Annotated in this window: 98 protein-coding genes, 18 pseudogenes and 1 riboswitch; of the genes and pseudogenes, 53 read left to right on the forward strand and 63 right to left on the reverse strand. The window is 69.1% G+C overall.

Annotated features, from left to right (window positions below):
* Window positions 1–192: 192 nt before the first annotated feature.
* Entirely contained in the window at window positions 193–1,929 is a 1,737-nt protein-coding gene (locus ACFCY7_RS03595; RefSeq protein ID WP_376480963.1) for an amidase, read from the reverse strand.
* A gap of 178 nt (window positions 1,930–2,107) precedes the next feature.
* On the opposite strand from ACFCY7_RS03595, the gene ACFCY7_RS03600 reads away from it, so the two are divergent.
* On the forward strand, window positions 2,108–2,830 hold the full coding sequence (locus tag ACFCY7_RS03600; RefSeq protein ID WP_376480965.1) for a TetR/AcrR family transcriptional regulator: 723 nt from the start codon (window positions 2,108–2,110) through the stop codon (window positions 2,828–2,830).
* Window positions 2,831–2,998: 168 nt separating this feature from the next.
* Here the strand turns inward: ACFCY7_RS03600 and ACFCY7_RS03605 are convergent, their stop codons facing one another.
* The 3 genes and pseudogenes from ACFCY7_RS03605 to ACFCY7_RS03615 all read right to left on the reverse strand — a co-directional run bounded on the left by ACFCY7_RS03605 (window position 2,999) and on the right by ACFCY7_RS03615 (window position 5,367).
* Window positions 2,999–3,556 carry a hypothetical protein gene (locus tag ACFCY7_RS03605; RefSeq protein WP_376480967.1) on the reverse strand — a complete coding sequence of 186 codons (558 nt, stop codon included), beginning with the start codon at window positions 3,554–3,556 and terminating at the stop codon, window positions 2,999–3,001.
* 529 nt (window positions 3,557–4,085) lie between these two features.
* Window positions 4,086–4,565: pseudogene (locus tag ACFCY7_RS03610) on the reverse strand (hypothetical protein); the annotation flags it as partial.
* Window positions 4,566–4,674: 109 nt separating this feature from the next.
* On the reverse strand, window positions 4,675–5,367 hold the full coding sequence (locus tag ACFCY7_RS03615; protein WP_376480969.1) for a D-Ala-D-Ala carboxypeptidase family metallohydrolase: 693 nt from the start codon (window positions 5,365–5,367) through the stop codon (window positions 4,675–4,677).
* Window positions 5,368–6,038: 671 nt separating this feature from the next.
* On the opposite strand from ACFCY7_RS03615, the gene ACFCY7_RS03620 reads away from it, so the two are divergent.
* The gene (locus tag ACFCY7_RS03620; protein WP_376480972.1) at window positions 6,039–6,635 is read left to right on the forward strand and encodes a DUF1349 domain-containing protein; all 597 of its coding nucleotides are present in this window, start codon (window positions 6,039–6,041) and stop codon (window positions 6,633–6,635) included.
* A gap of 412 nt (window positions 6,636–7,047) precedes the next feature.
* Here the strand turns inward: ACFCY7_RS03620 and ACFCY7_RS03625 are convergent, their stop codons facing one another.
* From ACFCY7_RS03625 to ACFCY7_RS03640, 4 genes are all read right to left on the reverse strand, one after another.
* Window positions 7,048–7,383, reverse strand: coding sequence for a transposase (locus tag ACFCY7_RS03625; protein WP_376481108.1), 336 nt, complete (start codon window positions 7,381–7,383; stop codon window positions 7,048–7,050).
* A gap of 147 nt (window positions 7,384–7,530) precedes the next feature.
* On the reverse strand, window positions 7,531–7,905 hold the full coding sequence (locus ACFCY7_RS03630) for a hypothetical protein (protein WP_376480974.1): 375 nt from the start codon (window positions 7,903–7,905) through the stop codon (window positions 7,531–7,533).
* Between the two features lie 17 nt (window positions 7,906–7,922).
* Complete coding sequence (locus ACFCY7_RS03635; protein WP_376480975.1) at window positions 7,923–8,294, reverse strand: hypothetical protein; 372 nt, start codon at window positions 8,292–8,294, stop codon at window positions 7,923–7,925.
* Between the two features lie 41 nt (window positions 8,295–8,335).
* Window positions 8,336–8,701, reverse strand: a complete 366-nt coding sequence (locus ACFCY7_RS03640) for a hypothetical protein (RefSeq protein WP_376480977.1) — start codon at window positions 8,699–8,701, stop codon at window positions 8,336–8,338.
* Window positions 8,702–9,075: 374 nt separating this feature from the next.
* Between ACFCY7_RS03640 and ACFCY7_RS03645 the strand changes: the two genes are divergently transcribed.
* Window positions 9,076–9,420 (forward strand): hypothetical protein, encoded by a 345-nt coding sequence (locus ACFCY7_RS03645; RefSeq protein ID WP_376480979.1) that lies wholly within the window; start codon window positions 9,076–9,078, stop codon window positions 9,418–9,420.
* Window positions 9,421–9,791: 371 nt separating this feature from the next.
* On the opposite strand, the gene ACFCY7_RS03650 is transcribed toward ACFCY7_RS03645, so the two are convergent.
* From ACFCY7_RS03650 to ACFCY7_RS03665, 4 genes are all read right to left on the reverse strand, one after another.
* Window positions 9,792–10,601 carry a leucine-rich repeat domain-containing protein gene (locus ACFCY7_RS03650; RefSeq protein WP_376480980.1) on the reverse strand — a complete coding sequence of 270 codons (810 nt, stop codon included), beginning with the start codon at window positions 10,599–10,601 and terminating at the stop codon, window positions 9,792–9,794.
* A gap of 1,007 nt (window positions 10,602–11,608) precedes the next feature.
* Complete coding sequence (locus ACFCY7_RS03655; protein ID WP_376480982.1) at window positions 11,609–12,331, reverse strand: IclR family transcriptional regulator; 723 nt, start codon at window positions 12,329–12,331, stop codon at window positions 11,609–11,611.
* Window positions 12,332–12,521: 190 nt separating this feature from the next.
* A riboswitch (SAM riboswitch) is annotated at window positions 12,522–12,663 on the reverse strand.
* 397 nt (window positions 12,664–13,060) lie between these two features.
* Window positions 13,061–15,076: an exo-alpha-sialidase gene (locus tag ACFCY7_RS03660; RefSeq protein ID WP_376480984.1), complete on the reverse strand. Its 2,016-nt coding sequence runs from the start codon at window positions 15,074–15,076 to the stop codon at window positions 13,061–13,063.
* Between the two features lie 230 nt (window positions 15,077–15,306).
* On the reverse strand, window positions 15,307–16,665 hold the full coding sequence (locus tag ACFCY7_RS03665) for a sialate:H+ symport family MFS transporter (protein WP_376481110.1): 1,359 nt from the start codon (window positions 16,663–16,665) through the stop codon (window positions 15,307–15,309).
* A gap of 363 nt (window positions 16,666–17,028) precedes the next feature.
* On the opposite strand from ACFCY7_RS03665, the gene ACFCY7_RS03670 reads away from it, so the two are divergent.
* The gene (locus tag ACFCY7_RS03670; RefSeq protein ID WP_376480986.1) at window positions 17,029–18,189 is read left to right on the forward strand and encodes a Rieske 2Fe-2S domain-containing protein; all 1,161 of its coding nucleotides are present in this window, start codon (window positions 17,029–17,031) and stop codon (window positions 18,187–18,189) included.
* An 84-nt stretch (window positions 18,190–18,273) separates the two neighbouring features.
* Here the strand turns inward: ACFCY7_RS03670 and ACFCY7_RS03675 are convergent, their stop codons facing one another.
* From ACFCY7_RS03675 to ACFCY7_RS03705, 7 genes are all read right to left on the reverse strand, one after another.
* Window positions 18,274–18,975, reverse strand: a complete 702-nt coding sequence (locus tag ACFCY7_RS03675) for an N-acetylmannosamine-6-phosphate 2-epimerase (RefSeq protein ID WP_376480988.1) — start codon at window positions 18,973–18,975, stop codon at window positions 18,274–18,276.
* A complete protein-coding gene (locus tag ACFCY7_RS03680; RefSeq protein ID WP_376480990.1) occupies window positions 18,972–19,874 on the reverse strand; it encodes an ROK family protein in 903 nt (300 codons plus the stop codon). The genes ACFCY7_RS03675 and ACFCY7_RS03680 overlap by 4 nt, the downstream gene beginning before the upstream one ends.
* The gene (locus ACFCY7_RS03685) at window positions 19,871–20,800 is read right to left on the reverse strand and encodes a dihydrodipicolinate synthase family protein (protein ID WP_376480992.1); all 930 of its coding nucleotides are present in this window, start codon (window positions 20,798–20,800) and stop codon (window positions 19,871–19,873) included. The genes ACFCY7_RS03680 and ACFCY7_RS03685 overlap by 4 nt, the downstream gene beginning before the upstream one ends.
* Complete coding sequence (locus ACFCY7_RS03690; protein WP_376480994.1) at window positions 20,797–21,813, reverse strand: oligopeptide/dipeptide ABC transporter ATP-binding protein; 1,017 nt, start codon at window positions 21,811–21,813, stop codon at window positions 20,797–20,799. The genes ACFCY7_RS03685 and ACFCY7_RS03690 overlap by 4 nt, the downstream gene beginning before the upstream one ends.
* A complete protein-coding gene (locus tag ACFCY7_RS03695) occupies window positions 21,810–23,774 on the reverse strand; it encodes a dipeptide/oligopeptide/nickel ABC transporter permease/ATP-binding protein (protein ID WP_376480996.1) in 1,965 nt (654 codons plus the stop codon). The genes ACFCY7_RS03690 and ACFCY7_RS03695 overlap by 4 nt, the downstream gene beginning before the upstream one ends.
* A gap of 3 nt (window positions 23,775–23,777) precedes the next feature.
* The gene (locus ACFCY7_RS03700; RefSeq protein WP_376480998.1) at window positions 23,778–24,728 is read right to left on the reverse strand and encodes an ABC transporter permease; all 951 of its coding nucleotides are present in this window, start codon (window positions 24,726–24,728) and stop codon (window positions 23,778–23,780) included.
* Between the two features lie 70 nt (window positions 24,729–24,798).
* Window positions 24,799–26,385, reverse strand: coding sequence for an ABC transporter substrate-binding protein (locus ACFCY7_RS03705; RefSeq protein ID WP_376481000.1), 1,587 nt, complete (start codon window positions 26,383–26,385; stop codon window positions 24,799–24,801).
* A gap of 127 nt (window positions 26,386–26,512) precedes the next feature.
* Between ACFCY7_RS03705 and ACFCY7_RS03710 the strand changes: the two genes are divergently transcribed.
* Window positions 26,513–27,244: a FadR/GntR family transcriptional regulator gene (locus ACFCY7_RS03710; protein ID WP_376481112.1), complete on the forward strand. Its 732-nt coding sequence runs from the start codon at window positions 26,513–26,515 to the stop codon at window positions 27,242–27,244.
* 149 nt (window positions 27,245–27,393) lie between these two features.
* Window positions 27,394–28,356 carry an acetylxylan esterase gene (locus ACFCY7_RS03715; protein ID WP_376481002.1) on the forward strand — a complete coding sequence of 321 codons (963 nt, stop codon included), beginning with the start codon at window positions 27,394–27,396 and terminating at the stop codon, window positions 28,354–28,356.
* 62 nt (window positions 28,357–28,418) lie between these two features.
* Here the strand turns inward: ACFCY7_RS03715 and ACFCY7_RS03720 are convergent, their stop codons facing one another.
* Together ACFCY7_RS03720 and ACFCY7_RS03725 are read right to left on the reverse strand one after the other, a co-directional pair.
* Complete coding sequence (locus ACFCY7_RS03720; RefSeq protein ID WP_376481003.1) at window positions 28,419–30,035, reverse strand: sulfatase-like hydrolase/transferase; 1,617 nt, start codon at window positions 30,033–30,035, stop codon at window positions 28,419–28,421.
* 201 nt (window positions 30,036–30,236) lie between these two features.
* Entirely contained in the window at window positions 30,237–30,746 is a 510-nt protein-coding gene (locus ACFCY7_RS03725; protein WP_376481114.1) for a GNAT family N-acetyltransferase, read from the reverse strand.
* A gap of 135 nt (window positions 30,747–30,881) precedes the next feature.
* On the opposite strand from ACFCY7_RS03725, the gene ACFCY7_RS03730 reads away from it, so the two are divergent.
* From ACFCY7_RS03730 to ACFCY7_RS03745, 4 genes are all read left to right on the forward strand, one after another.
* Window positions 30,882–31,565 carry a TetR/AcrR family transcriptional regulator gene (locus ACFCY7_RS03730; protein WP_376481005.1) on the forward strand — a complete coding sequence of 228 codons (684 nt, stop codon included), beginning with the start codon at window positions 30,882–30,884 and terminating at the stop codon, window positions 31,563–31,565.
* On the forward strand, window positions 31,549–32,166 hold the full coding sequence (locus ACFCY7_RS03735) for a hypothetical protein (RefSeq protein ID WP_376481007.1): 618 nt from the start codon (window positions 31,549–31,551) through the stop codon (window positions 32,164–32,166). The genes ACFCY7_RS03730 and ACFCY7_RS03735 overlap by 17 nt, the downstream gene beginning before the upstream one ends.
* Window positions 32,159–32,767 carry a GNAT family N-acetyltransferase gene (locus ACFCY7_RS03740; RefSeq protein WP_376481008.1) on the forward strand — a complete coding sequence of 203 codons (609 nt, stop codon included), beginning with the start codon at window positions 32,159–32,161 and terminating at the stop codon, window positions 32,765–32,767. Before ACFCY7_RS03735 ends, ACFCY7_RS03740 begins: the two co-directional genes overlap by 8 nt.
* A 279-nt stretch (window positions 32,768–33,046) precedes the next feature.
* The gene (locus ACFCY7_RS03745; protein ID WP_376481009.1) at window positions 33,047–33,820 is read left to right on the forward strand and encodes a glycosyltransferase family 2 protein; all 774 of its coding nucleotides are present in this window, start codon (window positions 33,047–33,049) and stop codon (window positions 33,818–33,820) included.
* A 146-nt stretch (window positions 33,821–33,966) separates the two neighbouring features.
* Here the strand turns inward: ACFCY7_RS03745 and ACFCY7_RS03750 are convergent, their stop codons facing one another.
* The 3 genes from ACFCY7_RS03750 to ACFCY7_RS03760 form a co-directional block, all read right to left on the reverse strand.
* Window positions 33,967–35,283, reverse strand: a complete 1,317-nt coding sequence (locus ACFCY7_RS03750) for a phytase (RefSeq protein WP_376481010.1) — start codon at window positions 35,281–35,283, stop codon at window positions 33,967–33,969.
* 287 nt (window positions 35,284–35,570) lie between these two features.
* Window positions 35,571–36,683: a DUF3103 family protein gene (locus ACFCY7_RS03755; RefSeq protein WP_376481011.1), complete on the reverse strand. Its 1,113-nt coding sequence runs from the start codon at window positions 36,681–36,683 to the stop codon at window positions 35,571–35,573.
* 482 nt (window positions 36,684–37,165) lie between these two features.
* Window positions 37,166–38,071 (reverse strand): S41 family peptidase, encoded by a 906-nt coding sequence (locus ACFCY7_RS03760; protein ID WP_376481012.1) that lies wholly within the window; start codon window positions 38,069–38,071, stop codon window positions 37,166–37,168.
* Between the two features lie 57 nt (window positions 38,072–38,128).
* Here ACFCY7_RS03760 and ACFCY7_RS03765 point away from each other — a divergent pair, with 57 nt between their 5' ends.
* The 5 genes and pseudogenes from ACFCY7_RS03765 (at window position 38,129) to ACFCY7_RS03785 (ending at window position 40,902) form a co-directional block, all read left to right on the forward strand.
* Window positions 38,129–38,683 (forward strand): ArsR/SmtB family transcription factor, encoded by a 555-nt coding sequence (locus ACFCY7_RS03765; protein WP_376481013.1) that lies wholly within the window; start codon window positions 38,129–38,131, stop codon window positions 38,681–38,683.
* Window positions 38,684–38,904: 221 nt separating this feature from the next.
* Window positions 38,905–39,252 (forward strand): hypothetical protein, encoded by a 348-nt coding sequence (locus ACFCY7_RS03770; RefSeq protein WP_376481014.1) that lies wholly within the window; start codon window positions 38,905–38,907, stop codon window positions 39,250–39,252.
* 71 nt (window positions 39,253–39,323) lie between these two features.
* Window positions 39,324–39,540 (forward strand): annotated as a pseudogene (locus tag ACFCY7_RS03775) (transposase); the annotation flags it as partial.
* 3 nt (window positions 39,541–39,543) lie between these two features.
* A pseudogene (locus ACFCY7_RS03780) lies at window positions 39,544–39,959 on the forward strand (transposase); the annotation flags it as partial.
* 68 nt (window positions 39,960–40,027) lie between these two features.
* Window positions 40,028–40,902, forward strand: a protein-coding gene (locus tag ACFCY7_RS03785; protein ID WP_376481016.1) for an IS5 family transposase whose coding sequence is annotated in 2 segments (ribosomal slippage) — window positions 40,028–40,418 and window positions 40,418–40,902 — 876 coding nt in all. Because the reading frame shifts where the segments join, the coding sequence is not laid out codon by codon here.
* A gap of 28 nt (window positions 40,903–40,930) precedes the next feature.
* Here the strand turns inward: ACFCY7_RS03785 and ACFCY7_RS03790 are convergent.
* Window positions 40,931–41,389 carry an SUKH-3 domain-containing protein gene (locus tag ACFCY7_RS03790; RefSeq protein WP_376481018.1) on the reverse strand — a complete coding sequence of 153 codons (459 nt, stop codon included), beginning with the start codon at window positions 41,387–41,389 and terminating at the stop codon, window positions 40,931–40,933.
* A gap of 763 nt (window positions 41,390–42,152) precedes the next feature.
* Window positions 42,153–42,356 carry a hypothetical protein gene (locus ACFCY7_RS03795; RefSeq protein WP_376481020.1) on the reverse strand — a complete coding sequence of 68 codons (204 nt, stop codon included), beginning with the start codon at window positions 42,354–42,356 and terminating at the stop codon, window positions 42,153–42,155.
* Between the two features lie 141 nt (window positions 42,357–42,497).
* Here ACFCY7_RS03795 and ACFCY7_RS03800 point away from each other — a divergent pair, with 141 nt between their 5' ends.
* Window positions 42,498–43,379, forward strand: coding sequence for a helix-turn-helix transcriptional regulator (locus tag ACFCY7_RS03800; RefSeq protein ID WP_376481022.1), 882 nt, complete (start codon window positions 42,498–42,500; stop codon window positions 43,377–43,379).
* 119 nt (window positions 43,380–43,498) lie between these two features.
* Window positions 43,499–44,902 (forward strand): alpha/beta fold hydrolase, encoded by a 1,404-nt coding sequence (locus ACFCY7_RS03805; protein ID WP_376481024.1) that lies wholly within the window; start codon window positions 43,499–43,501, stop codon window positions 44,900–44,902.
* A 174-nt stretch (window positions 44,903–45,076) separates the two neighbouring features.
* Here ACFCY7_RS03805 and ACFCY7_RS03810 read toward each other — a convergent pair whose 3' ends face one another.
* The gene (locus tag ACFCY7_RS03810; RefSeq protein ID WP_376481026.1) at window positions 45,077–46,024 is read right to left on the reverse strand and encodes an ADP-ribosylglycohydrolase family protein; all 948 of its coding nucleotides are present in this window, start codon (window positions 46,022–46,024) and stop codon (window positions 45,077–45,079) included.
* Between the two features lie 258 nt (window positions 46,025–46,282).
* On the opposite strand from ACFCY7_RS03810, the gene ACFCY7_RS03815 reads away from it, so the two are divergent.
* From ACFCY7_RS03815 to ACFCY7_RS03825, 3 genes are all read left to right on the forward strand, one after another.
* Complete coding sequence (locus ACFCY7_RS03815; RefSeq protein WP_376481027.1) at window positions 46,283–46,963, forward strand: hypothetical protein; 681 nt, start codon at window positions 46,283–46,285, stop codon at window positions 46,961–46,963.
* A 105-nt stretch (window positions 46,964–47,068) separates the two neighbouring features.
* Entirely contained in the window at window positions 47,069–47,545 is a 477-nt protein-coding gene (locus ACFCY7_RS03820; protein ID WP_376481028.1) for a hypothetical protein, read from the forward strand.
* 696 nt (window positions 47,546–48,241) lie between these two features.
* On the forward strand, window positions 48,242–48,781 hold the full coding sequence (locus tag ACFCY7_RS03825; RefSeq protein ID WP_376481029.1) for a hypothetical protein: 540 nt from the start codon (window positions 48,242–48,244) through the stop codon (window positions 48,779–48,781).
* Between the two features lie 15 nt (window positions 48,782–48,796).
* On the opposite strand, the pseudogene ACFCY7_RS03830 reads toward ACFCY7_RS03825, so the two are convergent.
* Both ACFCY7_RS03830 and ACFCY7_RS03835 read right to left on the reverse strand, forming a co-directional pair.
* Window positions 48,797–49,022, reverse strand: a pseudogene (locus tag ACFCY7_RS03830) (IS5/IS1182 family transposase); the annotation flags it as partial.
* Window positions 49,023–49,078: 56 nt separating this feature from the next.
* Window positions 49,079–49,847 (reverse strand): annotated as a pseudogene (locus tag ACFCY7_RS03835) (transposase).
* Here ACFCY7_RS03835 and ACFCY7_RS03840 point away from each other — a divergent pair.
* Entirely contained in the window at window positions 49,771–50,304 is a 534-nt protein-coding gene (locus tag ACFCY7_RS03840) for a hypothetical protein (RefSeq protein ID WP_376481124.1), read from the forward strand. The pseudogene ACFCY7_RS03835 and the gene ACFCY7_RS03840 sit on opposite strands and share 77 nt — an antisense overlap.
* Window positions 50,305–50,325: 21 nt before the next feature.
* On the opposite strand, the pseudogene ACFCY7_RS03845 reads toward ACFCY7_RS03840, so the two are convergent.
* The 5 genes and pseudogenes from ACFCY7_RS03845 to glsA all read right to left on the reverse strand — a co-directional run.
* A pseudogene (locus tag ACFCY7_RS03845) lies at window positions 50,326–51,038 on the reverse strand (IS5 family transposase); the annotation flags it as partial.
* A 256-nt stretch (window positions 51,039–51,294) separates the two neighbouring features.
* On the reverse strand, window positions 51,295–52,161 hold the full coding sequence (locus tag ACFCY7_RS03850; RefSeq protein WP_376481030.1) for a GNAT family N-acetyltransferase: 867 nt from the start codon (window positions 52,159–52,161) through the stop codon (window positions 51,295–51,297).
* Window positions 52,162–52,637: 476 nt separating this feature from the next.
* Window positions 52,638–53,879 (reverse strand): hypothetical protein, encoded by a 1,242-nt coding sequence (locus ACFCY7_RS03855; RefSeq protein WP_376481032.1) that lies wholly within the window; start codon window positions 53,877–53,879, stop codon window positions 52,638–52,640.
* A 122-nt stretch (window positions 53,880–54,001) separates the two neighbouring features.
* Window positions 54,002–54,202 carry a hypothetical protein gene (locus tag ACFCY7_RS03860; protein WP_376481034.1) on the reverse strand — a complete coding sequence of 67 codons (201 nt, stop codon included), beginning with the start codon at window positions 54,200–54,202 and terminating at the stop codon, window positions 54,002–54,004.
* Window positions 54,203–54,690: 488 nt separating this feature from the next.
* Window positions 54,691–55,962: a glutaminase A gene (glsA, locus tag ACFCY7_RS03865; RefSeq protein ID WP_376481036.1), complete on the reverse strand. Its 1,272-nt coding sequence runs from the start codon at window positions 55,960–55,962 to the stop codon at window positions 54,691–54,693.
* Window positions 55,963–55,970: 8 nt separating this feature from the next.
* On the opposite strand from glsA, the pseudogene ACFCY7_RS03870 reads away from it, so the two are divergent.
* A pseudogene (locus tag ACFCY7_RS03870) lies at window positions 55,971–56,345 on the forward strand (DUF4291 family protein); the annotation flags it as partial.
* Window positions 56,346–56,684: 339 nt separating this feature from the next.
* Window positions 56,685–57,325: pseudogene (locus tag ACFCY7_RS03875) on the forward strand (transposase); the annotation flags it as partial.
* A gap of 227 nt (window positions 57,326–57,552) precedes the next feature.
* On the opposite strand, the gene ACFCY7_RS03880 reads toward ACFCY7_RS03875, so the two are convergent.
* Entirely contained in the window at window positions 57,553–58,125 is a 573-nt protein-coding gene (locus tag ACFCY7_RS03880) for a TetR/AcrR family transcriptional regulator (RefSeq protein WP_376481037.1), read from the reverse strand.
* Between the two features lie 140 nt (window positions 58,126–58,265).
* On the opposite strand from ACFCY7_RS03880, the gene ACFCY7_RS03885 reads away from it, so the two are divergent.
* Complete coding sequence (locus tag ACFCY7_RS03885; RefSeq protein WP_376481038.1) at window positions 58,266–59,261, forward strand: aldo/keto reductase; 996 nt, start codon at window positions 58,266–58,268, stop codon at window positions 59,259–59,261.
* A gap of 446 nt (window positions 59,262–59,707) precedes the next feature.
* On the opposite strand, the gene ACFCY7_RS03890 is transcribed toward ACFCY7_RS03885, so the two are convergent.
* Entirely contained in the window at window positions 59,708–60,346 is a 639-nt protein-coding gene (locus ACFCY7_RS03890) for a TetR/AcrR family transcriptional regulator (protein WP_376481040.1), read from the reverse strand.
* A gap of 70 nt (window positions 60,347–60,416) precedes the next feature.
* Here ACFCY7_RS03890 and ACFCY7_RS03895 point away from each other — a divergent pair, with 70 nt between their 5' ends.
* The 3 genes from ACFCY7_RS03895 to ACFCY7_RS03905 all read left to right on the forward strand — a co-directional run bounded on the left by ACFCY7_RS03895 (window position 60,417) and on the right by ACFCY7_RS03905 (window position 63,190).
* Window positions 60,417–62,021, forward strand: a complete 1,605-nt coding sequence (locus ACFCY7_RS03895; protein ID WP_376481041.1) for an FAD-binding oxidoreductase — start codon at window positions 60,417–60,419, stop codon at window positions 62,019–62,021.
* Window positions 62,022–62,208: 187 nt separating this feature from the next.
* Complete coding sequence (locus ACFCY7_RS03900) at window positions 62,209–62,598, forward strand: trypco2 family protein (protein ID WP_376481043.1); 390 nt, start codon at window positions 62,209–62,211, stop codon at window positions 62,596–62,598.
* 67 nt (window positions 62,599–62,665) lie between these two features.
* Window positions 62,666–63,190 carry a trypsin-like serine peptidase gene (locus tag ACFCY7_RS03905; RefSeq protein ID WP_376481044.1) on the forward strand — a complete coding sequence of 175 codons (525 nt, stop codon included), beginning with the start codon at window positions 62,666–62,668 and terminating at the stop codon, window positions 63,188–63,190.
* Window positions 63,191–63,193: 3 nt separating this feature from the next.
* Here the strand turns inward: ACFCY7_RS03905 and ACFCY7_RS03910 are convergent.
* Window positions 63,194–64,127 (reverse strand): annotated as a pseudogene (locus ACFCY7_RS03910) (helix-turn-helix domain-containing protein).
* A gap of 238 nt (window positions 64,128–64,365) precedes the next feature.
* Here ACFCY7_RS03910 and ACFCY7_RS03915 point away from each other — a divergent pair.
* Complete coding sequence (locus tag ACFCY7_RS03915) at window positions 64,366–64,821, forward strand: DUF6326 family protein (protein WP_376481046.1); 456 nt, start codon at window positions 64,366–64,368, stop codon at window positions 64,819–64,821.
* Between the two features lie 306 nt (window positions 64,822–65,127).
* Here ACFCY7_RS03915 and ACFCY7_RS03920 read toward each other — a convergent pair whose 3' ends face one another.
* The 5 genes from ACFCY7_RS03920 to ACFCY7_RS03940 all read right to left on the reverse strand — a co-directional run bounded on the left by ACFCY7_RS03920 (window position 65,128) and on the right by ACFCY7_RS03940 (window position 67,823).
* Window positions 65,128–65,421 (reverse strand): DUF1330 domain-containing protein, encoded by a 294-nt coding sequence (locus ACFCY7_RS03920; protein ID WP_376481048.1) that lies wholly within the window; start codon window positions 65,419–65,421, stop codon window positions 65,128–65,130.
* A 33-nt stretch (window positions 65,422–65,454) separates the two neighbouring features.
* Window positions 65,455–66,888 carry an MFS transporter gene (locus ACFCY7_RS03925; RefSeq protein ID WP_376481050.1) on the reverse strand — a complete coding sequence of 478 codons (1,434 nt, stop codon included), beginning with the start codon at window positions 66,886–66,888 and terminating at the stop codon, window positions 65,455–65,457.
* Complete coding sequence (locus tag ACFCY7_RS03930) at window positions 66,885–67,247, reverse strand: MarR family transcriptional regulator (RefSeq protein ID WP_308407322.1); 363 nt, start codon at window positions 67,245–67,247, stop codon at window positions 66,885–66,887. Before ACFCY7_RS03930 ends, ACFCY7_RS03925 begins: the two co-directional genes overlap by 4 nt.
* Before the next feature lie 127 nt (window positions 67,248–67,374).
* Window positions 67,375–67,581 (reverse strand): transposase, encoded by a 207-nt coding sequence (locus ACFCY7_RS03935; RefSeq protein ID WP_376481051.1) that lies wholly within the window; start codon window positions 67,579–67,581, stop codon window positions 67,375–67,377.
* 26 nt (window positions 67,582–67,607) lie between these two features.
* Window positions 67,608–67,823 carry a hypothetical protein gene (locus tag ACFCY7_RS03940; RefSeq protein ID WP_376481053.1) on the reverse strand — a complete coding sequence of 72 codons (216 nt, stop codon included), beginning with the start codon at window positions 67,821–67,823 and terminating at the stop codon, window positions 67,608–67,610.
* A 526-nt stretch (window positions 67,824–68,349) separates the two neighbouring features.
* Here ACFCY7_RS03940 and ACFCY7_RS03945 point away from each other — a divergent pair.
* The 3 genes from ACFCY7_RS03945 to ACFCY7_RS03955 all read left to right on the forward strand — a co-directional run bounded on the left by ACFCY7_RS03945 (window position 68,350) and on the right by ACFCY7_RS03955 (window position 70,564).
* Window positions 68,350–69,117: a dienelactone hydrolase family protein gene (locus ACFCY7_RS03945; protein WP_376481055.1), complete on the forward strand. Its 768-nt coding sequence runs from the start codon at window positions 68,350–68,352 to the stop codon at window positions 69,115–69,117.
* Window positions 69,118–69,357: 240 nt separating this feature from the next.
* Window positions 69,358–69,591, forward strand: a complete 234-nt coding sequence (locus tag ACFCY7_RS03950; protein ID WP_376481057.1) for a hypothetical protein — start codon at window positions 69,358–69,360, stop codon at window positions 69,589–69,591.
* Between the two features lie 538 nt (window positions 69,592–70,129).
* Window positions 70,130–70,564, forward strand: a complete 435-nt coding sequence (locus tag ACFCY7_RS03955) for a hypothetical protein (RefSeq protein WP_376481059.1) — start codon at window positions 70,130–70,132, stop codon at window positions 70,562–70,564.
* 115 nt (window positions 70,565–70,679) lie between these two features.
* Here ACFCY7_RS03955 and ACFCY7_RS03960 read toward each other — a convergent pair.
* Window positions 70,680–71,144, reverse strand: a pseudogene (locus tag ACFCY7_RS03960) (transposase); the annotation flags it as partial.
* A gap of 139 nt (window positions 71,145–71,283) precedes the next feature.
* Window positions 71,284–71,706 carry a DUF6924 domain-containing protein gene (locus tag ACFCY7_RS03965; RefSeq protein ID WP_376481061.1) on the reverse strand — a complete coding sequence of 141 codons (423 nt, stop codon included), beginning with the start codon at window positions 71,704–71,706 and terminating at the stop codon, window positions 71,284–71,286.
* A 266-nt stretch (window positions 71,707–71,972) separates the two neighbouring features.
* Between ACFCY7_RS03965 and ACFCY7_RS03970 the strand changes: the two genes are divergently transcribed.
* From ACFCY7_RS03970 to ACFCY7_RS03980, 3 genes and pseudogenes are all read left to right on the forward strand, one after another.
* Entirely contained in the window at window positions 71,973–72,449 is a 477-nt protein-coding gene (locus ACFCY7_RS03970; protein ID WP_376481062.1) for an SRPBCC family protein, read from the forward strand.
* Between the two features lie 423 nt (window positions 72,450–72,872).
* Window positions 72,873–73,029, forward strand: a pseudogene (locus tag ACFCY7_RS03975) (IS5/IS1182 family transposase); the annotation flags it as partial.
* A 43-nt stretch (window positions 73,030–73,072) separates the two neighbouring features.
* Window positions 73,073–73,336 carry a hypothetical protein gene (locus ACFCY7_RS03980; protein ID WP_376481064.1) on the forward strand — a complete coding sequence of 88 codons (264 nt, stop codon included), beginning with the start codon at window positions 73,073–73,075 and terminating at the stop codon, window positions 73,334–73,336.
* A 25-nt stretch (window positions 73,337–73,361) separates the two neighbouring features.
* Here ACFCY7_RS03980 and ACFCY7_RS03985 read toward each other — a convergent pair.
* A pseudogene (locus ACFCY7_RS03985) lies at window positions 73,362–74,276 on the reverse strand (IS5 family transposase).
* Between the two features lie 561 nt (window positions 74,277–74,837).
* Between ACFCY7_RS03985 and ACFCY7_RS03990 the strand changes: the two are divergent.
* Entirely contained in the window at window positions 74,838–76,433 is a 1,596-nt protein-coding gene (locus ACFCY7_RS03990; protein WP_376481065.1) for a phospholipase D-like domain-containing protein, read from the forward strand.
* A gap of 179 nt (window positions 76,434–76,612) precedes the next feature.
* Entirely contained in the window at window positions 76,613–76,942 is a 330-nt protein-coding gene (locus ACFCY7_RS03995) for a hypothetical protein (RefSeq protein ID WP_376481066.1), read from the forward strand.
* 66 nt (window positions 76,943–77,008) lie between these two features.
* Here ACFCY7_RS03995 and ACFCY7_RS04000 read toward each other — a convergent pair.
* The 4 genes and pseudogenes from ACFCY7_RS04000 to ACFCY7_RS04015 all read right to left on the reverse strand — a co-directional run.
* Window positions 77,009–77,282: pseudogene (locus tag ACFCY7_RS04000) on the reverse strand (DUF664 domain-containing protein); the annotation flags it as partial.
* A 451-nt stretch (window positions 77,283–77,733) separates the two neighbouring features.
* On the reverse strand, window positions 77,734–78,075 hold the full coding sequence (locus ACFCY7_RS04005; protein ID WP_376481068.1) for a YkvA family protein: 342 nt from the start codon (window positions 78,073–78,075) through the stop codon (window positions 77,734–77,736).
* Window positions 78,076–78,376: 301 nt separating this feature from the next.
* A complete protein-coding gene (locus ACFCY7_RS04010; protein WP_376481070.1) occupies window positions 78,377–80,182 on the reverse strand; it encodes a SulP family inorganic anion transporter in 1,806 nt (601 codons plus the stop codon).
* Window positions 80,183–80,505: 323 nt separating this feature from the next.
* Window positions 80,506–80,700 carry a hypothetical protein gene (locus tag ACFCY7_RS04015; RefSeq protein ID WP_376481116.1) on the reverse strand — a complete coding sequence of 65 codons (195 nt, stop codon included), beginning with the start codon at window positions 80,698–80,700 and terminating at the stop codon, window positions 80,506–80,508.
* On the opposite strand from ACFCY7_RS04015, the gene ACFCY7_RS04020 reads away from it, so the two are divergent.
* Entirely contained in the window at window positions 80,699–80,860 is a 162-nt protein-coding gene (locus ACFCY7_RS04020) for a hypothetical protein (RefSeq protein WP_376481126.1), read from the forward strand. The genes ACFCY7_RS04015 and ACFCY7_RS04020 overlap by 2 nt on opposite strands.
* A 320-nt stretch (window positions 80,861–81,180) precedes the next feature.
* Here the strand turns inward: ACFCY7_RS04020 and ACFCY7_RS04025 are convergent, their stop codons facing one another.
* From ACFCY7_RS04025 to ACFCY7_RS04035, 3 genes are all read right to left on the reverse strand, one after another.
* Complete coding sequence (locus tag ACFCY7_RS04025) at window positions 81,181–81,573, reverse strand: three-helix bundle dimerization domain-containing protein (protein WP_376481071.1); 393 nt, start codon at window positions 81,571–81,573, stop codon at window positions 81,181–81,183.
* A 340-nt stretch (window positions 81,574–81,913) separates the two neighbouring features.
* Window positions 81,914–82,234, reverse strand: a complete 321-nt coding sequence (locus tag ACFCY7_RS04030) for a carboxymuconolactone decarboxylase family protein (RefSeq protein ID WP_376481073.1) — start codon at window positions 82,232–82,234, stop codon at window positions 81,914–81,916.
* Window positions 82,235–82,692: 458 nt separating this feature from the next.
* Window positions 82,693–83,391: a helix-turn-helix domain-containing protein gene (locus ACFCY7_RS04035; protein ID WP_376481075.1), complete on the reverse strand. Its 699-nt coding sequence runs from the start codon at window positions 83,389–83,391 to the stop codon at window positions 82,693–82,695.
* A gap of 175 nt (window positions 83,392–83,566) precedes the next feature.
* Here ACFCY7_RS04035 and ACFCY7_RS04040 point away from each other — a divergent pair, with 175 nt between their 5' ends.
* Window positions 83,567–86,059 (forward strand): DUF6185 family protein, encoded by a 2,493-nt coding sequence (locus ACFCY7_RS04040; protein WP_376481077.1) that lies wholly within the window; start codon window positions 83,567–83,569, stop codon window positions 86,057–86,059.
* Window positions 86,060–86,151: 92 nt separating this feature from the next.
* Here ACFCY7_RS04040 and ACFCY7_RS04045 read toward each other — a convergent pair whose 3' ends face one another.
* Entirely contained in the window at window positions 86,152–87,174 is a 1,023-nt protein-coding gene (locus ACFCY7_RS04045) for an IS110 family transposase (RefSeq protein ID WP_376481118.1), read from the reverse strand.
* 237 nt (window positions 87,175–87,411) lie between these two features.
* A pseudogene (locus tag ACFCY7_RS04050) lies at window positions 87,412–88,205 on the reverse strand (IS5 family transposase).
* A 99-nt stretch (window positions 88,206–88,304) separates the two neighbouring features.
* Between ACFCY7_RS04050 and ACFCY7_RS04055 the strand changes: the two are divergent.
* Window positions 88,305–88,469 (forward strand): annotated as a pseudogene (locus ACFCY7_RS04055) (transposase); the annotation flags it as partial.
* 175 nt (window positions 88,470–88,644) lie between these two features.
* Window positions 88,645–89,435 (forward strand): IS5 family transposase gene (locus tag ACFCY7_RS04060; protein ID WP_376481120.1). Its coding sequence is split into 2 segments (ribosomal slippage): window positions 88,645–88,960 and window positions 88,960–89,435, totalling 792 coding nucleotides; the frame shifts between segments, so codons are not numbered across the junction.
* A gap of 14 nt (window positions 89,436–89,449) precedes the next feature.
* Here the strand turns inward: ACFCY7_RS04060 and ACFCY7_RS04065 are convergent.
* Window positions 89,450–89,896 carry an SRPBCC family protein gene (locus ACFCY7_RS04065; protein ID WP_376481079.1) on the reverse strand — a complete coding sequence of 149 codons (447 nt, stop codon included), beginning with the start codon at window positions 89,894–89,896 and terminating at the stop codon, window positions 89,450–89,452.
* 778 nt (window positions 89,897–90,674) lie between these two features.
* A complete protein-coding gene (locus ACFCY7_RS04070) occupies window positions 90,675–91,349 on the reverse strand; it encodes an SMI1/KNR4 family protein (protein WP_376481081.1) in 675 nt (224 codons plus the stop codon).
* A gap of 161 nt (window positions 91,350–91,510) precedes the next feature.
* On the opposite strand from ACFCY7_RS04070, the pseudogene ACFCY7_RS04075 reads away from it, so the two are divergent.
* Window positions 91,511–92,369 (forward strand): annotated as a pseudogene (locus ACFCY7_RS04075) (IS5 family transposase).
* Window positions 92,370–92,378: 9 nt separating this feature from the next.
* On the opposite strand, the gene ACFCY7_RS04080 reads toward ACFCY7_RS04075, so the two are convergent.
* Window positions 92,379–92,747, reverse strand: coding sequence for a hypothetical protein (locus tag ACFCY7_RS04080; RefSeq protein WP_376481083.1), 369 nt, complete (start codon window positions 92,745–92,747; stop codon window positions 92,379–92,381).
* Window positions 92,747–94,108 carry a tetratricopeptide repeat protein gene (locus ACFCY7_RS04085; protein ID WP_376481085.1) on the reverse strand — a complete coding sequence of 454 codons (1,362 nt, stop codon included), beginning with the start codon at window positions 94,106–94,108 and terminating at the stop codon, window positions 92,747–92,749. The genes ACFCY7_RS04080 and ACFCY7_RS04085 overlap by 1 nt, the downstream gene beginning before the upstream one ends.
* A gap of 129 nt (window positions 94,109–94,237) precedes the next feature.
* Here ACFCY7_RS04085 and ACFCY7_RS04090 point away from each other — a divergent pair, with 129 nt between their 5' ends.
* Window positions 94,238–95,608: a M64 family metallopeptidase gene (locus tag ACFCY7_RS04090; protein ID WP_376481087.1), complete on the forward strand. Its 1,371-nt coding sequence runs from the start codon at window positions 94,238–94,240 to the stop codon at window positions 95,606–95,608.
* A 595-nt stretch (window positions 95,609–96,203) separates the two neighbouring features.
* On the opposite strand, the gene ACFCY7_RS04095 is transcribed toward ACFCY7_RS04090, so the two are convergent.
* Window positions 96,204–97,175, reverse strand: a complete 972-nt coding sequence (locus tag ACFCY7_RS04095) for a GlxA family transcriptional regulator (RefSeq protein WP_376481089.1) — start codon at window positions 97,173–97,175, stop codon at window positions 96,204–96,206.
* 96 nt (window positions 97,176–97,271) lie between these two features.
* Here ACFCY7_RS04095 and ACFCY7_RS04100 point away from each other — a divergent pair, with 96 nt between their 5' ends.
* Window positions 97,272–98,132, forward strand: coding sequence for a dienelactone hydrolase family protein (locus ACFCY7_RS04100; protein WP_376481091.1), 861 nt, complete (start codon window positions 97,272–97,274; stop codon window positions 98,130–98,132).
* 6 nt (window positions 98,133–98,138) lie between these two features.
* On the opposite strand, the pseudogene ACFCY7_RS04105 reads toward ACFCY7_RS04100, so the two are convergent.
* Window positions 98,139–98,291, reverse strand: a pseudogene (locus tag ACFCY7_RS04105) (IS256 family transposase); the annotation flags it as partial.
* Between the two features lie 1,294 nt (window positions 98,292–99,585).
* Here ACFCY7_RS04105 and ACFCY7_RS04110 point away from each other — a divergent pair.
* Window positions 99,586–100,200 carry a YdeI family protein gene (locus ACFCY7_RS04110; protein WP_376481092.1) on the forward strand — a complete coding sequence of 205 codons (615 nt, stop codon included), beginning with the start codon at window positions 99,586–99,588 and terminating at the stop codon, window positions 100,198–100,200.
* Window positions 100,201–100,287: 87 nt separating this feature from the next.
* Here the strand turns inward: ACFCY7_RS04110 and ACFCY7_RS04115 are convergent.
* The 3 genes and pseudogenes from ACFCY7_RS04115 to ACFCY7_RS04125 form a co-directional block, all read right to left on the reverse strand.
* Window positions 100,288–100,548: pseudogene (locus tag ACFCY7_RS04115) on the reverse strand (transposase); the annotation flags it as partial.
* A gap of 678 nt (window positions 100,549–101,226) precedes the next feature.
* Window positions 101,227–101,508: a hypothetical protein gene (locus ACFCY7_RS04120; RefSeq protein WP_376481094.1), complete on the reverse strand. Its 282-nt coding sequence runs from the start codon at window positions 101,506–101,508 to the stop codon at window positions 101,227–101,229.
* Window positions 101,509–101,912: 404 nt separating this feature from the next.
* Window positions 101,913–102,836 carry a helix-turn-helix transcriptional regulator gene (locus tag ACFCY7_RS04125; RefSeq protein WP_376481096.1) on the reverse strand — a complete coding sequence of 308 codons (924 nt, stop codon included), beginning with the start codon at window positions 102,834–102,836 and terminating at the stop codon, window positions 101,913–101,915.
* 156 nt (window positions 102,837–102,992) lie between these two features.
* Between ACFCY7_RS04125 and ACFCY7_RS04130 the strand changes: the two genes are divergently transcribed.
* From ACFCY7_RS04130 to ACFCY7_RS04170, 9 genes are all read left to right on the forward strand, one after another.
* On the forward strand, window positions 102,993–104,408 hold the full coding sequence (locus ACFCY7_RS04130; protein ID WP_376481122.1) for an MFS transporter: 1,416 nt from the start codon (window positions 102,993–102,995) through the stop codon (window positions 104,406–104,408).
* A 119-nt stretch (window positions 104,409–104,527) separates the two neighbouring features.
* Window positions 104,528–105,376 carry an aldo/keto reductase gene (locus tag ACFCY7_RS04135; RefSeq protein ID WP_376481097.1) on the forward strand — a complete coding sequence of 283 codons (849 nt, stop codon included), beginning with the start codon at window positions 104,528–104,530 and terminating at the stop codon, window positions 105,374–105,376.
* A 98-nt stretch (window positions 105,377–105,474) separates the two neighbouring features.
* Window positions 105,475–105,699 carry a hypothetical protein gene (locus ACFCY7_RS04140; protein WP_376481098.1) on the forward strand — a complete coding sequence of 75 codons (225 nt, stop codon included), beginning with the start codon at window positions 105,475–105,477 and terminating at the stop codon, window positions 105,697–105,699.
* 314 nt (window positions 105,700–106,013) lie between these two features.
* Window positions 106,014–106,148: a hypothetical protein gene (locus ACFCY7_RS04145; RefSeq protein WP_376481128.1), complete on the forward strand. Its 135-nt coding sequence runs from the start codon at window positions 106,014–106,016 to the stop codon at window positions 106,146–106,148.
* 1,057 nt (window positions 106,149–107,205) lie between these two features.
* Window positions 107,206–107,730 carry a hypothetical protein gene (locus ACFCY7_RS04150; RefSeq protein ID WP_376481099.1) on the forward strand — a complete coding sequence of 175 codons (525 nt, stop codon included), beginning with the start codon at window positions 107,206–107,208 and terminating at the stop codon, window positions 107,728–107,730.
* Entirely contained in the window at window positions 107,727–108,242 is a 516-nt protein-coding gene (locus ACFCY7_RS04155; RefSeq protein WP_376481101.1) for an NUDIX domain-containing protein, read from the forward strand. The genes ACFCY7_RS04150 and ACFCY7_RS04155 overlap by 4 nt, the downstream gene beginning before the upstream one ends.
* 647 nt (window positions 108,243–108,889) lie before the next feature.
* Window positions 108,890–109,012 carry a hypothetical protein gene (locus ACFCY7_RS04160; protein WP_376481103.1) on the forward strand — a complete coding sequence of 41 codons (123 nt, stop codon included), beginning with the start codon at window positions 108,890–108,892 and terminating at the stop codon, window positions 109,010–109,012.
* 256 nt (window positions 109,013–109,268) lie between these two features.
* Window positions 109,269–110,870 carry an ISL3 family transposase gene (locus ACFCY7_RS04165; protein ID WP_376481105.1) on the forward strand — a complete coding sequence of 534 codons (1,602 nt, stop codon included), beginning with the start codon at window positions 109,269–109,271 and terminating at the stop codon, window positions 110,868–110,870.
* Window positions 110,871–110,913: 43 nt separating this feature from the next.
* A complete protein-coding gene (locus ACFCY7_RS04170; protein WP_376481106.1) occupies window positions 110,914–111,501 on the forward strand; it encodes an SMI1/KNR4 family protein in 588 nt (195 codons plus the stop codon).
* The last annotated feature ends 121 nt before the right edge of the window (window positions 111,502–111,622 follow it).

Below are 111,622 nucleotides of genomic sequence, written 5' to 3' on the forward strand. Positions count from 1 at the left end.
ACCTTCCGGTTTACAAGGGGGGGGGGGGGGGGGGGGGGGGGGGGGCGCGGGGGGGGCTCGGGGGGGCGGTTTACCGGGGGGGGGGGGGGGGGGGCCCTAACCCCCCCCCCTCCCCACGGTGCCGTCGGCTGCAGACTTCCGCCGCACGCTTCCGCCGCCGGCTGTTGCGATGCGCCCGGAGCCTCGGTCAGGTCACTCGGCCGACAGGCGCGGCGTGCGCGGCGGTACCGTACGCCGAGTGCCGGTCGTCTCGAAGGCCGCTGCGAGGGACAGCAGGGCGTTGTCGTCGTAGGCGCGGCCGGCGAACGTCAGCCCGACGGGCATGCCGGTGTCGGTCATGGTGCCCATGGGCACGGTCACGGTCGGGATGCCGAGGTGGCGGGGGACCAGGTTGCCGTTGGCGACCCAGACGCCGTTGCGCCAGCCGAGGTCGGCGGAGGCCACGTCGACGTCCATGTCCGCGGGGCCCACGTCGGCTACCGCGGGGAAGACCACGGCGTCCAGGCCCAGTCCGTCCATCCACTGCTCCAGGTCGACGCGGCGCGTTTCCTCCAGTCCGCGGAGCCCCTGCTCGAGGTGCGGCATGTCGGTGAGGGACGCGTACGGACGCTCGCGCACGAAACGGGGGTAGTCGCCGATCGTGTCGTCGAAGCCGTCGTACCGGTCGGGGAGCTCGCCCTCCTGCTTGGGCCAGATGCGGGTGCCGTCGACGTCGGCCAGAGTGGAGAGCGCCGGGTCGCCGTTGGCGCGCAGGAAGTCGTCCCAGGCCCAGGCGGACAGGTCCTCGATCTCGAAGGCGAGGTACTCGCGGCTGACCAGCCCGCGGGTGAGCAGCGAGGGTGCTCCGGGGCGGTCGGACTCGTAGCGGGACACCACGGGGAAGTCGACCTCGACGACCTCGGCGCCGGCGGCCTCCAGGTCGCGGCGGGCGGCCTCCCACAGGGTGATCACCGAGGGGCGCGTGTCGATGCGCTGCCCGGTCTGGCCGCCGATGCCTCCGTCGGGGTTCGTTCCGGCGTCGGGGTCGGCGTTGATGTACATGCGGGGCACGCCGACGCGCTTGCCGGCGAGGGCGTCGGAGGCGGCCTCGGCGTCGGCGGGTGCGAGGGCGGGGTAGGAGGCGGGGCGTACCTCTGACGGCGAGGGCAGCTCGACCCACGGCTGGGCGCGCCACAGGTCCCCGCGGGTGTTCGGGTCGTCGGCGACGATGACGTCGAGCAGTTCGAGCAGGTCGGCCATGGTGCGGGTGTGCGGTACCACGACGTCCATGGTCGGTACGAGCGGCCAGTTGCCGCGGACCGAGATCACGCCGCGGCTGGGGGTGTAGGCGCACAGCGCGTTGTTCGAGGCGGGGGCGCGGCCCGAGGACCAGGTCTCCTCGCCGAGGCCGAACGCGCCGAAGGATGCGGCCGTCGCCGTGCCGGAGCCGTTGGAGGAGCCGGAGCCGTAGGCGCTGGTGAGCCAGTCGGCGCTGTACGGGCTCTCCGCGCGGCCGTACACGCCGCGCTGCATGCCGCCGTTCGCCATCGGCGGCATGTTGGTCAGGCCGATGAGGACCGCGCCGCCCGCGCGCAGCTGCTCGATGGCGAAGGCGTCGCGCTGGGCGACGAGGTGCTCGAACGCCGGGGAGCCGGACGCGGCCGTGAGCCCTTCGGCGAGGTAGCTGTCCTTGGCGGTGTACGGGATGCCGTCCAGCGGGCCCAGCGTCTCACCGCGGGCGCGGCGGGCGTCGGAGGCCTCCGCTTCCGCCCGGGCATGCGGGTTCATCACGACCATCGCGTTCAGGGCGGTGGCCGTGCCGGGCCGGTCGTACGCGTCGATCCGCGCGAGGTAGGCGTCTAGCAGCCCGACCGAGGTCGTGTCGCCCTTCTCCAGCGCTGCGCGCAGGTCGGCGATACAGGTCTCCACGACATCGAATCCGCGCGTCATGAGGGTGTCTCCCGGGTGGTGAGTAGGGCAGGCGGGCCACAGGCCGTCGGGGCGACCGCGCACAGCAGCCGGCCGTCGCACACCCCATCGCTCTGATTAGATTTTCAGTCTAGACTAAAGGTCTAGATTCTCGGAACCTAGACTTGGGACCTGGATTTCCGGAACGGAAAGTGAGCTCATGCCGACGTCAGAGACCGGCCCCGCACTGCCCGACCGCCTGCCCGCGTCGAAAGGTGCGACCGAGTCGGCAGGCGTCGAGACCGGCGCGACCTCGCGGCCCGCGGCCCGGGTCCCGATCGACAGGAAACGTCAGCCCAGCGGGGACGAGGCACGGGAGCGGGCCATGCGGGCCGCCATCAGCGTCATCGCCGAGAAGGGCACAGCGGCGCTGCGGATGTCGGACATCGCCGCGCGGGCCGGCATGAGCACCGGGCACATCCTCTACCACTTCGGCAAGAAGGACCGGCTCCTGCTCGAAGTCCTCGCGTGGAGCCAAGCAGACCTCTGGGCCCGGTACCAGCAGGCCGCCGACAAGGCCGCATCTCCCGCCGAGAAACTGGACCTGTTCGTCCGCTTCTACCTGCCCAGCCACCAAGGCGACGAACGCTACGCGCTGTGGACACAGGTACTGGCCCAGCGCCACGATGAAGCAGGCCGAAAGATCCTCACCGAACTCTTGGACGGCTGGGACGAGCGCCTGGAAGCCATCCTTCGCGAGGGCCGGGACCTGGGACACTTCGCCGCCGTCGACCTCCCCGAGTTCACCATCCGGGCCGTGGCCATGCTGAGCGGGCTCGCCGAAGACGTGATGTTCGGCCGGTCCCGCTGGCAGCGCACCTCCCCCCACGCGTTCGCACTCGCCGCCCTCCACCGCGAACTGCGTCCCACCGGTCAGGGCTGACGACGGGAGGAGCGCCTGATTCCGAAGCGCGTAGGACTGACCGCGCTCACTGCGCCGGAACGGCCGACGCGTCCTCGTTGTGACTCGTACGCCTCACGACGAGGACGCCGACCGGCCTTTCCGCCACTTCGGAGTCCCAAGCCGAAGGGGTGGGGTGGGGGCCCTGCGTCAGGGCCGGAGTCCGACGCGGTTGAGGGTGATCATGCTGAGGTCGGCGATGGCTTGTGGGTCTCCCTGACGCCAGGCGTCGGCCCATCCGCCTGGCGGGGTCGGGAGCCCGGCGAGTGTGCTCGGCGGACCGGTGAGGGCGCGCAGGGCGAGTAGGTCCGCGCCTCCGGGAGCTTCCGCGAGGCGGCGCAGGGTGTTGCTGCGCCGGATCCAGAGCAGACGCGGCGGGAGCCACAGCAGCAGGATGAAGAGCACCGGGATGAGGATGAGGGCCGTCGTGATCACATTGGCGACCTGGCTGACGGTCTCCTGGAGCGACACTCCCGCGTCGGCGAAGCCGGAGCCGGCGCTGGCCGCGGCCTGGAGTGGCTTCTTCAGGATGTCGCCGATGAGCGGCACGTCCGATGCTGCGTCTCCCGCATTGCCGAGTTCCTCGGCGAGGCTGTCGCCGGCACTCTCCACCTTGCGCCCTGGTTCGGCCAGCAGCAGGATCGCCTCGCGGACGGCGAAGGCCGCCCACACGGCGGCGCTGATCAGAGCTACGGCGATCAGGTCCACAAGCACCTGACGGTTTCGGCGTGCGGGTGTCTGGGCGTAGAAGCGCAATCAAGAGCTCCTGTTCGAGTCCGGGCGTCGAGAAGGTCCGGCCGCGACCCAGCCGACCGGCCGCCGGATTCCACTGTCCCACCCCGTCGCACCAGCAAACCTGCAAGACACGAGGCACCTCGGGAGTCCTGCGCCAATGCTCCGCCTGCCTTCCGTCCGGGGCCCGCAGACGAAAGGCCCATGCTGCTGCAGATGAGGGGAGTCCGTTCCAGTCGACGAGGCCACATCCGGTGCCACCGTGGACTACCACGCTGCCTGCAGCTCTCTGCCGCGCCCGAACGCGAAGAGGACGAAGCTCTCATGGCGGTTGGTGGCACCGCCTTACGGTCCGCTGCCACGTCGACGGCACCGCATCGAGCGTCTTGCTCGAGCAGCCCCGAGGCTGAACCCGCCGCCGCGCGGGACAAGGGGAGGGAGGGGAGGGGCGGTGGGCCAGCAGGCATGTGCGGCCACTGGCCTCCCCGCCGTCCGGACCTGCACCCGTCAGCTCGGCGGTACTCTCACCATCGAGTCCTTTCCGGGCGAGTCGCGCGGTGCGGACGTTGTGGGCCCACTCTTGCTCCAGTCCCGAGCCGAGTTCCCGGCCCATGAGCCGTTCACGGGCGGTGGTGTCGGATGCGGTGAGCAGTACGCGCACGATCCGTACACGTACACGTGCACCGGCGCCCATGGCCCGCTCGAACATGCCGGTGGCCTCGGGCAGCACACTGGCCCTGTTCGTGTGGATCAGACGCTGGCAGCCCCAGTGGGAGAAGTTCGCCCACACGGCCTTCAGATTGATCTCGGTGATTCCCGAGCGGTCGGGGTCGTCCGCCGGAGCCGGGTACACCTGCCCGATGAAGTTGCCGTCGACGATGGCGCGGGAGGCGGCCGCGGCGCACAGCAGCGCCGAGACTTCCCATCCCGCGGTCGTTTTGCCGACCCCTGCCCGCCCGCCGACGAGGAGTACTTCCGCGTTGTCCGTGCGGGCAGGGTGTCAGCGGTCGACGGCGTCCCGCGATCCGATGTCGGGCCGTCCGGTGCCCGGGTCTGGGAATACGAGGAACGCCGTAGTGTTGTCAGATGCGTCGTCAGATGCCGCAGCTGGACGCCGACCAGAAGCGGGCGTCCCGGTGGTCGACGTGGGCGTGGTCGCTGTGTCCGGGGTAGCCCGGGCCGAGGATGCCGTTGAAGCCGTGGTTACGGGCCTGCTGGGCCAGCAGGCACAGCGAGTGGGGTCCGGAGCCCAGGTCGGCCGCGTCTCCGTAGAGATGGCGGCTCGAGGTGGCGCCGCCGACCGCGTCGTTGCAGGCCTGGCTGCGGAAGCCGCTGGTGACGCGGATGCTCTGGTCGCCGAGCGCGTGCCGCAGGGCCTCCAGCTTCCACATCGTGCGCAGGGCGTTGGACTTGGCGGTGGCCGCGCTCACGGCGCCGCCGGCCCAGGTGGTGTTGCAGTTGTTGAGTTCGGCGTAGGAGAAGTGGATGGGGGTGCAGTCGTCGTCCTGGAGCGCGTAGATCTTGCTGAAGGTCGCGGGGCCCGCGACTCCGTCGGCGGCCAACCCGTAGGCGGCCTGGAAGCGCTTGACGGCGGCTGCCGTTCCGGGGCCGTAGTCGCCGTCGATCGCCAGTACCCCGCCGTAGCCGGGGTACCCGGCCACTCGAATCTGCAGTGCCGTGACGTCGGCGCCGGAGGCGCCCTGGGAGAGGGTGCGCGACCAGGTATAGCAGCCGTCGGCCTGGGCGGTGCCCGCGGTGGCGACCACCCCACCCAACGAAGCAGCCATGATCATGACAAGTGAAAGGAGTAGGCGAAGTGGCAGGGAACTCAGGGGGCGTCTAGACATCGATCCTCCATGGCCTCACGAATCCGAGGTGACCCAGGGGTGAGAGTCCCCCCGAGACTGACGGCCCGGTCGACGCGCGTCAACCACGCCGGAGCGGGCGTCATTTGTCGAGCCAATGGCGCCCGGACGAACGGGATGACGCACCTGACCCTTCCCCGGCGGCGGACGCGAGCAGCACGGGGCGTCGGCGGGCGTCAGAACATGAACCGAACTTTCCCGCCCGCCCGCCACTGCCCCACCCCAGCCGCGCCCGCCCTTGCATCCCGAACGCGCCTACGCTCTCGACCAGGTGGCCTACCACCTGGCCACCCGCACCGCCGCACCTCAGCCGGCTGCCTCCCTGGCCATCGCCGTCTTCATCGGCGCCCCATCTCCCCGCTGCACACGTCCACGGTCGGCGTACTCCTCGAAGTCACGCGTACGCCGACACCCGGACTGCGGGGCGGGAAGGGGCGGGTGGATCTCAGGCGCGGCGCTTGGCCGCGGCGGAGTCGTGCTCGACGCTTTACGAGGGTGGGTGCTACGGGGTGCCGCCTGGACTTTCGGATCACTTCTTGGATCTTCTCAGTCGCCTCTTGAACTGGTGAGCCGCCAATATCAGAGTGAATGACATGACCTTGGAATCCATCCTCGCCGACCCTCGGCACTGGCCGATCCGCCCCGCCTCGCTGACACTCGACGGCGATGCGCTGGTGGTGGAGGCGGGTGCCGGTACAGATGTATTCGCCAACCCCTTGACCGGCGAGGTCAGGAACGACGCAGCCCGCGCCCTCCTCACTCCTCCCGAGGGAGACTGGCAGCTCTCGGCCCGCCTCCGCGTCGGCTTCCAGGCTCCCTGGGACGCCGGCGCCCTGGTCATCTGGTCCGCAGCGGACACATGGGCCAAACTCAACCTCGAACAGTCACCCGACGGCCGACCCGCTGTGTATTCCGTGGTCACGCGGGGGCTCTCGGACGATGCGGTGGGATGGAATCTCGACAGCGGCTCGGCATGGCTGCGCATCAGCCGCATCGACGACGGCTTCGCCTTCCACGCGTCGATTGACGGGCGCTCCTGGCGGTTGGCGCGCCAGTTCAGTCTGGGGCCCGTGGCCGACCTGCGAGTCGGCATCGAAGTTCAGTCGCCGACGGGGCAGGGCTGCACTGTTCGATTCGACCGTACGACGTTGGCATCGACGCGGCTGGCGCACCTCTTCGACGGACGCTGATCGCCAGCGGCTCCGGCTTCACCCCGGGAACGGGCCGCTACGACGTCAAGGTCACGGACATCGCCCCGACCGTACTCACCCACTTCGGGGTCACCCCGACCCCGCGCAGCAGCTCGACGGCAAGGCAGGCCATCAGGACCATCACGCCCGACGCCTACGACGCCCTGCGTCCCTCCCTGAATATCGATAGCTCCGCCCCTGCCCACTCACATTTTTGATCCCGCGTCGGCGGAGGTATGCGCGGAAGGTATGGGCCGAGTAGCTCTTGTCGGCGACCACGTGGGCGGGCTGGGTGCGGGGGGCTGCCCGGGCCCGGCCTGGAGACGTGGAGGCGGCTGATGGCGGCTTCGGCCTGGGTGCAGTCGTTGCGGTTGCCGGCGGTGAGGAGGAAGGCCAGGGGTGGCCTGCTTCGTCACCGCCGGCGAGGTGGATTTTGCTGGTCGGCCCACTGCAGGAGCGTCCCAGTCCGCGTTCTTCGAGCCCCCTTTGGCGGCCGCGTGCTGATGGGCTCGCACGTTGGTGGAGTCGATCGCGACCAGCCAGTCCACCTCCGCCCGCGGCTGGGCCGTTGCCGGGAGACGGTCGAAGGCGCCGTCGGCGGCCCAGCGCGCGAACCGTCCGTGGACGGTCTGCCACGTCCGAACCGCTCAGGTAGATCCCTCCAGGGCAGTCCGGTGGGGAACTTGAACACGATCCCCTCAAACACCCGGCGGTGATCACGCCACCTGCCGCGAGTCCGGACCCGCAGGTGGCAGCAATGGCGCGATCACCGCCCACGCTGCGTCAGAAATCTCCCCATCCCTCGCCACCAGACCAGCGGTCCGATGATCGGAAAGGCACCCCGTAGGCTGCGGCGATGGTGCGGGATTTCATCGGTGGAGTGGTTCGACCCCGGTCAGTCGCTGATGGTGTACCAGTCGGAGTTGGCCTGGTACTCGGGGACCGGGCCGGCGGCCGGGTTGGTCAGGATGAGACGCCCGCCGCTCTTGCCGCAGTTCCCGTCGGTGTACCCGCCGACCGCGACGTAGCCCTTCCACCACCAGCCCGACAGGTAGTTGTCGACGCTAGGGGTGGAGAAGCAGCCCTCGACGTACTGGCCGTTCTGGTTGGACCCGGCGATCGACACGGAATACACGGTGCCGAGCCGGTCGTGGAAGTTGATCTGCTGGCCGTTGCCGCCGGCGAAGGCCGAGCCGGAGCCGAGGCCGAGGGCGGCGGCGCCGAACAGGGTGATCGCGCCGGCCTTGGCAAGGCGTGAGGTGATGCTCATGGAAAGAACTCTCCCGTTCAGTTGCTGAAGGTGGTCCAGTCGCTGGACTGGCTGAGGGGAACCCAGACGGAGCTGGAGAAGGTGACGTTGCCTGTGGGCCGGCCATCGCCGCCACAGCCACCGCTGTAACCGGTGACCTCGACGTTGCTCGTCCACCACCAGCCGCTCCAGTAGTTGTCCCGGCTCGGGCTGTCGAAGCATCGGGCCACGGCCTGACCGCTCTGGTTGTGGCCGTCCACCCACACCGAGTAGGTGTTGCCCACCCGGTCGTGAAAAGAGAGCTGCTGGCCACTGCTCCCGGCGAGCGCGGACCCTGAGCCGAGCAGCACGAGGGAAGCGACCGTGGCGAACATGCCGACGGCAGCCCCCGTCTTCTTGCGGAGGTTCATACGTGTTCCTCAGTCGACGACGCGAAGCCCTGAAGGCTCGGTCACAGGTCGTAGATCGTGTACCAGTCGGATGCCTGGGACACGGGGATGGTGAAGGTCTCCGGGCTGGGCTCGATGGCGGTGCCGCCGCACCCGCTCTGCGGGTACCACGTGATGCGCACATCGCCCTTCCACCACCAGCCGGAAAGGTAGTTGTCGGTGTTGGGGGTGTTGAAGCAGCCCGCGACGGTCTGCCCGTTCTGATTGGTCCCGTACAGGTAGACGGAGTAGACGTCGCCGCGCTGGTCGTAGAACTCGATCTGCTGGCCGTTGGTCCCCGCGGAGGCAGCTCCGGCGAAGCCGAACACGCCGCCGGCTGCCAGCGCGGTGGCAGCTGCACCCCGGGCGACTCGGGCAGGCAGAGACATACGGACATCCTTTGCGAGAGGTCGGACAAGCGAAGTCCCCCGACCGGTCGCTCACCACCCGACCGGCCCCACGCGGACTTCGTAAGGAAATCTATGCACCCCCAGCCCTCCACCCTTTGCCTTGCGCGCAGCCTTCCTTGACGATCCGCGCGACCCCACCTCCCGGCAGTCCGACCGCCCCTGGCCCGATGCTCAGCGCCCGCCCGCTTCCCCGGTACGTACCGCGCTGTGGGCGCCGTTGAGTGGTGCCGGGGTCCTGGCCATGCCCTTGATGGGCTTACCACCGCGCTTACCGTGGTGGTTCCCCGGCTGAGGTGGCTCCCCGGAGGGTCGCGGTGGTCTCTGGGGCCGATCGGTGGCGCAGGCATCCCGTGGTGTATCTCCTTGCCGGTACGCGGGTGGCCGACCTATCGTCGGCCCGCATCGCACCCGATCCGAAGGCTTTTGCTGCCTCTCCGCCCGCCGCCGCTCGTGACGCCGATTTCCTTTGGTGCATTCTGCTTGAGGCTTACAACTGGAATGGTGAGGAGCGGTTCACCGTGGAGCAGCCGGCTGCTGAGCCGCGTGCGGCGCATTACCTCGTTGGCTGGCCCCGCAGGGACGACTTCGAGTTCATTGCGGAGACCAGCGCCGGTGAACCGATCGGCGCAGCCTGGGCGCGGTGCCTTTCCGAGAGTGAGCCCGGATACGGTTTCGTCGCTCCGCAGCTCCCGAGCTGACCCTTGGCTTGTTGCCCGGACACCGCATCCACGGCCACGGTCACGGCTGGGCGCTGATGGAGGTGCTGATCCAGGCGCCGCCAACAGACTGCCCCCGGTCACTCGCCTTAGCCTGAGCGTCGAGGACGGTATCCCTGATGAGGCTCGTTGAATTGGCTCTGACCGGAGTTCCGTGAACAACTGGCAAGGGATGTTTGCGGATCCGTTGGCGGCCAGCCGTATAGAGATCGTGTACTGGTTGACTGTGCGTAGTGTCGACGATGACTTATTTCCCCTATCGGCAGCGTCAGCTTCCCTGCCCGGACGTTCGAACCACAGGCGCCTGGCTTTCGTCATTCCGGGGAATGCCGGGCGAGAAGGTGTTCGGCTGGTCAGTCCCAGTCGGACGCTGGCTGGTCGACCCGACCGCCCTTGTGCGGTGTGGGGATGTAGTCGCGAGCACCGCCGGGCAGCGTGGCGACACATGCCGATGAGCAGGCGTTGACCAGCAGGGGCAACACGTCAGTGGCCACGCGCAGTGAGATCCACACCTGATGGAGTCCACTCTCTTCGATCGGGTGGTCGCAGACACTGCAGCCGTGCAGGGCGGTGGCGCCCCAGCGTCGGGGATCAAGGTTTCCCAGATCAAGGTCCACGACGGACTCCGGGGAAGGCGGTAGCTGCGGGAACGGCGGTCGCATCTTGTAGTTGCCGAACAACGCGCGCGTGCTCACCGTGCTGCGGGTCAGCTTCCGGCATCGGGTGATCTCGTAGGGGAACCAGTGCAGCCGGTAGGAGGTGTAGGGGGTGAACTCCTCCAGGCTGCTCATGGCCCCGATCTCGGGCGGGATCCGGACCAGGTTGCTGCCGTAGAGGACGAGGTGCTTGACCGCCGTCAGCCTGGCGATGCTCGGCGGCAGGGTGATGATCTGCCGTCGCTCTTCCGGGCTGAGCTCACTCAGGGGTCGGAACTCTTCGCGCCCGTCGGCGGCGGCCTCGTCGATCAGCTCCAGCAGGTGCTGCCAGCCCGGAGCGGAGGTGTCCTGCCGCTCGGTGTGAAATCGAACTCGGGCTCGCGGATGAGGCCTGGACTGGTCGATGCACGAGCAGACGTCCCTGTAGGACCCGCGCCGGCCTGGGGCCGGGTCCGATGTGTCGCCCCAGCGGTTCGCATAGAGCCTCGGCTCTCCCCCGTCCGTCATGGCCCCAAGATACGGAGGTTGCCGCAGGCCGTTTCAATGATTATTCGGGCGAGAGCACAGACCCGTCGCCGTGCTCGAACGTCCGGGAGTACGTCCCACGACGCGGCCGGTCTCGACGTCGACGAGGACGGTCCCGTAAGCGCGGCTCTTGCGGAGGGCGAACTCGTCGACGCCGAGTACCCCCGGCGCCCGCTCCGGTACCTCGGGCGCTTCCAGTAGCCCGAGTAGGCGGGTCCGGCCTGCGGCGATGCTGAGCTTGTGGCACAGCCGTTCGTCGGCTCGGCCGCCCAGCTCGGTGGCGACGGCCCGTAACCACTGCTTCAGCCCGACGCCGGAATGTACGTGGCACTCACTCAGCTCGGGGACTGCTCGGCGAACGTCGTCCGCCGGCACCGGGCGCGGTCGCAGAAGAAGCGGACACGAAGACGTCCTCGCCAGCTTCCTTCCCCAAAGCGGACGTTCGGCTAGCGTCCTCCAGTAGGGGAGTTCCTCCGTCTCTCCGGGCTCCTGCAGCCCGGGCAACAGGTCGGCGGGCCGCACGCGGCCACCTCCACCAGCCCGGCCTCTGGGTCGGCGGTCAGCCGTTCCAGTTCAACATCGACTCCAGGGAACAGCGCATCGTCGATCTAGCTGAGAACCACGCGCAGGTCGTCCCGTAGGGAAGCGATCCTGCATGCATGCCGCTGGCCTGGGATTTCACGGAACTTCGGTCAGAGCCGCATTCAAAGAGCGCCATCAACGTGATCGGGAGGACGTCAGTCCGGCAGATCGGTCGGGGTCGGCATGAAGCCCTGCTGCGGTGGCGGTGGTTGGAAGCGGACGGAGGGATCGGGTACCTGGCCCTCGTCGGCATAGGCCAGGGAGCTGCACCGGTGAGGTCCTCCTCGGTGCGGTCTTTCTCGGTGCGGCGCACAAGACCTGGGGAGCCCCGCGACGATCCGGCCAAGGAAGTCTGAAGACGACGCCGGCCGGGGGAGAGGCGGAACCACCACGGGGTGCTGTCGAGGTCAGGTGTGGGAGACGGCTGCGGTGAGGCGGTCGGCTGCGTCGACGGCGGCCTTTGCGAGCCGGGCGCCGGGGTGTCGGGTGAGGCGTTGGATCGGGCCGGTGACCGTGACGGCGGCGACGACGCGGTCGGATGGGCCGCGGACCGGCGCCGAGACGGAGGCCATGCCGGGCTCGCGCTCACCGATGGACTGGGCCCAGCCTCGGCGCCGCACGCCGCTCAGGGCGGCGGCGGTGAAGCGAGCACCCTGCAGTCCTTGGTAGAAGCGCTCGGGCTCCTCCCAGGCCAGCAGGACCTGGGCGGCGGAGCCGACCTTCATGGGGAGCGTGGACCCCACCGGCACGATGTCGCGTAGGCCGGAGGTCCGCTCGGCGGCGGCGATGCAGACGCGCAGCTCACCCTGGCGCCGGTAGAGCTGCGAGCTCTCGCCGGTGGCGTCCCGAAGGGAAGTGAGGACCGGACCGGCGGCGGCGAGCAAGCAGTCCTCGCCCGCGGCAGCCGAGAGCTCGCCGAGCCGAGGGCCGAGGACGAAGCGGCCCCGCACGTCCCTGCCGACCAGTCGGTGACGTTCGAGTGCGAGGGCGAGTCGATGGGCCGTCGGTCGAGCCAAGCCGGTGGAAGCGACCAGCTCCGCCAGAGTGGCCGGGCCCGACGCCAGCGCACCGAGGATCACCGCGGCCTTGTCCAGGACGCCAACACCACTAGAAATATCCGAAATGTCCATGAAAAGGGGTACTCCAGTCTCGATCTGCGAGCCGTGACTCGCAGCGACCTCGCTCAGGGGAGGGCAGGGGTGATCAGCGGGAAAAGGCCGAGGCGGTCGGCTGATATGCCGCGATGATCATGAGACGGGTACGCGGAAAGCCCGGGTCGGACAGAGCCGGGGCGAAAGGCAGCACAGAGAGCACCGTGTCTCCTCATCTTTTCCCGCGCCACGTTGGCGCGGGCCGGAGTTGGCACTGACCCCGACGACACGGCGCGAACATCGAACGCCAAGTCGAACGGGGAGTTGCCGGGGCTTCGTAGGGCCGGTCCCTCCACCCCTCTGGATGATTCGCGAGGAACCATACAAGACTCCCGGGGCTACCTGCCAACGCCTTCCTGCTCAGGACCTGGTCGAGTGCGCTTCGGCGAGGTCGGCTTCGTGGGTCTCGCGGTCGTCGCCGTGCTGCTCGACCCGGGGCTGGATGCGGCGACAGTCTCGCCCTGGAGCGGGCCAGGTCGCTGTACCTCGACCTGGCCGACCTGCACGCCGACCTGCACGCCGAGCAGGGCGACTTCGCCGCCGCGGCGCGGGCTGCGGGAGGGGGGCGGGGCACGGGGTACGGGGTGCCGCCCCCACCTCGTCGTCAGGTGGGACGAGGTGCGGGCGGCGTGGGGTGGTGTGGGGCGGCGTGGGGGTGGGGCCCTCCGTCGTGGGAAGGGGCGGCGGGCGATGGTGACGGGTGGTCCGTCAACCGGTCCGGTGGATCGAGATCTGGTCGATGCGGCCGGCGAAGTGCCACTGCGCGCCGCCGTTGTCGACGTTGCGCCCGGCCCACAGGCCGTCGAGGTCGGGGGTCTGTCCGAAGAGGGACGGGGTGGTGGTCGAGGCGATGCGCACGCCGTCCGCGTAGAGAACCGTGCCGGTGTCGGTCACGGCGACGGCAAGGGTGTGGTCGCGTCCGTCTGCGAGGGACTTCGTGCCGTCGAGTTTCGCGCTGTAGACGCCGCCGGCACGGGCCTCGAAGTGGGGCACGCCGCTGTTCAGGGAGAGCGTGACGTTGGTCGACGGTGCGGAGGTGTCGGAGGCGGAGAGCAGGGTGGCCGCGAGGGGAGCATGCGTGGTGCGGAAGCGCGCTGTGATCACGCCGCGCGTGAGTGGGGCGACATCGGGCAGTGACGAGGTCAGGTCGGTGTACGACGAGACGCCGTCGAAGTCGTGCGCGGGTGTCGAGTCGAGCGCCTTGTCCCGTCCGACGACGAGCGTCGGCGTGGTCGTGGAGATCGTGGTGGCGCCCGCCTTGAGTGCGACCGTGATGTCCTGCTCGCCGGAGGGCGTGTCCGCCGGGGGCAGTACGGGGAAGCGGAGGGCGACGGTGGCGCCGGGCGGGATCGCCGGGATCCGCTGCGGTACGTCCCCGTTCCAGCCGGCGGGCAGGTGCAGTGCGGCGCTGCCGGGCACGCTCGCCCGGTGCCCGTGGTTGGTGACGCGCACCTCCACGGTGTTCGTTCCGCCGGCGGTCAGCAGGCCGTCGGGGACGGAGGGCCGGGCTTCGAGCTTCGGGTGGCCCTGGTCGGTCGGGCAGTCCGCGCCGAGCCAGGCGGAGTCGAAGCGCGCGAAGGTGATGCGCTGGTACGGGCCCGACTCGTACAGCAGGCCGAAGGTGCCGTCCGCGAGGCGGGTCATCGTGGAGTACGCCGTGCCGCCGGCTTCGACGACCTTGGACGTGGGCCAGGTGAGGCCGTCGTTGCAGGACATCCGGACCGTGAGGTTGTGGCGGGCGGTGGTGCTGGCGGTGTTGCTGAAGAGCAGCCAGTGCGACTCCGGCCGCCGGCCACCCGCCGTGGCGTCGTACCGCAGGATCGCGGCATTGTTGGTGGGGTCGATGAGCTCGTCGTCCGGGACGGGGGTGGAGTAGGTGATGCCGCCGTCGTCGGAGTAGGCGACGAGCCGGGTCTTCGCGCTGGAGGTGCGGCTGTTGAGCATGATGCGCCCGTCGGCCAGCTCGACCGTCTTGTTCTCGTCCATCAGCGGCCCGACGGGGCTGCCCATCCTCCAGGTTTCGCCGTGGTCGTCGCTGTACGCGCTGGCCGCCCAGATGCCGCCGTCGGCCTTGCGGAAGGCGTACTGCTGCACCAGGCGTCCGGTGGAGAGCTGGATGCCGGTGCCGGAGGAGGCGAACATGCCCTTCCAGGACGGGTCCTTGATGTCCTGGGTGATGCGGCGGGTGGTCCAGGTGACGCCTCCGTCGTCGGAGTAGGCGTAGTCGGCGTGGAGCGAGTCGGTGGCGTCGTTCGCGTTGCCGGCCCCGGAGTTGAAGAAGCCGATGCCCTTGGGGCCGTACGCGTAGAAGACGAAGACCCGACCGGTTTCGCGGTCGACGACCATGCTGGGGTCGCCCGCGCCGATGCCGCCGTCGAAGTCGGCGATCGCCTGCGGGGTGGTCCAGGTACGGCCGTTGTCGGTGCTGCGGCGGACCATGACGTCGAGGTTGCCCGGCAGGTCGGCGGAGTTGTCGTTGCGCCGGTCGTAGGCGGCGAGGAGTGTGCCGTCCGAGAGGGTGTCCAGGGCGGGGATGCGGTAGGTGTGGGCGCCCTGGCCGGAGGTGGCCAGGACGGTGCTCTCGAAGAGGGGTTCGGGGGACGCGGTGGCCTGGGCCGCGGTGTCGGTCGACGGCGGCTCGGCGGCCGTCGAGGGCGCGCCTCCGAGGAGACCGGCGCCGAGCGCGGTCAGGAGGAGTAGGGAGACGGAACGGGCGGTTTTCACCGGCACCTCCACAGCAGAAGACAGGGAGGCATCGGACATCAGACGTTGTGGCGAAACCTAGATCGCCGCCGATGCGGCGTCAACCCTTCCGGCGGGCAGGGCGAACGTGCCGCACGATGCTTGCGGCGGGGCAAGGCGGATGCATAGAGTCGAACCGGCATCGGACATCAGACGTCTCATGCCTTGTATCGGCCTCCCTCAGTGTTGGCCTCCCTCCGTGTCGGCCTCCCTCATGCCGTCAGATGGTCGGTTCCCGCCGTGGGATCGGCCCGCCGGTGCAGCCGCCTCGGCACGTCGAACCCCACCAGCACGACCACCACCAGACTCAGCCCGAAGGTCAGCACCGCCAGCGCGGTCCCCAGCGCCATGCCCTCGGCCAACCGCGCTCCGAGCACCGGGGCCACCGCACCGCCCAGCGCGCCCACGTTGTACGTGAACCCCAGCCCCGCCGCCCGCCGTTCGGTGGGGAAGTGTCCGCCGATCCAGCGCGGCAGCAGCCCGGAGACGCCGAAGCTCAGCGCCTGGAGCAGGAACAGCAGCACGCCGAGCAGCGGCAGGTCGTCGTCGACCGCGAACACCGGGAACACGAACGCCAGCGAGGCGGTCAGCGTCCACGCGTACGCCCGCGAGGGCCCGAAGCGGTCCCCGGTGAACCCCGAAAGCCAGCAGCCCGCCATCGTCCCGAACCCCGCGAAGTACAGCACCTGGGTCACTTCCTCCGGCGTGTACCCGAGCTCGGTCTTCAGGTACGTCGGCAACAGCGCCTGGATCGGCCAGCTGTACAGGAACGCCGCGAACACCGTCCCGACCAGGGCCAGATACAGCACTCGGCCGCCCCGCCCGCCCAGCTGCGCGGCGAACGCCACCATCACGGCGCCGGCCACGACCGCCAGGACCGCCGTCCATCCCCCCGCGAGGCCGGCGAACACCAAGAACAGCGCCCCCAGCGCCACCGCCGCCATCACCACGTTCCCCACCGCCCGGCGCCGGTCCGCGAACAAGGGCCGGAAGGGGTTCGGCCGGGTCGCCGTCTCCGCGACCGCCTCCTCCCAGTCCTCCGCCTCGGGCAGCGCCCGCCGCACCCACAGTGCCACCACCACCGGCAGCACGCCGAGGTAGAACATCCAGCGCCAGCCGTGCGCCGGCACGACGACGCTGTACACCTCCGCCGCCAGCACCGTGCCCATCGAGTAGCCCGAGATCAGGAAGCCGCTCGCCCGGCCGCGCAGCCGCGCCGGCCAACTCTCCATCACGTACGTCGCGCTCGCGCTGTACTCGCCCGCCATGCCGAGCCCGATCACCATCCGCGCCGCGAACAGGCTCCCGTAGCTCCACGCGGAGCCGCAGGCCAGCGTGCCCAGCGAGAACAGCCAGATGCTCAGCACCATCGCCGCCCTGCGGCCGTACCGGTCGCCGATCGCGCCCAGCACCGCACCGCCCAGCCACCGGGTGACGAAGGCGGCCGAGACCAGGCTCGCGGCCTCCACCGGATCCAGCCCGAACTCCTCGCCCACCTCGGTCAGCACCAGGGTGATCAGGACGAAGTCGAACCCGTCGAGGAGATAACCGATCCAGGCACCGGCGAACATCTTCCAGCGGCTCCGCCCGATCTCGCGGTACCAGGGGCGGGTGCCTCGCGCGTCGTCGTCCACGGGGGACAGCATGAGGCACGGTCGGCTCCGCCCCGGGAGGGCCACGCCCGACCCGACCGGGCGGCCGTCCCGCATGGAGGCCCCCACACCCCGTACGGCCGGGGCGGGGGCCGTACGGGTGAAGCGACCGGGCCCGTCAGGGTGAGGCACCGGGGCCCGTCAGGGTCAGGCGACAGGGCCCGTCAGGGTGCGGTGCAGGGCGCCCGTCCGCCGGAGGACGAATCGCGCCGCGGAACGGATCGTGTTCGGCTGGTCCCGGCATGCCCACGAGGCGTACGGCCGGCGCGAGAGGGAGGACGGATGCCCGAGGAGACGAACGCCATCCGCAGGACGGGGCACGGTCGGCAGGCCGCCGACCGGGAGGCGGGCGAGGCGGATCTGCGGCGCGTCGGGATCGACCCGGACTTCTGGTACCCGGTCGCCCGCTCCGCGAGCCTGCCCAGGAACAAGGTCCGAGCGGCCTCCTTCGCCGGCCGGCGCATCGCGCTCTACCGGGGAGCGGGGGGCACCGTGTACGCCCTGGAGGACCGCTGCGCCCACCGCCAGGTGCCGCTGAGCCTGGGGGTGGTGGAGGGCGAGACGCTCCGCTGCTGCTACCACGCGTGGGCCTACCGGGGGAACGGGCGCATCTCGCAGATCCCCTACCTGCCCAAGGGCGCCGCCCGGCCACCGCGCGGGGTGCGCGCCTACCCCGTCCGCGAGCGCTACGGACTCGTCTTCGTCTACCCGGGCGACCCCGACCGGGCGGAGGCGGCGTCCCTGCCCGTGCTCCCCGAGGCGGACTCCTCCCGGCACCGGACCATGATGTTCGCGCGCACCGTGCGCTGCCACTACTCGTTCCTGCACGAGAACCTGCTCGACATGAACCACCAGTTCCTGCACCGGGGCGTCCTCGGCCGGATCCAGCCCGAACTCCTCGGGTACGAGACGGGCCCGCGCTCCGTGGAGGCCCGGTACCTCTTCGTCCCGTCCGGCGGGCGCAAGGACCGGGGCGCGGGCCTGCTGTCCGCCGAGGGCGTGGGCGGCGCGTCGACGCCCGACGTGGTCACCATCCGCACCGAGTACCCGTACCAGACGCTCCGGGCCGTCCCCGAGTCGTCGGGCACGGCGGCGTTCTCCCTGTGGGCCGCCTACGTGCCGGAAGACCTCGAACAGCGCGTCAGCCGCGTGTTCGGGCTGCTCATGATCGCGAAGCCGTCGCTCCCCGGGGCCCTCCACCTCGCCTGGCCGCTGATCCGGCGCTTCACCGAGCGCGTCTTCGCCCAGGACCGGATGGCCGTCGAGGCAGAGCAGCGGGCCTGGGACGAACAGGGGGAAGACCGGAACCAGGAGGTCTTCCCGCTGATCCTCGACGTGCGGAAGGTGCTGCGCGCGAACGGCACCCCGCTCGGCCTCACGTCCGCCTCGCCGTTTGAATGCCCGGACGCGGACGGGTGCGCCCACGGGAACGCGTCCCCATGACAGGAGGGCGTGGCCCTCTCCGCCCGGGAGGGCCACGCCCCATGACGTCGCCGGCAGCACCGGACCGTACCGCCGGCGACGGGATCAGATCCGGCCGTCCGCCACGGCGGCCGCGAACCACCCGGTCAGGGTGGTGGGGTGGGTGATCGCCGTGCCGACGACCACCGCGTACGCCCCGCGCTCCAGGGCGCGTGCCGCCTGGGCGGGGGAGTGGATCCGGCCTTCGGCGACGACCGGCACGTCCAGCGTCCCGGCGAGCCGCTCCACCAGGTCGAGGTCCGGCCCGGCTGCCGTGCGGTCGTACGTGGCCGGGGTGTAGCCGGAGAGCGTGGTGCCCACCAGGTCGGCGCCGAGCGCGACGGCCCGTACCCCTTCCTCGTACGTGGACACGTCGGCCATCACCAGGCCGCCCGCCGCCCGCACCGCGTCGATCGACTCGACCAGCGGCCGGCCGTCCGGCCGGGGCCGGTCGGTGGCGTCCAGGGCGACGACGTCCGCCCCGGCCTCCAGCACGGCGAGGGCGTGACGGGCCGTCGGGGTGATGTACACGCCCTCCGACCCGTCCTTCCACAGCCCGATCAGCGGCAGGCCGAGGGCGCCGCGAATGGCCCGGACGTCGTCCAGGCCCTGGGCGCGGATGCCGCCCGCGCCGCCGTCGCGGGCGGCCAGCGCCACCCGGCGCATGGTGTCGGGGTCGCGCATCGGCTCGCCCGGATAGGCCTGACAGGACACGATCAGCGCACCGCGCAGGCGCTCGACGACTCCGAGGGCGGGACTCTCGCTCATCGCAGGACCTCCAGCGCGAGGCGGGCCGCGCCGAGGACGGCCGCGTCGCCGCCGAGCGAACCCGGCCGCAGCTCCACGCCCTTCAGCGGAGGCAGGAGTTCGGCCGTGAACGCTTCCCGCAGCGGCTCCCACCACTCGGGGCCGCAGTTGCCGACGCCGCCGCCGACGAGGACCAGTTCGGGATCGGTCATGTTGACGATCCCGCCCAAGGCCTCGCCGAGCGCCCTCGCGCCCCAGGCCAGGACCCGGAGGGCCGCTTCCTCGCCCCCGGCGGCCCGAGCGGAGACCTCGGCCAGCGAGGAGGCCGGATCCGGTGCCGACCGTGTGTACGCCGCCAGCAGCGCGGGACCGCTGCCGACCGCCTCCGCGTGGCCGGTGCCGCCGCAGGTGCAGGGGACCCCGGCGGCGGAGGGCACGGGCACGTGACCCGCGTGCCCGGCCACGTACCGGGCGCCGTGGTGCACCCGGCCGTCCCTCAGGAGTGAGGCTCCGATGCCGGTGCCGACCGCGACCAGCAGGACGTGGCGGTGCCCGGCGGCCGCCCCGAGCCACGCCTCTCCGAGCGCGTGGGCATGGACGTCGTTGTCGACGGCGACGGGGACGCCGAGGGCCTGTTCCAGGTCCCGACGCAGTTCGGTTCCGGCCCAGCCGGGCAGGGCGGCGGTGGCCGAGACGATCCGGCCGGCGGCCGGGTCGACGACGCCGGCGCTGCCGACGCCGACGGCCGCCACCGGTTCGCCCAGTTCCCGGACGGCCCGGACCGCCGCGGCGACCACGGCTGCCGGGCCGTCTGCGGCCGGGGTCGGCAGTGTGCGGCGGGCGAGGACGGTGCCGTTCGCGTCGACGAGGCCGGCGGCGGTCTTGGTGCCGCCGATGTCGATTCCGGCGACGAGGGTCATCGCAGGCCCGCCCGCTCCAGGATCTCCGCGATGCGCGCGGTCTCGTCCGCGTCGAGCGGGCGCATCGGGGGGCTGACGACGTTGGTGTCGATGATTCCGCGTACCTTGAGGGCGGTCTTGAAGGCGCCGAGGCCACCAGCGGTCGCGGAGGCGGTGCCGGGCTTGGCGACGGTGACGATCTCGAAGAGCCTGGCGATGCGGTCCTGTTCGGCCTTGGCCGCGGCCCAGTCGCCGGCGGCGGCCAGCGCGTCCAGGCGGGCGTAGCCGTGCGGGTCGACGTTGCCGAGGCCCGGGACGGCGCCGTCGGCTCCGCCGAGGAGCATGGCGTCGACGACGACCTCGTGGCCGGTGAGCACGGAGAACTCCGGGAGTTCCCGGGCGCCCAGGCAGAGGTAGCGCAGGCCGACGTCGTCGCCGCTGGAGTCCTTGACGCCGACCAGGACGCCGTCGGCGGCGAGCCGCAGTACGAGGTCCGTCGAGAGCTTGCTGTGGACGCAGACCGGCACGTCGTAGGCGAGGAGGGGGAGGTCGACGGCGTCGGCGATGAGCCGGAAGTGCCGGTCGATCTCGGTCTCGTGGGTGCGGGTGTAGAAGGGGGCGGTGGCGACGACGGCGTCGGCACCGCTCTTGAGGGCGGCCAGGCCGCGCTCGATCGCGCGGTTGGTGGTCTGCTCGATGGTGCCGGCGACGACGGGCACCTGGCCGGCGGTGGTGCGGACGATCGTGTCGACGACGAGGTCCTTCTGGGCGTCGGTGAGGTAGGCGGTCTCACCGGAGCTGCCGAGGGCGAAGAGGCCGGTCACCCCGCCTTCGAGGAGGAAGCCGACGAGCCGCTCCAAAGAGGCGGTGTCGATCTCGCCGTCGGCGGTCAGGGGGGTGACCACGGGCGGGATGACTCCGGTGAAGCGGGGGGTGCGGGTGTTCACGACGTGCTCCTGGCGATGTGTGCGTGGGATGCGGAACGGGAGGGGGAGGGAACGGGGGCGCCGTCCGTCAGCGGGTGGACGCAGTGCCAGCGGTGGCCGTCCGCGTCGCCGTCGGCCGCAGGGAAGGCGGTCGCGCAGGCGTCGTCCGCCTTCCGGCACCGGGTGCGGAACGGGCAGCCGCTGGGCGGGTTGACGGCGGAGGGCACCGGGCCGGTCAGGATGATCCGTTCGGTGTGCTCCAGCAGACTCGGGGTCGCGGAGAACAGCGCCTCGGTGTACGGGTGCGTGGGCGCCGCCGACACGGCGCGGGCCGGGCCCTCCTCGACGATCCGCCCCAGGTACAGGACGGCGAGCCGGTCGGAGAGGTGACGGACGGTCTGGATGTCGTGGGAGATGAACACCATGCCCAGGCCGAGCCGGGCCCGTAGGTCCACGAGCAGGTTGAGGACCTGCGCGCGGACGGACACGTCGAGGGCCGAGGTGGGTTCGTCGGCGACGATGACGTCCGGTTCCAGGGCGAGCGCGCGGGCGATGGCGACGCGCTGGCGCTGGCCGCCGGAGAGCCGGCCGGGCAGGGCGCGCAGGGTGTGGCCGGGCAGGCCGACGAGATCGAGGAGTTCCTCGACGCGCTCCTCGCGCTGCCGCTCGGTGCCGCGCCGGTGGACGTCGAGCGGGTCGCGGAGGATGCGGCCCACGGACATGCGCGGGTTGAGCGCGGTGGAGGGGTCCTGGAAGACGACGCCGACCGCGGCGCCGAACTCCTTGCGGCGGCGTGCGGCGGGCATCCGCCAGAGGTCCTCGCCGCGGAAGTGCACGGTGCCCTCGGTGGGTTCCTGGAGGCCGGTGAGGACGCGGGCAAGCGTGGACTTGCCGCAGCCGGACTCGCCGACGAGGCCGAGGATCTCGCCCTTCTTCACCTCCAGCGAGGCGTCGGTGAGGGCGTGGACGGAGTCGCGGCGGAAGACGCCGCCGCGGGCCTTGTGCCGGACGTGGACGTTCTCCAGGCGGATCATCGGACCTCCTCCTTCTGAAGCTCGGCGCTCGCCGCCGGGTGATGGCAGGCGAACTCGTGGGCCCGGCCGGCGGGCGCGGTCAGCTCCGGTGGCGTCGTCCGGCACAGCTCCGTGGCCGCCTCGCAGCGCGAGGCGAACCGGCAGCCGGCACCGAACCCCTTCGGGGCCGGGACCACGCCGTGGATCTGGTGGAGCCGCGCCGCGCCGGCCTCCAGCGAGACGACCGAGCCGAGCAGACCGCGGCTGTAGTGGTGCGTGGGGGCCTGGAGGACGGAGCGGGTGCTGCCGACCTCGGCCAGCTGGCCGGCGTACATGACCGCGACCCGGTGGGAGAGGTCACCGACGAGCGCGAGGTCGTGCGAGACCAGGACCATCGCGAAGCCGAGTTCGTCGCGGAGCCGGACGAGGAGTTCCACCACCTGGGCCTGGACGGTGACGTCCAGGGCCGTGGTCGGCTCGTCGGCGATGAGCAGTCTGGGGCTGCGGGAGAGGGCCATGGCGATGAGGACGCGCTGGCGCTGGCCGCCGGACAGCTCGTGCGGGTAGCTGCGCAGGGTGCGCTTCGGGTCCAGGCCGACGAGTTCGAGGAGTTCGGCCGGGGTCCGGGTGCCGCCGCGTGAGGTGAGCTGGCCCAGCTGCTTGCCCACGAGGATCGAGGGGTTGAGGGACGACATGGCGTCCTGGTAGACCATCGCGATCTCGGGGCCGGCCAGCGCCTGGCGTTCCTTGCGGTCCATCGACAGCAGGTCCCGGCCGCGGTACTCGACGGTGCCGGACACTTCGGCGTTGCGGGCGAGCAGGCCCATGATCGCGAGGCTGGTGATGGACTTGCCGCAGCCGGACTCGCCGACCAGGCCGAGGGTCTCGCCCTCGCGGACGGTGAAGGAGATGCCGTCGACGACGTTCACCTCGCCGTACCGGTCCGGGAAGCGGATCGCGAGGTCCTTGACGACCAGCAGTTCGGCCGCGTCGTCGGGGACCGGCCGGGCGGAGGGCGGGGTGGTCCGGACGACCTCGGCGAGCTTGGCGAGGGCCGCGTCGATCTCCCCGCGCGAGCGGGGATCCGCCTCGGGGGCCGACTCCCGCTTCGCGGGGGCGTCCTCCGCGCGGGCCGACTTCGGCGCGGCCGACGCGTCGGTGAGCCCCTCGGAGAGGATGTTCAGGGCGAGGACGGTGATCAGCAGCACCACGCCGGGGAAGAAGGTGGCCCACCACCCGCCGGAGAGCAGGATCTGCCGCCCGTACGCGAGGACGTTGCCCCAGCTGGGGTCGGGGTCCTGCACGCCGGCGCTGATGAAGGAGAGGCTCGCCTCGAAGGTGATGGCCTCGGCGACGAGGACCGTCGCGAAGACCATGACGGGGGCCGCGCAGTTGACGGCGACGTGACGCAGCACGATGTGGCCGCGGCGGGCACCGATGACCTTCTCGGCGGCCACGTAGTCCTCGCCGTACTGGGCGAGGACGTTGGCGCGGACGACACGGGCCAGCGAGGGCACGTAGACGAAGGCGATGGTGCCGATGATCACCGGGACGCTGGGGCCGAAGACGGCGACCAGGACGGCGGCGAGCGCGATCGGCGGGAAGGACATGATCACGTCGAGGGTGCGCATGACGGACTCGTCGCCGAGCTTGCGCGACGTGGCGGCGAGCGCGCCGAGGAGCGCGCCGCCGACGACCGCGAGGGCGGTGGCGCCGAGGCCGATGACGAGCGAGTAGCGGGCGCCGTACACGACCCGGGAGAAGACGTCGCGGCCCACGCGGTCGGTGCCGAACCAGTGCTCGGCGCCGGGCGCCCGGACCGGGGCGCCGGTGGCCAGCGGGTCGGAGGCGATGAGCGGCGCGAAGACGGCGGCGGCGGTGACGAGCAGCAGGATGCCGAGGGCGGTGCGCGAGGCGAGGGGCAGGGTCCGCAAGCGGATGCCGGGGCGGGAGAGCCTCTGGGCGAGGCGACCGGTGAACATGCGTCACACCGTCCTGATACGGGGGTTGACCAGCAGGTACAGGAGGTCGACGACGACGTTGACGACCAGGAACACGAGGGCGATGGTGAGGACGGTTCCCTGGACGAGGGCGGTGTCGCCGCCGGTGACGCCTTCGAGGATGAGCTTGCCCATGCCGGGCAGGTCGAAGATCGTCTCGATGACCACGGCGCCGCTCAGCAGGTAGCCGACCTTGATGCCCAGCACGGTCAGCGGAGTGACCAGCGCGTTCCGCAGCACGCCGCGGATCACCAGGACCCGGGGGAGGCCGTTGCCCGTGGCGGTGCGGACGTAGTCCCGGTCGAGTTCGGCGACCATCGACGTCCGGATGAGCCGGGCGAGCGACGCGGCGACGGGGATCGCCAGGGAGATCGCGGGCAGGGCCATGGCCCGCAGCCAACCGGTGAAGGACTCGGCCGGGTTGACGTAGCCGCCGGTCGGGAAGGCGGGGGTGTTGAGCGCGAACTGCTGGATGAGGACGACGCCGAGCCAGAAGGAGGGGATCGCGATGCCGGCCATGGACAGGATCCGGGTGACCTGGTCGGGCCAGCGGTCGCGCTGCACGGCGCCGGTCACGCCCATGGCGACGGCGAGGACGATCGCGAGGACGAGGCCGAGGGCGGTGAGCTGCACGGTGACGGGCAGGGCGATCGCGATGCGGTCGGCGACGGGCTGACCGGGCGGCAGGGTGACGCCGAGATCGCCCCGGAGCAGCTGCCCGAGGAAGTCCACGTACCGGACGGGCAGCGGATCGTCGAGCCCGTGCTCCTCGGCGAAGGCGGCGCGGGCCTCGGGGGTGGCACCCTCACCGAGCGCGTTGAACGCGGGGTCGGCGGGGGAGAACTGCAGCACCACGAAGACCAGCAAGGTGATGCCAAGGATCATCACCGGCATGATCGCGATGCGGCGCAGCGCGAGCCGGAGGAAGACAACCATCGTTTGGTTCCTAGCGGTTGGAGGGGCCCCGGGCCGGTCCGTGGTCAGGTACGGGCCGGCCCGGGACCGGTCAGGAACGGCCGACGTTCAGGAACGACATGCCAGTGGTGGGCAGCGGGCTGAAGCCGGGCAGCGCCTTGTCGTTCCAGGCGGTGGGCAGCTTGCGGTGCAGGATCGGGTAGATCGGGACCTCGTCCGAGACGACGTCCATGGCCTGGTTCCACAGCTTCGTGCGCTCGGCGGCGTCGGAGCTGCGGGCCGCCTGGTCGAGGAGCGCGCGGACCTGCTTGTCGGGGGCCGTGCCGTTCCAGCGGTAGCGCTTGGTGGGCCAGGTGCCGTCGTAGAACCAGCGCAGCAGCAGGTCGACGTCGTTGCCGAAGACGGACGGGTCGCCGGGGGCGACGAGCACCTGGAAAGCGCCTTGGTCGACCTTGCCGTACTGGGCGGAGGACTGGCCGATGTCGAGCGTCGTCTTCACCCCGACCGCGTCGAGGCTCTCCTTGATCAGCGGGGCGATGTCCTTGACCCAGCCGGTGTCGGTGGTGAGCAGCTCGATCGAGAGGTTGTTCACGCCCGCCTCGGCGAGCAGCTTCTTCGCCTTCGCGGGGTCGTATCCGTAGACCGTGGACGCCTTGTGGAAGTCGGGGTGCGTCGTCTGCAGGTAGCCCTGGGCGGCGGTGCCGTTGCCCATCATCGCGGTTTCGATGATCTTGGGGGTGTTGATCGCGTAGTGCAGGGCCTGGCGGACGCGCTTGTCGTCGAAGGGCTTCTGCTGCGTGTTGAACATCATGAAGAGCTGGCCGAAGGACTGCACGGAGTCGACGGTGGCCTTCTGGGACAGGCGCTTGGCGTCGATGTAGGGGACGTCCTCGATGGCCTGGACGCGGCCGGACTCCAGGGCGCTGACCCGGGCGGCCGGGTCGGACATGAGGCGCCAGGTCATGTTCTCGACCTTGGCCTTGTTGCGGCCGTTGTACTTTTCGTACGCCTTGAAGACGATCTTGTCTTCCTTCGTGGCGGAGACCAGACGGTACGGCCCCGAGCCCACCGGCTTGGCGTCGAAGCCCTTGGGGTCGGCGAGCACCAGCTTCTTGGGCACGATCTTGGCGACGGTGACCCGGGACGGGAACAGGTCGAAGGCGTACTTGAGCTTGAACTCGACGGTGGAGGCGTCGACGGCCTTCACCGAGTCGAGGAAGGGCAGGAACTGCGCCATCAGCGAGGCGTTCTTCGGGTCGAGTATGCGCTCGAAACTGAACACCACGTCCTCGGCGGTCACCGGGGAGCCGTCGTGGAAGGTGGCCCCCGAGCGCAGGGTCGCCCGGTAGGTGGTGGCGTCGATCTTCGTGGGCAGCGCGGTGGCCAGCGCGGGGCGGGCGGCCAGGGTCGCCGGGTCGAGCTCGGCGAGGCCCTCGAAGATGTGCGTGTTCGCGGCGACGGGGGTGGCGCCGGACGCCGTCATGGGGTCGAAGCCGGTGGAGAGCGCGTACGAGATGCCGGCCTCGATCGAGCTCGTGTTGCCCCCGTCGGCGGAACCCGTGGAGGCGGGACCGCCGCACGCTGCGAGGGTGCCGGTGAGCACGACCGAGGTGCCGACGGCGCCGGTGTAACGCAGGAAGCTGCGGCGGCGGAGTCTTGCGGGTGTCCGCTGCGACATGTGGGTCCTCCTAGGGGCAACGTTCACTCGGGAAGAGCCTGGAGTTCGGACGTCTGATGTCCGACGGCTGATAGCGTGTGAACCTAGCTGGACGAGGGAGAGGGGTCAATAGGTGACCAGTCCTGAGATTTCGGGTGCGCGCCCAGGGCGCGCGTCACTCCGCAAGACCGTCGCGGAGGAGATCAAGCGCTACATGCTTGACAACCGCATGCGCCCCGGGGACCCCCTGCCCACCGAGGCGGAGCTCTGCATCGCGCTGGGCGCGAGCCGCTCCAGCGTCCGCGAGGCGGTCAAGACCCTGGCCGCGCTCGACATCGTGGAGGTGCGGCACGGTCACGGCACCTACGTGGGCCGGCTCAGCCTCTCGGCGCTCGTCGAGTCCATGACCTTCCGCGGCATGCTCAGTCCGGACGACGACTTCCAGGTCTACGCCGACCTCGTCGACGTACGGGAGCTCTTCGAGCGCGGCAACGCCGAACGCATCATCGGGGCGTTGGGCCCGCGGCATCTCGACACCCTCGAAGGCCTGGTCGCCGAGATGGAGCGGCAGGGCTCGGGCGACGGGGACGGTTTCGTCGCCTCCGACCGCGCCTTCCACGCCCTCCTGGTGGAACCGCTGGGCAACGAGCTGATCAGCCAGCTGACGCTCGCCTTCTGGGACGTCTACTCGATCGTCTCGCCCCATCTGAACCTGATGACCATCGAGGACGAGAAGGTGACGGTGGACGTCCACCGCCGCATCGTCGAGGCCGCGCGGGCCGGAGACCCGACCGCGTTCGTCGCCGCCGTCGCCGACCACTACGCCCCCGTGCGCCGCCGGCTGGCCACCGCCCGCGCCAGGACCGCCGGTCGGACGTGACGGAGGCGGTGGAGGTGGCCACGCGGTTCCGTCCGGGTGGCCACCCCCTCCGATAGGACGGCCTCGCTTGACCGTTTCGCGCAGGGGTCCCTACAGTCACCGGACATCAGACGTCACATGTCCTTTCGTGACACCCCTCAGGAGGCGCCGTGCCGCTCACCGACCTGACGCTGGACGACTGTCTGGCGTACCGGCCCGAAGCACCCGTTCCGGACGACTTCGACGACTTCTGGTCCCGCACCCTCGCCCTGGGTGCCGTCGGTACGCCGGAACTCCGTCCCGTCGACAACGGCCTGACGCTGATCGACACCTACGACGTCACCGTCCCCGGCTTCGACGGGCAGCCGGTACGCGGCTGGCTGCGGGTCCCGGCCGGCGCGACCGGCCCGCTGGGCTGCGTCGTCGAGTTCCTCGGATACGGGCGTGGTCGTGGCCTCCCGCACGAGAACCTCCTCTACCCGGCCGCCGGCTACGCCCACCTGCTCATGGACACCCGCGGCCAGGGCTGGTCCGCCGCCCCGGGCGACACCGCCGACCCCGCGCCCGGCCCGAGCGGCCCGGTCCCCGGCTTCCTCACCCGCGGGATCGAGCGTCCGGAGGACCACTACTACCGGCGCCTGTTCACGGACGCCGCCCGCTGGACCGAGGCCGCCCGCGTCCTGCCGATGGTCGACCCGGACCGGATCGTCGTCACCGGCTTCAGCCAGGGCGGCGGCATCACCCTCGCCGTAGCCGGCCTCGTCCCCGGCCTCGCCGGAGTCATGCCGGACGTGCCCTTCCTCTGTCACATCCGGCGGGGCGCCGAGATCGCCCCCGAACCGCCCTACACCGAGATAGCCCAGTACCTCGCCCTCCACCGCGACCGCGTCGACCGGGTCTTCACGACCCTGTCGTACTTCGACGGCATGCACTTCGCGGCCCGGGCGGACGCACCGGCGCTCTTCTCCATCGCGCTCATGGACCCGATCTGCCCGCCCTCCACCTGCTTCGCCGCCTATCACCGGTACGCCGGCGACAAGTCGGTGGAGGTCTACCCGTTCAACGGGCACGAGGGTGGCGGGCGCGCCCACGAGCGGCTCCAGCTCGCCTTCGTCCGCGACCGCATCGGCTGATCACGCAGACGCGCCCGGACAACGCACGCCCCTCTTCCTCGCAGCCGCGGGCGACACGAATCTCAGGTCGCGGTCGTGACGGCGGCGGCGTGGTCGGTGTCGCCGTGCCAGGTGGGCCAGCCGAGCAGGCGGGGCCGTTCGGTGACCCAGGCGTGGGTGTCGGTGCCGATCTCGGCGTCGATGAGATCCTCCAGCAGGGCCCGGTAGCGTTCGACCAGATCGCGGTTGGCGGGGTCGGCGGCCAGGTTCCGCATCTCGGCGGGGTCCTGCTCGCGGTCGTAGAGGACGACGTCGTTCTCCGCCAGCAGCGCTTGCGCGGTGGACGGACGGTTCGGGTTCAGCGGCGAGAAGTAGCGGCCGAAGGTGTAGCGCTGGTCGGAGTAGCCGCGCAGGAAGCCGCGCTTGTTCCAATCGGGGCGCAGGTCGCCGGAGGCGATGCGCTTGGGTGCGTCGGGGTCGGCGAACTCGAACCAGAACGAGGCGTCCAGCGTCGTGATCGATTCCACCGCGTTGAGGACGCCTTCGCGCACCGGGTGCCCGTGGAGCACGGGCATCAGTGAACGGCCCTTCAGGGCCGGGTGGCGGGTGGCCGTCCGCGCGGGGTCGAGCCCGGCGACCTCGAGCAGGGTGGGCGCGATGTCGACGGAGGACGCCAGCGCCTCGGTGCGGGCTCCGCCGGCCACGTCGGGGTGCGCGATCATGAACGGGACGTGGAAGTTCTCGTCGTAGACGAGATTGCCCTTCTGGCGCAGGCCGTGGGAGCCCGCCATCTCACCGTGGTCCGAGGTGAAGACGACGACCGTGCGGTCCGCCTGGCCGGAGGCCTCCAGCGCGTCCAGGACGAACTCGACGCTGCGGTCCACGTCACGGATGGCGTTGAGGTAGAAGTTCAGGCCGTCGTACCAGTGCTGGTCGTCGGCGACCGGTCCGAAGACCGTGTCCATCATCTTGGCGTACTCCGACACGGCCGGCGCCGCACCGGAGAGGTCGTCGCGCAGACTCGTGGGGAGGTCGAACTCCCAACGGCGCTGATACACGGGGATGTTCGCCGCCGCCCGGGCCACCACGGCGTGGGCGAGCCCGAAGGGAAGCTGCACCTGCGAACGGCCGCCGTAGTCGAAGCTCATGATGTCGTGCGGGTTCACGAAGTTGACGGCCATGAACCACGGCTGGTCCCGACGAACGACCGGCGCCCTGTTGCGCAGCCACCGCACGGCCTGGCCCGCGATCACCGGGTCGAGTTTCAGGCCCGCCCAGGCGCCGCCGTCGATGTCGCCCCAGTCGTTGAACTCGCTGAACCCGTAGGGTTCCAGCGCGTCCGTCGTGGGTCCGGGGTTCTCCGCGGTGACATAGCAGTTCGACAGGTGCCACTTGCCCTGGTAGGTCGTGTAGTAGCCGGCCGACCGCAGCATCGTGCCGAGCGTCCCCAGCTCGGGGTCGAGCGGGCGGATGTACGGCATGTTGTCGTTGTCGTAGATCTCGGTGAGCGGCAGGTGCTGCCCCGTGTAGATCACCGACCGCGCGGAACTGCACTGCGCCGACGCCGTGTAGTACCGCTCGAAGGTGGTTCCCCGGGCCGCGATCCGCTCCCGGGCCGGCAGGGAGAACCCCGGCGGCCGTGGCAGGGAGAAGCGCTCCTCGTCGGTGACGATCAGCAGGATGTTGGGGCGCTCGGTCATGTCCTGCCCTTCGTTCGCCGCGCGTCGACGGGTGGATCGGGCAGGTCGGAGACCGCCTCGCGCGGACCGGTACGGATGCCTGCGAACATAGAGCGGAAGGCCGGCCGCAGCCGCTGAAGACGCGGCCGACCGCGGCCGTACGAGTGACCGCAGACGGTCGAGTTCTACCGAGCGCTGATCAGGTCCTGGGGGCCACTGGCGTCAGCGCAAGTCCTTCCCCGGGTCCATGACCCAGTGGTCGGTCTTGAGGACTCGTCCTGCGAAGGCCGTCTCGACCTGGGCGAGCAGGCGGAACCCGACGGAACGGCAGATGCCGTTCGAAGCCGCGTTGCTCGTCGCCGGAAAGGCATGCACCAGGCCCCAGCGGTTCTGGTCCCGGGCCTGTTCCAGAAGGGTGCGGACGGCGCGTTTGCCGAGGCCCAGTCCTTGGAATTCGGGCAGAACCATCCAGCCGATCTCGGACATCGGCCCGTCGCCGGTGTCGTGGGACCAGAGAGCCACCGTCCCTGCCACCACGTCCGGGCTGCTCGCATCGGGAACGATCACCTTGAGCCACGCAAGGTCGTCTGCTGCCTGCTGGGCATCCCGACGGACCTTGTCCGCCATGCCCTCACGCGGGAGGGGCCCACCCAGGTCGGCCATCATGACGGGATCGCACCGCATCCGTACATAGGCATCGACGTCGTCCGGCAAGACGTTGCGCAGCCGCACCTGCTCCTCCTCGGTTCCTTCGGGGATGCTCCCACAGTCCGAGATGGTGATCACCGACGGCGGTTGCCGCAGCTGATGGAACTCGTGGAGTGGAGTGTACTGGTGGTACACCCCACTAGTGCGTACTATCAATACATGCCTCCTCTTCCGCGATTCGATCGCCTTCCCGCTGAACGTCAGGAGGCGATCCTGACCGTGGCGCGCCGCCACTTCGCCGACCACGGCACGGAGACCGCCTCGTACAACAAGATCATCGAGGCCGCGGGATTCTCGAAGACCGCCGCGTACCACTACTTCGACGGTCGGGAGGACCTGCTTGCGGCCGTGCTGGACGGCGTGCTCGGGCGGCTGCTCGGGGCCCTCGGACCGTGGATCCCGGCACGCGACGAGCCGGAGTTCTGGTCCCGGCTCGACGCGGGTGCCGGCGCGCTCGCGGCCCATCTGCGAGATCATCCCGATGATCTGGCCCTCGCCGACGCGGCCATCGGGCAGGTGCGTGAAGGGGATGGGCCGTGGCTGGCGTGGTTCGACGCACTGGTTTCGAACGGGCAGGCGCTGGGAGTGATCCGCACTGACGTGGACCACGGGCTCCTGGTGACGGTGACCGCGGCGGTCGTCAGGGCCGCTGATGCCTGGGCTCTCGCCCGTATGAAGGCGTCGAAGGTGTCGACAGTGTCGACGGTGTCGAAGGCGTCGGCGGTGTCCGCAGGACCGGTGGAGGGCGATGAGGGCGCGCAGCTGTGGGGTCTGCTGCGCGGTCTGTGGAGCGAGACCGTGCCGTTCTTCGGCGAGGGGAAAACCGATGCGCACCGACCTTGAGATCGACTGGGACATACCTGAGACCCCGCCTGGGCTCGCGGGCCGCGTGCAACGGTTCATGGGGCCGGGGAAGTCGCGTTCCGAGTCGGCGGTGGAGACCGCGGGCCTCGTCGTATGCGGCGTGCTCCTGGCGGCAGGAGTGTGGTCCTCGGACGTGTGGCACGGGTGGGCAGGCGCGCAGTTCGCGGTGCTGGCACTGGTGGGGCTGGATCTCATCGGGGGAGTGCTCACCAACGCGACCAACGCGGCGAAACGCTGGTACCACCGCCCGGCCCCGGAGGCGAGGCGCGCACGGTTGCTGTTCGTCTCCGCGCATCTGCTCCACCTCGTGGCCATGGGGCTGGTCGTGCTCTCGGGCGACTGGCGCTGGACGCTGGGCAACGGCGCACTCCTGCTCGCTGGGGCGGCCGTCGTGGAGTTCATGCCACTGCACCTCAAGCGACCCGTCGCGATGTGCGTCCTGATGGTCGCCATCCTGGTCAATCTGTTCTGGCTTGAGGTGCCCGCCGCCCTCGCCTGGTTCGCACCGCTGTTCTTCCTGAAGCTACTCGTGTGCCACCTCGTCCCCGAGGCGCCGCTGGAGCGGAGGCACCGTGACTGAGACCACGCGGCCCTGGAAGATCCTTGCGAATCCGGAGCCCGCCGCCTGCGCCCGCACGCTGGCGGCAGCCTTCTTCCGAGAGCCGGCCATCTCGTGGATCTGCGGAGACTCGCAGACCGTCCGGACGTTCTGGTTCGACGCGACCCTGCGCGCCCACGCCACACTTCCCGGCTCTCTGAGGTACGCACTCACAACCACTGACGGGCAGCCGGTCGCCTCAGCGATCCTCACGCCCCCGGGCGCGACACCCACCGCGGCGACGCGTGCTGCCTGGGCGGCGCGGACGCTCCTCCGGTGCGGGCCCCGCGCCCTGGGTAGGACGTTGCGCTATCTACGTCACGCCGAAGCCGCCACCCCTGCCGGCACGTGGACTCTGGAGTTCATCGGGGTACGGCCCGACATCGCGGGCCGCGGCGCCGGACGGTTCCTCCTGGACCACGTGCTCGCGACCACACCAGCCCCAGCGGGCTTCTTCCTGACGACGGCCGACCCCGCGAACGTGCCTCTCTATCGCCGCTTCGGCTTCGCCGACCTGCGGCGGACGCCGGTGGGGCCGCTCGACGTCACAGCGATGGCGAAACCGGGTACTGGCCGACCGTGAACCGGGACCGAGTCCCCGTGCCGCGACTGCACCGCTTCGGCGACTCCCGAAGTGTCGGCGATGTGATCCACGTCCGAATCGTCGGCGGGCCGCGTGATGCGGTCGAGGCCCACGTCGTAGCAGAGTCGTAGCATACGAAGCGGTGTGCCGCCTCGACGGCGCGCACGGCGGGCGGCAGGCCCACACAGCCCTGACCGGCGACAACGATCCGGGTGCAGCTCCCACCCGATTGCGATGTTTGAATGGACCGTCGTTCCTGACCTGGCAAGGAGAAGCGCTGTGCCCCTGGTATCTGTAGTGATGCCCGTGTACAACTCGGCAGCCACCCTCGGCGCAGCCGTCCGATCGGTGCTCACGCAGACCCACAGCGACCTGGAGCTGCTGGTCACCGACGACCGGTCGTCGGATGGCTCCATGGATCTGCTCCGCGAGTTCGCCGAGCAGGACGAGCGCGTCCTGCCGGAGTCGGCACCCGAACAGGGGGGTGCGGGCAAGGCCCGCAACCTCGCGATCCAGCGGGCCCGCGGCGACTACATCGCCTTTCTCGACAGTGACGACATGTGGCTCCCGGAGAAGACCGAGAAGCAGCTCGCCTTCGCTGCGCAGGGCACTGCCCCTTTGACGTTCACCTCGTACTTCAAGATGGACGCCGACCACGACGGCGACAGCCTCGACTGGGTCCCGAACCAGCGGGTCGTCCGTGCGCGCGAGCACGTGGACTACCGCGCGATGCTGGTACGGGACCACATCGGTGCTCTCACCGCCATGTACGACCGCAACGTCCTGGGCACGAGGCTGATGCCGGAGATGCGCAAGCGCCAGGACTACGCCCTGTGGCTGTCGATCATGCGGGACGGCGCTGACGCCCGCGGCCTGGCCGAGCCGCTCGCGGTGTACAGGGCCCATCAGGCGGGATCCCTGTCCTCCAACAAGATGTCGCTCGTGCAGTACAACTGGGCCCTGTACCGCGACCACGAGCATCTGTCGGTCCCACGGGCGACGCGGGCGCTGGCCGGCGCTGCGTGGCAGTCGCTGCGCAACTCGCGCATCTAGATCCGTTTCACGTTCCCGGACGGGTTCAGGCGTTGCTCCGGGCTCCGGCCGGTCCTCGACGAACGCGCTGCTCGACGGAAATCGAGCATCTCGCGGCGCGGTGGTCGAGGTCGGCCGGAGCCGGGTGGTGCGAACCGGCGCGTAGGTCAGTTCGCGTCGCGGGGGTCGAAGGACGCGGTGTCGATCGACAGCGGTTCAGGGAAGGCGCCGGCGACGGCGTCCCAGCGGACGAACTTGAAGCCGGTGCCGGCCCGGTCGCCGTCCGTGGGCGTGGCTTCGCCGTCATGGGTGATCAGCATGCCCTTGGGGAAGTTCCTGCCCAGGGGCACGTTGACCACCGTGGAGCCGTCGGAGTGCTGCACGCCGTCGACCGCGCCGTCGCCGATGCGGAAGGAGCCGACGTAGGCGTTGTCGTCCTCGCGCTCGTAGACGGCGAAGGCGTTGTCGCCCTGACTGGAGGCGAGGACGTACCCGGTGCCGTCCGCGGCGTGGTAGACCGTGATGCCCTCCGCGTCGGCGCTCAGGTGCTCACCGCCGAAGCCGGGGTCATGAGCGGTGTCGAGTACGCACTCCTCCTCCGCCCCGTCGTACGTCCACGGCGTGCCGTACTCCCGGACGCGGTCGACCAGCTTCGGGTCCTCGAACTCCTCGTCGTCCAGGTCGATCCGCCACAGGCCGACCCGCTCCTGAGCGGCGTACAGAACGTGCTCCTCCAGGTCGACGGCCATGCCCTCGACCTGGGGGTGCTCGCCCGGGTCCGCACACGGGGTCCACTTCTTGCCGTCGGGCAGGGTGAACGTGTCGGGCAGGGCGAGGGTGTCCTCGGTCCGGTAGCCGACGCGTCCGCCGCGATCCTCCAGCTGCAGGAGCCGCAGGCGGGTCTCCTCACGCTGCGACACCACCACATAGGCGTCGTCGTCATCGCTGAAGGCGGTCAGCCCGTACGACGTGCGCTGCTCTTCCACCTCGGTCTCGTCTGCGGCGAAGACCGGCGGGGCGTCGAAGGCCGTCACGTCCTTCAGCGGCGGCCTGCCGGCCGCGACAGCGGCAGGGTCGATGGCATACGCGCGGACGCGGTCACGGCCTCGGTCACTGACGAGGGCCAGGTCCGTCTTCCGGCCGCCCAGCTCGAACCCGTAGACGATGTCGACGTTGTTGAAGCGGCCGGGCTTGGCATCCTCGCGCGGGGCCTGAGGCGCCGCGATGTGCTGCAGGCGTCGCCCGTCGAGTCCGTAGACGTCGAGGCCCGCCTCCTTCAGCGTGCCGACGACGATGCTGCGGCCGGGATTCCTGGGATCGACCCAGACAGCCGGGTCGTCGGCGTCGGCGTTGCCGCCCGTCTCATCGTCATAGACCGCGGGAGTCTCCACAGAGGCCGTGACGGTCACCGGGGCCACGGGGCCGGTGGTCAGGCTGAACGCCGTGGCAAGTGCGGTCAGGGCACTGAGGGCGAAAGCGCTCATATTACTCCTTGGTAGGAATGTGAACGCCTAGGAAGCTATGGGGACTTGCCGAAGGCATCGCAACGCGGTCGTTAACAGCGGATGATCTTTCGGGCGGCCCGTGCGTCGACTGGCCGTGCCTTGTCGCTCGCCCTCGTCGCTCGGCCGTGCGTGTGATCGTCGTCGGTTCGCCAACGCCCCGCCCCTGGCGATGCGACCGCCGGGGGCGAGGCGTTCACGAAGTGGGCTGTTTCTGCGTGGCGTTACGGATGCGGATGCGGATCAGGTTCTACGGGATTCCGTGCCCGTCAGAGGGCGGAGACCCAGTACCGGTCGAGGGTGAACCGGCCGTTGCCGCCGGCTCCGTTGCGGGTGCCGGTGGTCTCCCGGGCCAGGGTGTACCAGGAGTCCACGAAGTCGGCGTCGTCGGTCCAGAAGGACGACGGGATCGCGTCGACGATCGGGTCGACCAGCGGGACGTACGCGCCGAGGTCGGCGATGGTCAGCAGGGCGGCTGCGAGGGCCTTGGCCAGCGCCGAGTAGTTGGTGTCACCGTCGTCCTCCAGCATCACGACATCGGCGAGGTTGTACTTGTACTGCGACCAGTTCACCAGGATCTGGTTGGGGTAGTACGTGGTGCCCGCGTCGTTGAGGTACGGGTGGGTCACCGTGTCGACACGGACCTTGCCGTCGTGTCCGAAGCCGCTGACGATGCTGAAGATCTCGGCGTCGCCCTTGATCCAGGTCTCCATGTCGTCGTTGAGGCGCACCGAGGTGATACGGGAGGTCCAGAACCCGGTATCCGCAACCGCGGCCGGGGCGACAGTCGGTGCGACCCCGGCGCCGGCGAGCTCACGCTGCAGAACCTTCAGACCTGCCTCGACCGCCTTCTCTCCGTCGATGCCGATCACGTACACCGGCACGTCGGGGGTCTTGGACGCGTCCAGCGTGTGCGCCAGACCATTCGTGTCATACGCGGTGACAGCCGCGGTCTCGTCATCGGACGGGGTGACGGCGACCAACGGGGCGCGATGGGAGTTCGCGTCTCCGCGCAGGGTCACGGTAAGCAGCCCGCCCGCGTCGGCGGCCAGCCCCTTCACCGCGAGCACAGAACGGTCCGCAGCGGCGACATCGGCGGCGAGCGATGCCGCGGTCCTGGTACGGGACCTCTCGGCCAGCGCCCTCAGCCCGGTCTCCTTCCCGCCCTCGACGGCCCTCCTGGCCTCGGCCCGCCAGGAGGCATCGGCAAGCGAACGAGCCAACGAGCGGGCGACCACATCCTCTGCAGCCGTCACCGGCGACACCTTCGCCACGCCGCTCACCGCAGGCGTCGCCACGGCCGGGCCCTGGGCGGCGGTGGCCACGATTCCAGCGAGCGCGACGCTGCACAGGGCAGTGCGGAGCTGTTTTCTGACGGACAAGACATCCTCCAACGGAAGTCGGGCGACATCCCGGGGTGCCGGGGTACGCCGTTTGCGCCGGCCGCGGGTGTGCGGTCGACGCGGTGGTGCCGTGGTGGAGCGCGACCATGATGGGGCATGACCTGTCTACGCGTATAGACCATGCCAACAGCACTGCAATAAAGGCGAGTTGGATGCCATCTATCTGGCTTGATCGCGCCGCTTGATCAGGGCCGCGCCACCCGCGCCATGCCCGTGCGGGGCTGGCCCCGGTCCGCCAGGTGCGTGCGCGCCTCCCCGCCGCCCCGTACGTCGGCTCGCCGCGGGTACGGGGACGCCGCTCGGTCTGCCGATTCTTCGACGTTGCTGGAGTGTGCTTGCCGTCCGGTGCGGGTGGCTTTGTGTGCGGGAACGGCAGTCACTCGTCTACAAGCTCGGGGGAGGCTGCGCGCGGTGTCGCCGGTGATCTGGGCTGGGTCGGCTGGTCAGCCGGGTCAGCCGGGTCAGCCGGTCAGTCGGGCGAGGGCGAGCTTGTGCGCACGGTCGAGGGAGTCGGCGGCAGCACAAGGGATGTCCGGCTGCACACCGGTGCCCTCCCAGTTGGTGCCGGAGACGGGGTTGACGGCGCGGCCGACGGGGACGGTGGCTTCCAGGTGGGGGTGTACCGTCCAACCCTGGCACGGGTGTGCGCCGCCGCGGGTGCGCTCGCCGACTACTACGGCGCGGCCGAGCTGCTGGAGGTCGTACGCCAGCTCTTCAGCGGCGGAGAAAGTGCTGGCACTGGACAGCACGTACAGCGGCTTGCTGCCACCGAAGCGCGCGCCGGGAACGTGCGGCAGGCTCCAGGACTGCGCACTGCGCTCGCCGCTGCGCCAGTGCATGGTGTTGAGGTGGGTGCGCTCGTCCAGGAGGTAACTGCAGACGAAGGCGACCGTGTCCGGGTCGCCGCCCCGATTGGCGCGAAGGTCCACGATCAGCGCCTGGGCGCGGGAGGCCAGGGTGAGCGCGGCGCCCAGCGGCTCGGCGGCCCACTCCAGCGGAAACAGCATCGGTGTCAGCTCCACCACGGCGACCCCTCCGTCGAGCAACTGCACCCGGGGTGCACCGCCCAGCGAGGCATCGAAGTCCCGGCGCATGGCGTCCAGGGTGGCCGCCCCCTGCTGCGGGGGCACCGGGTCAGCGTGGTGCTTGAGCCTCAGGTGTCGGTCGCCGTTGACGGACTGCAGGTCCGCGGTGACCAGACGGGCAAGCTCCTCGGCGCCGTCGACGTCGTAGGCGCCCTCGGCGAGACGCCGTCGCAGCAGGCCGACGAGCTGCTCGGCTATCTCGGGGAAGACGTAGTGCTCGATCAGGAGCCGGGTCGTCTCGTCGATGACAGGGGCCGGCGCAAGCTTCGTCGAAGTCGTCACGGCAGGAAGTACAGCACTGCCCTTGCGCAAGCGTCAAAGAGTTCAGACACTTTCGGCATGCGCGATCAGCCTCCCTATCCGCCACCTCCTGAGGACGTCCTGGAGATCGGTACGCCCGAGCAATTCGCCGCACTCGCCCACCCGTTGCGCCAGCGCTTGCTCTTCACCCTGGGCCACCGGCCCGCCACCACCAGCCAGCTCGCGGCGCAGCTCGACGCGAAGAAGGGCAACGTGGCCCACCACCTCAAAGTGCTCCGCGAAGCCGGGCTGATCCACATCGCCGAGACCCGCCAGGTCCGCGGCGGCACCGAGCAGCACTTCCAGCGCACGGCCCACCACATGGTCGTCGCCGAACCCCAAGCGGCCGGCACCGCCGCCATGCTCACCGCGGTCACCCAGGAACTGCACCGCTCTCCCGCCGAACCCCACCTGACGCTGCGCCACCTGCGCCTCAGCCCGGCGAAGGCGAGAAAACTCGGCGAAATGCTCGCCCACCTGGTCGACGAGGCCGATGACAACGGGGAGGAGCAGCCCCTACACGGCGTGTTGGTGGCGCTCTACCAGCAGGCCTTGCCCGCCAGCAGCACCAGCAGCACCAGTTCCAACTGCTGACAAGCGCTCTCGACGGCTAGGCGCAACGCCGCAGGCCGGAAGTAGCTGGAGGCCGGCAACGACGCGCCTTCGCTTACGAGCAAGGCCACGTCCCGTGGGCATCGTGAACCCGCTGCGGGTGCGTGACGTACGAGCCGCCCGTAGGCTCGCAGCGCTGGGGCGCCGAACACGGCGATCAGCGCGGGGGCCGTGCGAATTTGGCGAGGAATGGAGCGAGTCTGATGGCGGATGACCAGGTTAGCCGCAATCTCAAGGGCATGGATGATCTCGATTTCGCCGGGTGGAACAGGGCCGACTGGAACGGTGTGTTTGCCCACCACCACACCGACGATGTCCTGGTGGACTGGAAGGGCCAACCGCCGACCCGTGGAGTCCAGGAGCACATCGATGCCATGAAGGCCTATGTCGAATCTGCGGGTGGCACGCCCCCGCAGATCACGTCGCATCCCATTGCCTTTGGGTCAGGCGAGTGGACCTGCGTCATTGGCGAGTTCGAAGGTGGTGGTCGCATGGTTACCGTCGCGAAGTGGCGCGACGGTGCGATTGCTGAGGAGTACATCTGGGCCTAGCGTATATCGAGGAGTGATCAATCTTTGGGTTCGCCTTCACCCCGACGCTCTGGTTCGGTAGATCGTCTTGCGTGACACGAATGCAATTGACCGATCCGGATTGGGAGTTCATCGGGCCGTACCTGCCGATCGGCGAGTATGGCCCGTACCCCGAGCGGCTGCGGCAGCAGTTCGCGGGCGTGATCTGGCGGTTCAAGACGGGCGGGCAGCGGCGGGAGATGCCGACGGAGTTCGGCGCCTGGTCGACCGTCCACAACCGCTTCCGGCAATGGCGTGACGCCGGCGTTCATCCTGACCACAGGCCAGGCAGCGGACAGCCCGCAGTTCATCTCCGTCCTGAAGAAGGTACGGGTAAGCGGGCCCGTCGGCCGACCCCGCATCTGGCCGGACGCGGTCGCCGGGGACAAGGCGTACTCGTCCCGCGGAAACCGCGCCCACCTGTGCAAACGCCGTATCAAGGCGGTCATCCCGGAGAAGGAAGACCAGACCGCCAACCGGAAGAAGAAGGGCTCCAGAGGCGGCCGGCCCGTCAGCCACGGCGCCGACCTCTACAAGGAACGGAACACGGTCGAGCGCGCGATCAACAGGATGAAGGCATGGCGAGGCATCGCCACCCCCTATGACAAGACCCTCGACAGCTACCTCGCGGCCTCTCCCTGTGCGCCTCGATGATCTGGATCAAGGACCTCACCCGGACCACTCGCTGACCACGACTCGATACGCGCCCTAGGCCGTGTGCCGAAAGTGGACCCTGGGCTGTGGATGATCACGGTTCATGGGCCGGGGAGATCTCACGGACGAGCAGTGGTCGGTGCTGGAGTCGTTGTTGCCGAAGGGCGCCAGGGCGGGGCGGCCGCCCGTCTGGCCTCGGCGGCGGTTGATCGACGGCATACGGTTCCGGGTCCGGACCGGTGTTCCATGGCGGGACGTCCCCGTCGAGTACGGACCGTGGGGACGGGTCTACGACCTGTTCCGCCGATGGCAGCGAAACGGCACCTGGCACCGGATCCTCACCCGGCTCCAGTCCCTGGCCGACGCGAAGGGCGCGATCACGTGGGACCTGAGCGTCGACTCCACGGTGTGCCGCGCCCACCAGCATGCGGCCAGGGCTCGTAAGCGGGGCGACCTGCAGAAGGAACCACTGGTGGCATCTTCACCGAGCCGCATGATCATGGGCTGGGACGGTCGCGCGGCGGGTTCACCACCAAGCTCCACCTGGCAGTGGAGCAGGGTCAGAAGCCCATGTCGATCGTGGTGACGGCAGGGCAGCGCGGGGACTCGCCGCAGTTCGAACCCGTGCTGGACAAGGTCCGCGTGCCCCGCCTCGGGCCGGTCCGGCCACGCGTCCGCCCCGACCGCGTGCGGGCCGACAAGGCGTACGCCTCCCGCAGAAACCGCGCCTACCTGCGTCGACGCGGGATCCGCTGCACCATCCCGGACAAGGCCGACCAGGCGCGCAACCGCCGGAAGCGCGGTTCCCGCGGCGGCCGGCCGCCGTACTTTGACCCGGCCGACTACCGTGAGCGCCATGCGGTCGAGTGCGGGATCAACCGACTCAAGAGACATCGCGCCGTCGCCACCCGATTCGACAAACTCGCCGTCCGCTTCGAAGCCACCGTCCTTGTCGCCGCGATCGGAGAATGGCTGTGATCAGTACCAATCGTTAGAGCTGCGGCGACTAGAAGAATGTCATGTCCCAGTCGCCAGAGATCAGGGCCCGCACGGCTTCCTCGAACCCGTGCGCGACCCGCTGAACTCCTGCGTCACCACCCAGGACGATGTCACCGTTCTCTGCGAGGAGAACCACCTCCTCGGTCGAGAGGGCGATGCCCACCGGCAGGGCGGAAATTCCCATACGCTTCTCGAAAGAGCGGACGTACGCCGGGAACGCCACCACGGCCTCCTCGACGGAGATCGTCAGCGACGCCTCGTTCCCGGTGACGTGCGATGGCCAGAAGACCGTCGTCTCGCCGTACGTCCCGAGGAACTCCACGAGCTCGTCGGTGACGTCGAAACCCGCCTCCTGGTAGGCCAGGCGGGCCGCCTCGACGTCCACAGGACCGCACTCGACACGCGAGGCACCGGCGAGCGACCTGATGAGGGACTGCTCCCTAGCCCTGCTCTGCTCGTCACTCATCCGGTGTGCACCTTTCTGGCCATGCGGGGCACCCACGTCTCGGAGTTCTTACACATGGGGAATCCCTTGCCCTCTTGATTGCCGGTCACGATATCGAGGTTCTTCAGATGGGCTCTGCCGTTCAGGGCGTTCGTGCCCATGCGAGGCTCGCCGCACATGCCCGTCGGCCAGCCGTTGGCATGCGGGACAGATGGGGAAAGCCGCCCAGCACCTGCCGCCGAGGCCGGACGGGTGCTTGCCCCGCCCTGGCACCCTTCGGCAACTACGGCTTCAGCACCGCCCACTGCTCGTCCGTGAGATCTCCCCGACTCATGAACCGTGATTGTTCACAGCCAAAGATCCACTTTCGATACACGGCCTAGCGGCACGCACCCCACGGCACAGCACACCTGGCTCGACGCATTGACCCGCCACGCCCGCTGTTCCGCAGCCATGCTCACCGGACGTCGGACGAGCACTTGCCTGACCGGGGCTGCCAGTCGTTGGTTGCTGGTGACTCCGCCACCTGCCACAGCGTCTGTTGCCGGCCGGCGGGAAAGGCCGCAGCTGTACGACGGCTGCTCCTGGCGTACGCGGGGGACGGCCTGATGGTGACGTAGAGATGCCCTCTGACCACCTGCTCCGTGACCGTGGGGAGCGGTCCCGTGCCGGCGGGGACGGCGCTATTCCACGTACACCCAGTTGGCGAACCGCCCGAACGTGGCCAGGGCGCCCGTTCCCGCGACGCCGTCGATTGCGCGGTGTAGCCGTAGCAGGCCGTCAGTCACTCCTGGACGTCCTTCGCCTGGCTGGTCGACAGTCCAAGATTCACCACGGAGGTGATGGTGTTCGTCTGGGCGTGGGCCGCCTGCGGGGTCGGCGCCGATGCCGCGAAGGCAGAGCCAGTGCCAACGACGGCGCCGCAGGCCAGCGCCGAGGCGATGAAGGCGGCGGCCTTGTTCGGAAATGCGGGCAAGGCATCCTCCATGGTTGCCGTGGCCCGTCAGGTACCTGCACCCGACCAGCTCGTCAGCAGGTTGGGAAAGGCTCACGCCTTCTCGGCTTCCTACGCCCCGCTGGCATGAACCGCCCCTCGGTGGGGGATCCGGGGGCTCAGGGGGTGGAGCGAGTGAACGAAGAGGTGTGCAGCGTCCGGGAGTTGCTCAAGGACGGGGCGGTACGTGAGCGGCGTGGTGCGCTGTGCGGACGGATCAGGGCCGCGGGGATCACCGTCGAGGACATCCTGTGCTGCGAGGACAGGTCGGGATTCGTCGGGCCCGGGCAGGCGGACGGCTACACCGTGGTTCTGGCCCGGTCCGGCGGTTACCTCCGTCGGATCGCCGGCGAGGAGTTCTTCGTCGACGCGAGCGGTGGTTACCTCACCCGGCCGGGTGACGAACACCGGGTCGCTCACCCGATCGGCCCTGGCGACCGGTGTACCGAGATCCGGTTCGGCGCGGAGCTGTTCACCGACCGGTTCGACGGCCCGTCGCTCTCCCGCCGCTTCACGGTCACCGGCGCCACCGACGTACGCCACCGTGCCCTGCTGGCCGCGGCGCGGCGCGGGGCCGACGAGTTCGAGGTGGGAGAGCGGCTGTACCGGTTGCTCGACGACGTGGCCGTCGGCGCCGGGCACTGGCGCACGGACACCGCCAGCCGTCCTGCCGCCGCCCGTGCTCACGCCCGGCTGGTGCGCGACGTCTGCGCCGTCCTGGCAGGCGGAACCTCTGGGCTCGGCCTGTCCCTGGAGGAGCTGGCCCGGGCAGCAGGGTGCTCCCCGTACCATCTCAGCCGCGTCTTCCGCGCCGTCACCGGCACGACGCTCACGCATCACCGCAACGAGCTGCGGATCCGGGGTGTGCTGCACGCGCTTGAGGAAGGTGAGGAGAACCTGCGCACCCTCGCGTACGCCTACGGATTCGCCGACCAGGCCCATCTGACGCGTGTGTGCCGCAGCCATACAGGGCGTCTTCCCAGCTCCTTGAGGGGGGTTCTCGCGGATCGAGCATGAATGTCCAACGTTCTGGCCACGGGCGCGGCGCAGACTGGCGGCGGCCGGAGACCCGGCCTGCGCCGTGCTCCCCGAGGGTGCCGCACGGTGCCCCGTCTTCCTCGTGGGAGAACGTGACGATGACCTTCCTGACCAGAGCCGGTACGACGATGGCGGCCGCCCTGACGGCCGTCGCGTGCGCGGGCTCCGCACCCGGCGCCGCCTCGACCCCGTACCCCTCAGTCCCCTCCACCGCCTCCGCCGCGGCACCCCGGCTCACCGATCCACGGCCCTGCCCCGGGCAGACCGACGTGACCTGCGCCGATCTCACCGTGCCCCTCGACCGCGCAGGGGCCGTGCCGGGCACTGTGCAGCTGCGGACCGCGGTCTTCGGCGCCGCAGACGCACCCAAGGGGACGCTGCTCTTCCTCACGGGCGGCCCCGGCCAGCCGGGCGTCCCCTTCGTCCGACGGATCCGCGAACGGCTCCCCGAAGTCCTGGCCCAGTACCGGCTGGTGATGATCGACCAGCGCGGCACCGGCGACGCGGCCATCGACTGCCCGGACCTCCAGAGGGAGGTGGGCAGCAGCGACACCGTCGCCCCCACTCCCGGCGCCGTCACAGCCTGCGCCGCAACCCTCGGCGTGAAGCGGAACCTCTACACCACCGCCGACACGGTGGCCGACCTGGAAGACCTGCGACGCGCCCTCGGCGTGGCGTCCTGGACACTCGACGGAGTGTCGTACGGCACGTTCACCGCCGGCCAGTACGCCCTGACCCACCCGCATCGGGTCCGCAAACTCGTCCTCGACTCCGTCGTACCGCTCGACGGTGCCGGCGTGCTGTACGAGGACTCCCTCGGCCACTCCGCGCAGGTTCTCCGCACCGCCTGCCGCGAGCAGACGTGCGGCTTTGACCCGGCCCGGGACCTTGCGACGGTCGTCCGGCGCGACGGCAACGGAGTCGGCGTGTTCAACCTGCTCGTCATCGCCAGCATCATCGACCCGAAGCTCGACAACCCCCACTTCCGCATCCTCGAAGCCATCCACGCCTCCGCCTCAGGCGACCGATCCCGCCTCGACGGCCTTGTCGCCGGCTTCTCCGCGCCATCCGACGAGCCACCTTCGGAATTCAGCTCCGGACTGCACGCCGCAACGCTCTGCGCCGACTCCCGATGGCCATGGGGCGATGCCTCCGCACCCACCGAGGGACGTGACCGAGCACTGAAACGGGCCGTCCGACAGATCAATCCGGCAACAGCCTGGCCCTTCGAACGGGAGACCGCAGGCGCCCAGGGCATCGCGCAGACCTGCCTACCCTGGCCCACCTCGCGCCCCAACCAACCAGCACCCCGCCGCACCCTGACGATGCCGGTGCTGATCCTTGCCGGCGACCGGGACCTGTCGACGCCGCTGCAGTGGGCCCGCGACCTGGCGGCCGTCACCCCACGGGCCGAACTCGTCGTTCTCCCGGGCGCCGGCCACTCCACCCAGAGCCGCAGCGACGGCGGGTCCCGGGCCGCGCAGGAGTACCTGCTGCGCTAAGGTCTCCGTCCCCGTCAGCTCGGCGACACCCCCGTGCGCCGCGCGCTGCACCACGGCCGACACCTCTGCTTCTCGGCCTGTTCATGGTCGCCGAGGCGGAGCTGTGAAGCGCTGGCGAGGGTCTAGCTGATTCGAGAATGAGGACAGAAAAGGAGAAGCCTCACCGGACCCGGTTCAGCCTCCGAGGCGGTGTGCAAGGTGGAGCAGATCTGCCAGGTGCAGCACCCGTCCGCCGAATCCTGGGAGGGGAACATGGAGTGGCTGGGTCCAGTGGGCGGGGATCGCATCCAGTCCGTAGTACGCCCCCGCGAGGCCTCCGGTCACTGCGGCGACGGTGTCCGTGTCGCCGCCGAGGTCGATCGCCGCGCGTATCGCGTCTTCGAAGCTTGTGGTGGTGCGCAGGGACCAGACGGCGGAGCCCAGACAGGGCCAGACGGCACCGTTGAACTCGGTCGCCTGGTCGGGGTGCCAGCCGGGTGCGAGGACGGTGGCGTAGCGGTCGCGATGGTCGGGGTGGACAAGAGGCAGGATGTCCGGGAGCGCACCGACGGGGTCGGTGTCCTCGAACGTGACACGGATGAGCTCGTGGAAGATCGCGGTGCCTTCCCAGGCCGCTCGGTCCCCGTGGGTCAGGGCAGCGATACGGCGAGCCGCGTCCATGGTGGCTTCTTGGCCGGCGCGCGCGAAGTGGACCGCGGAGGTCGATGCCCGCATCAAGGATCCGTTTCCCGCTGCTCGCTGGTTGACCTGAAAATGGATCGCGGCGGCGAGGTCCCAGGGCATGCCGTTGGTCAGGACGTCTTCGGTCTGCAAGCCGATGTCCTTCGGCTCTGCTGCCGCCCACCGCTGGAAGCGGGCGAAGATGTCCGGCAGATCCAGCCCTCCCCGCTCCAGCAGGGACTCCCCGACCAAGACTGCCATCTGCGTGTCGTCAGTGGCCTCGCCCGGGTCCCAGCCGCCGCCTCCGCTCATCTCGCCACCAGCACCAGCACCAGCACCAGCACCAGGCGTCGGAAACCGCGCGGAGAACGCCCCCTGGGGGCCGAACTCGAAGGGGCCACCCAAGGCGTCACCCACCGCTGAGCCGACAACCGCGCCAGTGACCCGCTGAATGCGCTCCATCCGCGCAGGTTAGCTGCGCCGCGCCGACGGCCGCGCGGCCCTTTCCCTTGTACGACTCCCCGAACCACAAGCGGCGACCGCGCCCCGTCCTGCAGGGGGTTCGCGGTGACGAGTCGGGCCGCCCGATCAGAGGACCTGCCCTGCCCCCGGCCGGTCGCCATCGCCGAAAAAGACATGCCTCAGGCCCATAAGAGGGATCCATGCCGAATTCCAGGCCTTACTTAGGTTTCAAGCTCGGCGATTTCCTATCCTTCCCGCATGGCACTCATCTCTCTTCGTTCGGCCTGGAGTCTTCTTGTCCGGAGTGTGTTTCGCCCGGCATGGGACGGAGCGCACTGGGTCCTTGACGTGCGAAGGTTTCAATGGATCCTATTGTTCGACTGTATTTTGTTTGCAGTCACCGGACTCATCGATCTCGGACTCGCAGGAACTCCACAAGTAATCACATGCCTCCTGCGACTCGCTTCCGCATTCGTGAACGCCATGGCCTTCATGCAGATCCGGAAAAAGCTTGGGCGTTTGAGAAGCGCTGGCGTCACGACCGCAGGTTATAAAGTCTGGGAATTCCCTAGCGTCATCGCCGGTCAGGCCTCGGCAATCCCGATCCTGTTGTTCCCGATTTGGATCGAGCTTGGCAGTGGTCTCCACGACATCATCGACATCATTGTGTTCAGTGGAGCGTTACTGCTGATCATGCTTGCTGTGCTCGCTGTGGTTTCCGTTGCCGGAGAGGTGCATGCCTTGAATGCGACCTGGGGGCTGGTCGTGGCGGTACTTCCCTTGATTGGGCTGATTCAATTCTGGTACGCAACGTTCTACAGGCCGGCGCACGAGGGCCCGCGCGTGAACGTGGTAGCAAAACTCGATGAGATAGGGAGCCATGGTGGCATCACCCGTATGCGTGGAACCGTGATCTTGGAGAATGTAGGGGCTGGGTAACTGGATGTCATCGGTGCCACGTATACGGTCACGGGATATGACGTTCCGGCGGCTCACCACCTAAGCCAAGATGACGTAAGTGCAGCCCTGGGAGATAAGGCGCGCGTGGCATGGAGGGAAAACGAAGGATATAGGGGGCTGCTCAAGGTCGGCCGCCTAATCCGCCATGGTGGACATCTGACACCGGGGCAGAAGAACGAGGCGTCGTTCGTATTCGACGCCAAGAATGAATCGCAGGATAAGGTGAGGCTAACAGTCTTCCTTTATCTAATTATGCACGGTGCGAACTCCTTGGAAGGCTTCACCGGGTGCGAGAGGGGTGATTTCGAGGAACCTGATGTATGTCTTGAAGTCAGGCTGCCTTCCGAGAGTTTCATTCGTGACCTGCTCGGTGATCGACCGGTAGCCCGTGTGAAATTTCGCCACCCTAACGGGGGGAGTGTTCCGGTGCCTCTGCAGGAAGTGAAGTTCTTTCCGAAAGGATTCAGTGTCGGAAAAGGTGCCAGCGACGTGCAGAGTATTGAGCCCTACCGGCTCAGTAGGGGCGTGACAAGTAGTGTCGAGTACGGATTGGATCCGTAGCCCTGTGATGGATCGGACCGTGGCGATGGCGGCGACGAGCGGGTAGTCGTAGGTCAACTTCATCGGCCGGCCCCTCTCGCACTGCTCCTCCTCGCTCCGGCTGGCCTATCGCGCTGAACCCGACCGCCGCGCCGATCGTGCTGGCCGACCGCATCGACGTCCCCGGCGCCTTGACGATCGTGATGGACGACCGGCCCTACTCAACTGCTGCCGGGGGCCCACGGGTTACGCCCACCCGCTCTTCGAGTGCGGCGACTACGAGCGCACGGTGAACTGCCCGTCGCCCCGCTTGTGCAGCCAGCCGCGATCGGCCAGCTTGGTCAACTTCCCGCGCAGCGGCTCCAACTTGCCCCGCACCCCGGCACCTAGACCTGGCGCCTCACCGACGGCCCGGGCGGCGACTGGCCCGCCGGCCCGCCGGTCTGCCGCACGGCGGCCAGGATGCGCTGGTATTCCGTCGGCAGCGCGGACGCGGCCACCCCTGAAGCCCGGTCCGGGACCAGCTGCACCGCCCGACCCGGCACCTGCACCACCGGCGACCCGGCCGATGCCCGCTCGTCAGCGAGCTGCTCGCCTATCCGCTGCCACACCCGCACCGCCACGGCCAGCTAGGGCCTGTCTCTCTGATGCGGCGACAACCCATACAGTCCGTAAACTTTGGTTTACGTAGGCGATTTAGTAAACTATGGTTGTCGCATGACGGTCTCTGAGATCACCCAAGAACAGCAGGCAGAGCTCGACAAGGCCCTGTACGACGCCTTGAACCCCCTGGCCTCGGCCATCCGCTCCCGGGAGACCGGGTTGTCCGCCGACCGTATGTGGGACGCGAGTCCCGTTGAAGTGGCGCTGTCCGTCCTGGCCGCGTGGAAGGTGATGGATGGCGAGGTCAAGCGGCTCACGGAGCGGGCGGCAGTGACCGCCGGCTCCTACGGTGCGAGTTATGAGCAGCTGGGAGCTGTCTGGGGCATCACCCGGCAGGGCGCCCGTAAGAAATGGCCCGATGCCGTCAGTCGCCCAGCACCCGCGACAGGGGGCAAAAGCACGCTTGCGCTGTTCGGAGGGACTGCTGAGCTGGTGCAGTCGCCTTCCGGTGGTTGGGGCTGGACTGGTCGAGGCGCTGATGGAGCATCCGGCACGGCCGCCGATGGGGCGCCGTACGCGACCGCAGAGGAAGCAGCGGCCCACGCGGGCGCATTCCTCAAAGAACACACCCTCGGCATCGGCGATCAGTCCTAGAGCTTCTCAGGTGGGTCATCTGCGGGCCCAGATGAGGATGGCGGCGAGGTGGAGTGCAGCCTGGTAGGCGATGGCGAGCTTGTCCGTTCGCATGGCCAGGCAGGCCGCGCCACTGCCTGAGCCGGTTGATGCAGCGTTCGACCGCGTTGCGCTGCTTGTGCGCCTCGGAATCGAAGACGGGCGGTCGGCCTCCGGTGCGACCTCGCCGCAAACGGTGGCCGACCTGGTCGGACGGCTGGGGCTTGTCCCGTAAATGATCTTCGAGTGGGGCATGCTCGGCCGTCGTGCGCCGCTCGTCTATCCGGCGAGTGCGAGGTCGTGCATCCGGGCAATGCCGAGCATGGCGTGGTGGACGCCGTCGCCTTTGAGGCGGCAGTCGCAGAGGATCTTCCAAGTCTTCATGCGGGCGAAGACGTGCTCGACGCGGGCCCGGACCTGCTTGTAGGACTTGTTGTGTTCCTCTTTCCAGTCCGGGAGTTCGGTCTGGCCGCGCTTGCGGCGGTGCGGGATGACGAGTCCGGTGCCCGGGTAGCCGCCGTCGGCGATCGTGAGGGTCTTGCCGACGGCGGGCTTGGCGCCGGATTCCTCCCATGCCTTGCAGTCGTTGCGGTTGCCGGCGAGCGGTCGGCCGAGCACGACGACCAGGCGGGTGTCGGCGTCGATGACGACCTGGTGGTTGGTGGAGTACCGGTAGTTCCTCGACCGCTCGGCGATGGTGTGGTCCCAGGTGGGGATCAGAGCGCCGTCGACGATTAGCCCGGTGTCCTTGGCGAACCGCTTGGGGGCTGGAGGGCGAGCAGCGGCCCGAGGTGGTCGATGATCCGGTCCGCCGCCGACTTGGACACCCGAACAACGGGGCGAGCTGGCGCATGGTCAGGTTCGTGCGCCAGTATGCCGCGACCAGCAGTGGCCGGTCCTCCAGCGGAAGGCCCCACGGCCGGCCCTTGCGGACCGCGTCCACACCCTGGCGCCACGGAATCGTCACCAGCTTGGCGAAGGTGCGAGGGCTCAGCCCGGAGAACGGGGCTATCCAGGACGGCTCCGACGCCGTGATCACACCAGCCATGCGGCGATCATTTCAGTTGCCGATGACGCTCGTTCTGGCCGATCCTGTCCACTTCGCAAGCGAGGAGGATCACATGGGCTTGACCCTGTTCCCAGGAGACGGAGACATCAGCAGCCCGGACGTCTCGTGGTCCTGCATCCGCTTCAACGCTTTCCGGGAACGGCTCGCACAGGCCGAGGGGTTCAGCCTCCCGGAGATGTGGGGCTTTGGCGGCGACCGGCCGTGGAGTGACATCTCCACCACCCTGGAGCCGCTCCTCGATCACCCGGATGTCGGTGGTGACGATCTCTCTACTGCCGACTGCGCTGCGATGCTGCCTCGCCTCCAAGCGATCATCGGCGAATGGCAGGAGGCGCCCGACGAACCACTCCTCCAGCAGCACATCCAGGACGCTCAACAACTGACGGTTGTCCTGCGTTTCTGCGTAGACGAGAGCGTCAACCTCGTCTTCCTCTGAACTTGAGGAGTGTCCAGGCAGCCGATACCTCACCCCCGTCGCAGTTACGGGACAGCCCTTGGAGATGACAGCGCGGATGGCGCGTCGGCGGAGGTGACTCCGGATCGCGCGGGATGAGTACGCGCGGTCCGCCAGGATGGCATCGGGCCGGGTCCGCGGTCTTCCGGGTCCGCCTCGCGGGACACGGATGCGGCCATGACGGTCTCGAAGACCGGGGCGTCGCCTGCCCCTGCCTGACCGGCGGTGACATGCAAGGCCAACGGCCGTGCATGTCCGTTGCTGGCGAGGTGGACCTTCGTACTCAGGCCGCCTCGGGAACGTCCGAGGGCACGGTCGTCAGGTTCGGCCCGGCCTGAAGCCCCTTTTTCCTGGCTCCGGCGGCGTGCTGGTGGGTCCGGCCGACGGTGGAGTCCACCGACACGGTCCAGCCGATGTCGTCAGCGCCCTCTGCCGCTGCCAGGACCGCGGCGAGGATGCGTTCCCAGGTGCCCGTCCACGGCCCACCCGATCAGCCGTTTGTGGGCGGTCTGGAACGAGAACGAGCCGAGCTCGTCGGGCAAGTCCCGCCAGGGCGAGCAGGTGCGGTACTTCCGCGCGATGGTCTCCAGGGTTCGGCGGTGATCGGCCGACCGCCGACCGCCGACCGCCCACCGCCGACCGAGGACCGGATCGGCCGGCATCAGCAGCTCGATCCGGTCCCACATCGCATCAGTGATCACTAACCGGACGGATATATCCGATCAACTGACCAGCCATGCAAAGAGACACGGCCTAGTCCCGCTCGGCCCGCACCTCGGACAACGGCTTGCCCAACTGCTCTTCGAGTTCATCCGGTTCCGCGCGGCGCGCGGTGACCCGCTCATGCACCTTGGGGTCCATCATGCGTCGGAGCGTACGAGCGCAACCCGAGACGGCGGATGAGGAACCGGAAACCCGCACCTGCCAGACGATCTGTGCCCCGTGCTGCCGCCTTACCGAGCAGCCCCGGCGTCAGGCCGTCCGGATCCGGTCCCGCACCTCCGGCCGCACCTCGAACCCCGCCGCCTTGTACGTGGCGACGCCGCCGACGTTGGAACTCGGCGTGCACACACGTACGCTCGAGGAGCCCATCTCCCGCAGTGCGGCCGCCCCGGCCACGGTGATCGCCCGGCCGTAGCCGCGACCACGGTGGTCCTCGTGGACGCCCATCGGCTCGACCAGCCCCGGCTTCCCCAGGCCGGCCGACCACACCGTCACCACCGCTGCCACGCTGCCCCGGTCGTCATAGGCGCCCAGGCAGCGGGCGTCGGCGTAGAACGGTCCCGCCGACATCGCGTGCCAGTACTCGTGCGTAGGCCTCGAGGTGTTGAACGCCGACCGCAGGACGTCGGCGAAGTCCTGCGCCTGCTTCGGGCCGATCGGCTTGATCCGCGCGCCGGTGTCCTCCACCGGCTCCGTGAGGTCGCGGAAGAGCGGCGTCCACGGCTCGTCGACGCCCCAGCCCTCCTTGCTCAGCAGGTCGTGGAGCAGGAGGCCCAGCGGCGCCTCGATGGACACCGCTCCTTCCGGGAGCACGCCGCGCTCAGGCAGCGAGAAGTCTTCGACGAGCCGCCACGCCAAGTCCTCATCCTGGAAAGCGTCCGGAGCGACCGTCATCCGCACCAGCGTCGGCGAGTCGAGCATCCCGACCGCGAGAATCCGCCCGTCCCGACTCCAGGTCCGGACCACCGCGGCCGTCTCGGCCGTCCCGAACCGGTAGTTCCAGCCGATGTCCCCGGAATGCAACTGCATCGGCGCTTCGTCGTACTGCCACTCCCGCAGCGCGGCCATGGCCTCGCGCACCCCGTCGACAGTCGGTGTACCCAGGACAATCGTCATAGCCGGGATCAGACACTCCATCCCGAAGGCCCGCAACCGATTAACCGGGTCGGCCGCTGCCCGCGCAGCGGCCTGACCAAGAGCTTCTACGGTGTGGTGTCTCTTGAGGCGGTTGGTCCCGCACTCGACGGCATGGCGCTCGCGGTAGTCGGCTGGGTCGAAGCGCGGTGTCCGACCGCCGCGGGAGCCGAGTCTGGCGGTTGCGTGCTTGGTCGGCCTCGTCCGGGATGGTGCAGCGGATCCCGCTTCGGCGCAGGTAGGCGCGGTTCTTGCGGGAGGCGGTGACGTTCACCAGCCCCGACCGGGTCCGAGATACGATCCACAACTTCACTGCCGATGCCGATGCCGATGCAGTCGCCTCGTGCTGCCCCGTGTCGGCGTACCCGTGAATGTGCTCAGCCACGTACGGGTGAACGGGCTCTGTCGGTGTCCTCCGGGACACCACCGGCATCCCAGCGCGCATTTGCGAGTGGGTGTCACACGAGAATGGGCTTGTGCAGTCGGTCCGGGCCGTACAGGAGCACCCGGACATCGGTTGGGACGGCGGCGCGCACCGCGGCGGCGACCTCCTCGGCCTGACGCGGCCAGACCAGCGGGTCGAATCGGAGTTCCACGTGCACCTCGGGCCCTGCGCCGTTGTCGACGAGCTTGAAGCGAGGGTTCCCCGCCTCGTAGTGCCGCTGGTCGGTGTCGGGGTACAGGTGGTCGAAGGCGACTGCGACCTGTGGCAGGTCGGCCAGGACGGACACGTAGTCGCTGGGAGTGAGGTACTCGCCGCTCCGGCCGGTCGTCACGCAGTGCGCTTCCCGTCCCAAGGGGAGGAATCCCGGCTCGCCCCACTCCGGGCAGGGGTGCGGGGCGATTTCGACCATGTCCCCAGGCCGGTAGCGGATCCGGGGTTCGAATTCCACGTATGGGTAAAGGGCCGTCACGAGCAGGCTGCCGCGCCCGCCGAGCGGGACGTACCGGTCAGGGTCGGCAGGATCGACGACCTCGGCGACACACGAGGGAGGGAAGTGGTGGTGGGCACAGGTGCGGCACTTGCGCGCGTTGCACATGCGCAGTTCCGAGAAGCCGTAGACGCACTCGATGTCCGCTCCCCACCACGTCCGCAGCCGTGACTCCCATGTGGGGGAGAGGAAGTCACGCCCGACCTCGACCGTCTCGATGCCGAAAGCGGAGAGGTCGCCGAAGCGTTGCAGCATGTGCAGGGTAAGGATCTTGATGTGACGTGTCGTGCCCACCAGGACGCGGATGCGGGCGCCATCCGCGGTGCCGTTGGCAATGAGGTCGGCTGCCATGTCGGCGTAGCGCATCGAAAGGAGCGGAACGAAGTCGCCCTCTTCGGCGAGGTCGAGTCCGACAACGGCTCCATGGCTTATGCCTGCCAGGTGCAGGCGGCGGCGGCCGTCGTCCAGACGGCTCGACCTCAGGGCTGTCCGCTCCGCCTCGGTGGAGCAGAAGGCCTTCGGGACGCCGGAGGTGCCGTTGGTGAACCCGGTGACGATGCTGTCGGTGGAGGTGGAGCGAAGCTGCGCACGGGCCGATGACCAGCCGTCAGGATCGAGCTGGGGCAGCCGGCGCAGGATGGCGGGGGCGTTGTCCGGCCGGATCTCCCCGGCCGGGATCAGCTCACGGTAGAACGGGCTTCCCTCCCGGGCGCGGGTCAGAGTTCTGGCCAGGCCGATGAGGCGCTGCTCGGTGAGGGTGGGCTGCACTGGACCGTCTCCTGGGGAAGTGGATGGGGTGACCGGGTGCGGGCCGTGCGCTCCCCGTCGCAGCGGAGCGCACGGCGCGCTGCACCGGCGGTCTATCGGTCACCGCATGGTGGCGCCGGTGATCAGCGGCAGGTGGGCGTGACGAACAGGGCCGCGTGCACGGATGCCTCGGCCGGGGCAACCGCAGTGAGCCGGCAACCCGCCTGCGTCGTCGTTGCGGGGGCCGGACTCGCGACCACGACGGTGGCCACGGCCAGCCCGGCGCCGAGTGTGAGCAGGGCGGCGGCGCGCTTCGCCGTGATCTCGGGCATACCGTTGAGCATGGGCGATCTCCTATTCGTTGGAAGAGGTCTGGGTGCATCGGTCGAACGACGTGCGAGCCCGCCCAAACCGCGGGTGACCCAGTCGGGTCACAGGCCACGGGCTGGGCGAGTGTGAGGGCTGTGCGCGAGGAAGGAAACCGTCAAGTACCGCTGCCCTCTTGTCGATGCGACACGAGAATGCGGTCAGGTACCTCGCACCCGTCTCCCGCACGGGATCAGCAACCAACGACGCAGAACCTTCCAGGCCTACGCCACGTCCAACGCGACTCGCGGGGCACACATGCAGGCAGCACCCACTGCCTCGCAGGGCAAGCATCGCTGCCCCCGCGCACGGGGCACTGGTCCTGCTGCGCCGGGCTCATCGGAACTTCGGCCGCGGCACGAATGCCGTCTGGCTCTGCCGCGGACGGCGTGGAACGTCAGGGCCCACCAGCACGTCGACGGGCCGGAAGGAGGGGGGTGTCCCGGCCGGTCGTGGCCCCCACGGGCTATCGCGTCCGGCACCAGGCCAGGGCGTCGCCCAGGGTGCTGAACACCTCCCAGGTACGGGAGTGTCCCTCGCCCGCCTCCACGAAGCTCCTCTGCGCGACGACGGCGACGTGGTACCCGCGTTCGCCGAGGTCGGTCAGGACGGAGGCCAGGGCGGCTGTCGGTCCCGGGAGGACGGCGGACACCGCGGTCAGGTCCAGGAGCACCCAGCCTGGAGCGGGTGGTGTGACTTCCTGGAGCGCCCGGACGAGCGCCTCGGTCTCGGTGAACTCCAGGACACCCTGAGCGCTGACGAGGCCGATGCTCCGGCCGTCGTGTTCCAGGCGTTCGGTGCCGGTCACCGTCGCCGCACGCAGCCCCGCCCGGTGCATGAGGTGCAGCCCGAAGCGTTCCGACATCTCGCCGAGGGCGGCCACGGCGCGGACCGGGTTGCCGGACCGGTTCAGCGGAGGGCTGTAGACGGCGACGCCGAAGCGGGCCGGACTGGCTGCGATCAGGCCGCCGGAGACACCGCTCTTGGCCGGCAGGCCGACATCCGACAGCCATTGCCCCGCGCCGTCGTACATCCCGCAGGTGGCCATGACCGCCAGGGTGCGGACCGTGATCGGCTCGGCGACAACCTGGACGCCGGTGACCGGGTTGAGGCCGCCGTTGGCCAGGGTTGCGGCCATCACCGCCAAGTCGGCGGCCGTGACGCGCACCGAGCACTGGCGGAAGTACGTGTCGGCCGTCTCGTCCGCGTCGGCCCGCAGCGATCCGGCCGAGCGCATCAGGTAGGCCAGAGCGCGATTGCGGTCGCCGGTGGCGACCTCGCTGGCGTAGACGCCCTCGTCGACGTCCAGGGGCCGGCCGGCGAATGCCGACAGGAGGGCGAGGACGCGCTCGAAGCGTTCGGCGGGGCTGTCGGCCCGTACCGCCGCGGTGGTGACCATCGCCCCCGCGTTGATCATCGGGTTCGCGGGGCGCCCGGTGCCGGGCTCCAGGCTGATGGCATTGAACGGGTCGCCGCTGGGTTCGACTCCGACGCGGCGCAGCAGCTCCTGCGGACCCAGATCACTCAGCGCGAGGGCGTACACGAAGGGCTTGGACATCGACTGGATGGTGAAAGGGGCGTCCGTCTTCCCCGCCTGGTACAGGTGTCCGGTCATGCTGACCAGCGCGATGCCGAAATCGTCCGGGTCGGCCAGGGCCAGCTGGGGGATGTAGTCGGCGACCTGACCATCACGGAGGGCCCCCAGTCGTCGGTGGATGTCGCTCAGGGCCCCTGTCACCGGATCCCATGTCGCCGTACCTCCGGCATCGTTCGGCGGGTTCGTCACGTCGTTGCACTCTCCGTCAATGTTCAGTAGGGCTTCTCGCGGTGCGTATTACGCGGGAGGTCTGGGAGGAGGCTCTCTCCCGGGCCGTGGTCACGACGGCCCACCCGGCGGCTGTCGCCGGGGCGGCCGTCTCTGTCCAATGGGACCCGCAGCGCTCGCCGCGCGAGGCGGCGCTTAACCACTACAACATTCAGGTCGGCATAGGCCGTCATTTGATTCGCGCGTTCACCAACGACTGGATGGTGAGTCTCACCGACCTGACCCCGCAGGTCCGCAGTGCTGCCTCCCTGGCACAGTCCGGGCATGCCGCGAAATCCCAGCGACTGTTCCCCGCAGAGCGCGCCTACCCGCTGCCTCGGGCACGGGAGATCCGCCTTTCTCAGGTGGGTGACGGAACGAGCCCCGCTGCAAGCCCTGTGTTTCAGGGCCGGGTATGCCGGAGCGATCCGCAGAGCGAGGGGTCTGGGGGCGGCCGTCCGTGCTGGCGGGGTTGCGTACGCGCGTGGCACGGGCGTTGTGGGGCTACGGGCGCAGTTCCCTCCTTGAGTTCGGCCCGCCGGTTGACCACCGATGGCGTCGCCCCGCACGCCGCCTTGCAACCCAAGGCCACTGGATCCGGTACACGAACACCCAGCTCAACTCCGTCGGGTCCACCCTTGCGAAGGGAGGGGGCGTTGGCCCGGTGTCGCTGCTATCTCTCGGACACCAACGACGACGAGCGGGCACTGATCGACCCGCTGTTGCCCACTTCGGCCCGGAGACACCCAGGAGCGGACGGGACGGTCCGGGAAACACCCGCCGCGCGAGATCGTGGGCGCAGTTCGGTACGTCGTCGATTCCGGCTGCAAGTGGAGGGCCCTGCCCAAGGACTGTCCGCGCTGGCGGACCTGCTACAACTCCCCGGCTCGCTGGACCGCCGGTGTGATTGGGCAGATCCGCGACCGGCTCCGCAAACGCGTCCGTCTGGACATGGGTCGCTCACGCGGCGCGGTCGCCACCATCATCGACTCCGAGTCCGTCAAGGCTGCCGAGGCTGTCGGCAAGGACTCGCGCGGCTACGACGCGGCGAAGAAGACCAACGGCAGGAAGTGACCCCTGGCGGTCGACAGCAAAGTCCTGTCGCTGTTCGGCAGGATCACCCCCCGCCGACATGACCGACCGCGACGCGGCCAAGGAAGTCCTGTAGAGACTGAGACTCGTGCACCCCGAGGTCACGATCGTTCGGGCAGATTCCGCCTACGCCGGTCAGCTCGTCGAGTGGGCGAATCACTTGCCGACAGTCCCGGTGCGCCAGCCGGTCCCTCCCGCGAACACACACGTGACTGACCGCGGTCACGCCGGCGACCGCCGACTCCACTCCAGCACTTCTGTCATACCTGGATCGGGAGCCAAGTGCTGAGTACTGGGTACTCAGAACCCGTCGCCTCATCCGAAGGCGACGTTGTACGTGCGCTGGAGTGCGTGCCAAGCCGGCCACCGTCCCCGCGCTACAACGAGCCCGAACTCTGCCCTCCTGAGTTCCACCGGGCGGCGGTGGATCGGTCAAGGGCGCGGGCGGAGTCCGTCGAAGATGACGTTGAGCGTACGGTCCCGCAGTTGCGGGTCCCATTGGTTGCGCTCCGCGGCCATGCACGCTGCTCCCAACAGGGCGAGCAGTTCGGGCATGCCCACGTCCTCGCGTACCGCGCCTGCCTGTTGGGCGCGCACGAACAGCGTCTCGATCGCAGACCGTATCGACGCCCCGGCCTCGGACAGTCCGGCCTTCACGTCGACCCCGGCGTCGCCGAGGGTGTCGGCCATGGCCTTCATGCGGCTCGCGTTGTCGACGACGTCGGTGAAGAATTCGACGAACGCCGGGCCCGCGTCGCTCGTCGCGTACGAGGTCGTCGCGCGTTCGGCCAACCGCCGCATCCGGTCGTCGAGGATTGCGGCGTAGAGCGCTTCCTGGGTGGGGAAGTGGCGGTAGATCGTGCCGAGGCCGACGCCCGCCTGCTGGGCGACGGCCCGCATGGACGCGGCGACCCCGTCGCGGGCCAGTACGGTCTCCGCCGCCTCCAGGACGAGCGCACGGTTGCGCAGGGCGTCCGCGCGCAGCGGCTTGGCCTCCTTGGTCATGCCTTCCCCTGACTCGTTGACATACGGAACAGCTGTTCCGTATGTTCTCGGCATCCGAACCGGAACACGTGATCCGATTCTATCGGGCCGTCCCGGCACGTCCCGTCCCGGCACATCCCACGAGTAGGAGGCCAACACGGATGGAATACGCACGACTCGGTGAATCGGGCCTGAAGGTCTCCCCGGCGAGCCTGGGGACGATGAACTTCGGCCCTCCCGGAGGGGTGGGCGTCGGCAGCTGCGACGATGCCGAGGCCCTGCGCATCATCGATGCCTTTCTGGACACCGGACACAACGTCATCGACACGGCCGATGCCTATACAGGCGGCGAGTCCGAACGAATCGTGGGCCGCGCCATCAAGCGGCGGCGCGACGCCGTCGTCCTCGCCACGAAGGCGTTCCTCCCACAGGGTCCGGGCGTGAACGACAGGGGCCTGTCCAGGGCTCACCTCACCCGAGCCCTCGACGCAAGCCTGCGCCGGCTCGGTACGGACTACGTCGACCTCTACCAGTGTCACCAGTGGGATCCGGACACCCCGATCGAGGAGACCATGGCGACCCTCGACGGCTTCGTCCGCTCCGGCAAAGTGCGGTACGTCGGCTGCTCGAATTTCACTGCCGCACAGATCGTCGAAGCCAAGTGGGCCGCCGAGCGCGTCAGCGGCACCCCCTTCGTCAGCCTCCAACACCAATACTCGCTCCTCGCTCGGAGCAGCGAAACCGAGCTTCTGTCGACCAGCGCGCGCCACGGCCTCGGAACCCTCGCCTGGTCCCCGCTGGGCGGCGGTGTCCTGACCGGCCGCTACACCCGCGACACGGCACCTGACCGTACGTCGCGCATCGGCCGGCTCATGGACTCGTCCTCGCCGCTCGCCCGTGCCTGGGCCGGCGAACTGCTCGCCGAGCACAACCTCACCATCGCCGACGAAGTCGGCGACATCGCGGCCACACTCGGCTCGACCCCCACCGCGGTGGCGCTGGCCTGGGTGCGCAAGCGCCCCGGCGTCACCTCGGTGATCATCGGCCCCCGCACCCTCGACCAGCTGACCGGAAACCTCGCGGGCTTCACCCTGGACCTCCCCGCCGACCTGATCGCACGCCTCGACGCCGTCTCCGCCCGTACCGTCGGCGCTTGATCCAGGCGAGGCTGCGCCCAGGCGGTGTCCTGGGGACTTCCCATTCGAGGTCGGTGGCCATCGCTGCCTCTTTCGCCGCGGATGGCCACGGGCAGCTGAGCGGATGAGCCGCAGCCGACGGGTAGGAACAGTCGAAAATGCCTACACGGCCATGATGCGGCCCGCTACCCGGGCCACCAGTGCACCTGCGCCCGGATGTCATGGCATGCACTGGCCGTGACGCTTCACCGGCCGCCTGCACCGCATGAGCGGTGCGTTGCCTTCGGCTGCAGGTGGCTTTGCTCCGGCCTGCGGATAGGACGCCCGCAGGCCGGGGTGTGTCTCGGCACCTGCCCGACGCGCTACTTGAGCCGGAAGTGCCCACGCCGCGAGCTGTGGGTCTCGGTCGAATACGCCACCACAAGGGTTGCCACCACAGGCAGCAGGAGGGCGGGCGTCCCTCTCGCTCACCTCTCGCCGTCTCCGGTGCCGAGGATGGTGTGGGCGGCCTCGGTGAGCCGGGCGCAGCGTCGGGTCATGGCCTCGGGCGACTGGTCGGGGTGGTTGATCCACCAGCGGACCAGGGCGGTGCACAGGCCGCGCCACGCGTGTTTGAGGGCGTCGGCGTCCAGCGGGTCGGTGGTGCCGGCTGTGTGGAGGAGTTCGGCGGTGCCCGTTGCGGCGAGGTCGTCGATGGCGTCGCGGTAGTACGCGGCGCGCCGGGCGGCGTCGCTGCCGGGGGGGAGCGTGGGGTCGTACAGGACGAACCACGCTTCGCGCCGGCCGTCGAGGGCGGTGAAGAGGGCGCTGAGGACGCGCAGGGGTGTGGGCGGCGCGTCGGTGTCGTGTTCGGCCATGGCGGCGTGGATGGCGTCCAGCAGCTGGTCGCCGACCGGGTCGAGGCAGGCCAGGTAAAGGTCTTGCTTGCCGCCGAAGTACTGGTGCAGTAGCGGCTTGGTGACGCCGATACGTCCGGCGATGGCGGCCACGGTGGTGGCCTCGTAGCCGTGGCGGCCGAACTCCTCGGTGGCCGCGGCCAGGATCTGTCGTTCGCGATCGGCTCTCGGCACGCCCTTGGTGCCGGCTTTGGAGGAGGGCGTTGTCATGGGGCCATATCTTACCCTAAGGTAATTTACCTAAGGGTAAGTTGGATCGGACCCCACTGGGAGCACCCTCATGCCTGCGACCCCCTCCGCGCCCCGCTCCTCCCGCACCCGCTCCTGGTGGGGCTGGGGCTATGCGGACGCCCACCCCGACGACGCCGAATGCGCCGCCCTGGGGGCTCTGCTGCCAGGCGCCCTGGCCCGCCCGCTGCCGATACCCCGCATCGCCGACCTGGCCATCGGCCGCCCCGCGATGACACCCCCGACATCCCTGGCCCACCTGGTCACCACCGACCCGCCGGCGCGCGCCGCCCACGCCATGGGCAAGGCGTACCGCGACGTCATCAGGGCCCTTCGCGCCCGCCCGGGCCGGATCCCCGACCTCGTCGCCCACCCGGCCGACGACCGGGACGTGACCGACCTGCTGGACTGGGCCGGGGAGCACGACGTAGCCGTCATCCCCTTCGGTGGCGGTTCCTCGGTGGTCGGCGGCGTGGAGTACCGCGGCGACGCCCACCGCGCCGTGCTCTCACTCGACCTGACCGCGATGGACCGGGTCCTCGACATCGACACCGTCAGCCGCTCGGCTCGTATCCAGGCAGGGGCCCTCGGCCCGGTACTGGAGGAGCAACTGCGGCCCCACGGCCTGACCCTGCGCCACTTCCCTCAGAGCTTCGAGTTCTCCACCCTTGGTGGGTGGCTCGCCACCCGGGCCGGCGGGCACTACGCAACCGTCCACACCCACATCGACGACTTCGTGCAGTCCCTGCGTGTCATCACGCCCGCCGCAGCCGGCAGCTCCTGGCGCTTGCCCGCCTCCGGCGCCGGCCCCTCGCCCGACCGGCTCTTCCTCGGATCCGAAGGCGCGCTCGGCGTCATCACCGAGGCCTGGATGCGCCTGCAGGAACGCCCCCGCCACAAAGCCTCCGCATCCCTTGCCTTCGCCGACTTCCACCACGCGCTGGACGCCGTACGCGCCATCGCCCAGTCCGACCTCGCCCCGGCCAACTGCCGCCTGCTCGACGCGGGCGAGGCCCTGCTCTCCGGCGCCTCCCGCGACGGCTCCTCCGTCCTGGTCCTCGGCTTCGAATCCGCCACCACCCCCGTCGACGACCGCCTCGCCACCGCCGTGGACCTGGCCCGCACCCACGGCGGCCACGCCGAAGAGCACCCGGCGGACCGCGACGCCCCGGCCGGCTCGGCCGTCAACGCCTGGCGCTCGGCGTTCCTGCGCATGCCCTACCTGCGTGACGGCCTGGCCCGCATGGGCGCCGTCGTCGAAACCTTCGAAACCGCCGCCACCTGGGACAAGATCCCCGCCCTCATCGACGCCGTCCGCACCGAGGTCGCCACCGCCGCCATGAAAGCCACAGGCCACCCGGCCACCATCAACTGCCGCCTGACCCACGTCTACCCCGACGGGGCGGCCCCCTACTTCACTGTGGCCGTCGCCGGCCGCCCCGGCGACGAGGTCGCGGTCTGGGACGACATCAAGGCCGTCGCGGGCGAGGTCCTGCACCGCCACCGCGCCACGATCACCCACCACCACGCCGTCGGCCGCGACCACCGCACCGGCTACGACCTCCAGCGCCCGGACCCCTTCGCTCTGGCACTGCGCGCTGCCAAGGACGCCCTGGACCCCCACCGCATCCTGAACCCCGGTGTCCTGCTCGACTGACAAGACCGGGCGGTCCAGCGGGCGGTCTCGTCGGCCTCGGAGGTGCTGTCGTCACCCGCACGCTCACACCAGGCGGTACGGGGCTCGCGACTGGACGTGCCGAAGTGCTGCACAACGGGGGAGCGTTGGCCCAGACTGGACTCTGACACGTGGCTGAGCCGGCGCCGGGGGAGCGGGAGAGCGATCGGTGGGGATCTCACTGGCCGAGGTAGGGGCGGAGCTGCCGCCCGAGCTGTATGCGGCGCAGGACGAAGGGGCTCCGGCAGAGTTCCGGTTCGAGGTCGAGCCGGCCGAACTGTCGCTGGAAGTGGAGTCCCGGCGTGACGGGAATGGCGTGGTGAAGGTCGAGGTCGCCCTGCCCGGGTCACGACCGGCGTGCAGGCCGGTGGCGGGCCGGGCAGTACCCACGGTAGGTGCCCATTTTGGGTTCCGGGTGCGTGACGAGGCACATGGTGGGGAAAGGGTCAGAATCCGGAGACCCGCGGGCGGCTTGGACGCCCGGGACAGCGCGGATACCGTGGTTGACGGCTCACCTACGGCATCCATCGACAGGGAGCCCCGGCCCTGGGAGTCGTGAGGTGGATCCGGAACGGCTGGTCCTCGTACGCACAAGTGGTCCCAGTGGGTTGGGCTCTGGGTACCTCGTGGGCCCCCACCTCGTTCTGACCGCCCTGCATGTGGTGCGCGACGAGGGCCGCTGGGTGACGGAGGTGACGGCCGGCGTCGGGCACCCCCGCTATGGCCCGGCACCCGTCGACAGGCGGGCCCGCGTGTGCTGGCCCGACACCCGACTGGAGGTCCCCGCCGACGACGCCTTGGACGTGGCGCTGCTGTGGCTCGACGAGCCGGTGGCCACCGATGGTGGCCCCGTGCGGTGGGGGCAGCCCAGCGGGATCGCACCGGTGCCGTTCGAGGGTGCAGGATTTCCCGCCTTCGCTTCACAGCCCGGGAGCGGGGCGGAGGTCGAGTACCTGCGTGGAGAGCTGCCTGTGGTCTCCACGACGTCGTCCGGCTGGGTACTGGACTGCCCCGTGTGGCCGGCCTCCCCGGTCGACGGGCGGCGCCCGGGCGTCGGACGGGTCGCCGCCCTCGAACGCGGCGCACGTGGCCTTTACGAGTCGCTCGGCTACGAGACGACCTCGGTGAAGATGCGCAAGAAACTCGGCTGAGCCTCAGGCGACGTTTGCCCTGCCGACGACGGCGCGTAGGCGCCGGTCGTCGGCGTGACGGTTCCGCCAGATGATGTAGCGGCGGATCATGCTGCCCTGTTCCTTGCGGGTGGCGTGGTCGGTGCCGGCGAGGGTGAAGTAGCGCAGGGCGGTGAACTGGGCCTCGATGCGGTTGAGCCAGGAGGAGCTCGTCGGCGTGTAGGCGATTTCGACGTTGCTCGCGGTGGCCCAGTCGCCGACGCGCTGGCACTTCCTCGTGGTCAGGTGTGGGGAGAAGTTGTCAGGGTCCTTGTGCTTGCCGCCGTGTTCGGCCCACTGCCGGCCGGGGTGCGGCATGAGGTTGAGCGGGCCGAACTCGTCCACGCAGAAGATGACGTCGGGCTCGCCCTCCTCGGGTATGACCTCGCCGCCGGCGATCGCGTAGAGGTGCTCGACCCTCGCCTTCTTGGTCGAGTAGTCGGGGTTGCGGGGGGCCTCCAGGTCTTCAGGCGTTGAAAGGAGACGCCCTCCTCGCGGAGCAGGATGCGCAGGCCCTCGTGGCTGATGTCGTCGACCACCCCCTCGGCGACCAGGAAGTCCGCCGGCTGGGTCAGACTCCAGGTAGAAAAGGGCAGGTCGTGCTCGGCCGGCTTGGACTTCGCGATCTTCTTGATCTCACGCCGCTCGGGCAGCGCGAACGTCTTCGGCCGCCCGCCCTTGTACTTCGGATACAGCGAGTCGAAGCCGTCGGTGTTGAAGTTGTGGATCACATCCCGGACCCGGTCCGCGCTGGCGAACGACACCTCGGCGATCCTCGCCACGGGCATGCCCTGCGCGGACAGCAGGACCATCTGGGCCCGTCGCCAAGTCACCACCGATCCGCTGCCCGGCGGATGATCCGCAGCAGCCGCCGGCCCTCGTCATCATCGATCTCACGTACGCGAACCCGTTCCGCCACCCGCACACGGTGACCGCCGCCCGTCATCCGGCGAAGGACCCCGGGCGGCGCGTCACATCACAACAGGGCAAACGTTGACCGACACTGGCCCAGGGACCGCCGAGGCGTCGGGGACCGACCGAAAGAACGAGACGCCGCTCCTCCCAACGGCGAGGCGGGTCCGGCCTCGACGCCGATGTACCCGCCGCCGGGCTCAGCGATCGTGGACCTACCGATCCTCGCCACAACAACGGAGCCCATGATGAGAACACGTCACACCACCACACTGGAAGACCAGCGGATCCCGGTGAGAGCCAAGCTTGCCGCAGCGTGGACAAGCTTCATGTTCCTGTACGTCTACGTGGACATCCTTGCCTTCTTCAAGCCCGGCGTCATCGATGACATTCTGGCCGGCGTCGTCTGGGAGTTCGACATCAGCCAGACGTTGTTGACCGCCTTCCTCGCGCTCCTGGCGATCCCGATCCTCATGGTAGTGCTGTCGACGACGCTGCCCGCCCGGGCGAACCGCATCACGAACCTCATCGTGGCCTCGGTACAGATCCCCTTCGCGGCATTCAACGCGGTGAGCGAGTCCTGGACGTACTTCTACGGCCTTGGCGTCGCACTGGAAGTGATCGTTCTCGCCCTCATCCTGCGGTACGCCTGGACCTGGCCCCGCACCGTCGGCGACCATGGCGACCAGCCCGGACCGTGAAACCGTTCGCGCCCAGCAGCAAGCGTGAACCCAAGAGCAGTCCTCGTCCTGTTCGGATGCCCCGGCGGATGATCCGCAGCAGCCGCCGGCCCTCGTCATCATCGATCTCACGTACGCGAACTCGTTCCGCGACCCGCACGCGGTGACCGCCGCCCGTCATCCGGCGAAGGACCCCGGGCGGCGCGTCACATCACAACAGGGCAAACGTTGACTGACACGGCACTAGCTGGTGACGCCCTTCACGGGAGCGGGCCGGTATACCCCGGAATCCTGCTGCTCCTCAGTGAAGATCCGACTGGACCTCGGTCAGTCGATGCCTTCGACGATGCGGAAGTCGCGCTCGACGCCGTCGGAGAGGGCGACCAGCGCCTCCTGGTAGGCCTCACTCTCGTGCGCCGCGACGGCCTGCTCGAAGCTGTCGAACTCGATCAGGACGGTGCGCTCGGCGATTCCGGCGTCATGCGCCACGACCCGACTGCCACGGGCGAGGACCCGACCGCCCCCGGCCTTGACGGCCGGAGGGGCCAGCTTGTTGTAAGCAGCCAGCTTCTCAGGGTCTGAAATGGTGCGGTAGACGCTGACCCAGTAGCCCTTGGGCATGGAACCTCCAGTGTGGGGATGAGTGCATCTGACTTACGGGTTGGTCTCGGACGAGCGTCGGCGGGCGAGAGCGAGGCTTGCCAGCGTCGTGATCGCCATGGCGCCGATGCCGACCAGCGCCGCGGTGGTGTAGGCGCTGTCGTCGGGGAAGAGGTGGCCCGGGCCGGTGCCCGCGGTGAGGATCAGGCCGCCGATGGCGCTGCCCAGGGAGTACCCGACGCTGCGGACGACGTAGTTGAAGCTCATGGCGCTCGACGTCTCGCTCTTGGGGGTGACGGCCAGGATCACGCCGGGCATCGCGGCCGAGAAGCCGCCGACGCCGAAGCCGAGCACGCCCATCGCCGCGAACAGTTCGGCCAGGTCCGACCGGGCCGCCGCGAACAGGGCGAACCCGCCGCCGACCACGACGGCGCTGCCGGCCAGGAGCAGGGGGTCGGCGATCCGCGTCCGGACCCGCGGCGTGAGCTTGCCGGCGACGAACCCCAGCCCCGAGAACGGGATGAGGACCAGCCCGGCGACGAAGGTCGTCAGCCCGAAGCCGTAGCCGGCGCCGTGAGGCGTCTGCGCGTACCGGGTGATGAGCGTGAGCAGGAGGTACATGCCGATCCCGCCGAAGAACATGGCGAGGTTCGCCCCGGCGACCGCCGGGTGCCGCACCGCCCGCACATCGACCAGGGGCGTCGTGCTGCGCAGCTCGATGACGGCCCAGACGCAGAGCAGCACCACCGCGACGACGGCGAGGCCTACCGCCACGGCGAGGTGCCGGCTCCACAGATTCCGTTCGCCGGCGAGGAACAGCACCAGGAGCAGCGCAGCGGCCAGGACGACCGCGCTTGCCACGTCCACGTGGGCGGAGCGGCCTTCGGGGGCTTCGGGCATGGAGCGCCACGCGGTCAGGAGGGCGGCGGCGGTGACGACCAGGCCGAGGCCGTAGGCGGCCCGTACCCCGCCGAGCTCGGCGAGCAGTGCGGCCAGCGGGTAGCCGATGCCGGCCCCGATGATCGAGACCACCGAGATCAGGGCGATCACGCCCGCGCTGCGCTCCTTGGGGAGGTGGTCCCGGGCCACGCTCATCATCAGCGCCGTCAGCCCGAGCCCGACGCCCTGGGCCGCCCTGCCGGCCAGCAGCCACGCGAACGGCAGTGGCAGCACGGTGAGCGCGCTGCCGGCGACGACGACCGCCAGCGTGGTGAGGATCGTGGCCCGCCGGTGCCGGCCGGCTCCGAGCCGGCCCAGGACAGGCGTGGCGACGGCGCCGCTGAGCAGCGCGACGGTCAGCGTCCACTGCGCGCTGCCGAGCGAGACGTGGAACGAGGTCGCCACGCTGGTGATGAGCGGCGTCCCGAGGCTGGCGACCGCCGCCACGACCAGAGCGATGAACATCAGGGCGGGGACCAGCAGCCGCGCCTCGGAACGCGCCACCGGGAACGCCTTCACCGCGACCCCGTCGACCGGCTGCCCGGTCACTGCTTCGGCCCTTCGCGGTCCTGGCTTTCGAGCTCTGCCAGATGCTTCAGCGCCGGAAGGGCCGCCGCCAGCGCCTCGACCTCGTCGCCGGTGAGCTCGCCGATCAACCGCTCGAACGCGTGGACGCCCGCCTGGCGCCGCGTCCGGACATAGGAGGCGCCGGCCTCGGTCAGACACACCAGCGTGACCCGCTTGTCGGACGCGTCGCCCCGCCGCTCGACCAGGCCGGACTCCTCCATCACCCGGACCAGGGCGGTCATCGCGGGCTGGGTGACGCCCTCGACCGCGGCCAGATCGGTGATGCGCCGCGGGCCGGTCCGGTCCAGGGTGGCCAGGGTGGCGGCGGACGTCAGGCTCATGTCCCGGGGCAGGCGTCTCGCGGCCCTGGTGGCCAGGCCGTAGAGGGCTGCCCCGATGGCGGCGGACGCGCCGGGAGCGGTGTCGTGACGACTCATGCTCGAAGCATAGCATTTTTATATTCATAGTTTATGTAAATGGTCGACTGGCGCGGGCGGCGCGCCCCTTGAGCAGGGCGGCCCGCCATATCCGGGTCAGTGCCAGGCCCAGCAGCCGGTCGGCGCGGTCGCCCTCGGCGAGTCGGTCGCGGAAGTCGGACAGCATGCTGTGGCGGAAGCCGGGGTCTTCCGGCTCCAGGCCGAGGGCGTACTCGAAGTCGATGCGGCAGTGCACCACCTTGGCGGCCTGGCGGTCCGACAGGTTCAGCGCGTACTACAGCACGCAGACGGTGGCCGCTGCGCGGGCGAGAGCCCGGGGCGGCCGTCGCGCGGGTACCAGGTGGTGAAGCCCTCGTCGCTGAACAGGCCGTCGAAGCGGTCGCGGATCCACATCGCAGCGGTGCCGTGGAGGTTGCTGGCCCGGGCGACCCTCACGGTCAGCGCCGGGATCTCGGCTCCGGGACGGGGCTGGAGGGACATGTCAGGCCCCTGGGGGACATGGGCAGAACGCCCCCCAAGCCTGACGCAACGTCACGATCGTTGACTGTCCGCCCTAAAGGTTCCCAACAGAGTCCGACCCGGAAGACCTGGCGCGCATCCCGCCGTACCTGACCGGACACATCAACCGGTTCGGCGAGTACAGCACCCACGAACTCGGCATCCAGCCCGAGGCGTACGACCCGAAACTCGACGTCGAGGTCGACTTCACTTCGCTGCGCGAGCAGGACCCGACCGCCGCCGGTCTCGGCCAGGCTGCCTGAGCCGTGAGGGAACTAACTGATGACACCCTTCACGGGAGCGCGCCGGTATACCCCAGAATCCTGCTGCAAGGGTCGGCCTCCAACACCGTGGCCGCCCGGGCAGGTGATCCGATAGCGCTGCCGTGGGGGCGGGGTTTGTGACGGTTCTTGTGGGCCCTCGCCGTATTCAGAGGGATACCCGCGCTGTTCTGCCAGTGGCAGAACACCGGCCGGACCGGACTCGGCGATCACTACAGTCCAGTCTCATGACGACGATTACGACGCGTACGGTCGAGTATCCGGCCGACGGTTTGACAATGATCGGGCACCTCGCGCTCCCGGCCGGTGTCGACCGCCGGCCCGCGGTGCTGCTCGGACCAGAGGGCACGGGGCTCAGCGACGTCGAACGCCGCCGGGCCGATGCTCTCGCCGAGCTGGGATACGTAGCGCTGGCCTTCGACCTTCACGGCGGGCGCTATTTGGGCGACCCCGAGGAGATGCTGGCCCGTTGCCTGCCGCTGCTCGCCGACCCCGACCGGATGCGGGGCATCGGCCATGCGGCACTCGACGTGTTGCGCACCGAATCGCGGACCGACCCCGACCGGATCGCCGCCGTCGGCTACGGCACCGGGGGCGCCGTCGGGCTGGAACTCGGGCGCGACGGCGTCAACCTGCGCGCGATCGGGACAGTCAACGCACTGACCACGGGCCGACCGGGCGAGGCGGCGCGCATTCGCTGCCCGGTGTGGGCCGGGGTCGGATCGGAAGACCCGATCATGCCGCCCGCGCAACGGAACGCGTTCACCGCCGAGATGCAGGCCGCGGGCGTCGACTGGCGCCTCGCGGTCTACGGCGGCGCCTTGCACGCCTTCCACCACCCGCCGGTCGGCCACCCCGTGGTCCCCGGCGTCGGCTACCACCCACAGCACGCGCAGCGAGCCTGGCGCGACGTCGTCGACCTGCTCGCCGAGTGCCTGCCCGTGACGGAGGATCTGGGGCATGACCCAGGCAAGCATGCTGGCCCCGGGCACTGACAGTCCACTCCCCTCAAGTCCGCACCTCTGACGAACTGTGGCTACTGGCTGGCGGCGGCTTGCCGCATGGAACGAGGCTGGCGTGCGGGACCGGCTCCGCACGATCCTGCTGACGAAGCCGCGGTCGGCCAAGCAGCTGGACTGATCGAGAGGCGGTGATCGACTTCGGCCGGTGAGTGACGAGTGGGGGTTCTTCTCGAGGCTTCCCATGACGCAGCATGATCCGTAGAGTGCCGCCCCATGCCCTCGAAATTCGTGCTGGCGCTGAGGTTGTACGCGATCCCCGTGCTCGGCAGCTTCGCACTCGCTCTGCACCACAAGACCAAGACGGGGAGCTGGACGTTCCCCGTCTACTTCACCATTCCCACGCTCGCGTGGGCCACGTATGCGTTCTGGCACAACTCCAGCCCCGAGCGCGTCGCGCGCCTGCAGGCCCGCAAGGCAGATCGCCGCGCCGCGAAGCTGCGCGGCTGACAGCAGCGGCACACGACGCTCGGTTGGCCCAGGAAAGGAGACCCATGACGAATGGCGCGGCACCTGAGTCCCTGGCCGGCGGGCTGCCCGTGTCTCCACTGCTGGCACGAACGCAAGGCTGAACTTCCTTCCCCCCGTCGGCGTTGCGGCAGCAGCTATCAATTGCTCACTGCCGATCGGCACCCCTGTTCACGGTCTGAGCCGGTTCCGCTGTACGTCGAAGCAGACCAACCCCATGGACTCTGCCACGGCTGCCGCGTAAGCCGATGCTTCCTCGGCCATGCTCCACCGCATGGGAAGTAGATCAGCGGGCCAGTGGCCTCTCCGATCAACGGGCCTGTCGACCCGGGCGAGGCGTCCTCCTCGTTTTCGGTGATGTCACGCCACCGTTCAAGCAACGCGGCCACGTAGGCGGCTATGCGTTCAGACGGAGGCTCTTCCACCTCGCCGTCGACGTACTGCAGGACCTGTCCGGGCGATCACGCTGTGGTGACGTGTCAAGGGCTGCTGTCGCAGGCCATCCGTAGGATTCGCAGACATGGGAGCGAGCAGATGGTCGTACTTCACGCCTTTCCAGCACAGTGAGCAGGATGCATTGAACGATCTTCGCGAGACGGTCTTCGCCCAGGAGGTCGAGTACTACCGGGAAGCAGGAATCGAGACGCTGGCAGCACTGATGGCGAGCGGTTGGCTGGAGGAGGAGCCGGCGCATTCCGTGCTGGACGTCGAGCGCGTGGTCCGTTGCGAGGAGCACATGGAGGAACCTGGCGACGTGAGGGTGGTCGAAGAGGCGGAAGTCGTCGAACTGTTCGGGACGGCGCAGCCCGGACGGGAGATCGTCGAGCAGGCCCTGAAGCGGGCCGGAGACGGCTGGTTCCCTCCGTTCGACCGCGGCTCCGGCTGCTGCACGATCGTTTACGAAGACGAGGGACGCCCGGCAGAACTGTGCTTCTGGGGTTCCACCGGAGACTGATCAGGGCCACACGGCCAGAGATGCCATCGGCACTGTTCTGGTCGATCATGTGCGGAGCCGGATCACGAGGGCTGCGGCAGTCACGGTCCGGGAGAAAGACGTGGCCGCGCTTGTCGTAGCGAGTGGCCACTGCTCTGGCGTGCTTGAGTCGGTTGATGGCCCGTTCAACGGTGTTGCGCTTCTTGTGCCGATCTTCGTCGAACCCAGGAGGCCGTCCACCGCGTGACCCTTTGCCCAGACGGGCGGCCTGGCTGTCGGTCTTCTCCGCAATCGCGTTCCGGATGCCCCGGCGCCGCAGGTACTCGCGGCACGGACCGTTGCTGTAAGCCTTGTCCGCGGCCAGGCTGTCCGGCTTCTTCCGGGGCCGTCCCGGCCCGGGTCGAGGGACGCGGATCTTCTCCAGCACGGGCTTGAACCGGGTGCAGTTCGCCCGCTGTCCTGGGGTGACGATCAGGGACAGCGGACGGCAGCGCCGACCTGGACGGCCCGCAGGGCCGTCTCCCGCGGGCTGGCCGCTGGTGATCAGGCCGGTGCGCTGTCGATGGCCCCACGCTCTTGTCCCGGGGCGTGGCTGCCCCAGGGTGCCCGCCGTGGGCTACTCACACGACGTCATGACGTCCGTCCTGGTGGCGCCGCTTCCACCAGATGTCCAGATCCGCGAAGCCACGCCAACTGGCGCGGTACGTAGCCCGCCCCGGCGGACCGCAAACGAGAAGGCGTCAGCCCTCCTCAAATCCGCGGAAGGTCCCTGACTCATCCGTGGCGTCGGCGAACTCCGCAAAGTCCATGTTGGCGATGCCGAGGTTGGCCGAGACGTCAGGGAACCACCGAGCAGGGACCCTGAACGTTCGCCCGGGCTCGTCCGAGAGGTCCACGGCCAGGAGCGGGTGGCCCGGATCCTTCATCGTGGCTGCGTCAGCCAGAAACATGTTGACGATCTGGTCGTTCTCGTCCGCAGCAACCTCTTCGGCCATCAAGGCCTGGACCCCCACGCCGGCAAAGCGAAGCTCGCTGACATACGTGGCAAAGGGGGACTCGCCAGCAGCGTCGACTGCGGCTCGAACCGAGTCCCAGGCTCCCTCGTCACCGAAGTCAGTACGCAGGACCAGCGAGGTCAGATCATCAGGCTGAGGCAGAGACATCTCAAGATCCTCTCACCTGGCGCTGACATCGACTGCCCAGACCAGGCACCCACTGCACCGGCGGGACTCCTCAACGCAATCTTGCGATACCGAACACCCTCACCGGGATAAAACGCTCTTTCAGGTACTGGACAGGCTTGAGGAGCCCTATCGGCGGACGAGAAGGCCGACACGCGGCGACTGTGAGCGCTGGGGGAGCACGGTGCGGATAGCGTCGGGCGAGGCCATGGAAGCCGGTCCCTACGCACAGAAGGAATACGGTCGCAGTGTCGCGCAATCGCCGCTTGATCCTGAGCCCGCCGTCCCTGGTGTGGAGCCTGTTGTCCGACGGGCATCGCTACGGGGAGTGGGTCTCAGGAACCCAGCAGATCATCACCGTCGACCCGCAGTGGCCCGAGGTGGGCGCTCGGCTCGGGGTCCGGGTGGGAGCAGGGCCTCTCACCCTCGATGACACCTGTGTCGTCCGCATCTGCGAGCCTGAGCGGCGCTTGGAACTGGAGGCGAAGGCAGAACCTTTCGGTGCTGCCCGTATCGCCATGAACCTGATTCCCTGGGGCGAGCACACACTCTTCCTGCTCGAATGGCACCCTCTCCGGGGCCCGGGCACCCGTATGCACGGGCTTCCCGTCGACTACATCGTCTCCATCCGTAACGGCATGATGCTGACGAAGTTCGCTCGGATCGCCGTGAGCGAGCAGCACAGGAATGCCGCCGACGTTCCGTCAGGAGCATTCGGCCGTTGATGCGTCGCACTCCCGGGCAGCGGGAAGCGGACCAGGCACGGGCCATGCCCACGGCGATGGGGTTGATCCCCTGGCGGAGCAGGCTGTCGCTGCGGCGGGCTCCGGCCGCTGTGCTAGGTGCTGGATGTCCTGTCAGTCCGATGCGGCGTCAGGTCCCGGGCGGTTAGCGGCCCGGTCCCGACCGTCGGTCGGGACCGGATCGGTCGCCGGGCCAGCCGGTCGCCGGGTCGGCCGGTCGGCTGTCGTGGATCGTTGTGGGCGCGCATTCCGGCGGCCTGCCGCGGGGTCTACTGCTCGCTCGTTTAGTAGACGCGCGGTCCGCTGGTGTTGATGGCGGTGATTGAACCTCTTTCATCCTGTGCTGGAGGATGAAATGGGCTGGTCAGCGAGTGTGGTGACGAGGCAGAGCCTCTCGTCGTTGGCGTGGTGATTCCACTCATCACACCGGCGACCGAAGGGGCCCCGCCGGTTCCGTATCCTGCCACGCTAGACGTCCGCATGAGCTCGTCGAGCATGTTCCTGACCGCTGTACGAGCATCGCTTGGCCCGCAACACCCGCTGGCGCAAGCTCGGCTGCTTCTAGGACTTGTCCGGGCGATCACGCTGTTCGTTAGGGTGCGAGCGTGTCGAAGACGAGCGTGAGCAACGAGACGGACAGCATGCTCTGCCTCTGGGTCGAGCCGTGGGGAACCGATCACTGGATGCGTCCTGGCGAGGAGTTCACCGTGGTGACGGAGACGGATCCGGAGGAGTCTCCCTTCAACGTGGTGGTCCACGACCAGGGCATCACGATATGGGTGAACTCCGCCAACGACGCCGAGGTCTTCGACAAGAACGGCAACCCAGCGCCGTGTGGGCACCAGCGTCCGACAGACGCCGGGTTCTGAGGAGTCTGGCCTGTCAGGACCTCAGTCAGATCGCGAGGGCGGCGGCAGTCGCGGTGCCGAGGTAGACGTAGCCGCGTTTGTCGTAGCGGGTGGCGATGGCTCGGGCCTGCTTGAGCCGGTTGATGGCCCGTTCGATGGTGTTGCGTTTCTTGTACCAATCTTCGTTGAAGTCGGGTGGCCTTCCGCCGCGTGATCCTTTGCGCAGGCGGGCGGCCTGGCTGTCGGTCTTCTCCGGGATCGTGTGCCGGATGTCGCGTCGTCGCAGGTATTCGCGGATTGGTCCGTTGCTGTATGCCTTGTCCGCGGCCAGGCTGTCCGGCTTCTTCCGGGGCCGTTCCGGACCCATCCTGGGGACGCGGATCTTCTCCAGCACGGGCTTGAACTGGGTGCAGTCCGCCCGCTGTCCCGGTGTGATGATCAGGGACAACGGGAGGCAGCGTCCGTCCGCACTCAGGTGGAGCTTGGTGGTGAAACCGCCGCGCGAGCGGCCCAGGCCCTCACTTCCCGCACCACCTCCACCAGGCGGGCGACGAGGCTCTGCCACGGCGTCTCGTCCTGGTGTTCTGGCGCCTCCCCTTTGACGCGGGGCCGGCGGTGGATCGGTGCGGGCGCCGGCCGCGTGCTGGTGAGCACGCTCGATGGTGGAGTCGACCGAGATGTCCCAGTCGATCTCGCCTGCTGCGTCGACCTCTGCCTGGACCTGCTGGAGCAGTCGTTCCCAAGTTCCGTCGGCCGACCACAGGCGGTGCCGTTCATAGACCGTTTTCCATGGACCGAACCGTTCGGGCAGGTCACGCCACTGGACCCCGGTCCGCACCCGGTGCAGAATCCCGTCGATTACCTGCCGGTGATCCCTCTACCTGCCACAACGCCTGTTGCTGACCGGCAGGAACGGCCGTAGCCCTTCCCACTCGGCATCCGTGAGATCACCCCGCCCCATGTCCACATCAACGATTCGGGCCCGGAGTAGTCACATGATCGGCCGGACAAGTCCTGGCCGGCCACCCGCCATGCCCAAGCGGGACTTCCTGCCGGGCGGCGCTTCCGAACCCGCCGGTCTCCGCGCGAACGTGGCCGGGCTCGCCCTGTTCCGCTACACGCACCTGGTGCGGCGTCGTTTTCGGCCAGACCGGCAACACGCCCGGTTATGCCCAGTTCGCCGCGGCCACCCCCGACGGCCGCCGCCGCACCGTCACGGCCTCCGTGACCAGCCAGATCCCGCTCGACCCGGCCCTGCTCACCCGGCTGCGGGCGACCGAGGAGAAGTCCGTCTGCGCCTTGCCGGACCACGGGCGCTCCTGAGGTCGGCTTCCGCGGCCGCGCTCCGGTTGGGCTATGACTGGGAAGTTTCGACGACGGTGCAGGGCGCGATTACGGCTGAAAGCAGCGTGGGTTGGGGTGAACTAGGAGATACGCGCTGGTAACTTACGTGAGTTGATCAAGGTCGCGGCTCCCTCCGTGGAGTCCTCGGCCCGAGCCACCCCCCAAGCAAGGAACCGCATTGGCCCGCACCATCCGCACCATCCGCACGACGGCCCTTCCACTCGCCCTCTCCGCCCTCCTGCTGTCCGCTGTCCCGGCGTTCGCTGACGCGCCCACTCCGCACCTGGACGCGGTGGAGCAGTCCCTGCGTCAGGTCTCTCCGGGCCTGGAGGGCTTCGTCTGGGAGCGCACGGCGGGGAACAGGCTGGGCGCCTCCACCCCCGGCGCCTCCGACTGGCTGCTCCAGACCCCCGGCTGCTGGGGCGATCCCACCTGCGCCGACCGCTCAGGCTCCCGGCGCCTGCTGGAGAAGGTGCGCGAGGACATCGCGAACGCCCGGTACAGCGTGGACATATCCACTCTGGCCCCGTTCCCCAACGGAGCCTTCCAGGACGCGATCGTGGCCGGCCTGAAGGAGGCCGCGCAGAAGGGCAACCGGCTTCAGGTTCGCATCCTGGTCGGCGCCGCACCCATATACCACGCCAACGTGATTCCGTCCGCCTACCGCGACGAGCTGGTGGACAAGCTCGGTCCGGAGGCCGCGAGCGTCACTCTCGACGTGGCCTCGATGACGACGTCGAAGACCGGTTTCTCCTGGAATCACTCCAAGCTGGTGGTGGTGGACGGGAACTCGGTGATTACCGGCGGCATCAACAGCTGGAAGGATGACTACCTCGACACCACCCACCCGGTGAACGACGTCGACCTCGCGCTGTCCGGCCCGGCGGCGGGCTCCGCCGGACGCTACCTCGACACGCTGTGGGACTGGACCTGTCGCAACAAGAACAACTGGACCACCGTTTGGTTCGCCTCCTCCAACGGCGCGGGCTGCCTGCCCACGCTGCCCCGGGTTGCCGCCCCGCCCGCCGACGGTGACATTCCCGCCCTCGCGGTGGGCGGCCTCGGCATCGGGATCCGGCAGAGCGACCCGTCCTCGTCGTTCCGGCCCGTCCTGCCGACGGCCTCGGACACCACCTGCGGCTTCGGGGTGCACGACTACACCAACGCCGACCGCGACTACGACACGGTCAACCCGGAGGAGAGCGCACTGCGCGCCCTGGTCGCCAGCGCGACCGAGCACGTCGAAATCTCGCAGCAGGACCTGAACGCGACCTGCCCGCCGCTGCCCCGCTACGACATCCGGTTCTACGACACCCTCGCCGCGAAACTTGCCGCCGGTGTGAAGGTGCGCATCGTCGTCAGCGACCCGGCCAACCGCGGCACCATCGGCAGCGGCGGCTACTCGCAGATCAAGTCGCTGTCCGAGGTGAGCAACGTGCTGCGCGGCCGCCTCAAGGTCCTGACCGGCGACGAGCCGAAGGCGCGGGCCGCAATGTGCCAGAACCTGCAGCTCGCAACCTTCCGTGCCTCGGACAAGCCGACGTGGGCGGACGGCAAGCCGTACGCCCAGCACCACAAGCTGGTCTCGGTGGACGACTCGGCCTTCTACATCGGCTCGAAGAACCTGTACCCCTCCTGGCTTCAGGACTTCGGCTACGTGATCGAAAGCCCCGCCGCCGCACGCCAGCTGGCCGACGGGCTGCTCGCGCCGCAGTGGAAGTACTCGCAGGCGACGGCGACGTACGACTACACGCGCGGCGTCTGCCAAGGCTGACACCCGCCCGCCCGGCACCTGGGCGCACTTCGGGTCAGCGTGTCCGCTGACCCGAAGTGCACACCCGGCACCGTGTACGTCGTCGTTGCAGTTGCGGGCCCGGTCCCGTACAAACTCGGGCAGTGTGCCCGTGCGTCCGGAACGGTCGCTGCGCGCTGTTTCGGTTCAGGGAAGCGATCATGAGCCGGGAGTATCACTTTCATTGCGAGCGCGCCGGCTGCTCGGTCACCGTGGACCTGCGGATGGGCGGGACGCGGGAGCTGGAGCTCCTCGTGGACGGGAAGCAGGTCGCCGCTGCCAGCGTCCATGGCCACCACGCGCAGACGGCGGTGATGACCACGATCCTGCCCACCGACCCGCCTCGCGGCATCGAGGTCGAGGTGACGCTCCCGGGCGCTCTCGGCGGCGATCCGGCAAGCATCCTGCTCGCGGGTGGCGAACGCACTCCCATGCCCGCCCGGGAGGTTCCCCGGCGGGCGCGTCCGGCGGAGGCCGACTGGTACTCCTGACCATGCCGGGGCGCCCGGCACGGCGCGTGCTCGCCCAGTTCGAAGCCGCCGTCGGGGGGGGGCAGACGGGTCGGCGTGCGGGTCGTGGATGGGCGGGGCCTGTTCTCCGTCGAACACTCGGCGGAACCAGTTCCGCTCCACCTCTGCCATGTGCTGGACGAGGCCGGTCAAGGTGAAACCGGACGGTGGCACGGACGCGACGGTGGCCTGCCCGTCGTCCAGGCCCTCGCAGCCCTCGCACTTCATGGCGAGGGTGGCGCGGTGAAAGTCGAGCCGGCTTTCGGAGCGCGGTGCGCTCGTCGGCGTTCAGGGGCGGCAGAAGGCGTTCGATGGCGCTCATCAGCAGATCATCGCCAGCAGCCGAAGCTGTCGACAGGCAGGGCCTCCGGCAGGGGGAACGTTGCCTGATGCGACATCAGCAGGAGTTGGTCTTCCCACGCCTCCGGTGAATCCTCGATTCTGGGGACGCGTACACCCACACCAAGCCTTGTGCGAAGGGAAGTTCGTCATGCCCGCATGGCCGCGCAAGGCTTGACCCGCCTGCAGGCGCCCCGTCGCGGTGAACCCGAACAGTCGGCGGATCGCTGACCTCAAGCCCCCGCGGCCCAGCGAGCGCGCCTGGACCTCGTTCCTGTGCGGCGGGTAAGAACGGATGGTCGAGTTGGGTGGGTGGCGCTCCTGACCTGGGAGGAAGACGGTCCGGCGAAGGAGGAGACGCTCTTCTGAGGTGCCTACCGGCATCGCGGCCCTTACGCCGGTGAAACGGAACGGTCGGACCTCCGCCGGCCCCCTCACTTGAGGCGGCGACTCCATCGCCGGACCGCTGTTCCAGGCCTTCGAACCTCGGGGAGCGCTCTGGGGTCCGCCTCGCTTCCGGCGGCCACCGCGTGCAACGCCCGCAAGGCGACCAGGAGCACACCGATGTCGTCGAGGTAGACCGGGTCCGGGATCAGATCGATCGGTGAGATGGTGTAGACCACCGCCGCCCAGAACAGGGCCTTGGACCGCAGCGGGAGACCGGCGTCGAGCAGTAGCCTCCGAGCCTGGAAGACGCGGACGAGCAGCACGGCCGTGAATCCCGCCACGACGAGCACGAGAACCACGGCCACGATGAGCCAGAGGGAGCTGTCCATGCTGCTCTCCTGCCCGGTATCGGTCCAGGCCGCGCCGGTCGTCCGCGGCCTTTACAAGGCTACGGTGTCGGGCTCGCTGCTCTGCTCATCGGCCGTTCCCGTCGTCGGGACTTTCTCCCCACCGCGACCGGTGACACCGGCCTGCTACGGGTCGGCTACCCGAGAAGCGGCCCTCGAGTCCGGTCCATCACGTTCAGTAACAGGGCCGCGAGCACGCTGGGCCTGCGCTCTTCACGTGCCAGTGCCCCGCCACCGGCCCCGAGCGCCGCACTGCGCCCCGCCGTGGGACTGGCTGGCGCGGTCACTGCTCGTCGGTGGGCGGCGACTCAGCGGTACCGGGGCCGGGCTCGTCGCGCGGGGGAGGGCTTGCGGTGGCCGGGGGCGCCCACCGCGCTCCGGTGTGCAGGCGGAAGGCGGCGACCGCGGCCTCCACGGTGGGGAAGAAGTGCCGGGGGTCGATGGTGCGGGTGAGCTCGTACCGCTCGATCTTGCTGCGCACGGGGTCCTTGAGCTCGGCGAACACGAGGTGTACGCCGTCCGCGTTGAGTATCTCGTCGAGCTCTTCGAGGACGTCGGCGGCGGTGGTGTCCACGTCGGTCATGGGTTCCGCCGCGATCACGATCCAGCTCGGCCGCGGGTCCGCCTCGGCCAGGCGCCTGATGTCGTCGCGGAAGGCCTTGGCGTTGGCGAAGAGGAGCGGCGCGTCGAACCGGTAGATGACCAGGCCCGGAAGCTGCCGGGCCTGCGGGTACGAGCGGATGTCGTGGTAGCCCTCCAGTCCCTCTACCAGCCCCAGCACGGTGTGGTAGGGCCACCAGACACGGCGGAAGACGTTCAGCACGGACAGGGCGACGGCGATGCCGATCCCGGGCAGCACGCCGAGCAGGGCCACGCCGAGGAACGCCGCGCAGCACAGCAGGAAGTCCGTCCGGCGCTGCCGCCAGAGCCGCACGGCCCCCGGGATGTCGGCCAGCGACAGCGACGCGGTGATGACAACGGCGGCAAGGGCCGGTTGGGGGAGATTGCGGAACAGGCCCGGAGCCAGCACGAGCATGAGGACGATGAGCACCGCTCCGACGACCCCGGTGAGCTGGCTCCTGGCCCCCGCCCGCTCCGCCACCGCCGTACGGGAACCGCTCGTGCTGACCGGGAAGCCCTGGAAGAGACCGGCCGCCAGGTTGGCCACACCGATGGCCGTCATCTCCTGGTTGCCGCGGACCTCCTGTCCGGTCCGGGCCGCGAAGGCCGACGCGTTGGAGATCGTGTCCGCCAGGGACACCAGGGCGATGCCCAGCGCACCGCCGAGCAGCGGCGGCAGGTCGGCGAGCTGCACATCGGGGATCGTGAACGGAGGAAAGCCCTCGGGCAGTTCTCCGACCAGGCCGACGCCGTGCCCGCCCAGATCGAAGACCGTGGCCGCGGCGATCGCCAGGACCACCATCACGAGCACGGCGGGGACCTTCGGCAGCAGGCGTTGCAGGACCAGGATCAAGGCGATCCCGCCGATGCCGACCGCTGCGGCGGCCGGCACCACCGCCCCGTCGGCGAGGCCCCGCACGAAGCCGACGCACTCGCCGATCAGGTCGTCCGCATCGACCTTGAAGCCGAGCAGTTTGGGCAGCTGACCGACGAGAATGGTCAGGGCCAGACCGTTCATGTAGCCGATCATCGTCGGTTTGGAGATCAGATCGGCGATGAAGCCCAGCTTCGCCACCGAGGCCAGGATCATCACGGCCGCCACCATGAGCGCGAGGACCGACGCCAGCGCGACAGCCCGGTCGGGGTCCCCGCCGGCCGCCACCAGGGGCAGCACGGTGGCGGCGATCATCGGCCCCAGCGAGGAATCGGGGCCCAGCACCAGGATCCGGGACGGCCCGCACACCGCATAGCCGAGCAGGCAGAGAATCGTCGTGTACAGGCCGGTGATGGGCGGCAGCCCCGCCAGCTCGGCGTACGCCATCCCCTGTGGCACCAGCAGCGTGGTCAGGACGACTCCTGCCACCAGGTCCTTGACCAGCCACTCGCGTCGGTACGACGACATGGCACGCACCCCGGGAACAGCACGCAACCGACGGAGAGGTCTGCGGCTCTTGCGGTGGATGGTCACAGACCGTCCTTCCGATCAGTCCCCTCTTTTCCCGGTCCTGTCCGGCCGGGACCGCTGGGAGCCGGAGGGCGTGCACGGCAGAGGCCCGCATGTGAACGGTGAGGCCCGTACGAGGGCGGCGAACCGTTGAGACAGTACCCGTCTCTCGTCCGGCGCGCCGGGAGCTTGCCGAGTTCCCAGAGGCACAGGAGGGCGAGGGCCACCAGCGGCGCCCAGCCGAACTGCCGCGCATCGAAATCCGTCGTCCCGAGGAAGCGGCGGAAGCCGTCCCTCTGGATCGTCACCGGCACCCGCGAGCACGAGCTGGGTCGGCGCCACCCGGTTCATCTGCCTGCTGTCGACGGTGGACATGGTCGGCACCGTGTCCGTCTCGCTGTGGCACTCAGCCCGCCGATTCCTGCCGTGACCGGTACGGGCCGAGTGAGCACCGACTCCCCGCGCGGCTGAGGTCTGCGCGTCATGAGACGGGTCGTCTCCTGGTCGAAGCCCAACGCGAAGCCGAAGGAGGCGATGACCATGAAGTGGATCCACAGCGCCTGCGGCGGGGGGAACGGCTCGCCCGCCGTGATGCCGAGAACGGTGGCCCCGAGAACTGTCGGAACGAAGGTCGCCAGACGCCATGACCGCGCCATTGACGAGGCACCGGACGACCTGCCGCCCGGCGGCATCGACAGTTGAACGCAAGCCTGATCGAGGAACCGGCGCCAGGCCAGAGCTCGCTGCTGCCTGGGCAGCGTGTTCGGGTCGTGCGCAGTCGGGCTCTCCATGGACCATGCTGCGGAGAGCCCGACCGCCGGATCCACGCCGAACATGGCTGTGACATCCTCGGGGGCACGCGCGCGTACCACAGGCCTTCCGAATTCCGAGGCTGTTCACCCGCGGAGCCCGACCGCACCGTCATCGCTCTGCCTCCGATCCGTGGCTGCGGAGCGGTGGACAGGTCGCCCGCCGCTCCGGCAGGTCGGCCCTGTCCGCGCTTTCCGTCCGGCCGCGCGGTCTCAGTCCCTTTCCGGTCCGGGGTGAGCGCCGAGCGTCTCGGGGTTCGCCCGGCCGTCGACGACCTGGCAGAGAGCCGTGCGGCAGGCGGCTTGGAGCGCCCTCCGGGACCTGCGCTCGACCAGGATCGGGACGTAGGCTCTGACCCTGGCCTGGCGGAACGACTCGTACGCCGTCCTGACTGTCGCCTCTACATCGACCGAGTCCAGCCAGGGGTAGGCAGCCACCAATCGGGCCACCGTGTCCCGGAGGGACGCGAGTTCGTCCTGCGAGCCGTGTGACAGGAGGTTCGGTGGACCTGCCGGGTCGGCGCGCTCGACCGGCCCGGAGTGGCCGGTCGAACCCTCGACGGGAAGGTTCGCGTCGGCTTGAGGGGGTTGCTCGTCGACCGTCATGAGGGCACTGATCCCATGTTCCACGACCTCCTGACCGCAGAACCGCACATCTCGCCAACGCCACGAGAAGGTCAGCCACGGTCATTGTCTGCTCGCCCGGGCAAGACCGCCCTCCGAAGCCGGGCCCGGGAAGCGGTGGGAAGAGGCGCCGGTAGGGCCGCCGCGGCGCCGCTCGATGGAACTCGTCGCCCCCGTGCAACGGACGAACAATTCCGGACGAGGCAGGGTTTACTCCGAAAGTCGGTGGAGCGGGTGTGGCGCCGCTTCCCGGGAGTCCGCACATGCCTCGGGGGTTCCCGCCTTCCACGGGCTTGCGGTGGCCTCCCGGGTCGGCCCTGCGTCAGCCTTCTGCGTCGATCTCGGCGACGGCGATGGCGACGCCGAGCGCAGCGGTGATGTTGCCGGCTGCCGTCATCACCCGGGCGGTTCCCACGATGGGGGCGATGGCGACCAGAACGTCCTGCAACTGCTCGGTGGTGAGGCCGGCCTTGAGAGCGGGATCGATGTGGGCGAGGTAGGAGACCGGAGGAGCATCGGAGGCAGCGAGCGCTGCGATACGGGTGAGCAGGAGTATGTCCGGAGCCAGTCCGCACCGCTCGAGCGAGTCGCCCGTCATGGCGAGGATGGTGTCCAGAACAGGGGTGTCAGATGCAGCGGACATCTCGAATGTCCTCCTGGAAGGCCCGACTGGGGGAGTGAGATGAAAGGGAATGCCTGCAGACCACCGGCATGCCCTGCCCTCAACTCTAGAACCTCTCCTGAACCTGCGCACGAGGTGTGTGTCCGCGCTGACCATGGTCGGCGGGCGGCCCACGTAATGGGGCTGAGAGAACGAGTGCCCGGCGCGCCGGGCAGGACCCGTCAACGCTCAGGCGTCCCACCTCCCCGGCGGTGAGCAGGGCTGGAAGGTCGGCGACAGAGTCGAGGACGTGCACCGGCGCCCTGGGTCGTCCGGTGTAACCAGCGATCAAGTCCCGCCGATCTGGACCGTGAATGGTCCGGGAGCTGTTCCGAGACGCGCGATATGTCACGAACAGTGGCCACACCATGCCGTGGCGTGTCTGACCGGTGAGGGCTCCTGGAGGGCAATCGCCCCTTTAGGCGCCCGGGTGCGCCCCGCTAGTGGTGTGAGTCGGAGATTCGTCGGCAGTAGGCGGCGACTTTGTCGAGGATCTCGTCGGCGGTCTTCGTCCATACGAAGGGTCTGGGGTGCTCGTTCCAGCCGGCGAGCCAGGCCCGGATGTCGCGTTCGAGGGCTTGGATGGAGCGGTGGACGCCGCGCTTGAGCTTCTTCGTGGTGAGTTTGGCGAACCACCGCTCGACCAGGTTCAGCCAGGACGCGCTGGTCGGCGTGAAGTGCAGGCGGAACCGGGGATGGGCCGGCAGCCACTTCTTGATGTCGGGTGTCTTGTGGGTCGCGTAGTTGTCCAGGATCAGATGCGACATACCCGTGGCCGCGGCCATCGACCTGGTCGACCAGTGGGTCGCGTTCTTCGGTGTCTCCTCGAGCGTCCTGACGATGACCCGCTCGACGTCGGCGTCGCTGATCTTCCGCGGGACACCCGGCCGCGGGTCGTCACACAAGCCGTCCAGGCCCCGCTCGATGAAGCGCTGCCGCCAGGTGCGGACCGTGTCCGGAGCGATCCGCAGCCGGCGCGACACCTCCATGATCGAGTGGCCCTCGGCGCACTCCAGCACGACCCGCGACCGCTGGGCCAGAGCCTGGGCCGTCGTGCGGCGACGCACCCAGCCCTCCAGCACCGCCCGCTGGGCATCGGTGACCGACAACGGCGGAATCTTCGGACCCGGACGACTCATGCCCAACCAACAGCGAATCTCCGACTCAGGTCACTAACGGATGTCTTCCTGATCGCTGACCACAACTGACGGGTACGGCAGACGTGTCGGCTGCTGGAGTGGACCTGCCTGCGCGTCAGTGCGGCGCGCGGCAATGTGCGCGTCGCGCAGGGAGGGTCCTGGGGATCCTGGGGCGGTGATCAGTCACGGCTGCTCCGCGCCGCGCCCTCTGCACGTGCTGTTGCTGCTCCTATGCCTCGTCCTCCCCGTCGTGGGAAGGGCCGACGCCGCCGAACGCGCCTCGCCCGGTTGCCGAGCCGATCAGCTCGAGAAGACCAAGGTGACGGCGCTGGCGGAGTTCGAGCACCGCGGCAACGACTACAGCGTGCTCAAGAGCACCATGGACGTCAGCGTGCCCGCCACTTGGGCTCGTGCCTCCGAACTGCTCCTGGACACCCACTCACCGGTCTACCGATCGGCGCTGGCGTGCCTGGTGAGCAAACCCGCGCTGGGGCAGGACGACCCCCTTGACGACGAGTGGCGGTTCGCGCCGGTGGCCGTGAAAGCCGACGGCCAGTGGGTCAAGGTCCACTACGAGGCAAGTACCTGGGTCCAGTCCTCGTTCTCCGCTGTCGGCCCGTGGGAGCTGACGGTGACGCCGGAGCACTGGCTCATCGAGTTGAAGCCTTCGCCTGACCTGAAGAGCGCGAACTGGGAGAGCGTTCAGGTCAACCTGGGCGGTCAGGGAGCCCTGACGGCCACGCCTCCGCCGGCCTTCGGCGAAGGCGGAACGAATCTGAGCTGGCGGCACAAGAAGCCCGACCAGTATCCCGCGGTCACGTTCCGCCCACCGGCGGTACAGCAGTGGAACTTCGTCACCACTTCGCTGGAGCCGTCCTGGGAGACGTGGGAGACGTGGGGCATGTGGAGCGCGTCGGGAGCGTTCTGGTATGTCGCCTCGGGCGCGTTGCTGCTGGTCGCGGCTCGGCGACTCACGCGCAGCCTGGCAGACAGGACGATGCCGGCGCAGTCGACAGCGCTGCGCTTTCTGCGGTGGTGGTCGATCCTTTTGATCTTCCTGGGCCTGCTCGTCTACCTCGGAGACAACCTGTACCGGCTTCTCGGCCGACTGATGGCCTGGGAGTTCGACTACTCGCCGATGCTGTCGGTGTTCAGCCTGGCATTCCTCGGACTTGCGCTGTGTCTCCTCGGCAGCCGATCCAAGCGCCTGCGGGTGAGCGTGAGCGTACTCGTCCTGGTGATCCTCGGCTGGTACGTGGTGTCGGAGGTGTTCGAGTTCGCTTTGCTTCCCACATCCGACGTTCTGCTGTCCGCGCCGGGCTGGACCGTGGCGGCCCTCGCCATCTGTGCGCTGATGTCAGTGTGCTGGCTGGGGGTGATTGCCGCAGGGCAACGGATCCTGCTGATCAGGGAGACACGGATCCCGCCGCGCGTGATGGTTCCCGCCGCCATCACGGCGGCGATGGTCACCGTCCTGTGGGGCTACCTCGCCTTCGAACGCTACTGGGACCGGATCAGCTGGCTCGCCGACCTCGGTCAACCGGAGTTCCAGCTCTGGTGGGAGATCACGCTCCACAACTGGTGGTGGTATTTCCCGGAGTATGTTCTGGTGCCGATGCTGGGCCTCGTGGGGATCTTGGCGCCGCTGGCCGTGCTGGGGGTCTTGCGGGTCTGTCGGGTCGAACAGTACGAGAAGTCGGCGTTCACACCCGCGCCGGCGGAGAAGTTCCTCCTCGTGGTCCTCTTCGCCATCACTCTCGCGCCTCTCGGGGATTACTACGGCCTTTCCGCCTATGCCCTCACCCTGCTGCTGTGCATGTGTGCGGCCTGGGGCGTACTGGCCCTGGGCTCTTCCGTCTCCGTTCTGGAGCGGCCTTTCGCCGACAACGCGCCGCTCGGCATGACGATCTCGCAGACCGAGCGGGCCGACGTGCTGCGTCTGGCGCGCCGGTTCCGGGAGCTCCAGGCGCGCCTGAGTCACCTCGGCACGGCAAACCCGGCGGAGCGTGCCGAGCGGGAGTCGCTCGAGGCCGAGATCGACAGACTGGACCAGTCGCTGCCGGCCGGCGTCAGACCGGTCGATCTCCCGTTCGCCTGTGGCCCGCTGACCACGTGGTGGGGCAATGCCCGCCGGGGGGCCGTCATCGCGTCTCTCGTCGGGTTGCCCGCGACCGGCCTGCTGTACTGGACGTCCGTGGTGAAAGGTGACTCCTGGACAGTGAACGCGGAGGATCCGGCGGGATTCCTCTGGATCACGGTCGCCATCCTCTTCTGGCAGATCGTGTGGCTCGTCGCGGGATTCTTCCTCGGGGCGCTGTGGCGTGATCTTCCGGGCCGTCACGGGCCGACGAAGGCGCTCTTCGTCGCGCTCGCGTTCGCCGTTCCGGAAGTCGCCGACTTCCTCGTCGCCCAGGCCCTCGGAGAGAGCGTGCCCTCCTTGATCGGCGAGATCGCGGCATTCGCTTCGGTCATGACGTGCACGGGTCTGGTGATGGACTTGCAGACCTTCCAGAACGAGCGCCGCTACTGGGCGACCAACGCCGGCATGGTCGCTTACATCTACCAGATGCGCTTCGCCTCGGTGGCGTTCTTTGTGGCACAGCTCATCGCGCTCGCCACGCTCTGGAAGACGCTCTCGGAAGTGACCTCGACGTCACCCATCCCCTAGGTTCTGTCGTCAAATGTCACGCCCACATCAGGAGCGAGGCGAGGGTGACGGCTGCTTCGTAGGATTGGGCGGTCTTGATGCCCCTATGGATGTCAAGCCGCCAGGACGTGGGTGGTGGTGCGGGTGATGAGCCGGTGGATCTCGCGTGCGACGTATCGTTTGAGACAGCGGAGTGCTTCGCGGCGGGTCTTGCCTTCGGAGACACGCCTGTCGATGTAGCCGCGGGTGCGGGTGTCCCAGCGGAGCCGGGCCAGCACGATGGTGTAGAGGGCGGAGTTCGCCTGCCGGTTTCCGCCCCGGTTGAGGCGCCGACGCTGGGTTTTCCCGGAGGAGGCTTCGACTGGGCTGACGCCGCAGAGGGCTGCGAACGAGGCCTCGCTGCGCAGACGCTCGGGGTTGTCACCCGCTGCAATCAGTAGCGTCGCGGCGGTGTCGGGGCCGACGCCGTAGCAGGCCAGCAGCTGCGGATTGTGCTGCGTGATGACGTCTCTGATCCGCGTGGTCAGATCTTCGATCTCCTCGGTGAGGTGCTGGATCCGCCGAGCCAGCAGTCTGAGCGTGTGGGCGGCGGCGCCTGCCGTTCCGGAGGCCGAGCTGTCGAGCCCGGAACAAGCGCGTATCAGTTTGGGGTTGCTCAGGCCGGCCAGAGATTCGCGCAGCTCGGGGGCGGTGGCCACGAGAACAGCCTTGAGCTGGTTGATTGCCTGAGCCCGGGACTTGATCGCGGAAGCCTTGGCCATCTTGAACAGCCTGAGCATCTCCACGGGCCCGTCGCCGGCCTTCGCGGTCGCCCTACCGGTGATCACTGCGTGGGCCGCGGCCTCGGCATCGACGATGTCGCTCTTGCCGCGGCGCCGGCGGGTGGCCTTGTCGGGCTGGTTGACCTCGAAGACGGTGATGCCCTGACCATGGAGATACCGGCTGAGTGCGGCGCCGTATGAGCCTGTGCACTCCACCCCGGCTTGGCTGAGGTGGCCCAGTGTCCGGGCCCAGTCCAGTAACTGCTCGTAGCCCTCGGCGGTCGTCGGAAAGCTCCGGCTCTCAACGAAGGCGCCGGCGGTCGTGACCACGGCGGCAACGTGGACGTCCTTGTGTGTGTCGACACCCAGCACGATGCCGGGGTTGCCTTGGTCGAGCGGGGCGGGCCGGGTCCTGGTCACGGTCACCTGTCTCCTGCAGCCATAGGAAGCTGGGCGGCCATCGCCGGATCGGTCAGGGCGGTCAGGACTGTGACGGTGCCTCTCGCGAAGGCCCCTATCGGGACACGCCCGCCGGTCCGGCGGCAGCGAGTACCACTCCGGACAGTGGCCGACAGATCAAAACCAAGGCACCAGGGCCAGTCGTAACGCGGGTCAGGCCACCGCCCGAAGCGGCACCCGAACATCCTCACAGTCGTAGCGGGTGGCGATGCCGCGCCATTGCTTGAGGCGGTTGAAGCAGCGTTCCACGACGTTGCGGTGCTTGTAGACCTCCCGGTCGAAGGCCGGCGGGCGGCCACCGCGGCTGCCTCGCCGGGCCCGGTTGCTGGCCTGGTCGGCCCGCTCAGGAATCGTGTGGGCGATGCCCCGACGGCGGAGCCAGGCGCGGATGGCCTTGGAGCTGTAGCCCATGTCGCCCAGGACATGATCGGGTCGGACCCGGGGCCGCCCCGGCCCGATCCGGGGCACCCGGATCGCTTCCATCACGGCGGTGAACCGGGTGCAGTCGTTGGTGTTGCCGCCCGTGACGACGAAGGCGAGCGGCCGGTCCCTGCCGTCGCAGTCCGGGTGAATCTTGCTGATCAGACCGCCTCTGGACCGGCCGAGGGCCGGGCCGCGGAGCCCCCTTCTCGGGCCCCGGCCGCGTGCTGGTGAGCGCGGACGACCGTGGAGTCGACGGACACCAGCCACTCGATGTCGCCCGCCGCATCCGCTTTCGCCTGCGCGGCCCGCAGCATCCGGTCGAACGTCCCGTCCGCCGCCCACCTGTGAAAACGGGTGTGGAGCGTTGGCCACGGCCCATACCGCTCGGGCACGTCCCGCCAGGCTGTCCCGGTCCGGAACTTCCACACGATCCCGTTCAGGACCCTGCGGTCGTCCAGCCGCTTCCGCCCCCGCAACGACGCGGGCAGCAACGGCCGGACGAACTCCCACTCGGCATCGGACAGTCATGGCAACGTATCGCCGCCCCATGATCCACTACAAGATCATTTGGGGATGACGCCTAAAGGGGGCGTCTTTCCGATCATCAAATTGTTGGTCCGGTTGTGAGGGATGGGGAAATTTCTGACGCTGCCTGGGCGGTGATTGAGCCGCTATTGCCGCCTGAGGGGCGGGCTCGTGGCCGGTGGCGGGATCACCGCCAGGTGCTTGAGGGCATCGTGTTCAAGGTCCGCACTGGCCTGCCCTGGAGGGATCTGCCCGAGCGGTTTCGGACCGTGAGGTCCGGGCGATCGCTGCCCTCGACATCACCGATCAGTGGCCGCTCTGAAAGAGCTCAGTGACCGCCCTTACGAGCTCGTAACACGATCTTGTTGAACGTGTCTGGTCGGCCGTGACCGGTGTGACGATTCGGCCGTTCGGAATGGTGTGAGTACCCGGCCGTGGATCGTGGACGATGACCTGTGGGCGCTGATCGAGCCGTTGCTGCCGCCCTGGCCGGAGAAGGCTCCTGGCCTGCGGCCGGTGCCGGATCGGCAGTGCCTGCAGGGCATCCTGTATGTGCTGATCAACGACATCGCCTGGCAACTGCTGCCCTCGGAGCTGGGATTCGGCTCGGGACAGACGTGCTGGCGGCGGCTTGAGCGGTGGCAGCGGGCCGGGGTCTTCGACCGGCTGCACCGGATCCTGCTCGCCGAGTTGAACGCGGCCGGCGAGCTGGACTGGTCCCGAGCATGCGTCGACGGCTCCCATGTCCGGGCGAAAAAGGGGGTGCCGACACAGGTCCGTCGCCGGTCGACCGGCGGAAGGCGGGCAGCAAGCACCACCTGATCTGCGACGGACGCGGCACCCCGCTGAAGGTCATCACCACCGCGGCCAACGTCAACGACATCACCCAGACCCTCGCCCTGATCGACGGCATCCCGCCCGTCGCCGGACGCCCCGGTCGGCCCCGACGACGCCCCCAGGCCCTGCTCGGCGACAAGGGCTACGACTCCGACCCCCACCGCCGCGAACTACGCAAACGCCGGATCCTGCCGGTCATCTCCCGCAGAGGAGCCCCGAACATCGAGGGCCTGGGCAAGCTCCGCTATGTCGTCGAGCAGACCTTCGCCTTGCTCCACCAGTTCAAACGCCTCGCCGTCCGTTGGGAACGACGAACCGAACTTCACGACGCCTTCATTTCCCTCGCCTGCAGCCTCATCTGCTGGAGGCGTCTCAAGAAGATCGAATCGTGACTTTTGCTGCAATTCTAGGAGTTACGAATCACGATCGAGTTGGCGTATGACGCGAGATCGTGGACCCAAACCTGCAGACGCCGTCTCCTGGGCATGTCCAAGAGGGGAAGGGTGTGTCGGTAGGTCGCTGACCAGGTGATGTTGGTGCCGCCGTGGGGGGCTCGGGCCAGGTCCACAGACCCTTGATGAGACGTGAACAGCCCTCCGGACTGTTCGTAGCTGAACCGCTGGTCGGGAACCATCTCGGCGACGCGCTCGCGGCAGCACATACGTCCAGTGCGGGAACGGATGGTGCGCAGGTCGCCCACGCGTGCCGGTCGGTCGACTCCCGCAGGCACATCCCACTCGACGTCAGCATAGGGGGACCACAACGGCCAGGATTCTGCATCCAGGAGCGCCGCGTAGACGATGGCGGCAGACGCCGATGAGTGCGAAGAAGCAGTAACAGCGAGGGACGTCATCCCAGCAAGGGTAGACCGTGCCTCACGATGATCGTGTTACGAGCTCTACGTACGTGAGGGCGGCCGTCTCTCGAAAGACAGCTTGGAGCACAAGGGCACCGTGCCGCTGATGCATGGGTGAGGCGGTTCCAGTGAACCCCTGCAGCCCCATCGCGGAGCCGGCTTCCTCGTGCCTCATGCCGAATCGGAGTGGGCCTACGCTCTCGAAGGTGGTGTAGAACCACTGCACTCGATCGGAGTCATTCACGACAGACCGCATAGTCCGGCCATCTCACCACACGCCACTGACATCACAGTCAGTCAGCCCTCCACGGAAAGTGAGCCAGAACCAGGAATCATGATTAAAGCCACGGCCGGCATCGCCCGTCACTTCATGCCGTTGTCGACCAGGTAGAGGATCGCGTCCAGTATTGCGCGGTGGCAGTAGGCCTCCGGCTGGCCACCCCGTCCGCGTAGCCAGCGCGGCACCGGCAGTAGCGGTCGGGCTGCCACCCATTCACCGTCGGTTATGTCGGACGGGTAGCGTCGCACACGCTTCCCGTGATCAGCCGCGTTCCCGTACGTGCGCGCGAGGCAATCACACTGTCGGGCAGCCGCGTTGGACGCTTGCGAGGGCGGCACGGGAAGACTGCGGCACAGGGCCTCCCGTTGCGCGTGGACTTCGACACCCACGAGCTGTGCAGGAGGCCCTGTCTCTGTGCACGCACGGGCCGGAGATCCCCCAGCCGGGCGACAGGCGTAAACTCGCGGATCTCCAAGATCGGCAGCAGACTTCTGGTTATCGGTCCAGACTGCAGGCAGCCTCGGCGGCTGCGAGCCACCCGAGGTACCAACTGGCGAAGTCTGATAGGGAGCCGTCGGTCTCGCGCATCGGATGAAGATCCGTGCCGTTGCAGCGATCGTCACGCCACATTCGGCCGCGTTCCGGGCCGGTGACGACGAGCCAGACCATCATCCCGCAGCCCTCATCACACAGGCAGAGCGCACCTGCTGTGCGGCGTGGGTCGTACTGCACCTCGCCCAGACGCTCCTCCCACGCCTCAAACGCCGCGTCGAGATCGGCGAGGTCGTCGAAGTCGTCCTGCAACGGCCGCTCAGCCAGGATCGCGATTGTTGCCTCCGGCTTCGACCCTCCCGGAAACGGCTCCGCGAACATGCCCGGCTCGACCTCCTCAAGGAGCTCTCCGACCCAGCGCCAGCCTGCAGAACCCTCCCGCCGCACTGGGAGAATGCCGTACGCCGGACCGGCCCCGCCAGCTCCGACATGCAGAAGGAATGAGCGATAGTCCTCGGGCAGATCGACGTCCAGCCACGCCTCGAGGTCGGCCACCTCGGCGGCGGCTAGAGGGGCATCGAGCGCAAAGCCGTGCGCCTTCGCCCCAAACACTTTGTCGCTGCCCGGCACTGCTGCCAGAGTCAGAACCCGATCACGCACCCCGGTCCAGTCGGTCATGGCGCATGACCCTACCGGCCGCCGCCAGCGCTCGACCGGCCTGGGGCGGCGGCCGACGACCGGTGGCCTCGCCGGCAAACTCAGCAAAACCAGGAGTACTCGACCGAGTCGGCGGCCTAGGGTCTGTCTTCAAAGGGGTCTGATGGGGGATCACGTGGGTCATGGTGCGTCGTCATGAGCTGTCGGATTTGGAGTGGGAAGCGCTGTCCGGGCTGCTGCCGCGGTCGTCGACCGGGCGGCCGCGGCTGGATGACCGCAAGGTACTGAACGGGATTGTGTGGAAGCTGCGGACCGGGTCGGCATGGCGGGATGTGCCGGAGCGGTACGGGCCTTGGCGGACGCTCTACACGCGTTTTCGCAGGTGGGCGCTTGACGGTACGTTCACGCGGATGCTCGTCGCGGTGCAGGCCGAGAAGGACGTGGCCGGTGGCATCGACTGGCTGGTGTCGGTCGACTCCACGATCGCGCGAGCCCATCAGCACGCTGCCGGCGCCCGCAAAAAGGGGCGGGGTCGGGGGACGAAGTATGTGATCACGCCCTCGGACGATCCCGAGGCGGACTGACCACGAAAATCCATCTCGCCTGCGACGGCCGGGGCCGGCCGCTCGGCTTCGTCCTGACCGGCGGCAACGTCAGCGACTGCACCCGCTTCGAGGACGTCCTGGACACCATCAAGGTCCCTCGGACCGGGCCGGGCCAGCCTCGCACCCGCCCGGACCACATCCTGGGAGACAAGGACTACAGCTCCCGCAAGATACGCGCCTACCTCCGCAAACGCGGGATCGGCCACACCATTCCAGAACGCCGTGACCAGCGCGGACATCGCGCCCGCCAGGACGCGACGGAGGCCGACCGCCCGCTTTCGACAAGCAGCTCTACAAGCACCGCAACGTCGTCGAACGCTGTTTCAACCGCCTCAAGCAGTACCGGGCGATCGCCACTCGCTATGACAAAACCCGCGAGTCCTACCAGGCAGCCGTCACCCTCGCGTCACTCCTACTCTGGGTCAGACCTCTTTGAAGACAGGCCCTAGGACTCGCGACCACCAAGATCGGTAGAGCAACAGCCGCTCAGGCCGTGGGTGATCTGGGCGGTGCTGAGATTGGGGGCTGTCTCCGCGAGGAGTCGGCGCTTTCGCAGGTGCGCGTTGACCGCGGCTGCCACGCCGTCGCGGAACTCTGTCATGTGCGTGCCGTCGTGGGGTGTGGGCTCGCTGTTGGCGTAGCTGTGGAGCCTTTCTCGTGGGAGCGGTGCCACCGCAGGGCGGTCTCGAACGTTCCTGTGATCTGAGGGGCTTCTGCTGGAGGCCGATGGTGTCGGGGTGGGCGGGCGCTCCTGTTTGCGTGTCGAGGAACGCTGTTTTTCGACGTGGACAGAGCCATCACCGGGAGCCGGCATCACCAGGCGCTGCGGAAGGGCGGCGCCGCGGGCGCCGGGCCGAGCGTGGTGGTGCCCGGCACCGCCTGGTGGCCGAGGCCGGTGCGGTATACGTCGAGCGCGGCCTCCGTACGGCCCGTACGCCGCAGCAGATCGCCCAGCAGTCGGCATATATCTGCCAGATCGCCCGCCGCCCCGCTGCGCTCCAGCAGGGCCAGGGCCAGCACGTAGTGTTCCTCGGCGCGTTCGTCCGCGCTCTCCTCCTCGGCGATCAGCCCCAGCAGTCGGTGGGCGCCCGCGGCGTGGACGGCGCCGCGTCCGTCGCCGAGGCCCGCACCGAGCTCCAGCAGCCGGGACAGCAGGGCCACCGCCTCCTCGCGTTTCCCCCGTCGACGCAGCACATCGGCCAGTTCGACCTCGACCTGCGCGGCGTACAGGGCGGCACGGCGGGCGGCGAGCATCTCGCGGGCGGTGCGCAGCTCGCGCTCGGCGCCTTCCAGGTCCCCGTTCTGGGCGTGCACATAGCCGTGCATCCAATGGCAGTGGGCCAGCTCGGTGCGGGCCTGGAGCTGCTGGTAGAGGTCTTGCGCCTTGGCGAGTGAGGCGTCGGCCTCGGCGACCCGTCCCTCGGCGAGCAGGGTGCGCGCCACGCTGCGGTGCATGCCGGCGACCAGGCCCGGGTCGGAGACCTGCGGAGTCAGGGCCAGGGCGAGTTCGGCGGCCTGGGCAGCCCGGGCGTGCGCGCCCATGTCCATGTACGGGCCGATGGAGGACGCGTACAGCAGCATCAGGGCATCCGGGTCGTGCAGGCCCTGGGCGTTCAGTTCGTCGAGCGCGGTCTCCAGGACGTAACAGGCGTACCGCAGTTCACCGGCGAGCAGGTGCGCGACGGCCCGACCGCGCAGGGCGCGGACCCGGCGGGGGAGCGGCGCGCCGACCGACGCGAGGAGTCGCTCCGCCGACTCGAAGTGCTCTCGGGCGGAGTTCAGTTCGCCGCTCTCCAGGGCGCATTCGCCGAGCCCGGTGAGCGCGTCGGCCCGCTCGGGCTCCAGGGCGAGTTCTTCGGCCTCGGCGAGCAGTTCCCGGTAGCGGGCGGCGGCCTCGCCGAGGGTGCCAGTGGCGAGCAGGCGGCGGGCGTCGGTGAGGGCGAGGCGCAGCTCGGTGGCGAGCCGGGCGGGGCGGCCGGTGGTCAGCTCCTCGTAGGTGGTGTCGAGCCGCTCGGCCAGGAAGCGCAGAGCGGTCTCGGAGGGGCGTACCTTGCCGGACTCCAGTGTGGAGATGTACGCGGCCGTGTAGGCGGGCTCGGCCAGTTGCCGCTGCGTCAGGCCTCGTTCGGCACGCAGGCGCTGTACGCGCTGTCCGATGACTGCCGGTTCGTCCATGGTGCGTTCCTCTTCTGCGGTTTCACATCCGCAAGGGCATTGTGCGGCACTGGCAGGGAGCCCTATGTTAAGCGCCCTGTTAACCGCATTGATACGTGCACTTAAGATGCTTGTCCTGGGGAGAGATTGTTGCGCCCGTCCATACGCAGATCAATGGCGGCGGCCACGATGGCCGCCGCCGTCATGACCGCCCTCGCCGTCACCCCCGGCTCCGCTTCCGCGGGCGCCGACCCGGAGACGACCGGGCAGGTCAAGGTCGAGATACCCGGCCACGAACATGTCGAAAGCGGTCAGCACGGGCACCACGAGGCCGGCTCCGGCTACACCTGGGTGCCGTCCGCCCGCAAGGCCCTTACCACCGCCCCGCTCTCTGCGGCCGAGACCCGGGCCGACAGCGATGTCACCAAGGTTGTCGACAACGGCCCCACCGCCGACCGCCTCGACGTGGTCGTCATCGGCGACGGCTACACCGCCGCCGAACTGGATCGGTTCCACGTCGATGCCAAGGAGAAGTGGGCCGAGGTGACGGCCGTCGAGCCGTACACCACCTACCAGAACCTCTTCAACGTCTGGACCGTCGACGCCGTCTCGAACGACTCCGGAGTCTCCGGCGACCCGGGCCGGGACGTCGTCAAGGACACCGCCCTCGGCTCGTACTTCTGGTGCGACGGCATCGAGCGGCTGCTCTGCATCGACGAGCAGAAGGTCGACTCGTACGTCGCCAAGGCTCCCGAGGCCGACCTCGTCATCGTCCTGTCCAACAGCACCAAGTACGGCGGCGCCGGCTACAACACGCCCAGCAAGAAGCTCGGTTACGAGGGCATCTCCACCGCCTCCGCCCGCAACGACCGGTCCGGCCAGGTCGCCATCCACGAGACCGGCCACTCGCTCGGCAAGCTCGCCGACGAGTACTTCTACCCCGGCTACCCCGGATACGAGCAGTACACCGGCGCGGAGCCCGCGGAATCCAACATCTCCACCCTGAGCGCGGACGCCATCGGCGTCCAGCGGACCAAGTGGTACCGCTGGCTCGGCGAGACCTCTCCCGACGGCGGCACGGTTGGCGCGCACCAGGGCGGCGGCTACTACGTGGCCGGCCTCAACCGGCCCACCGACGCCTCGATCATGCGGGTGCTCGGCAAACCCTTCAACCTCCCCGGCCGCGAAGCGATGATCGCCGGCTTCTACCGCCACGCCTCCGTCGCGACCGCCCTTACCCCCACCGACCGCACGCTGCGCCAGCGCGACACTGCGCGCGTCGAGGTGCCGCGGCTGGCGGGCGAGCAGCAGCAGCTCGACGTCCAGTGGTACCTCGACGGCAAGCCGCTGACCGCTCAGGCAGGCCGGACCGCCGTGCCCGTCGCCGCGCTCCACCTGGACTCGCGGGACCTCCGCAGCCACAGCCTCACCGTCATCGTCACCGACCGCACCGACGCCGTGCGCGACCCGGCGATCGCCGCGACCATCCAGGACCAGCAGTCCTGGACGGTCCGGCACTGACCCCAGGGCTACCAGGATGTGGAGGCCGCCTTGCGGGCGGCCTCCACATCCACCGTCAGCCCGTCACCGGCGTACAGGCGCCGGAACTCATTGAGCTCTACCGCTTCCAGCTGCAAGACCACCGGAGACTCGGACACTGCGTCACCGATCACGGTCGTCCGCACACGCCGCCTGTCCAAGACCATGCAACCTCCCAGGGACCACTGGGCGGTTCCGCCCCGCCTGGTCGGCAACTCGTGCTGTCGACTGCCACCGGGGGCGGCTGCTCCGCGCTCGCGCGGGGAAGGCCCCGAGCAGATCCGGGACGTGAATACGTTCCTCACCCCCTTCCTCGCCTGCGCGGGGATGGTCCTCGTCACGGTGTGACTGATCGTCGATCTTCTTCTCGCTCCGGACCGCGCAAATGGCGTCCGAATGAGGAGCACCATCGCGAAGCACCGTGCGCGCTTCGACCCCGAGATCCGCGCCTACCGGGTCCGCGAGATCTGCGACGAACAGGCGATGACCCAGAAGGAGCTCGCCGAGCGCATGGCCATCACCCTGTCCACGGTCTTCGCGCTGGAGTCCGGCGAGCTCGCACCAGGGAAGGCCGCCATCAGTTGGCACCACGCCGGAAGGTTGCGCGGTAGTCCCTTGGGCGTCGTCCGGTGTGCTTGGCGAAGAGAGCAGCGAAGGTTCCGGAGTCCTTGTACCCGACCGCTGCGGAGATGCTGGCGACGGTTCGGTCTGTGGTCTCAAGGAGGTGGCGGGCGCGACGGACGCGCGACGACTGTAGGTACTCGAGAGGACTCTGGCCGGTCGCGTCCGCGAAGCGCCGCAGCAGAGTCCGAGTGCTGACCCTGAGTGTGTCCGCCAACGCGGCGAGGTCGTATCGGGCGGCGAGGTTTTGGTCGAGGTGCCGCATGACCTTGCGGGAGAACTCGTTTCCGGGCTGCGGAAGAAGTCGCGCGTCGACGTATGGAGTCTGGGACGACCGCGCATTGTCGAGGAGCGCCACCCGCGCGGTTGTCCGTGCCACGTCGGTACCGCTGTGTTGGCGGATAAGTTCCAGTGCGAAGTCGTACATGGCGCTGAAGGCCGCCGTCGTCGTCACCCCCTTGTCGGTGACGACCAGACGTTCGGGTCGGACATCAGTCTCCGGACAGCGTCGAGCCAATTCGTCGGCGAGGAACCATGCCGTCGTAGCCCGGCGTCGGTTGAGAAGCCCTGCCTCGGCGAGCAGGAACGCACCGACGCAGATCGAGACGACGGTATTACCCGCAGCGGCGTGTGAGCGGATCGCTGCAATTTCAGGGGCGAGGGCTACGAGCTTCGCGTCCACGTCGAGGCCCGGTACGAGCTCGAACCCTGGCACGACAAGAACGTCGACCTCGCGCAGCGGAGAGACGGCCAACGCCGCACCACCTGATGCGGCGACGCGACGACGAGGCGAAACAATCGACACCTCGTAGCCGGCGCGGTCCGGACCGGCAACGTGCGTGGCCATCGTCAATAGATCGGGTACGCCGAACACTTCGGACGCGAAGCAGCCTGGATAGGCCAGGACACCAACCCGCAGCGCGCTCACGCTCGCCTCCTGAGCATCATGCCTATGGCGAGATTGCCCCTTTACATGGCGATCTAGCCTATCGCCTGTGCGGGTACATCAGTCCACGCTGTCGCCATGAGTGCTCCCAACGGACGTCTTGACGACGCGATCATGGACTTCTCCCGCCGGCTGGTGGACGTGGACGGGGTGGTGAAGACGGTGCATGTCGCGGGTTCTGGACTAGCCGTCGTGTTGATGCCGGAGATGCCCGGTATCAGTCCTGACGTCCTTCGGCTGGCGCGGTGGGTGCGGGATGCGGGTTTCACCGTCTACGTTCCCTCGCTCTTCGGGGTCGACGGTGCCTATCCCACGGTCGAGGGTGGTGAGGAGGTAGTCCGTCGCGCGTGTGTGAGTGCCGAGTTCCGTGCGTTTGCGGGAGGCGGCACCAGCCCCGTCGCGGCGTGGCTGCGCGGGCTGGCGCGCCAAGCCCACGCCGAGTGCGGCGGTCCGGGAGTCGGTGCGATCGGACTGTGTTTCACCGGCAACTTCGCACTCACCATGGCGATTGAGCCGGCTGTCATCGCGCCAGTGGTCAACCACCCGTCACTGCCGCTGGACGATCCCGCCGGACTCGAGATGAGCGAAGAGGACGCGCGCGCGGTCCAAGACCGCATCGCGCGCGACGGACTGAAGATCCTCGCCTACCGCTTCGACGACGACCGCTGGTGCACCGGGCAGCGCTTCGCCGCGTACCAAGCACTCCTCGGCGACGCCTTCGACGGCCGCGTCCTTCCGGGCAGTTCTGCAAACACGAACCCGCCCCCGTTCTTCCGCAACGTGGTCGGGTCCCCCCACAGCGTTGTCACCGCCCACCTCGTCGACGAGGACGGACATCCCACGCTGAAGGCCAGGGACGAGATCCTCGCCTTCCTGGCCGAACGTTTGAGCCGGTCTGAACACTCAGAGGGCAACGGTCAAGACCTGCAGATCACTTGAGGTCATTCATGCCGCGACGGTCTCGGGGCGTTCGACGAGTTGGCCGTGTTCGAAGCGGGCCCCGGCCCGCACCAGTGGCACCAGGTGGGCGCCGTCGACGGATCGCCAGCGGGCTTGGGTGGACTCGACCAGCTTGAAGGCCATAGCGAGTCCGGCCGCTCCGACACGCCCACGTCGGCCTTGCTCGATGACCTATCGATCGATCATCAGGGAAGGTACGTCCTCCCCTGCGGCGTACCAGCGCGACGCCATTGAGGCGTACGCGGCCACCCGGCTGAACTGAGACACGACCGACCGCCATCCGGCAAAGCCCGCGATGGCGATCGGTCGTGTCACGGCGAGCCGGCGATGTTCGATCCCGAGGACCGTCCACGGCTGCCTCAACAGGACGCCGCCCGTTCTCAGGTTCTGGCATAAACGTCTGTGACCCGCACACGTTGAGCGACGTCCTCGCCGAGTGGGCTACTGTCCGGCCGGTAGGTGTCATGAGTGGCGTGGCAGAGGTGTTGAAGCGAACCTGGCCGGACTGGGCTGTCTTCGTTTGCATGGTCGTGATCGCGGCCAGGTGTAAGAGCCCGATTGCGGCTGGTCTCTTCACGGTGTTCGCAGCCGTGGTGGCGCTCGTCGCCGTCTGTCAGACCTGGAAGCTGGTACATCGTGCTCATGTCGGGTTGACACCCCCTGCCACCGAGGCGGATGCGCACCACAGAAGTTGAGCCAGAGTCGGTTGCCGTGAACAGGGCCGCGGGGATGGTCCCTTGCGGGCGTGCACGAACACGGCCTGCGTTGCGTTCCCCGTGAACAAAGCCAGCCACTGCTCTCCGCTCGCGCGGGTATGGGACACCATGCTGGCCGGCGCCTTCCGCTGGTGCCTGTTCTTGCGGCTGCTCTCTGTGCCCGCAGGTATGGGGTCGGGGCGTCGACGGCTTTCTGTATGCGGCTGGGTCGGCGCTGGGGGAGGGGCGTCTGGTTCGTGGAAGTGGTTCAGCTGAGGCTCGGCGTGCGGTAGAACGGCAGGTCATCGACTGCTCCCCGCGTCCGCGGGGATGGTCCCCGTCGCGATCTTGAAGGCTCGAGGGCCGAACACTGCTCCCCGCGCGCGTGGGGATGGTCCCTTTTGCGACCCCGGCCCCCGCCGGCGACCGTCCGATCCCGGAAGCGCGGGAACTGAGGGCTGCGTGATGCTGACCTACACCGTGGATACGGCTTCCTGACCTTGCCTGGCCCCGTGTGCGAGCCCGGGGGCGGCTGTCCCTGCTCGAGTGTCGCGGTCCGAACGTGCTCGGGCTCTAGTTCGTGCGGCAGGTAGCCGGGTGTGTGGGAGCCGGGGTGGTGATGTGCAGGCAGTCGTTGTCCACGGTGGCTTCGGTGAGGGCGAGACAGGCCGGCACCGACGCTGCGGGCTCGACGATTCACCCCGACAGGTCGCCACAGGGGTTGCGGCTAACCTGAGGTGGTGACCGGAACCGAGCTGGACGAGTTGATCGTTGCTGACAGCGCGGCGCTGCGCGCGTGGCTGCTGGACAACCACACCGCCTCTCCGGGTGTGTGGCTCGCCCTGACCAGGAAGGGCGGCTCGGTCACCACGCTGACCTGGCAGCAGGCGGTCGACGAGGCGCTGTGCTTCGGCTGGATCGACGGGCAGGCCCGCAAGCGTGACGAGGGCAGTTCCTGGAGGCGGTTCACCCCGCGCCGGCCCCGCAGCGTCTGGTCCCAGCGCAACGTCGCCAACGTGGCACGGTTGGAGGCGGCCGGCCTGATGATGCCCGCCGGCCGCGCCGCGGTGGACGCCGCGAAGGCCGACGGGCGGTGGACGGCCGCCTATGCGCCGTCATCGGAAGCGGAGGTGCCGGCCGACCTGCTGGCCGCGATCGCCGCCGACCCGGCGGCGCAGGCGATGTTCGAGGTGCTCACCAAGACCAACCGCTTCGCCCTCATCAACCGGGTCAATGCCGTCAAGCGAGCCGAGACGCGCACCCGGAAGATCGCCGAGTTCGTGGCGATGCTGGCCCGGCACGAGACGCTCCACCCGCAGCGAGCCAAGCCGATGGACTCCCCGATGTCGTGACGGGGCGTCTGCCCGAACGGACAAGCCCACGCTAAGCGCTGTCCCGTAAATGATCTACGACGGGCTAGTGACCAGTTTGTTCGGCTTTCAGCCGGTGAGCGCGAGGTTGTGCAGGCGAGCGATGCCGAGCCGGGCGTGGGGGACGCCGTCGCCCTTGAGGCGGCAGTCGCGGAGGATCTTCCAGGTCTTCATACGGGCGAAGGCGTGCTCGACGCGGGCGCGGACCTTGCGGTGAGAAATGTTGTGTCCCTCTTTCCAGGCCGGGAGTTCGGCCTGGCCGCGTTCACGGCGGTGCGGGATGACCAGGCGGGTCCCGCGGTAGCCGCCGTCTGCAATCACAGTTGTCCTGCTGGCTTTGTACACGAGAAGGTGGTTCTGGCACAGATCTTGGGGAGCGATCGCGGAGAGTCATCGGGGCGTTCGATGATGTGGGAGGTTGAGCCTCAGCTCCATGCCTAATGTTCTGCTTCACCGAAATTTGACGGTGGTCCGACGATGTTGGCATCCAGCGCATGGATCTGTGCTGGGTCGAGGTGGAGTTCGTACGCGGTGGAACACTCGCTGATCTCTGTTCCTACGGCAGTGCCACATGGGCACAGCCGGTTCAGGCCGCTGTGGCCATGCCAGCCGCAGCAGCCTGTGTGGTCTCCCTCGAGGTCGGGCAGTAGGTCTGGTGCGTCGTCGGGATGGAGAACGATCGTGTTTCGGGGGCCCGCGGAAGTCAGGAACCCGTCTCCGTTCGGATCGCCGACACAAGGCCCGCCGGGAAACACCGCGACGGGTTCGTCGGTCGGCAGGAACGGGGCTCCCCATGGCTCGGGCTCCAGGGCATAGCACCCCATAGGCATCGTGGCCGGGGCTCGGCGATACCCGTCGGGTCCGATTCGCCCGTCGAACTCTGGCCTGACCAGGGTTTCGGACAGCTGTACAGCCCTGGTCAGAGGGCGGCCGCAGGCGGCACACACAAAAGTGATCACACGAAGTTCTAGCCCGCCGAACCCGCATCAGCAAGACACTATTCCCGGGCTACTGCAGCAGGATCATCTTCCGGAGCAGGGGGAAGCCGGCTCGGCCGTAGAGCTGTCTCTTGATCTTTTTGATGTGGTCCAGGAGTGCCTCGACCAGCGTGGGCGAGCCCGATTCGACCGCCTCGCGCAGCGGTAGCAGCTCGTCCGATGTGCACTGGGAGGGATCTGCACCGTACTGGAGCAGCAGTTGGGCGATGTGTCCGCAGTACGACCGGACCGCCAGACAGAACGCCTGGTCACGCACCCTGTAATTGCTGTCGTCCTGGAGCAAGGACCTCACCAGCTCCGTGTCCGCGGCCTAGACCGCAGAGATCAGGAGAGCCTCGCAGTCCTCTGCGCTCTTCGCCGCCCCCCGTACCCCCACCCGGGTCCGTACCCATCTCCCTGCTCCCCCGTGCGTCCTCGCAGCTCAGCCTAGGTCTGCTTGGAAGAGTTCGCTATGAGGGGCTGCATAGTTGGTGGGAGCGTCGTTCGAGCCGTGGGGTATTCGTGCCTGGCGCGGGTGGCTGAGCGGTCCGCACCAGCGTTCCTACTGCTGTGGCTGTGGCTGTGGCTGTGGCTGTGGCTGCGCGGCGAGGAGGCCCTGTACGGGAGGTCCTGTACGGGAGGTCCTGTACTGGTGAAGAGACGCTTTCTGGATGCGCTATTCCATGAGGTTCCGGGGGCCGGGCTCCGGAAGTCGGTTCAGGAGTCCGTGCGCTGCTGCTTTTCGTCCTTCGTAGTCGGGGCGCGGTCGGGCTTGGGTGCGGTCAGGTCGAGCAGGATCATGGCGTCGTGGTCGGGGGTGTCGGGTTCGGCGGTGTAGACGCCGAGGCGTTGCCCGGGGGTGCCGTCGAGGAACATGGATTGGCCGGTGAGGTGCATGGTGCCGACTTGCGGGTGGTGGAAGGTCTTGCGGGCGGGCTTGTTGCCGGTGACCTCGTAGCGTTCCCAGAGCCGTGCGAAGTCCGGGCTCTTGAGAAGGAGCTCGCCGACGAGGTTGGTCAGGTCGGGTGCGTCGGGGATGGTGCCGGCGGTGGCGCGCAGACGGACGACGCAGGCGCGGACCTGGCGGTCCCAGTCGGGGAACAGGTCGCGTGAGGCGGGGTGGAGGAAGAGGTAGCGGGCGAGGTTGCGCTGCTTGACCGGCCAGTCGGCCAGGCCCGCGTAGAGCGCGAGCCCTCCGGGATTGGACGCGAGGAAGTCCATGCTGCGGCTGACGATGTACGCGGGGTTGGGCCGCATCGTCTCCAGCAGCAGCTTCAGGTGCGGGCGCACGGTGCGACTGGGTGCCGGGGGCGGTTCGGGGGCGTAGCGGGCGGCGTGGACGGCGAGCTCGCGCAGGTGCTGGTGCTCCTGGTCGTCGAGGTGGAGCGCGCGGGCGAGGGCGTCGAGGACGGCGGGGCTGGGCCGGGTCTCCTTGCCGCGCTCCAGGCGCACGTAGTAGTCGATGCTGATTCCCGCCAGGGTGGCGAGCTCTTCGCGTCGCAGGCCCGGGGTACGGCGCAGGCGGGCGCCGATGGTGAGGCCGACCTGCTCGGGGCGTGTCTGGGTGCGGCGGGCCCGCAGGAAGCGGCCCAGTTCCGTCCCGCCGCCGTCACTGGTCGGGGTGGGGGGCTGGTGTGCCATGGGTTCAGTCTCACACCGCCATGACCTGGTCGGCAGCCCGGTGGGGGGCCCTGTCACTACCCCCGAACAGCCCGGCCTGCCACAGGGCGGGAAACGACGCGAAGGTGGAGGAACGCCAGCCCACCCCACGTCTCCCGGAGCTACGCCATGCCTTTCATGCCCCAGGCCCCCACGCGACCGGCCCCCTCCGGTCCGTCGGCGGCCGCCATCACGGCCGGGGCCCGTGCGGCGCTGGCCGCGGTGCTGCTGGGCTTCTTCACGATCACGCTGGACGCGCTGATCGTGAACGTGGCGCTGCCGTCGATCCGAGACGGACTGGGCGGCGGGATGTCCGGACTGCAGTGGGTCGTCGACGGCTACACCCTCGCCTTCGCCGCGTTCCTGCTCTGCGCCGGTTCGATCAGCGACCGGATCGGCGCCCGGCAGGCGTTCGCCGCCGGCCTGGCCCTGTTCACGGCCGCTTCCGTCGTGTGCGGCCTGGCCCCCGGCCTCGGCATCCTGGTCGCGGCCCGGATCGCGCAGGGCGTGGGCGCCGCCCTGGTCCTGCCCTCCTCGCTGGCCCTGCTGCGCGAGACGTTCCCCGACCCGGCCCGACGGGCGAAGGCGATCGCCCTGTGGGGCGTGGGCGGCTCGGCCGGCTCCGCGGCCGGACCGGTGGCCGGCGGGCTGCTCACCATGGCCGACTGGCGGCTGATCTTCTTCGTCAACCTGCCCGTCGGCGCGGCGGCCCTGCTCCTGCTGCGCAGGGCCGCCCGCTCCCCGGCACGGCCGGCACCGTTCGACTGGACCGGGCAGATCGCCGCGGTCGTCGCGATGGGGGCACTGACCTTCGCGGCCATCGAGGGCGGCGCAGACGGCTTCACGACCACCCCGGTCCTGATGGCGCTTGCCGTCACCGTCGTCGCGGCGAGTGTGTTCGTGATCGCGCAGGCCCGCGGCCGGCATCCGATGACTCCGCTGCCGCTGCTGCGCAGCCGTGTCATGTCTTTGTCGTCGGCCGTCGGCTTTGCGCTGAACGTCGCCTTCTACGGGATGATCTTCCTGATCGGCCTGTACCTGCAGCAGACGCGCGGCCTGAGCCCGCTCGCCACCGGCACCGCGTTCCTGCCGATGGCGCTGACCACCGCCGCAATGGGGCCCGTCGCCGCCCGCCTGGCCAACCGCTTCGGCGCCCGCACCCCCATCATCCTGGGGCAGGCCCTGATCATCGGCGGCCTGCTCGCGATGACCGCCGTGCTGGCCACAGCTCCTGTGTGGCTGCTGGTCGTGCTGATGGTGCCGATCGGCGCCGGGGGCGCCCTGGCCGTCACGGCGCTGACCGCCCTGCTGCTGGAGAGCGTGCCCGCCGAGCGGGCCGGCACCGCCAGCGGGATCCTCAACACCTCCCGCCAGACCGGCGGCGCCCTGGCCGTCGCCGTCTTCGGCGCCCTGGTCGCCGAGCCGTCCGGCTTTGCCCACGGCCTGCGCATCAGCCTGCTGATCGCCGCGGCCACCGTCCTCGTCACCGTCGCGGCAACCCTTCGCCTTCGGGCCCTGCCGGCGCGCGAGGACCACCACGGTGCGCAAGCGTGACCGAGAACCACCCATCAACCAGCGACCAACAGCGCCCTACCCGGAAGCGGAGAACCCACAAAACCGCCTGGCCCTCATCAGACCGTCCAGCCCCCGCACCTGCACAGAACGGAAGAACCATGCAGCACGTCACCCTGAACAACAGTGTCCAGATGCCCGTCCTCGGCTTCGGCGTCTACCAGATCCCGCCGGAGCAGACCGAGCAGGCCGTCACCGACGCCCTCGCCGCCGGCTACCGCCTCCTGGACACCGCCGCCGCCTACGGCAACGAAGAAGCCGTCGGCCGCGCCATCAAGAACAGCGGCATCCCGCGTGAAGAGCTCTTCGTCACCACCAAGCTGTGGGTCCAGGACGCCCCCGCCGAGGACAACACCCGGCGCGCCTTCGAGACCTCCCTGACCAAGCTCGGCCTCGACCACCTCGACCTGTACCTGATGCACCAGCCCTTCGGCGACGTCTACGGCCAGTGGCGCGCCATGGAAGCCCTCAACCGCGAGGGCCTCGCGAAAGCGATCGGCGTCGCCAACTTCTACCCCGACCGGCTGATCGACCTGATCCTCAACAACGAGATCATGCCGGCCGTCAACCAGATCGAGACCCACCCCTTCTTCCAGCGCACCGACTACCAGGACCTGATGCGAGAGCACGGCGTCCAGCACCAGTCCTGGGGCGGCTTCGCCGAGGGAAAGAACGACCTGTTCACCAACCCGCTCCTGGCCGAGATCGGCAAGGAGTACGACAAGTCCGTCGCCCAGGTCGTCCTGCGCTGGCTCACCCAGCGAGGCGTCATCGCCATCCCCAAGTCCGTCCGCGCCGAGCGGATGGCCGAGAACATCGACATCTTCGACTTCGAACTCACCAACGAGCAGATGGCCGCCATCGCGACCCTCGACACCGGCAACACCCTCTTCTTCGACCACCACGACCCCGCCATGGTCGACTGGCTCGCCAAGCGCCGCGTCAGCTGACACAGCCCCGGAACCGGCGCGAATGCCCCCAGGGCGTCCGCGCCGGATGCACACAGGGCCGCACCCGAAGGACTGTCAACGACGGCCGCGGCCGCCGCATGGAGATCTACCCCGTAGAGCAGAGTCACGTCCCCGCCGAATGCTTCCGCCCCACCCTCCAGCAGCGGTCCATCACCGTCCGGTACATCTGGGGCGACCTCGTCGACGCCTGGGCCGCCCAGGACTCCGACACGGTCGACGAGATCTGGGACGACGTCATCAGCGACCTCGACTCCGACTACAACGCCTACGCCCACATCTCCTCGGTCGGCATCGGTGCCTGACCACCTTCATCACCGCATCCGCCCCGCCCCTCGCAGCTGCCAGGGGCGGGGCGTCCCGCGTCGGTCTGCGGGAACGAACAACCTGCCGCCTGTCACCCGCGTCCGTATGGCCCTATGCGCGCCCAGTGCAACGAGCGCCGGCACCCGAGGCAATGCCGTCCGAACGCCGTTGAGGTCGCGTGACAGGGAAGCAGACGAAGAGGAAGTTGCTCCTGCTCCGCAGTCACACAAACGGTCACACGAGCAGTCACACAAGGCGATGTCACACGCCTGACCTCGGGGAATGGGTCCCATCGCCCACCTGTGCCACGGATGTGACCAAGGGAGCCAAGTCGGCGAGCAAGGGCCTGCGTATTGAGCGCATCCACATCGCCCCCGGCGTGCATCCGTACGACGAGGTGGCCTGGGAGCGCCGTGACGTCGTCACGACCAACATCCACGGCTTATGACCGCCGAGCGGGTGTGGTCCTGTAGGACCACGGCCACACCTCCGCCTGCCCACACCCCGAGCGTCCCGTGCCCCGGTCCGTTCGACATAGGGGACTCCCGCGTGCCAGCCGGCGCTGTCTATGGACTGCCGCCTGCCACAAGGGTCAGGCTTCCTGTCCTGCCTCGGCGCGGTTCTCGGCGGCGGCGGTGATGCGGTGACGCTTCCATGCGCGGCGGGGGCGGCCGCGGGTGCCGGCGATGAGCGCGTCCGGCTCGAGGAGCTCGGGGAAACGGTTCTGGGCCAGGGCGCTGGTGAAGCTGGCAGTGGTGGTGTACCCGAGGAGGGGGGCCGCTTCCGCGGCGGTGAGCAGGTCCCCGGGCTGGCCGTCCGCGGTGGGTGCTGGGGCCGGGGTGATGCGGGGTACGCCCGTCTTGGGGAGGGTGTTTCCCTTGCCCGGTCGGCCGGCGATCCAGGCGGTGATGGTGCCCCGTTGCCACCACGTGGTGTTAGGGCGCCCCGGCCGGGCTGGCGTGGTGGGGAGTCTGCCGGTGTAGTTCGGTTCGGGGAAGTAGCCGGGGCGCTCCTTGAGGTAGGCGTGGATCGTGGTGGCGTTCTTGTAGCCGAGAAGCGCTGCGACGTCGCTCGGGGAGAGCAGGTCGGCGGCGTCGCCGGTGCCGGCGACGGCCTCGAGTGATGCCGTGGGACGGGCGGAGCGTTCCGCGAACCATTCGGCGACCGCGGACTTCTCGCAGTACTGCTTGCGCCCCTCGGTGTGGTGGACGGCCGGGAAGGCGGTCGTCTCCCTGTCACGTACCCATTCGCTCAGACGCGAGCGTGAGCCGCCGAACTCCTCGAGGATCTGCGCGGCGTCGATCAGCTCGCCGGGCCGTTGGCGTCCCCATCAGTCACTCCGTTCTCTGGATGGACGCCAGCAACATGATTTTTGATAGTGATAAATAAGTGATCCGGTGGTGGGCAAGAGGGCCACCCCGCCTTCCTCTCTACTCCAGGGAGTACTCCGATCCCCGTGGCCTGCCCCGTAGTAGTTTTGGAAAAAACCACAGGGAGGACAGGCCATGGTCGAGATCCTCCACTGGAACGCGCCCGACTACTGGACCGTGTCCCACATCGCTGCCGCCTACGGCGTCAGCGAGGCGACGGTCAGCAAGGAGTGGACGAAGCGGCCGCAATGGCCGGCCGCCGTGGACGGCATCGGGAAGCGACGTTCGACACGGGGGAGGCCCGCCAAGGTCTACTTCCGCGACTTCCGCGACGCGGTGAAGGCCGCGGTCGAGCTGCACCGGGCGAATACCTCCGGGGCCGGCCCTGCCCCGCCACCGGCAAGGCAGTGGCCCGGCAAGGATCGGGTGACGCTCGCCGAGATTGCCCGCCGGCTGGACCGTGACTACACCGAGGTCCGCAACTACCCGCGCCTGTATCCACCCGGATCCAACAACCCCTTCCCGCCCGTAGGACCCGACCGCATGCGCACCTGGAGCGACATCACCGGCTGGCAGGCACGCCGACCCGGGATGGGCAACCGCCGCACGGCCGCCCGCACCACCGAGACCACTACCGACGAAGGGCATGCCATCCCGTGAACGCCGAAGCACCGTTCCACCGCATCAAGATCCGCGTGGCGGCACTCATCTTCAACGGTGACGAGATCGCCCTCATCAAACGGGTCAAGAACGGCACCGAGCAGTACACCGTGCCCGGCGGAAACGTCGATCCAGGCGAACCGCTTCCGGCCGCCCTCGCCCGCGAACTCAAGGAAGAACTCAACCTTGACGTCGACCAGGCCGACGCCGCCCCCCGCTTCACATGGCTGCTCGATGCCATGGTCAGCCGCCCCGGAAGCACTCCGCCCCGCAAACTCCACATGGTCTTCCGCCTGAGCATCAGTGACCACGTCCGTGGAACCCTCAGCGCGACAGAACACGACGACACCGCCGGCGTCGGCGAACTGGTCTGGATCCGCCGGCAGGAGACCAAAGACTTGGCCCTCTTCCCGCCCGTGCCCGTCGCAGACCTCACCACCCCAGCCGTCGACCTCGACGCCGGCGCCGCTCTCCTGCCCGAACTCAACGACTCCAACTACCGCTGGATCTGACCCGGATCGGGGCGCAGCGGCGGGCACGTGTCGCAGGAGGCTGGGCGCAGCGAGGCAGGAACGAGGGGCGCACCCACGGCCAGGGCGCACCGGGCTCGGCGAAGGCCAGGGCGCGGCGGTTCGCACTCGACCGGCCTCACAGCGCGCACGCTCCCCGAGACGCCGGTGGCTGCGTCGTGGGGGCGGTGCTCGGCGCGGCCCTGGCCGAACCAATTGCCCCGCCCCTGCGCCGTGCTTCCCCGGCCAGCACCCCACCGAGTACCGCCCCCACGACGCAGCCACCCCACCGCCGCGCCCTGGCAGCCGAGCACGGTGGGCTGGGGCGCACCTCAGGGGCGGAGAGCCTGACGACTCTGATGCCGCGCCTGACGGCCCGGCCCCCGCCTGACGACGGGACCCGCGGGCGGCGGGTAGTGCTCATGACGACAGTGTCTCGCCGTTGGGTACCGCTGGTGCGGGTAGGGCGCCGGGAGTCGTTTGTTCCGCCGGAACGGCGGTATGGCAGAGGCATGGCGAGAAAACTTTCCTTTCCGGTCCCGGTCCTCACCGTCGATACCCCCCAGAGGATGGACCGACCTGTAGCTTCCAGGTGGGTCGTTTGGGGCGACCTACAGGTCTTCCCCGGCGATGCGTTCTCTTCTCTGAGCGTGAGCGCGGCCGGAGTCGGGGCCGCCGAGGTCATCGGCGCACGGCTGACGACCATCCAGAAAGGGACGGACGCTGGTTCCTGGTACCTGGTGGCCTACGGGACCGCGATCTCGTACGGATAGGCCCGGGCGGGCAGAGCGCACAGCAGCTGCGCCCGCCCTGACATCTACTCTGCGTACGACAGTAGGAGTCGGGGCCGTCGGCTCGTGATGCAGCGGGCGCCCATCTCGACCAGGCTGACGGGGAAGGTCCACGTTCTGGTTCTGGCTCACTTTCCGTGAACCATCACGCGGAGTGACGTTTGTCGGGCGGGCGGGGCCTCGGGAAGCTGCCTGAAAATGACTCGTCCCCAGTGCGGTGTGGCTGACAGTTCGGCCCGTGGAAGAAGTAGTGCTCCGGCTGGAGGAGTTACTGTTCCCGTCGATCTCGGACGTGGCTGTGCTGTCGGTCGACGTGACCGACGAAGCGGTACGCATCGAGGCCCAGAGGACGGTGGCCGGGTCCGATTGCCCTGGCTGTGGAAGCTGGTCGCGGCGGATTCACAGCTCTTATCTGCGGTTTCCCGCTGATGTGCCCAGCGGTGGCAGACGGGTCGTCCTCTGCCTGCGGGTCCGCAGGTTCCTCTGCCCGGTCATCTCGTGCGGGCGGCGGACCTTCGTCGAGCAGATGCCGGGGCTGACCCGTCGTTACGGCCGGCGAACCGAGCGCCTGCGGTCGACACTGGCCGATGTCGGCCTCGCGCTCGCCGGTCGGGCCGGGGCCCGTCTGGCGAGAGTCTTCGGCTTGTCCGTCAGCCGCAGCACGGTGCTGCGGCTGGTCGAATCCTTGCCCGACCCGGAAATTCCCGCCCCGCGCGTCGTCGGCGTCGATGAGTACGCGACCCGCAAAGGCCGCCACTACGGGACCGTTCTGGTCGACGTCGAAAGCCGACGCCCGGTGGACCTGCTGCCAGACCGGGAAGCCTCCAGCCTGGCCGCTTGGCTCGCGAAGCGACCAGGGGTAGAGGTGGTCTGCCGCGATCGGGCACCGTTCTTCGCAGAAGGCGCCACCGCCGGGGCGCCCCAGGCGGTGCAGGTGGCTGACAGGTGGCACCTCTGGCACAACCTGAGCGAAGCCGCCGAGCGTTGTGTCGCAGACCACCGCGGATGCCTGCGGGTGCTGGCGCCAGATCCAGCCCAGCCTGCCCCCGAGCTCGAGAAGTTCGAAGACCCGTCCGGCTCCCCCTGGCCAAGGGGTCACCGCTTCGCCGACCGAACCCGAGCCAACCACGCGACTGTCCACGAACTGCTGACCGCCGGACTCAGCCGGAGGGCGATTGGCCGCCAACTCCGCATGACCTCGCGTACCGTCAAACTCTTCGCCGACGCAGCCACCCCGGAGGACCTCTTCCGCGGACAGTGGCAGGGCCGGCCGTCCAAGCTGGACGCGTTCAAGCCCTACCTGGATGACCGCTGGAACCAGGGCTGCACCAACGCCTGGGCGGTATGGGAGGAGATCGTGCCGCTCGGCTATCAGGGCAGCTACCAGCGCGTTCGCGCCTACTTCCGGGAGAAGAGGACCTCTCCCAACCCGATCACAGCTCGGCCACCGTCACCCCGCGTCGTCGCCGGCTGGATCCTCCGGCGCCCCGAGACCCTCCCTGAGATCGACCGCCTTCGGCTCAAGGCAGTCTTGGTCCACTGCCCCGAACTCGACGCCCTCAGCACTCACGTCCGGTCCTTCGCCCAGATGCTCACCGAGCGCCAGGGCGAACGGCTTCCGCAGTGGCTCGACGCCGTCCGGCGCGACGACCTCCCCAGCCTCCACACCCTGGCCGCAGGCATCGAACGCGACCGTGATGCCGTCATTGCCGGGCTCACCCTGCCCTGGAACTCCGGCGTCGTCGAAGGACACGTCAACCGGATCAAGATGCTCAAACGCCAGATGTTCGGCCGCGCCGGCTTCGCTCTCCTGAGGAAGAGGGTTCTTCTGGCCAGCTGACCACAGACACCCATAGGGTGACGGGGACGAGAGAAGATGCACCATGGATCCCCGCATACCCCGCCTGCGTCGCAAACTGGCCGCGATCCCGTTCCAACCACTGCGCAGCCACTCCTTCGGGGAAGAGCAACACAAGTTCTGCCTCGGTCCGAAGCTGGCAGAAGCACGCGTCGCTGCGTTCGAGGCCGAGCACGACATCGCCCTGCCCGACGCCTACCGGCAGTTCCTCACGCACATCGGCGGCTCAGGTGCGGCGCCGTTCTACGGCCTCATGCCGCTGGAGCGGTGTTCCCTGCTGGTCATGAACCCGCGTGAGGAACCGGGAGCACCCCGCGGATTCGACGACGCAGAACCCGGGGCTCACGGACGCGACCTCTTCCTCCACGTCATCGAAATGGGCTGCACCGACGTGTGCGTCATCGCGGTGACCGGTCCCCTCACCGGCCGCGTCCTCATCGGCAACAGCGACGGGTTCTGGGGCCCCAACGTCTCCTCCGCCACCGACTTCCTCGACTGGTACGAACGCTGGCTCAACCACATGAGCGCCGGACGCGACAACCGGGCCCTGGAACTCACCTCACCCCGGCTTCGCGCCCATCCCGACAGGCATCGCATGGCACCGAAGATTTGACTCTCCGTAACCACTCCACGGAAAGTGGCTCTGTCGCTATTTTGGGGGTGGGCAGCTTCTTGATCATGGTGAGAGCAGGATGCGGCGCCGTAGGAGATCGAAGTTCGCGCGGCCATACATT

This window comes from Streptomyces sp. NPDC056361, assembly GCF_042262805.1.
GTDB lineage: Bacteria > Actinomycetota > Actinomycetes > Streptomycetales > Streptomycetaceae > Streptomyces.

Excerpts from the sequence above, each read along its gene's own strand:
- ACFCY7_RS03595 (WP_376480963.1), bottom strand. The coding sequence starts at position 1,929 with ATGACGCGCGGATTCGATGTCGTGGAGACCTGTATCGCCGACCTGCGC.
- ACFCY7_RS03600 (WP_376480965.1), top strand. The coding sequence starts at position 2,108 with ATGCCGACGTCAGAGACCGGCCCCGCACTGCCCGACCGCCTGCCCGCG.
- ACFCY7_RS03615 (WP_376480969.1), bottom strand. The coding sequence starts at position 5,367 with ATGGCTGCTTCGTTGGGTGGGGTGGTCGCCACCGCGGGCACCGCCCAG.
- ACFCY7_RS03620 (WP_376480972.1), top strand. The coding sequence starts at position 6,039 with ATGACCTTGGAATCCATCCTCGCCGACCCTCGGCACTGGCCGATCCGC.
- ACFCY7_RS03630 (WP_376480974.1), bottom strand. The coding sequence starts at position 7,905 with ATGAGCATCACCTCACGCCTTGCCAAGGCCGGCGCGATCACCCTGTTC.
- ACFCY7_RS03635 (WP_376480975.1), bottom strand. The coding sequence starts at position 8,294 with ATGAACCTCCGCAAGAAGACGGGGGCTGCCGTCGGCATGTTCGCCACG.
- ACFCY7_RS03640 (WP_376480977.1), bottom strand. The coding sequence starts at position 8,701 with ATGTCTCTGCCTGCCCGAGTCGCCCGGGGTGCAGCTGCCACCGCGCTG.
- ACFCY7_RS03650 (WP_376480980.1), bottom strand. The coding sequence starts at position 10,601 with ATGACGGACGGGGGAGAGCCGAGGCTCTATGCGAACCGCTGGGGCGAC.
- ACFCY7_RS03655 (WP_376480982.1), bottom strand. The coding sequence starts at position 12,331 with ATGGACATTTCGGATATTTCTAGTGGTGTTGGCGTCCTGGACAAGGCC.
- ACFCY7_RS03665 (WP_376481110.1), bottom strand. The coding sequence starts at position 16,665 with ATGTTCGCCGGTGCCTGGATCGGTTATCTCCTCGACGGGTTCGACTTC.
- ACFCY7_RS03670 (WP_376480986.1), top strand. The coding sequence starts at position 17,029 with ATGCCCGAGGAGACGAACGCCATCCGCAGGACGGGGCACGGTCGGCAG.
- ACFCY7_RS03675 (WP_376480988.1), bottom strand. The coding sequence starts at position 18,975 with ATGAGCGAGAGTCCCGCCCTCGGAGTCGTCGAGCGCCTGCGCGGTGCG.
- ACFCY7_RS03680 (WP_376480990.1), bottom strand. The coding sequence starts at position 19,874 with ATGACCCTCGTCGCCGGAATCGACATCGGCGGCACCAAGACCGCCGCC.
- ACFCY7_RS03690 (WP_376480994.1), bottom strand. The coding sequence starts at position 21,813 with ATGATCCGCCTGGAGAACGTCCACGTCCGGCACAAGGCCCGCGGCGGC.
- ACFCY7_RS03695 (WP_376480996.1), bottom strand. The coding sequence starts at position 23,774 with ATGTTCACCGGTCGCCTCGCCCAGAGGCTCTCCCGCCCCGGCATCCGC.
- ACFCY7_RS03700 (WP_376480998.1), bottom strand. The coding sequence starts at position 24,728 with ATGGTTGTCTTCCTCCGGCTCGCGCTGCGCCGCATCGCGATCATGCCG.
- ACFCY7_RS03705 (WP_376481000.1), bottom strand. The coding sequence starts at position 26,385 with ATGTCGCAGCGGACACCCGCAAGACTCCGCCGCCGCAGCTTCCTGCGT.
- ACFCY7_RS03720 (WP_376481003.1), bottom strand. The coding sequence starts at position 30,035 with ATGACCGAGCGCCCCAACATCCTGCTGATCGTCACCGACGAGGAGCGC.
- ACFCY7_RS03730 (WP_376481005.1), top strand. The coding sequence starts at position 30,882 with ATGCCTCCTCTTCCGCGATTCGATCGCCTTCCCGCTGAACGTCAGGAG.
- ACFCY7_RS03735 (WP_376481007.1), top strand. The coding sequence starts at position 31,549 with ATGCGCACCGACCTTGAGATCGACTGGGACATACCTGAGACCCCGCCT.
- ACFCY7_RS03750 (WP_376481010.1), bottom strand. The coding sequence starts at position 35,283 with ATGAGCGCTTTCGCCCTCAGTGCCCTGACCGCACTTGCCACGGCGTTC.
- ACFCY7_RS03765 (WP_376481013.1), top strand. The coding sequence starts at position 38,129 with ATGCGCGATCAGCCTCCCTATCCGCCACCTCCTGAGGACGTCCTGGAG.
- ACFCY7_RS03770 (WP_376481014.1), top strand. The coding sequence starts at position 38,905 with ATGGCGGATGACCAGGTTAGCCGCAATCTCAAGGGCATGGATGATCTC.
- ACFCY7_RS03790 (WP_376481018.1), bottom strand. The coding sequence starts at position 41,389 with ATGAGTGACGAGCAGAGCAGGGCTAGGGAGCAGTCCCTCATCAGGTCG.
- ACFCY7_RS03795 (WP_376481020.1), bottom strand. The coding sequence starts at position 42,356 with ATGGAGGATGCCTTGCCCGCATTTCCGAACAAGGCCGCCGCCTTCATC.
- ACFCY7_RS03805 (WP_376481024.1), top strand. The coding sequence starts at position 43,499 with ATGACCTTCCTGACCAGAGCCGGTACGACGATGGCGGCCGCCCTGACG.
- ACFCY7_RS03810 (WP_376481026.1), bottom strand. The coding sequence starts at position 46,024 with ATGGAGCGCATTCAGCGGGTCACTGGCGCGGTTGTCGGCTCAGCGGTG.
- ACFCY7_RS03815 (WP_376481027.1), top strand. The coding sequence starts at position 46,283 with ATGGCACTCATCTCTCTTCGTTCGGCCTGGAGTCTTCTTGTCCGGAGT.
- ACFCY7_RS03825 (WP_376481029.1), top strand. The coding sequence starts at position 48,242 with ATGACGGTCTCTGAGATCACCCAAGAACAGCAGGCAGAGCTCGACAAG.
- ACFCY7_RS03850 (WP_376481030.1), bottom strand. The coding sequence starts at position 52,161 with ATGACGATTGTCCTGGGTACACCGACTGTCGACGGGGTGCGCGAGGCC.
- ACFCY7_RS03860 (WP_376481034.1), bottom strand. The coding sequence starts at position 54,202 with ATGCTCAACGGTATGCCCGAGATCACGGCGAAGCGCGCCGCCGCCCTG.
- ACFCY7_RS03880 (WP_376481037.1), bottom strand. The coding sequence starts at position 58,125 with ATGACCAAGGAGGCCAAGCCGCTGCGCGCGGACGCCCTGCGCAACCGT.
- ACFCY7_RS03885 (WP_376481038.1), top strand. The coding sequence starts at position 58,266 with ATGGAATACGCACGACTCGGTGAATCGGGCCTGAAGGTCTCCCCGGCG.
- ACFCY7_RS03890 (WP_376481040.1), bottom strand. The coding sequence starts at position 60,346 with ATGACAACGCCCTCCTCCAAAGCCGGCACCAAGGGCGTGCCGAGAGCC.
- ACFCY7_RS03895 (WP_376481041.1), top strand. The coding sequence starts at position 60,417 with ATGCCTGCGACCCCCTCCGCGCCCCGCTCCTCCCGCACCCGCTCCTGG.
- ACFCY7_RS03915 (WP_376481046.1), top strand. The coding sequence starts at position 64,366 with ATGATGAGAACACGTCACACCACCACACTGGAAGACCAGCGGATCCCG.
- ACFCY7_RS03920 (WP_376481048.1), bottom strand. The coding sequence starts at position 65,421 with ATGCCCAAGGGCTACTGGGTCAGCGTCTACCGCACCATTTCAGACCCT.
- ACFCY7_RS03930 (WP_308407322.1), bottom strand. The coding sequence starts at position 67,247 with ATGAGCCTGACGTCCGCCGCCACCCTGGCCACCCTGGACCGGACCGGC.
- ACFCY7_RS03940 (WP_376481053.1), bottom strand. The coding sequence starts at position 67,823 with ATGTCCCTCCAGCCCCGTCCCGGAGCCGAGATCCCGGCGCTGACCGTG.
- ACFCY7_RS03945 (WP_376481055.1), top strand. The coding sequence starts at position 68,350 with ATGACGACGATTACGACGCGTACGGTCGAGTATCCGGCCGACGGTTTG.
- ACFCY7_RS03950 (WP_376481057.1), top strand. The coding sequence starts at position 69,358 with ATGCCCTCGAAATTCGTGCTGGCGCTGAGGTTGTACGCGATCCCCGTG.
- ACFCY7_RS03955 (WP_376481059.1), top strand. The coding sequence starts at position 70,130 with ATGGGAGCGAGCAGATGGTCGTACTTCACGCCTTTCCAGCACAGTGAG.
- ACFCY7_RS03965 (WP_376481061.1), bottom strand. The coding sequence starts at position 71,706 with ATGTCTCTGCCTCAGCCTGATGATCTGACCTCGCTGGTCCTGCGTACT.
- ACFCY7_RS03995 (WP_376481066.1), top strand. The coding sequence starts at position 76,613 with ATGAGCCGGGAGTATCACTTTCATTGCGAGCGCGCCGGCTGCTCGGTC.
- ACFCY7_RS04005 (WP_376481068.1), bottom strand. The coding sequence starts at position 78,075 with ATGGACAGCTCCCTCTGGCTCATCGTGGCCGTGGTTCTCGTGCTCGTC.
- ACFCY7_RS04020 (WP_376481126.1), top strand. The coding sequence starts at position 80,699 with ATGAAGTGGATCCACAGCGCCTGCGGCGGGGGGAACGGCTCGCCCGCC.
- ACFCY7_RS04015 (WP_376481116.1), bottom strand. The coding sequence starts at position 80,700 with ATGGTCATCGCCTCCTTCGGCTTCGCGTTGGGCTTCGACCAGGAGACG.
- ACFCY7_RS04025 (WP_376481071.1), bottom strand. The coding sequence starts at position 81,573 with ATGACGGTCGACGAGCAACCCCCTCAAGCCGACGCGAACCTTCCCGTC.
- ACFCY7_RS04030 (WP_376481073.1), bottom strand. The coding sequence starts at position 82,234 with ATGTCCGCTGCATCTGACACCCCTGTTCTGGACACCATCCTCGCCATG.
- ACFCY7_RS04035 (WP_376481075.1), bottom strand. The coding sequence starts at position 83,391 with ATGAGTCGTCCGGGTCCGAAGATTCCGCCGTTGTCGGTCACCGATGCC.
- ACFCY7_RS04065 (WP_376481079.1), bottom strand. The coding sequence starts at position 89,896 with ATGACGTCCCTCGCTGTTACTGCTTCTTCGCACTCATCGGCGTCTGCC.
- ACFCY7_RS04070 (WP_376481081.1), bottom strand. The coding sequence starts at position 91,349 with ATGACCGACTGGACCGGGGTGCGTGATCGGGTTCTGACTCTGGCAGCA.
- ACFCY7_RS04080 (WP_376481083.1), bottom strand. The coding sequence starts at position 92,747 with ATGCCGGCTCCCGGTGATGGCTCTGTCCACGTCGAAAAACAGCGTTCC.
- ACFCY7_RS04085 (WP_376481085.1), bottom strand. The coding sequence starts at position 94,108 with ATGGACGAACCGGCAGTCATCGGACAGCGCGTACAGCGCCTGCGTGCC.
- ACFCY7_RS04100 (WP_376481091.1), top strand. The coding sequence starts at position 97,272 with ATGAGTGCTCCCAACGGACGTCTTGACGACGCGATCATGGACTTCTCC.
- ACFCY7_RS04125 (WP_376481096.1), bottom strand. The coding sequence starts at position 102,836 with ATGGCACACCAGCCCCCCACCCCGACCAGTGACGGCGGCGGGACGGAA.
- ACFCY7_RS04130 (WP_376481122.1), top strand. The coding sequence starts at position 102,993 with ATGCCCCAGGCCCCCACGCGACCGGCCCCCTCCGGTCCGTCGGCGGCC.
- ACFCY7_RS04135 (WP_376481097.1), top strand. The coding sequence starts at position 104,528 with ATGCAGCACGTCACCCTGAACAACAGTGTCCAGATGCCCGTCCTCGGC.
- ACFCY7_RS04140 (WP_376481098.1), top strand. The coding sequence starts at position 105,475 with ATGGAGATCTACCCCGTAGAGCAGAGTCACGTCCCCGCCGAATGCTTC.
- ACFCY7_RS04150 (WP_376481099.1), top strand. The coding sequence starts at position 107,206 with ATGGTCGAGATCCTCCACTGGAACGCGCCCGACTACTGGACCGTGTCC.
- ACFCY7_RS04170 (WP_376481106.1), top strand. The coding sequence starts at position 110,914 with ATGGATCCCCGCATACCCCGCCTGCGTCGCAAACTGGCCGCGATCCCG.